The sequence below is a fragment of the Brachybacterium sp. AOP29-B2-41 genome, assembly GCF_052378395.1.
Taxonomy (GTDB): domain Bacteria; phylum Actinomycetota; class Actinomycetes; order Actinomycetales; family Dermabacteraceae; genus Brachybacterium.
Genome location: NZ_JBQSXR010000002.1, coordinates 1 through 114,323, shown reverse-complemented (window position 1 = coordinate 114,323; position 114,323 = coordinate 1). Strand labels below are relative to the sequence as shown.

The following is a 114,323-nucleotide window of genomic DNA, read 5'->3' as shown; positions in this document are numbered from 1 at the left end:
CCAGTCCTCTGCGGTGGTCGAGGGGCGGGCGCTGAGGAAGTCGATCGTGATCAGTTCGTTCGCGATCGGCATGCCCTCGGGGGTGATGTTCTCGTCGGGGTTCTCGATCTGGTCGAGGGTGTCGATCTCTTCGCTGTCGTCGCCGCAGGAGGCGAGGACCGCAGCGGAGGCGAGGGCAGCGCCTGACGCCAGCGCGGCACGGCGGGTGAAGGGGTGGTGGGACATGGTGCAGGGATCCTTTCGGGACGTGACTGAACCAGGCGAGTGACCAGTTCAGGGCTTGTGGGGTTGAGGGGTGGCAGGTTCAGGGGAAGGTGCGCCGCAGGCACCAGGCGGCGGCCACGAGAGGGATGCTGATCCCGCAGACGGGCAGCAGTCCCGGCCAGCCGCTGGCGATCAGCGCCATCGGCCAGGCGATCAGAGGAGCCAGCAGGCAGAGGGTCAGCACGGGGCGCCCGAGGCCGACCGCGAGCGCCGCGGTGAACACGACGGCCAGGCGCGGCGGGGCACCGTCGACCTCCCGCCCTGCGATCCAGAGCAGATGCGGCATCAGCGCGACCATCAGGAGCAGGCCCAGCAGCGCAGGCCCCTGCGTGAGTGCGGCCGGGACGGGCGGCAGGCCGCGCGAGAGCCACCAGGTGACGATCAGGGCTCCGCACAGCGTGAGGGCGAGCAGGGTGACGGCGTTGGTGAGCCGCCAGCCCTGGCGCCACTGCTGCCACATGGCGCGGCCGATGGGCAGGTCCCTCTCGCCGCGCATCCAGCGCTGCGCCACTTCGAGCGCGGCGAAGGTGGCGGGGCCGACGCCGAGCACGATCCCGCCGGCCGCTGTGAGCCCGAGCCAGCAGGTGTTCAGCCACACCAGCCGCACCAGCCAGTGCAGGGCGCCGTCGAGGCGGGTGAGCATCGCGCCCTCACCCCTTGACCGAGCCGATGAGCACGCCCTGGGTGAAGAAGCGCTGCAGGAAGGGGTAGATCACCAGCAGCGGGAGCGAAGCGACGATCATCACCGCGTACTTGATCAGGGCGGCCAGTCGCTGCTGCTCGATCAGCGAGCCGGCCGCACCCGCCCCGCCCTGGGAGGTCTCCTGCGAGACCACCAGCAGCTCGCGCAGGACCAGCTGGAGGGTGTACTTGTCCCGATCGGAGAGGTAGATGAGCGCCTTGAAGTACTCATTCCACAGCCCGACCCCATGGAACAGGGCGAGCGTGGCGATGATCGGTGCGGAGAGCGGAATCGCGATGCGCAGGAAGATCTGGATGTCACCCGCGCCGTCGACGGTCGCCGCCTCGGCCAGCTCCTCAGGGACACTCTGGGTGAAGAATGCTCGGCCGACGAGGATCGACCAGGCCCCGGCCGCCCCCGGCACCACCACGGCCCAGATGGTGTCCAGCATGCCCAGGTCCTTGACGACCAGGTAGGTGGGGATGATGCCGCCCGAGAAGAGCATCGTGATCAGGATGTACCAGGTCACCCCGGTGCGGCCCGCCATATTCCGCCGCGAGAGCGCGTAGGAGCAGGGCAGCACGATCAGCAGGTGCAGGGCAACTCCGACGATCGTGTAGATGACGGTGTTGCGGTATCCGGTCCAGATGGACCCCTGGGAGAACACCCGCGCATAGCCGTCCAGGTTCAGGTCGACGGGCCAGAGCCACACCTGGCCCGTCTGCACGGCATGCGGATCGCTCACCGAGGCGATGAGCACGAACCACAGCGGATACCCGATCACGGCGACCACTGCGAGCAGGAAGACGGTGTTGAGGCGGTCGAACCAGCGATCCTCGCGAGAGGTGAGCGGGCGCCGCTTCGGGCGCCGCGAGGCGGGGCCGGGCCCTGACGACTGAGGGCTCCGCACGGCCTGCGGGCTCTGCACGGTTTGAGGGCTCTGCAGGGCCTGCGGGCTCTGGGAAGGGGAGGAGGTCACGGGATCACCACAGGCTGTTCTCTGAGAAACGGCGGGCGAGCTGATTGACGCCGACCAGCAGGAGGATGTTGATGACGGAGTCGAAGAGCCCGACGGCCGCGGCGTAGCTGTACTGCCCCTCCAGGAGCCCGGTCTCGTAGACGAAGGTCTGGATGATGTCCGAGGCCTCGGCGTTGAGCGAGTTGTTCATCAGCAGGGCCTTCTCGAAGCCCACTGCCATGAAGCTGCCGAAGTCGAGGATGAACAGGATCACGACGGTCGGCATGATCGCCGGGATGTTGACGTGTCGGATCCGCTGGAGACGATTCGCGCCGTCGACCTGGGCGGCCTGATGGAGCTCAGGGTTCACACCGGAGAGCGCCGCCAGGTAGATGATCGTGCTCCAGCCCAGGGACTGCCAGACCCCCGACCACACGTAGAGATGCCGGAACCAGCCCGGATCCTGCATGAACTGGATCGGTGCGAGGCCGACCAGCTCGATGAGGTGGTTGACGAGCCCGAGGCGCGGATCGAGGAACGCGAACAGCATGCCGACGACGACCACCAGCGAGACGAAATGCGGCGCGTAGGTGAGCGTCTGCGCGAATCGCTTGAAGAGGTGGTTCTTCACCTCGTTGAGGGAGAGCGCCAGGATGATCGGGAGCGGGAACAGGGCCAGCTGGTAGAGGCTCAGGATCAGCGTGTTCCGCAGCAGGCGCCAGAAGTAGTAGGAGTCGAAGAAGCGCTCGAAGTGCTCGAGACCCACCCAGCGACTCCCCCAGATCCCGTCGGAGGCGATGAAATCGCGGAAGGCGATCTGCGCCCCGTACATCGGGACGTAGTTGAAGATCAGGAAGAAAACGACGGCGGGAGCGACCAGCAGATAGAGCTGCCAGCTGTTGCGCACAGCGCGCAGGGCACGGCGCCTCCGCGGGGCCGCAACCGCCGGTCCCCCCGGAGCCGGTGGCCGCTCCACCTCCGGCGCTCCGGTGGCTGCGGCCACCGGTGGCGCGGTCATCGTTCGGGTCCTCTCACTGGACTGCCTCCTGCTCGGCGTTCGTCTCCCGAACGCGTCTCTCCACGGGGAATCAGCAGGCGTGGGAGCGCTCCCGTGAGGCCGCGGACCGAGGCGAGGATCTTCACCCGCATGGCGACCTTGGGGAGCACGTCGCGAGGGCCCGCCTTCCCGCAGCCGGGCACGGCGGCACCCCACTGACCTGCTACGACAGTTATTCCATGAAGCAGTCGGCTCAACAAGAGGGTTTTATGAAATGGCCTTTCATATACACCCGCTGTTCATCGTCGACCCGGCAGAAGGGCGCGCAAGAGCGCCCCGCGGGGCGACGCGGGGAGGTGCGCAGAGGCGCGGGAGGGCCGGGGCGACACCGGGAAGTGCGGGGAGACGCCGGGCGGGCTGAGGCGGGAAGAAGAGGAGCGCAGCGGGGAGGACCATGGCCCGCGCGGCGCGGCGACAGGGCGTGAACGGTCGCCCTCGAGCCGCTCGGCAGTGGCACCGAGCGACTCGAGGTCCGGCACTGCGCGGCACCCCGCCGCGACACGCCCGACCGACCGACTGGCCGACCGGCTGACCGGCTGACCGGCTGACTGGCCGACTGGCTGACTGGCCGAGTGACTGGCCGAGTGACCGACCGACCGGCCGACCGGCCGACCGAAGGGTCAGGCCTTCGTCTCGGCAGCCTCGTCCTCGGGGTCGTCCTCGGTGTCATCGCTGGGGTCCTCGAGACCGCTCACCCCTGCCTCGCGGTACAGGGCGATGAACTCCCGCGCGGTATCGGCGCCGATCATCAGGCGCAGCACGGGAGAGACCTCGTAGTCATCCCCCTGCTCGTCCAGCAGACCGGTGCGCTGAACCTTCGCGATCGAGGCCCGGACCTCCTTCGCGAATCCAGCCTCGTCGGTGGAGGTGGTGCGGCGGTAGGCGGCCAGCGCCTGCTGCAGCTCCGCCTCGGAGACGACGGTGCGCTGCCCGCGCGAGGACTGGGTCAGCAGCATCTGGCGCAGCACCAGCAGCAGCACCGAGTCCAGGCGATTCATGCCGGTCAGGCGGCGCAGGAGCTTCGGCGCATCAGGATCGTCCTCGCTCTGGCGCACGAAGGCGACCTGAGCGTCATCGTCGACGATCAGCTCGAGGAAGAGGTCCGCCAGCCGGGATTCGATCGCGGCGCGGTCACGCAACAGCTGGGCGTAGCGGTTGGCGTCCCGCCGACCGTCCAGGAAGGGTCCTTGGAGCAGGTGCACGAGCACCCGTCGGGACTCGTCGACCAAGGCGGTGCCGGAGGCGGAAGGGCTGCCGGCTTCGGCCTGGGGGAGGACATCGGCATCGGTGCGGGTTACGGAGCTGCTCACGACCACGTACCTTACCGGGGCGGGATTCGTCGATTCCGCGCCGCCCGTCATGACAGTCGGCGGGAAATGCCCCCATGGCGGGCTCAGATCTGGTGCAATCGACCTACACGCTGGAAGACCTTCGTGCATCCGTGCGGAGGAGTCGACCGCAAGGAGCCGACCATGGAACTGTCCACGCCCGTCATCATCGGGATCGTCGTGCTGGCGATCATCCTCGTGATCGTGCTGATCGCGGTGGGAGTGATGGCCTCGAAGCGTCGCAAGGCGCAGCAGCAGGAGGAGGACCGGCGGCGTGCCGCGCAGCTGCGGGACGAGGCCTCGAAGCAGGAGCAGCTGGTCCAGGAGCGCGATCTGAAGGTGCGCGAGACCGAGCTCGAGGCTGACCGCGCGCGGCTGGAGGCCGAGCGGAAGGCCAAGGAGGCCGAGCAGGAGCAGCTGGCAGCCGAACGCCGCCGTTCGGAAGTGGAGCGAGAGCGCGCCGAGGTCGATCAGGAGCGCAGCACCGTGCAGGAGCGCCTCGCCGAGGCTGACCGCCTTGATCCCGACACCCCCGACGACGCCCCCCGGCGCGACCGTGACGGCTCCGCCGTGGCGACCGACGCTCACCGTGAGCATCGCGACGATCACGACGGCCGCAACGTTCGCGAAGACCATGACCGGCATGACGGTCATGACGGTCATGACGGTCATGACAGCCGTGACAGCCGTGACGGCCGTGATCACCACGAGCATCGCGAACACCGCGAGCACAGCGAGCACGGCGCGGGCCGTGACCACGATGCGCACCGTGAGAGCGTGAACGGACAGCCCGACCATGGGCGCGAGGGTGTCCGCGAGGACCGGACTGCGGACCATGGTCGTACGACGCGAGATCCCGATCATGCAGCGCACGACCGCCGTGATAGCGATGATCGCCATGGCTCCGGTGCTGCAACAGCGGGCGCCGTCGGAGCTGGTGCTGTCGGCGCCGGTGCGGCTGGCGCGGGTATTGCGGGAGCCGCCGATCACGAGGACGGCACTGCGACTGACGACGCCGGCGCCCGCGGCGCGAACCATGGTCGTCGCGCAGCGCGCCCGGCTCATGAGGAGCCGCTGACCGGCGATGCACCGGACCGCACTCCGGCCGCCGCATCGACCCCTGAGACTCACGCGGTGGATGGGAACCGGGCAGGCACCGATCCCCGGACCTCGTCCGATACGAGCACCGGTGCTGGAGCCGGCCCCGCTGCAGGAGCTGGTGCAGGAGCAGGTGCAGGTGCTGGCGCAGGAGCCGCCGCAGGCATGGGCGCTGGCGCGGCCGGAGAACATGACCACGACCAGCCGCGTTCTGATGGAGGCTTCGGCCGCCCCGTCAACGAGGACCGTTTCGAGCAGCACTCCGACGTGTCCCGCACGGGACGCCAGGAGCACTCCGCAGGTGCCGAGCACTCGTACGAGCAGCAGACCCCGCCCGCGGAGCAGCAGTTCGGGCACTCGCGAACGTACGGCGAACAGCAGACCCCGCCGGCCGATCAGCAGTTCGGCCAGCACGACCGGCAGCACGATCAGCGCGATCAGCACGGTCAGCACGGCCAGCGCGATCAGCACGGTCAGCACGGCCAGCGCCATCAGGATGACCAGCAGTTCGGTCAGCATGACCAGCTGGGCGCTCAGCAGGACGTCCGCCAGGATCACCTGGCCGGACGGGACTCGCGCGTGCAGGACGGGTCGATGCCGCAGGACACCGCTGGCCGGTCGGACCACAGTGCGGCCCAGCCCGAGCACGGGGATGAGCAGGATCCGTTCTTCCAGCAGCAGCAGCGGCTGGAGGAGCATAACGGGGAGCTGCCACCGAGGGCGCCGGAGTACGGCGATCCGCTCGACCGCCCGCTGCGGGATGGCCCTGCCGACGGTCGCTCTGCGGAGAATGGCTCTGCGGAGGACGGCACGCACCGCGGCTGAGCACCGCGAGCACTGAGCCTGCCCTCGCGCAGCCTCAACCCACCGACGGCGGCCCGGAACCTCTTCTCGAGGTCCCGGGCCGCCGTCGGTCGTGAGGGCCGTGCCAGACTGACATCCATGCCCACCGGACCCCCGCGCGCGCGTTCCCGCATGGACGACATCACCGTCGAGCGGGTGCTGCGCGTGGTCGAGTCGATCCCTTCCGGGCAGGTCGCGGCCTACGGCGAGGTAGGCGCGATCGTCGGCGTCGGCCCCCGCCTGGTGGGTCGCATCATGCGCACCTGGGGCTCTGGCGTGCCCTGGTGGCGGGTGACCAGCGCCTCCGGCGACCATCCTCTGCTGGCTCGGGCCCTCCCCCATTGGGAGGCCGAGGGCATCGCGGTGGCGCCGCACGGTCGCGGCTGCCGGATGGCGGATTTCGGCGCAGACCTGGAGGAGCTGCGGGAGCGGTCCCGCGCCCTCCTCGCGGAGCTCGACGAGGCGTGATCACCGCTCCTCGCAGCCTCCCGCGCGGCGTGGAGGCCGACTCGAGGGGCCCATCCCCTCTGAGCTGTCGCCACGACCTCCGCGCAGCGACAGCTCAGAGGGGATGGGCTAGCGGAGGGAGACTCCTTGGGAAGCGCTCCCGGGTCACTCCACCGGGACGTCGCCCAGGAAGTAGAACGCCGGCACCTTCGCGGCGTAGTCGTTCCCATCGAGCTCCCGCCAGTTGACGACCTCGGTGGAGCCCTCCCGCTCCTGGGCATGCTGGGTGGCCAGGAACATCAGCCCGATCACGCTGGCGAGTCCCTGATCGGCGGGCTTCGCGCGCAGGATGTCGCCGATCGACGCCTGGCCGGAGAGGCCGCGCACCTCGTTGATGTCGCCGGTGAGGCCCACGATGTCGATGTCGTTGGTGCGCACCAGGTCCGCGAGCACCTCGACGCTGAGCGAGGTGGCGTCGTGCACCTCGGCCTCTGCGGGGGCGCCGGGGTCGGTGGGGTCCTTGAGGCGATGCTGGGACACCGAGTTCATCAGCACCCGCGAGAGGTCCAGCTCGAGCGGGAACGGAGTGCGGGTGGGGACCTGGTCCTTCTGCGCGAGCGCAATGCCCTGCGCCTCCTGGAGCGCCTCGAGCATCACCCGGTGCTGGCGGAAGTCCTGGGAGCGCACGAAGCGGGCGAGGGAGCGGTACAGCTCCGTCTTGACGTCCAGCACCTCCTGCGCGGGGTCGTAGAGGTCGCTGAACACGTTGGCGAGCTTCTCGCGCTCGTCGCGTCCCAGCGAGCGGGCGAAGTCGCGCTCGAGCAGCCGGTCCACCAGATCCTGCGCGGTGCGGGTCTGGACCGGGTCGTTGAGCATCCGGAAGAAGGCGGTGAAGGTGCGGCCCACCGAGGACTGACCGAGCAGGTCGTCACCGGCCAGCAGCTGCTCGAGGATCTCGCCGCGCGAGCCTTCCGGAGAGAGGATCTGCTCGCGCAGCCGCAGATCGACGGCTCGCAGATCTTCCCGGTACTGGAGGAAGTCACCGGAGAGCTCCGCGGCGATCTGCAGGATGTCCCGCAGGCGGTCGCCCGAGACCTCGGGGCTGGGCAGCATCAGCTCGCCCTCGGCGAGGTCTCTGATCTCTGCCTCGATCCGCTCCCGGCGGCGCTGGAGGTCGGCCAGGCGCACATCCCGGTCGGTCTCGGTCTCCTGGGCGAGGCGCTCGAACTGCTGGACCACGAGCTGCAGGCGGGACTCGGTGGTGGTGGGCCGGTGCTCCTCGAGGGAGGCGATGAACTGGATCGCGTCGATCGTCGCCGGAGACGGCTCGAAGGTGGTCTCCGTGCGCTGCGGATCATCACGGCGGGTCAGGTATCCCTCGCGCACCCAGCCGTCCACATACTCCGCGGCGGTGCGGCCGCCGCGGGTCTCGCCTGCGACGTCCTCGAGCTCCGACCCCTCCGGCCCCTCGTCTTCCTGCTCATCGTGGAGGAGCGAGAGATGAGCGCCGACGCGGGCGATCAGCTCGCTGCGCGGGAGCCGACGATCCCCGGAGGGAAAGGTGGACTGCAGGATCGCCAGGACCGCAGGCGCCTTGGTGGCGGCGAGCAGCCGCCAGGTGCTGGCCCGGCGCAGCTGCTCGTACGTTTCCTTGCGCGCGGACACGGCGTCGCTGTGGCGGTCGGTCCACCGGTTCGGCTCAGTCGTGGTCACGAGGGGAGAGTCTAGCGTCGCCAGCAGTCGCGTCCTGAGGGCCTCGCCGCATGAGGGCGGCTCAGCCCTTCACGGAGCCGGACATCAGCCCGGCGAGGAAGTAGCGCGACAGCAGGATGTAGACCAGCAGGGTGGGCAGGGAGGCCAGCAGCGCGCCGGCCATCGAGACGCCGTAGTTGGTCAGCAGCGCCCCGTTGGCGAGGTTGTTCAGCGCGAGGGTGACCGGACCGTTGGCCGCGCTCGAGAAGAAGACCGCGAACAGGAAGTCGTTCCAAGCGTTGGTGAACTGCCAGATCAGCACCACGGCGAAGCCGGGCACGGCGATCGGCAGCGCCACGGACCAGAAGGTGCGCAGCATGCCGGCGCCGTCGACCCGCGAGGCCTCCATGAGCTCCTCGGGCACGGTCTCGAAGTAGTTGCGGAAGATCAGGGTGCAGATGGGGATGCCGAACACCACGTGGAGCACGATCAGCGAGGGGATCCCGTTGGGGACCTGCACGGCGAGCATCAGCTCGAGCAGCGGGATCATCACCGCCTGGTAGGGCAGGAACATGCCGAACAGGATCAGGGTGAAGACGATGTCCGCCCCGGGGAACCGCCAGCGGGAGAGCACGAAGCCGTTCAGGCAGCCCAGGACCGCGGAGATGATCGTGGAGGGGACCACCATCGCCACCGACCGCCCGATCGCCGGGGCGAGCTGGTCCCAGGCCGCTTTCCAGTTGTCCAGGGTCCAGCCGGCGGGCAGCAGCCAAGCGCGGGACGGGGTCGCATCGCCCACGCCCTTGAAGCTGGTGATGAACAGGACGTACACCGGGATCATCACGAACAGGAGCCCGATCAGCAGCAGCAGATAGCGCAGGGTGCGGGCGAGGGTGTACTTCTGACGCCGACGGCGTCCCCCCGCGGTGGGGGTGGCGTCAGTCGTCGCACCGGGCCCGGGAGCACCGGAGGGGGTGGAGAGGTGCGCGGCGGCGGTCATCGACGGGACTCCCGGTACTGGTTGATCAGGTAGGGCACGATCAGCACGGCCACCACCGCGAGCAGGATCGTTCCCACAGCGGCGGAGTTGGCGTAGTCGTAGCTGGACTTGAACAGGAACATGTCCACGGCCGGCACCTTGGTCTGGTAGTTCGCCGGCTTGGAGATGGACATGATCAGGTCGAAGGACTTCAGGGACATGTGCGCGATGATCACCAGGGCGCTCATCACGACCGGGGTCAGCTGCGGGAAGATCACGAGCCGGTACATCTGCAGCTCGGTCGCCCCGTCCATCCGCGCGGCTTCCCGGAGCTCATCGGGGACGCCGCGGAAGCCCGCCAGGAACAGCGCCATCACATACCCGGAGAGCTGCCAGATGGCCGGCAGGGCGATCGCGAGGATGCCGAAGGTGATGTTGTTCCACCAGGGGTTCTGCAGAAAGTCCAGGCCCACCATCTGGAAGAGACGGTTCAGGCCGGAGGCTTTGTCCCCCTGGTTCGAGTTCAGCAGCCAGCGCCACACCACACCCGAGGCGACGAAGGAGATCGCCATCGGGAAGAGGTAGACGGTCTGGAAGAAGCGTCCGCCGGGCAGCGGTCGCTCCAGCAGCCAGGCCCAGAGGAAGCCCATCACCATCGCGCCGATCAGGAAGGCGGCGGTGAACAGCAGCAGGTTCGCCATGGAGTGGCGGAACGCCTCGGTGGCGAACAGCTCGATGTAGTTCTCCAGGCCCACGAAGCTGATCGGCTTGCGGCCGTTGGCCTGTGCGGCGGAGTGGTTGTCCGTCATGGACATCCACAGGTTCTGGCCCATCAGGCCGTAGATGAACACGCCGATGAGGAGCAGCGACGGGGAGATGAGAAGGAGGGGCGGGCCGAATCGGCGCAGCTTTCCAGACACGAAGACCTCTGCAGAGGAAGAGACGGGGAGCACCGCCGGGACCGCGGGTGAGCGCGGGACCGGCGGTGCGGGGAGAGATCAGGCCTGGTTCTCGGTGGCGATATCCGCCAGGGCCTGCTGGTAGGCAGCCAGATCCGTGGCGCCGGCCGTGAACTGGCTGGTCGCATCCGAGATGGCGTTCAGCCAGCCGACGGAGGTGGCCGCGCCGTGGGCGATGGACGAGCAGATCTCGTCCTCCGCGAAGGAGGTCAGAGCAGTCTGCTGGTACTCCGGGAACTCGGCGGTGTCCACGTCGGTGCGGGCCGGGATCGAGCCCTTGGCGAGGTTGAAGGCCAGCTGCCCGTCGGGCGAGGAGATGGTGTCCAGCCAGGCCCGGGTGCCCTCCGGGTTCGGTGCGCCCTCGGGAAGCGTGAACGAGTCGGCGAGGAAGCCGAAGACCTTGTCGGCTCCCGGCAGCTCGAAGTAGACATAGCCGTCCTGCGGGGCGAGGCCTGCCTCGTCGAAGGCGGCGACCGCCCAGTCACCCATCACGTTGTAGGCGGCGGTTCCGTCGATCAGCTGCTGGGTGGCGTCGGGCCAGTCCAGACCATCACGGTCGGTGTTGGTGTGGCTCATCATCGTCTCGAAGTGCTCGAGCGCGGTGGTGACCTCTGCGGAGTCCCAGCCGGTGGAGCCGTCGAACAGGCCGTTGTAGGCGGCGGCACCCAGATCGGCCATGAGGATCGCTTCGAGCAGGTTCACCTGGGTCCAGGCCGCGCCGACAGACAGCGGGGTCACGCCAGCGGCGGCGAGGGTGTCCAGCTGCGCGAGGAACTCGTCCATCGAGGCCGGCGGCGTGGCGGGATCGATCCCGGCCTCGGTGAGCGCGGCGGTGGATCCCCACACCACGTTCGAGCGGTGGATGTTCGAGGGCACCGAGTAGATCGCACCATCGGCGGTGAGGCGTTCGAGGAGGGATTCCGGGAAGGCTTCGCGCAGTCCCAGCTCGTCGTAGACATCAGAGATGTCGACGATCTGGCCGGCGTCGATGTAGTCGTTGAGCTCGGCGCCGGCATGGGCCTGGAAGGTGTCCGGCGGATCGCCGGCCTGCAGGCGGGACTGCAGCATGTCCTTGGCCGCGGAGCCCGCGCCGCCGGCGACCGCACCGTTGATGAACTCGATGTCGGGATACTGCTCGGCGAACACCTCCACGAGGGCGTCGAGTCCGGCCTTCTCCGAGCCGGCCGCCCACCAGGTGAACACCTCGACGGACTTTCCGTCGCCGTCACCGCCGCCCGAACTGTCGGATCCGTCGGATCCACCGCAGGCGGCGAGGCCGACGGCGGCGAGCGTGCCGCCCGTGAGGTAGAGGAAGTTTCTGCGTCGCATGGGTTCTCCTTTGAACATTCCCTGACTGCGCGCTCTGAGCAGGAGTTTCAGCCTCCGGAGCGAGCGTCGCTGCATCGGACAGTACTCCAGTCAGCCAGCGGATCCGGAGCGCATGGCTAACATATTGACAACGATGTCGGACTGGCACCTGCCTGCCAGCCGATACCGCAGGACAAAGAGGCAGCATGCCGCACGCACAGCCGAGCCGGGACCTCCCCACTCTGCGCCAGGTGGCCGAGGCTGCCGGAGTGAGCATCAAGACCGCCTCGCGAGCGCTGAACGACGAGATCCACGTCGCCCCGCGCACCTCGCAGCGGGTGAAGGATGCCGCCGCCGCACTGGGCTATCGCCGGAATCTGCTGGCGCGGGATCTGCGCTCCCGCAGCTCCTCGAACGTGGTGGGCATGGTGATCGCCGATGCCGCCAACCCGTTCTACTCAGGGATCGCCCTGGCCGCCGCCAAGCTCCTCTCCGAACGGGGACTGCTGCTGTTCCTGGGCTTCAGCGACGAGGACGCCGAGATGGAGTCCCGCATCATCGACGGCTTCCTCGAGCGGCGCGTCGCCGGGCTGCTCGTCATCTCCTCCCGCCGCTCTCACCCCCAGCTGTCCGGCGTGTCATCGCAGGAGCTCCCGATGGTCTTCCTCGACCGCCCTGCCCGGGATCTCGAGGTCGACGAGGTGCTCTTCGACAACATCGGCGGAGCGCGTGCCGGGATCGATCACCTCCTCGCCCAGGGGCACCGTCGCATCGGAGTGATCGGCGATTCGGGGGCGCTGCCCACGCACCGAGAGCGGATCTCCGGGGTGCGTCGCGCCTTCTCCGAAGCCGATGTGGCCATCGATGAGGACCTGTTCATCACCGATGCCACGGATGCCGACGGGGCGGAGGCGGCCCTGCGCACGCTGCTCGCCCTGCCCTCCCCTCCCACTGCGGTGTTCACCACGAACAACCGGATGGCCGTCGGCGCGCTCCGTGCCAGTGCGGACGTGGCGGCGACTTTCTCCCTGCTCACCTTCGACGATCTGGAGTTCGCCGACGCCCTCGGAGTCAGCGTCGTCTCGAACTCCCCGCAGGACATGGGTGAGCGCGGCGCGCGGATGCTGCTGGAGCGGATCGACGGCCACACCGGACCGAGACGCCGAGTACGACTGTCCACCGAGCTGAAGGTGCATCGCTCCACTGCGGTCCCTCTGCGGTGACGTCCTGCCTGGGTACTCGACGCGCACCGACTCATCTGTCCCGTTCAGCCCGCCCGTCCCGTTCAGCCCACCCGTCCCGTTCAGCCCGCCCGTCCCGTTCAGCCCACCCGTCCCGTTCAGCCCACTCAGCCCACCAGAACCTTGTCTGTGGTGAGGTTTGAACGGCCATAGGCCGTTCAAAGCTCGCAGGAGACAGAGTTCTGGTGGGGGCGTCCTCCGGGAGCGGGGAGATCCGGTGCGGAGCTCCCCGGGGGCGGTGAGATCCGGTGCGGAGCCCCCCGGGGGCGGTGAGACCTGGGGCGGGGCTCCCCGGGGGCGGGAGGATCCGGATACACTGCCTCGTGAACGTTCACGAACCCGGTCCGCCACCCCTCTGGCCGGCCTCGAGACCAGGAGACGCCTCACCGATGAGCACCCCGCAGCCTTCCGCAGCCGGTCCCACCAGCCCCGACAGCGCCGTCCGCTCCGCCAGCCCCGTCCGCGCCGACAACTCCGCCTGCACTGACATCTGGTGGGAGGAGCTGCCGGCCGGCCGGAATCGGCTGCGCGGCCGCGCCCATCTGCACTCCGACGCTCCGGCGCTGAACCTCGATGGGACCTGGGATTTCCGCTACGGCACCCGCGCGGACGGCTCGGATCTCGGTGAGCCCACCGAGATCGAGGTGCCGGGCCTGTGGCAGCTGCAGGGCCACGGCGCCCCGCAGTACACCAACGTCATCTACCCGATCCCGCGGGAGATCCCGCATGTGCCGGACGAGAACCCCACGGGTCACTACTCCCGCACCCTCTCCGTCCCGGCGGACTGGGCCGAGCAGCTGGCCGCCGGCGCGCGGATCCTGCTGCGCTTCCAGGGCGTGGACTCCGCGGCGAAGGTCTGGATCGACGGCACGGAGATCGGCGTGACCGCCGGATCCCGCCTCACCCAGGAGTTCGATGTCACCGACGCCCTCTCCTCCCCCGCTGAGCAGGGCGATCACCGCGAGCATCGCCTGGAGGTCCGCGTGGTGCAGTGGTCGGTGAACACCTACGTCGAGGACCAGGACATGTGGTGGGCCTCCGGCATCTTCCGCAGCGTGGACCTGCTGCTCCGCCCCGTCGGCGGGATCCATGACCTGGTCACGGTCGCGGACTTCGATCCGGAGACCGGCCGGGGCACCCTGAGCGCGACCGCCTACGACGCGGACGGCCAGGAGGTCGTGGCGAGGATCGAGGTCCCCGCACTCAAGCACTCCGCCTCCACCGGCGTGGATCCCCTCAGCCTCGGGAAGGTGCGGCCCTGGTCTGCCGAGGATCCTCACCTCTACGACGCCACCGTGCGCACCGACACGGAGACCATCTCCCTGCGCGTCGGCTTCCGCCGGGTCGAGGTGGACGGGGAGATCTTCCGCGTCAACGGTGAGCGGATCGTCTTCCGCGGCGTGAACCGTCACGAGGCGGATCCGCTCGTCGGCCGCGCCCAGCAGCTGGAGAACCAGGATCTCGACGTGGCGCTCATGAAGCAGCACAACCTCAACGCCGTCCGCACCTCCCACTACCCGCCCCACCAGCGATTCCTCGAGGTGTGCGACGAGGCGGGGCTGTACGTGATCTGCGAGGGCGACTTCGAGACCCACGGCTTCCACGCCGATTCCACCTGGGGCGAGGACGGCACCGGCGCAGCCGAGGGCCCGGCCCAGAACCCGCTGTTCGAGGAGTCCCTCGTGGAGCGCTCGGAGCGGTTCGTGCGCCGCGACCGCAATCACGCCTCGATCATCATGTGGTCGATCGGCAATGAAGCGGCCAGCGGCCCGGTCACCGAGGCGATGGTCGCGGCGGTGCGGGAGACCGACGCGACCCGTCCGGTGATCTACGAGCAGGACTATGCCGCGGAGTACGTGGACGTGTTCTCGCTGATGTATTCCTCCATCGAGGAGTCCGAGCAGATCGGGCAGCGGGAGCTGTCCAGCAAGTACCAGGACAAGCTCACCTCGATGCTGCGGAGCTTCGCACTGGACGTCCCGGACGGCTATTTCGCGAATCCGCCAGCACTCACGAAGCCCTTCCTGTGGATCGAGTACGCCCACGCGATGGGCAACGGCGCGGGCTCGCTCAAGGAGTACATGGAGCTCACCGAGCGCTACCCGGCGCTGCATGGCGGCTTCATCTGGGAGTGGATCGATCACGGCCTGACGACCACCGACGCCGAAGGCAATGAGATCTACGGCTACGGCGGCGACTTCGGCGAGCGCCTGCACGATTCGAACTTCGTGGCCGACGGGCTGGTGCTGCCTGATCGCACTCCCTCCCCGGCCCTGCTCGATGCCAAGCACCACTACTCCCCCGTCGGCCTCGAGGTCTCCCCCGGGAACGTGCGGATCACCAACCGGTATGCCTTCTCGGATCTCTCCCCCCTGCGCGCCGAGGTGTCGCTGGATGCCCAGGCGAGCTGGCAGGAGCTCGAGCTGCCGCAGATCGCGCCCGGTGAGAGCACCGAGGTGCCGCTTCCGGAGCACGACGGGGCGAGCACCACGGTGCGGCTCAGCACGCGCGAGGCGCAGGGTCCGGTCCCGGCCGGGCACCTGATCGTCTCCGCGGATCACGTCGACACCGAACGGCTGCGCGGGGACGTCGAGCGCCTGCGCACTGCGACCAGCCCGTCGGCCGCCGCGAGTGTCTCCCCGCAGCGGCATGCGGACGGCTCCTGGTCTCTCGGGCCGGCCCGCTTCGATGATCTGGGGCGGCTGGTGGCGCTCGGCGCGCTGGAGATCGAGCACGCGGGGGTGGATCTGTACCGCGCGCCGGTGGACAACGAGCGTGCCCGCACCCGCGCCCCGCTCGAGGCCCGCTGGAAGCGGATCGGCCTCGATGTCGCACGGCGCCGCCTGGTCGACATCTCCGCGGACCCGGACGACGGCGAGACGCTGCGGGTGCGCAGCCGGATCGGGCTGGACGGCTCGGCGCTCGGGGCCGACGTCACCGAGCGCTGGCGCGGCGATGCGGACGGCCTCGACGTGGACGTGACGGTCTCGCCCTCGTCGTTCTGGCCGGGCGATCTGCCGCTGCCGCGCATCGGCTGGACCTTCGCCCTGCCCTCGGCCCCCGACCAGGTGGAATACGAGGGCTACGGCCCGCAGGAGTCCTATCCGGATACCGGCGGCGGCACCACCTTCGGCCGCTGGGCCTCCTCGGTCGAGGATCTGCAGGTGCCGTACGTGTTCCCGCAGGAGAACGGGAACCGGGCCGGGGTGGTCCGCGCAACGCTGAGCGGGGGCCCGCAGGGGCTCGAGCTGCACGCCCCGGACGGCCTCGGGCTGGCGGTGCGTCCCTGGTCCAGTGCCGAGCTCGATGCTCGGGCGCACGACGGGGCGCTGCGTCCCGACGGCCGCACCTGGGTGACGCTCTCCGCGTCGCTGCATGGCGTGGGATCGGCGGCCTGCGGTCCGGAGCCGCTGCCGCAGTACGTGCTCTCCGCCCGAGAGGAGAGCTTCCGGTTCCGCCTGGCCCCTGTGCCTGCCTGAGATCGCCACCACTCCGCAACCCCGCTGTCACCTGGCCACCGCCTCCCCACGGGGGCGGGCGATAGCCTGGGAGGGGCGTCGCCGTGACGTCGCGACGATGCAGCATCGAGGGAGACGCATGACTCAGGGGTATGGACCGGGCCACGGACAGCAGGGGCAGTGGGGGCAGGCCGGGCAGAATCCGCCGCCCGCACCGCAGCCTCAGCAGCAGCCGCAGTGGGGGGCTTCCGAGCAGGCCCCGCCCGCGCCGCCGCAGTGGGGACAGGCCTCGCCCACCGGAGCGCCCACCGGTGCGCCGGGCGCCTACCCGGGTGCGGGCTATCCCGGCGCAGCAGGAGCGCCGGGTGCCGCAGGTCCGGCAGGTTCGGCAGGTCCGGCGTCGACGGTCGCCAAGCTGATCCAGTGGATGTTCTACGCGACTCTCGCGGTGATCGCGGTGCGCCTGATCGGCAACGTGATCGTCTTCGCCGTCCAGTTCGCCGGCGGCGCCTCGGGCTCGGCTGGCCTCGAAGGTGCCGGTGGCCTCCTGGGCCTCCTGCTCCTGCTGGTGAACGGCCTGGTCACACTGGCTCTGCTGGTCCTCGCCGTGATGGTGATCGTCAAGGCCTCCGGCCGTGGCCGGACGGGCGCGATCATCATCATCGCCACCGTGATCCTCTCCGTGATCGCGTACTGGATCCTCAGAGTGATCCTCATCGCGGTCCTCGCCACGTCGACCGACATCTCCACAGTGGGCCTGATGTCCCTCGTGTATCTGGTCGCCGAGATCATCCGAGTGCTGATCGTCTTCGCCGTCCTGATCGTCGGCGCCCTGATGTCTCGTCGCTGGGCGAAGCAGAACGCCTGACCGCTCCAGCTCCACGCATGGCAGACGCCCCGGATCTCTGAGAGGTCCGGGGCGTCTCACGTGCGGCCACTCCGCGGTGCTCTGGCCGTCGCACCTGCCGATACGCTGGTGCGCACCACGAGAGGTCGCCGGCTGGCGATGCTCCGGCGCAGCGCAGGGAGAGACGCATGACTCAGGGATACGGACCGGAGTTCGGCCAGCAGGGCCAGCAGGGCCAGCAGGGCCAGTGGGGGCAGCAAGGACAGCAGCCGCAGTGGGAGCAGCAGCCGCAGTGGGGTCAGGCCTCACCCGCCCCGGTGCCGGGTGGCTACCCGGGCAGCGCAGGCCAGGGCGGCATGGGCACCGGTCCGCAGTTCGGGCCCGGTGACGGGGTCAACTGGCGCCGGGTGAAGCTGCTCGGCCTGATCCTGCTGATCGGGACGGCCCTGCTGCTGCTGATCCGCCTCGGCATCAACCTGGCCTCCTTCATCGGAGCGGATGAGGTCGCCGCCACCGATGCCGGTGGCGAGATGGGCGCGCTCGGAATCGGTGCGGGGCTCACCTCCCTCGTGCTGACCATTGCCAGTCACGCCGTGGGCCTCATCCTGTTCGTCCTGGCGATCATCGCTGCGGTGATGGGTCGCGGCAAGGCCCGGACCGGCGGGATCATGGTTGCCGTCGCGGTCCCGGCGTCCGTCGTCCTCTACTGGATCGTCACCGTGATCGTGGCAGTGGTCCTCCTCGCGTCCGGCATGGCCGACGCTGATACCGGCGAGCTCACGGGCAACGGCTACCGCATCGCGGCGGCGGTCGATGTGCTGCGCAACCTCCTCATCATCGCGATCATCGGGCTCGGTTCCTTCTTCGTCCACAGCACCGCGGCGAAGAAGCTCTCCGCCTGAGGGTCGATAGCTCGGCGGCGGTCACGTCGCTGCGGCGGGCGGGCTCCGGACTGGGCTCGGGTTCAGGGCCCGGGCTCGGGTTCACGAACCGTGTCCACGGACCGGGTCAACGGTCCGGGTTCACAGTCCGGGTCCGGGTTCAGGACCCGAACCGCAGGCTCTCCCCGTCCACGGTGACCAGCGCTCTGCCGCCGCCGACGGGGCGCACGGGGCCGACGTCCCCGTCGATGATCGCCTCGGCGGTGACCTCGCCGGTCTCCGTGTCGATCACTCGCAGCCGCTGCGCTCCGCGCGGGTCCAGCGGTGACGTGCGCGCCACCGGGTCCAGCACCACCGCGGTGCCCGCCGAGAGACGTCCGCTCACCGTCGCGTCCGGGGAGCTGAGCGGCAGGGTCCAGATGTTCGCCCCGGTGGCGGTCTCATAGGCGACCAGCTGCCCGCTCGCGTTGGCGACGACCATCGCTCGCCCATCGATGCCGATCCGGGAGGTGAACGCCTCTGCCTGGGCCACACCCTCGGCCCCGGGAGCGGTCCACTCCGCTCGCTGCTCGGAGGCGACGATCTCTCCGGCGGTCTCGGTGCCCGCCTCGGTGCCGGTGGCCAGCACCCTCCCCTGGTCGATCCGCACCGACCAGTCACCAGCCGGGGACGGCGCCGACTCCCACAGCACCGTGCCGTCCTGGTGGGCGGTTGCGGTCAGCGCACCGTCCTCTCCGGAGCAGACGGCGAGCACCAGCGGCACCTCGCGCAGCGGGTCCTGCGGATGCGGCGACGGCCCGGTCGCGGAGATGCGGCAGTCCTCCTCGGGAGCCACCAGGATGCGGCCGACGGGGAACCCCGTGGCGGGGTCGAGCTGGACCCAGCCCTGGGCGGGATCGAAGCGCAGCGGCACCGCCGGGAGCACTCCCGTGGCGCGTGCAGCGTCCAGCAGACCAGGCTGTGCGTCGGGCCGGGCGGCCACCTCCACACCGAGCGGATCGACACCGCGGGTCTGTTCGGCGTCCAGGAGGGTCCACAGCGGAGCCGCGGGGTCGGTGAGGTCATAGCCGCTGAGCCGGCAAGTGCCCTCCGTGCAGTGGCGCAGCACGAGCAGGTCGCCGGCCAGAGCGAGCGGGGTGCCCTCGAAGGTCTGTGCGGGGAAGCCTCCGTCCGGAGCGGAGGCCGTGGGGTCCAGCAGGATCACCTCGGTGCCGGTCCCGGTGGCGCGGACCAGTCGGGTGCCGTCGGCGGAGAGGGCGAGCACGTCCTCGGGGAGCGCCTCAAGGCTGCGAGATCCGGTCCCGTCCAGCAGTTGGGCACCACCGTCCGCTCGGCGCACCAGCACGGGTGTGCCGGGCTCCGGCAGGGAATGCACGGTGTCGCCGTCAGCGACGGCCTCGGCGGTGACCAGGGCCTGTTCCGAGAGCGGATCCAGCCGGGTGGCAAGCACGGCCGGGACGGTCAGGGCGAGCATCAGGGCCGCTGCCACGCCACCGGCGAGCAGGACCCGCGAGCGGCGTCGGAGGCGGTTCCCGACCAGGGCGAGCAGCGCCGCGCCGACCCCCAGCCCGGCGAGGACGCCCGCCGCCAGGCGCAGCACGCCCAGCAGGAAGTGCTCCCCGAGCAGTGCACAGATCCCCGCGACGGCGAGCAGCAACACTGCAGCCCCGAGGGCTGTCGCTGTGTCGATCTCCGGGCGCTCGCCTGGCGCCGCGCCAGCTGTCCCCGTGGCGTCGTCTGCGCCCGGGCGCTCGCCTGGCGCCGCGTCAGCTGTCCCGGTGGCGCCGTCTGCCCCCGGGTCCTCGTCTGTCGCTGCGCCGTCTGTGGCCGTGGCACCGGCCGCCAGCGCGCCGGGCTCTTCGGGGTCGGGTACTTCGGGGTCAGGCTGCGGCGCCCAGGGCGACTGCTCGCTCATCGGCCGCTCACCGGGGTGAGCCGTAGTAGGCGCCGGTGGTCTCCTCCCGCAGGGCGTCGAAGTCACCGGTGCGCAGGGAGTCGCGGATCCGGTCCACCAGGCGCACCACGAAGCGTTCGTTGTGGATCGTGCACAGGGTCGAGGAGAGCATCTCCTTGGCCCGGAACAGGTGATGGACGTAGGCGGCGGTGTAGTGGGTGCAGGTGTAGCAGTCGCAGCCCTCGTCGATCGGGGCGAACTGGCGGCGATACTTCGCACCGGTGAGGTTCACCCGACCGGTGCGCGTGTAGACGGCGCTGTTGCGAGCCACCCGGGACGGGGAGACGCAGTCGAAGGTGTCGGCCCCCGCGGCGATCGCGACGAAGAGGTCATCGACCTCGCTGATGCCCAGCAGGTGGCGCGGCTTCGCCTCGGGAAGCTCATCGGTCACCCATCCCACGATCGTGCCCAGGTTCTCCTTCTCGAGCGCCCCGCCGATGCCGAAGCCGTCGAAGGACCAACCCTCCACGTCCATCGCTCCCAGATCGCGGGAGGCCTGGCGGCGCAGATCCTCGTACTGGGCGCCCTGGATCACGCCCCACAGCTGCTGGTAGGGGCGGTGGGTGCGCTCCGCGGTGAGGCGGGCGTGCTCGGCGAGGCAGCGGATCGCCCACAGCCGGGTGCGCTCGAGCGCCTGCTCCTGGTAGCCGCGGGAGTTCATCAGCGTTGTCAGCTCATCGAAGGCGAACATGATGTCGGCCCCCAGCCCGTGCTGGATCTGCATCGAGATCTCGGGGGTGAAGCGATGCTCATCGCCATTGATGAAGGAGCGGAAGGTGACCCCGTCGTCGTCGACGTGGGCGAGCCGCTCCTTGCCCTCGGCGACCGCGTCGTCCTCCCCTGAGGAGGTCCGGGCCTTCTCGCCGCCGGAGAACTCGCTCGAGAGGACCTTCTTGAAGCCGGCCCCGAGGCTCATCACCTGGAAGCCGCCGGAGTCGGTGTAGGTGGGGCCGGGCCAGTTCATGAAGGCGCCCAGGCCGCCGGCCTCGTCGACCAGGTCGTGGCCGGGCTGGAGGTAGAGGTGATAGGCGTTCGCGAGCAGTGCCTGCGCTCCCAGGTCGCTCATCGACTCCGGCAGCACTGCTTTGACCGTGGCCTTGGTGCCCACCGGGATGAAGGCCGGGGTCTGGATCTGTCCGTGCGGGGTGGTGAGCACCCCGGCGCGCGCCTTCTCCCCGTGGCGGGCGATGATCTCGAATCCGCTGTCAGCGGGAAATGGCGCTGCGGGGATCGACGCTGCGGATATCGACGCGGCGGGGGTCGACGCGGTCGGATTCAGCGCGGCAGGGATGGGCGCGGCAGTCGGATCGGCACTGGGAGAGGTCACCGCTCCATGATCCCACGACCCTTTACAGCTCCCGGCTCCCGACTCCGCGTCCCCGATCGGCCGCCCCCGCGCCACCATCGCTCTAGGATCGACCGCACCCCGCCTTCTCACTCCAGGCCTTCTCACTCCAGGACATCTGTGATGACCCAGCCCGCTTCCGTGCCGTCCACTCCCACCCCAGGTGCCCCGCCCGTCGGGGTCCGCACTGGCGGGCGTGCCGAGGCGCCGCTGCGCCAACCCGCCCTCGCTGTCACAGTGCTGGCCGGGGCAGTGATCCTCACCGGTGTGATCGAGCTGCTGCTCCTGCCTCTGCAGGGCCCGTTCGAGGCCATGCAGTACGTGGTCCAGGGCTTCTACCTGGTCATGGTCCCGGTCAGCCTGGCTTTCAGCGCCTCGGTGCTGTGGCTCCTCGCCGCCTCCGGCAACGCCCGCGTTGACGAAAGGCGCCTCTCGCGTCAGCCACTGCTCATGCTGGGTCTGCTGGTGCTCTCGGCGCTGGTGTTTCCGGCGGGTCAGCTGCTGGCCCTGTTCCTGCGGATGCTCGGGGTGGGCGATGACACCGCCGTCGGATACGGCCTGCGCACTGCGATCGGCAACCTGTTCACCAGCGGCGGCACGATGCTGCTCACCGCCATCATCGGCATGCTCGCGCTGTTGCTGTTGAGGCGCCCGCACCGGGCGGAACAGACCCACCGAATCCCAGTGGGCCCTGTGCCGGTCGCCGTGGTGCTGCTGATCACGGCGCTGCTCCTCGCGGGGATCGTGCCTCTGCAGAACCTGGGCCCCCAGTGGGCAGCCCTCGACTGGGAGGTCCTGCAGGCTCTCCACTCGCTGCTCACCGTCGCGAAGGGGCTGCTGGCCGCGCTGCTCGTCCTCACGATGGGTCTGCTGCTCGCGCTCACCGCCGGACGGACGCGCAAGGTCCTCTGGGCAGGGTTCATCGCCTACTGGGTCACGCAGCTGCTCACCGTCGTGCTGATACGCGCCTTCGTATTCCAGATGCTGAGCGGGGCCGCGGCCGGCGGCGACTGGTTCACCCCCGTCGCCGGGATGGTCGATGTCCTCGGGACCCTGCTGCTGGCGGCGACGTCGGTGGTGGTGATCGTGCTGCTGGCACGGCGCTCGCAGATCCCCAGGAGCTGAGGCGCAAGAAAGCTGAGGCGTGATCACTTCCGGCCGTATCCACTAGGATCCACCGCAGCGCCGGGATCGGGAAACCGCCTGTCCGCGGCAGTGGTGGCCACCGGCCGTGCGGAAGGGGATCGCGATCAGCTCGCCCAACGATCCGCCGCACCCTCGGCATGGTGGGCGCGGCACACCTGCGCACGACGCCGATGAGCAGGCACGGCAGCGTGATGCAGCCAGCGCCTGGGAGCAGCCCGCCCATCTCGAGGACGAGCCGGCCGCGGCGCCCCTCGAGGCCTGGACGCAGGATCCGAGCATCGAGCCGGACAGCGCACCAGCGCCACCTCCTGCACCGGAACACGCCGCATCCCTCCCCCGTTCGGACCTTTCGGCCTGGATCGCGGGTCCGCTGCCTTCGGCGACCTCGTCCCTCGGGGACTGGCTGCAGGGCCCGGCCGAGCTGCACGCCGAACGGGAGGCGGAGGACGCCTGGTCCACGAGCGACTCCGTCTCCGGGACCTGGCGGCCGCGCGGCGAGGCGAGCCGCTCCCGCATCCCGCAGCCCTCCCCCGTCGGCCCTGCCGCAGAAGCCGGCACGGAGCCCTCGCCCACCGCTCCCTCTGCTCCCTCCGACTCCCGGCCCGCCTTCCGGCGCGAGCTGCACGGCCTGCGTGCGGTGGCGCTCGGGCTGGTCGCGGTCTACCACATCTGGCTCGGCCGGGTCTCGGGCGGAGTGGACGTCTTCCTGTTCCTCTCGGCCTTCTTCCTCACCGGCACCTTCTTGCGCCGGCTGGAGAACGGCCGCCCGCTCGGCGTGCCCCGCTACTGGCTGCACACCTTCAAACGGCTGCTGCCGCCCTCGGCAGTGACGATACTGCTGGTCCTCGCGGGGACGGCCGCCTTCCTGCCCGCCTCGATGTGGCAGACGATCATGCAGGAGGCGGTGGCCTCGGCGGCGTACGTGCAGAACCTCCTGCTGGTGCTGCTGCAGGTCGATTACCACGCCCGCGACGCCGGCGCCGCCTCTCCGCTGCAGCACTTCTGGTCCCTCAGCGTGCAGGGGCAGGCCTTCGTAGTCTGGCCGCTGCTGTTTTTGCTGGTGGCGCGGCGTGCTCGAGCCGGAAAGCCGGTGCGCCGCCCCCTGATCGCGATCATCGCGCTGATCGGGGCCGCCTCCCTGACCTGGTCCATCATCTCCACCCAGAGTCAGCAGCAGATCGCCTACTTCGACACCGCGGCCCGGCTGTGGGAGTTCGCCGCAGGATCCCTGCTGGCCCTCGCCCTGCCGGTGCTGGACCGGCTCACCGGGGCGCGGCGGCCGGAGGACGGCCTGGCACCTCGCCATCGGACCCTGCGCGCACTGACCGGCTGGCTGGGCGTCGCGGGACTGCTGGCCTGCGGTGTGCTGCTGGACGTCTCGACGATCTTCCCGGGCTGGATCGCGATCTGGCCGCTGGCCGCCGCGGGCGCGGTGGTCGTCGCCGGACATTCAGGCCGCCGCTGGGGAGTGGATGCGGTGCTGTCCACTCGTCCTGCCGCCTTCATCGGCGACATCTCCTACGCGCTGTACCTCGTGCACTGGCCCATCCTGGTGATCTGGCTGCACCACAGCGGGCAGGAGCGCGCCGGGCTCCTGGACGGCCTGGTGGTGCTGACCGGCTCCATGCTGCTGGCCTGGCTGGTGACCCGGGCGGTGGACGCACCGGTGCGTCGTTCCCGCTGGCTCGAGGCGAAGCCCTGGCGGGCGCTGACCGCGATCGCCCTGAGCTTCGCGCTGGTCGCCGGCGCGGCCGGCGGTTGGTGGATGTTCCTGCACCGCGACCAGCCCCAGACGCCGGTGGCCGAGGGGCCGAGCCTCGCGACCGACGAGGTCGCCACCGTGGCCCCGCCGGATGTGCAGCCCTACGGCTGGCAGCTCGGGAATCAGTGGCCCGACCTGCCGGAGCGCTGCGGCGGTCCCTGGGCGCCCGAGCGCGGTTTCCGCCATGTGAACTGCCAGCAGCTGCTGCCGGGGGATGCGGAGGCGACGGAGACCATCGTGGTGGTGGGCAGCTCGCACTCCCGCCAGTTCATCCCCGCCGTGCTGCCCCTCGCCCAGGCCCGCGGTGCCCAGGTCGTGAACCTGACGATGGACGGCTGCTCCTATCTCGCCGGGACCGAGCGGTGGACCTACTGCGAGGGCTACGACGAGTACGTGCTGGAGTACCTCGATGCGGTGAACCCCGAGACGGTCATGACCACGGTTACCGAGGCCGCCCCCGATGCCCCGTCCGAATCCCTCCCCGAGGGCACCGACGGGGCGCTCCAGATGATCCTGGACCGCGGCATCGAGGTGATCGCCGTCCGCGACACCCCGCGCTGGGAGCAGGATCAGTACCAGTGCGCGGAGGCGGTGATCGATCGCGGCGACACCCCGGCCGATGCCGATGCCGCCTGCGGCGCCGATGTCGAGGACAAGCTCGCTCCGGAGAGCCCTGCCGCTCCGCTCGCAGCGCTCAGCGGCCCGGACGCGTCCGTGACCCTGCTCGATCTCTCACCGCTGATCTGCCCTGACGGCCGCTGCGCGCCGGTGCTCGGAGACACCTTCGTGTACATGGATGACAACCATCTGACCAGGCTCTTCGTCGAACAGACGCTTGCTCCCGCCGTGACACGTGAACTCGAGGCCGCAGCGGTCTGAGCCGGGCGCGAGCCAGATCGGGACCGGCAACGGACCGTCGTGGGCCGTCGTGGGCCGTCCCGGACGTCGACGGCAGGTGCGCGGACTAGCATGTGCCCGACCCCGGGGCGCTCGTACCCGCTCGAGAAGGAAGCAGGTGCACCCCGGTGGACGTCCTGAAGATCCTCGCGACTCTGGGAGCGGCGCTGCTGGTGCTCGGCGCTCCCGGTCTGCCGACGGTGCTGGCGCTGCGCCTGCGGCCGCTGACCGCGGTCGCCGCAGCGATCCCGGTCTCGCTGCTGATGGTCACCGTCGCCGCGGAGGCCGGGCATGTGCTCGGGATCCCCTGGATGGTCCTCTCCCCGCTCGTGCTCGGGCTGCTGGTGGGCGGTGCGCTGTGGCCGCTGGGACGCCGTCAGGCCCGCGCTGCGGCCTCGGAGCAGACGACCATCCCCGCAGAGGACGGGTCGCCCCCGCTCCCCGCGGGCGGCTTCCTGGCGACTCGGCGCGGGAGCACGGCCGCGGTCCTCGCCGGTCTGGTGATCGGAGGCGGCATCCTGCTGGCGCGTGTGCTCCCGATGATGGGTGGGATACATTCCCTCAGCCAGACCTACGACAACGTCTTCCACCTCAACGCCGTACGCCACATCCTGCGCGCCGGGGATGGCTCCGCCTGGGTCGTCGGCGGGATGACCACGCTGCCCGGGAACGAGAAGTACTACCCGGCGATCTGGCACCAGGTGGTCAGCCTCGTCACGCAGGTCTCCGGTCAGGACATCATCCTCGCCTCCAATGTGGTGATGCTGCTGCTCGCCGTGGTGCTGTGGCCGGTGGGGCTCGTGACCCTGATGCGCACCTGCACCACCGCGGGACCCGTCGGCTGGATGGCCGCGGGCATCCTCGCCGGCGTCACTGGTGCCTTCCCGCTGACTCTCATGTATTGGGGCATCGTGCTGCCCTACTTCCTCTCCATGTCGATGATGCCGCTGGTGGTGATCCTGGTCAGCCACCTCGCGGGCCTCGTCCCGCGCAGCGGACAGCGTCTGACCGGCCTCCAACTCACGGTGCTGCTGCCCGTGGTCTGCGGCGCCGTCGCGCTCGCCCACCCGCAGGGGGTCTTCGTCGGCATGGTCCTGGGCCTGCCGATCCTGGTCTGGGGGACCCTCGCGCGAGCGCGCGAACGCTTCTCCCCGCGCCTGCCTGCAGGCCATCGACTCTGGCCGCTCGCGACACTCACGGTCGTGGCGCTCGCCAGCTCCGCCGCGGTGTGGATCCAGTTCCGGCCCTCGAGGGACTCGGCGGTCTGGAAGCCGAACGCCTCGCTGCAGGAAGCGCTCGGACAGGCGATCTCGCTGGCTCCCAACGCCACCCCCACCTTCCTCCCGCTGGGCCTGGTGATGCTGGGCTGCGCGGTCGCAGTGCTGCTGCTGTCCCGCTCCCGCTGGTTGCTGGCGCCCTGGCTGGTCGCCACGGCGATGTCCGTGCTCACCCGCAGCACCCCGGTGGGCGACCTCCGCTACCTCCTCTTCGGGAACTGGTACACGGACAACAACCGCGTCACAGCGATCATCGCGGTCGCCGCGATCCCGGTGCTCGCTCTGGGCATCGAGTCCCTCCAGCGCTGGGCCGGGCAGCACCTGCCGCGATTCGCCGGGCCGACCGGTCACGTCGCCGTCGCCGTCGCCGCGCTGCTCGTGCTGGCGCTCGGCATCCTCTCCCCCGGCTCCCGGGTCAACGAGGACTACTTCGAGATGGACTGGAGGAGCGGCGTGCTGCTCACCGACGACGAGCGAGAGCTGCTCGAGCTCCTGCCCGAGGTGGTCCCCGAGGACGCCGTGATCGCGACCAACGCCTGGAACGGCAGCTCGCTCGCCTACGCGATCTCGGACCGGCAGGTGCTCAACATCTATATGGGCTTCCAGGCGGAGCCCGAGGTGCACCTGCTCAACGCAGAGCTCGACGATGCACAGACCATCCCGGAGGTGTGCGACGCGGCGGAGGACCTGAACGTCGAGTACGCGCTGGACTTCGGCCCCCAGGAGATCCACAACCGCACCGCCACCTACACCGGCCTCAACGAGATCTCCGAGACCGGCGCCGCCGAGGTGGTGCTCCAGGTGGGCGATGCGAAACTGCTGCGCCTGCTCCCCTGCCGCGGCACCGATGGTTCAATGAACGGGTGACTCCCTTCTCCGCCGCCGCTCCCTCGCCCCGTGCCCGCGCCACCGCCCTCGATCTCGGGGCCTTCGTGACCGCTGCCCCGTCGAGCTTCCACGCCGCACGGGAGGCCGCCCGCCGCCTCGAGGCCACCGGCTTCACCGAGCTGGTGGAGACCCGCGCCTGGGATGCGGCGGACGTCGCCGGGGACCGCTATGTGCTGCGCGACGGCTCGCTCATCGCCTGGTCCGCCCCTGAGGGTGCGGAGGTCGCCAGCCCCTTCCGGATCGTCGGCTCCCACACGGACTCCCCCGCGCTGAAGCTCAAGCCGAACCCGCAGCTCGGTGCCGAGACCCTCGCTCAGGTGGGCGTCGAGATCTACGGCGGCCCGCTGCTGAACTCGTGGCTGGACCGTGAGCTGCGGATGGCCGGTCGGCTCGCGCTGGCCGACGGCAGCACCGTGCTGGTGGACACCCCGCGCCTGCTGCGCGTCCCGCAGCTCGCGGTGCACCTGGACCGGGCGGTGAACAAGGACGGCCTGCAGCTGGACCCGCAGCGTCATATGCAGCCGATCATCGGCTTCGCGCCGACCGACGTGATGGAGATCCTCGCCCACCATGCGGGCGTGGCCCGCCGGGACATCGTGGGCATGGACGTGGTCACGGTCGACGCGCAGGCGCCGGCGCTGTTCGGCGCCGAGGAGGAGTTCCTCGCCTCGGGCCGGCTGGACAACCTCAGCTCGGTGCACGCCGAGGTGGAGGCCCTGATCGCCGTCGCCAGGGGTGACCGTGCGGAGACCGCGACCGGTCCGGCACCGATCGCGCTGCTGGTGGCCAACGACCACGAGGAGGTGGGCTCCGCCACGCGCTCCGGCGCCGCCGGTCCCTTCCTCGAGGACGTGCTGGTGCGCGTGCACGCCGCGCTCGGCGGGGACGAGTCGAGCCGCCGCCAGGTGCTGGCGTCCTCGATGGTCCTCTCGGCCGATGCCGGACACGCCGCCCACCCGAACTACCCCGAGCGTCATGACCCGGTGACCCGGCCGCGACTGGGCGAGGGGCCGATGCTCAAGATCAACGCCCAGCAGCGGTATGCGACCGATGCGGTCGGAATCGCAGCTTTCGTTGCGGCCTGCGAGCGTGCTGGGGTGCCCCATCAGCATTTCGTCTCGAACAACGCGATGCCGTGCGGCTCGACCATCGGACCGATCACCGCGACCAGGCTCGGGATGACCACCATCGATGTGGGCATCACACTGCTGTCCATGCACTCCGCACGGGAGATGTGCGCGACCGCCGATCCGCTGCTGCTGCAGCAGGCCTGCGCCGCCTTCCTGCGCGGCTGACGGTCCCGCCCCCCGATGTCCTCGACCGCACCTGTGCACACCCCTGCGCCCGGCACCGCTCCGTGCCTGATGCCGGCTCAGTGCCCGGCACCGGCTCCGTGCCCGCCGCCGGGACCCATGCCGGTCGGTTCCGGCCCGAGCTGCACGGGCTGCGCGGGCTGGCGATCGGCTTGGTGGTGCTCTATCACGTCTTCTTCGACCGGGTATCCGGTGGGGTGGACGTCTTCCTGTTCATCTCGTCCTTCCTCCTGGTGGGCACCTTCGTGCGGAAGGTGGATCGCGGGGAGCCGATGAGACCGGCCGCCTACTGGGGTCGCACCTTCAAGCGACTCCTGCCGCCGACGGCGGTGGTGGCGCTCGCGACCCTCGGCGGCGTGTACCTGCTGCTGCCCCCGGATCGCTGGATGCCGGGCATCACCGATGCGATCGGCTCCCTGATGCATGTGGAGAACTGGGTGCTGATCCAGCGCGGGGTCGACTACTACGCCGCCGAGGACTCCGGTGCCTCCGCCTTCCAGCACTTCTGGTCGCTGTCCATCCAGGGTCAGGTCTTCCTGGTCTGGCCGGTGCTGATCGCGTTCGCGGTGCTGATCGCACGCTGGCGGGGGCTGTCCGCCCGCGGGGTGCTGACGGTGGTCTTCTCGCTGGTCCTGCTGGTGTCCTTCGCCTGGTCGGTGTACTCCACCCAGACCCAGCAGCAGGTCGCCTACTTCGACACCTTCACCCGGCTGTGGGAGTTCGCAGCCGGTTCCCTGCTGGGGCTGGGGCTGCCGTGGTGGGAGCAACGGGCGCGAGAGCGGCGCACGGCGCACGCCTCCCGGCATCGACTGCCCACACCCGCCCCGGTGCTGCCGCGGGTGGTGATGGGCTGGGTGGGCATCGTCGCGCTGGTCTCCTGCGGTCTGCTGATCGACGTGCAGGGCGCGTTCCCCGGGTGGATCGCCGCCTGGCCGCTGGCCGCCGCGGCGCTCGTGCTCTGCTCCGGGACCACCGGGCACCGGCTGAGCGTGGATGCGGTGCTGTCTACCCGGCCGGCGGTGGTGCTCGGCGACATCTCCTACGGCCTGTACCTGGTGCACTGGCCGCTGCTGGCCCTGTTCCTGGCCCGCACGGGGAAGGAGCGGGCGGGGCTGCTCGAGGGCGTGCTGCTGATCCTCGTCTCCCTGGTGCTGGCCTGGCTGCTCACCCGCGTGGTCGACACTCCGATCCGGCGCTGGCCCTGGGCTGCGGCGAAGGCCTGGCGCTCGGGGCTGGTCGCACTCACCTGCCTGGCGGTGGGCCTCGCCCCGATGCTCGCAGCCCAGCAGCACCTGCTGGGACAGCAGCGCGAGGCCGAGGCTCGCGCGGTGGCGGACAACCCAGGCGCCCGGGTGCTGGATCCCGAGTTCACCGTCCACCCCGATGCGGATCCCGACGCCGAGGCGCTGCCCACCGCGGCGCTGCTCGGCAAGGACTGGGTTGCTGGGGAGGAGCGCTGCACCGAGGAGCTCGCCCCGCAGGGCATCGAGACCACCCGCCTGACGAAGCTGTGCCGGATCGTCCCCGGGAAGGAGGGCGCCCCGGTCTTCGTCAGCGTGGGCAATTCCCGTCTCGAGCAGTTCAGCGCCTCGCTCATCGCCCTCGCGAAGAAGGAGGGATGGACGCTGGTCGCCCTGTGGAAGGGCGGTTGTGCGTACACTCCGGACGCGGAGCTCGGGATCGAGGCCTGCGACGGCTTCAGCGCTGAGGTGAAGTCCTATCTGGACCGGGTGACGCCGGACGCGGTCGCCCTGAACACCACCTTCATGGACCGTGACGGCACCGAGACGGTGATGCCGGGCATGGAGCGCACGCTCCCCGACCTCGCCGCCACCGGGACTCGCGTGATCGCGGTGCGGGACCTGCCGCGGATGCCCTTCGACCCGCCTCTCTGCACCCAGGAGAAGGGGTTCGAGGATCCGGACTGCGCCCCGCCGCTCGCCGAGCCGCTCCTGCAGGAGCGCCCCGATGCGCAGCTGCTCTCCGACCTGCCTGGCTCCGTGACCCCGCTCGAGGTCAACGACCTGGTCTGCCCCGAGGGGATCTGCACCCCGGTGATCGGCAACGTGGTGGTCTCGATCGACGACGACCACCTCACCGGCACCTATGCGGAGTCCATGCAGGGCGAGGTCGACGCCCGCCTGCGCGAGAACGGCTTCGACTGGTGAAGCAGGGCGCCTCGCGCTGAGCCGCCCTCGCTGAGCCGCACTCGCTCAGCCGCCCTCGCAGGCCCTGCCTCGCTGGGCCGCACACGCAGGCCCTGCCTCGCTGGGCGGCCCCCGCTGCGGCTCGCGCCAGGCGTGCCGCAGCCCGCGGGCTCAGTCCGTCGGAGCCTGCGCCTTCATCCCGATCGCACGGACCGCCTCGACCGCGGCCCGTGATCGGGTGACGGCCTCATGGTCGGGACCGTGGTGGCGCTGGGCGTCCTTGAGCAGCTCCTCGACCTGGTAGTACGCATCATCGAGATGGCCGGCCTCGGCCGTGGCCTCGGCGAGTTCGGCGCGCAGTTCGATCGCCTCCGGGGTGAGGGACTCCCCGTGCTCGAGCAGATCGAGCAGGCTGCGGGTGGCGTCGTGGACGCGCTGCTGCGGGGTGCTCATCGGGGTCTCCTGGGAACGTCGCGGTGGGAGTGGCGCCTGACCCTCGATTCTACGCCGGGACGGCCCGGTCCCGCGGCACCGCCGTCGTGCGGCGCAGTACGCTGAGCAGGCCATGGAGATCAATCCGTTCGAGTCGCGCCTGCGCATGCTGCAGCAGATGGACGGCGTCCAGATGCAGCGCGAGGCGGCCCCCGATGAGGAGACCGCCGGCTGCCCGGGGTGCCCGTACTTCTGGACCTGTCCGGTGCCTCATCGCGGCGAGGAGGTCCGAGCCCCTGCGGAGATCGATCTCGAGGACGTGCGAGAGGTGCTGGGTCCGCGCCGCGAGTACAGCCCTCGCGATGAGTCCGACATCGGCTGGACCGATGTCTGGGTCGACGAGGACGGCCTGCGACTCGAGCCGGAGGAGAGGCTCGACGCGCCTGAGCAGGCGCCCGCAGCGGCCCCCGTGGACGTACCCACAGAGGAACCCGCAGAGGAGTCCGCAGAGGAGTCCGGTGCCGTGTCCTCGCCCCGTGGCTGGCGTCGGATGTTCCGGCGCCGACGGTGACCAGTCGTTCGAGGGCGCTCACACACCCACTGCGATCACTGACCCGCAGCCTTCACGGCACCGCAGCGATCAGCCCTCGCCGCTGACCTCCTCCGAGCTCTCCGGGCCGTATCCCGCGGGGCACTGCCCGCCGCGCAGCGCCACCCGGGCGATGTCGGAGGCGGAGAGGCTGCTCACGGCGATGGCCGGGATCGGCTCTGCGGCGTTCTCGAGTGCTGCGGTGCGCGGCGGCACCGTCCGATCTGCGCGCATCCAGCCGGCGGGGGCGGGCTCGCCCAGGACCGTGCTCGCGCCGGTGGTCGCACCGGTGGCTGCGGCAGCGGACCCGCCGACGGCCCCGTCAGCGGTCCCACCGACAGTCGCTGCGTGGTCCTGACCGGCGGAGATGTCGATCCCGAAGATGGTGTGGAAGGCCTCGACGTAGGCATCTGCGTAGCCGGTCTCCGCGAGGTGGCGGGCACGTTCGGCGGGCTGGTGCATGACCTTGGAGAGGATCCGGCGCACGGACCGCTCGAGCTGGTCCGCAGTCTCGCCGGAGACGTCCCGGCGCAGCCGGTCGATCTCCCCGTCGGCCGCATCGAACACCTCGCGTCGCAGCGCGGCCATCGCGGGATCGATCCGGCGCACCTCCTGCTGGGTGCGGAAGGCCTCGACGTTCTCGGCGACGATGGTGCGGGCGGTGAGCAGCGCCGGGTCGGTCTGCGCATCGGTGTCGAGCCGGAGATCTGCGAGCCCGAGCACCGTGACCCCCTTGAGGTGGCCCACCAGCGGGTGCAGGTCGGAGTGGAGGGCGAGGTCGAGCACGACGGTGCGCCCGGCATTCAGGAACAGCTCGGGGAACAGGGAGGTGCCGCGGCCGGAGCAGGCCAGCACCAGATCGGCCTCGCGGATCGCGCGCTCGAGCTGCGTCTCGTCCACGGTCTCGACGCCGTGCCGTTCGGCGAAGCCGGCAGCACGTCCCGAGGGGGAGAACACGCGCACGTCCTGCACCCCGCGGCGCGCCAGCTCGGCGAGCCCCAGCCGGGCGTAGGCGCCGGTGCCGACGATCAGCACGCTGCGGCCGGTGAAGCCGCCCAGCTCGACGTCGGCCCGATCCACCGCGACCGCTGCGCCGCTGCGGCCCGCGGCACCCACCGGCGCCTCGGTGGCCACGGCCTTCGCACAGCGGAAGCCGTGCTGGAAGAGGTCATGGAGCATCGAGGTGGTACGGCCTTCGCGGCGGGCAGCTTCGTAGGACTGCCGCACCTGTCCGCCGATCTCCGCTTCGCCGAGCACCAGGGAGCGCAGCCCGGAGGTGACCTCGTAGAGGTGCTGGGGGACGGGGGTGTCCATCGCCGCGTCGAAGCAGAGGGAGACCACCTCGCGGTCCATCCCGCTGGTGCGGGCCACCGCGTCGAGGACCAGGTCCACGCCCTCGTGGAAGCGGTCGGTGTCGAGGTAGACCTCGAGCCGGTTGCAGGTGCTGACCACCACTTCGCCCGCGACCACCGGGGGCTCGCCGGTGACGGCGGCGCGCTCGCGCTGGAGCTCCTGGATCACGGCCGGGAGGGCGTCCGCGCCACGGGTCAGGGCATCGAGCACCCCGAGGTCGAGGTGCTCGTGGGAAGCGCGGAGGGCAGCGAGCATGATCGCCAGTCTAGGCATCTTCGGGGCGATGTTCCGATCCCTGGGAACTCCGTCATCGAACCTGTGCACAATGGTGTCGCCATGAACAAGAACCCTACGTCAGAGCACCTTTTTGGCGACAGCGCGTCAGATCGATCGCGACACCTGTCAGATACCGGGAACGCCCCAGGCCCCGGCCTCGCCACCGCCCCCGCGATCGCCTCCACGACCCCTCCCGGGACCCCCTCGGCCCTGCCCGCGGAGCACCCCCTGCAGCGCTCCGCTGCGGAGGGCGGGGTGGCCGACGCCTCACTGCTCGGCGAGCTGCGGGGCGTGAGGAGCGCCACCCCCAGCGTGTGGTTCATGCGACAGGCCGGCCGTTCGCTGCCGGAGTACCGCTCGCTGCGCGAGGGCACCACGATGCTCGACTCGTGCGTGCGCCCGGAGATGGCTGCGGAGATCACCGTGCAGCCCGTGCGCCGCCATCAGGTGGATGCTGGGATCTTCTTCTCCGACATCGTGGTGCCCGCCCGCCAGGCGGGGCTCGGCGTCGAGATCAAGCCCGGCGTGGGCCCCGTCTTCGAGCACCCGATCCGCACCGAGGCCGACGTCGACGCCCTGCCCGTGCTCGGCGACGACTACGACGCGGCGCTCGAACCGATCCGCGAGGCTGTGCGTCTGACCGTCGCGGAGCTCGGCACCACTCCCCTGATCGGCTTCGCCGGCGCTCCCTTCACCGTGGCCAGCTACATGGTCGAGGGCGGCCCCAGCCGCGACCACCTGCGCACCCGGGCGCTGATGCGCTCCCAGCCCGAGGTCTGGGCGCGCCTGGCGGCCTGGGTCGCGGAGCTCTCGGGCCGCTTCCTGCGCGCCCAGGTGCTGGCCGGCGCCTCCGCGGTGCAGCTGTTCGACTCGTGGGTCGGCGCGCTGAGCTCCGAGCAGTACCTCACCCATGTGCAGTCGCATTCTGCGGCAGCTCTCGCCCACGTCACCGACCTGCCGGTGCCGCGCATCCACTTCGGTGTCGGCGCCTCGCACCTCATGCCCCAGATGCATGCGGCCGGCGCGACCGTGATGGGCGTGGACCACCGGCTGCGGCTGGACCAGGCTCTCGAGATGCTGCCGGCGGGCACCCCGCTCCAGGGCAACATCGACCCGGCCGTGCTGTTCACCTCCGAGCAGGCCCGTTTCGCGGAGGCTCGCGGAGTGCTCGCGGCCGGCGCCGGTGCGAGCGGTCACGTGGTGAACCTCGGTCACGGCGTCCCTCCGGACACCGACCCGCAGGTCCTCACCGATCTGGTGAGCTTCCTCCACGAGCAGGACGCCCTCGCGCAGGACGTCCACTCGCAGGATCCCGCCACGGCATGACCACCCGCACCCTCGTCGTCGGCGGCGGCCTGGCCGGCCTGCTCGCCGCTCAACGCCACCTGCGCGCAGGGCACCGGGTGGTGCTGCTCGAGGCGACCGGGAGCATCGGCGGCGCGATCGCGCAGGCCGCGCTGCCGGGCGCCGGGGGGCTGGCGGTGAACATCGGCGCCGAGGCCTACTCGACCGGTGCCGGAGCTGTCGATGCGCTGGTCACCGAGCTGGGGCTGGCGGAACAGGTCGTCGCCCCGCGTGAGGGTCTGGGCAGCCGGGTGGTCTCCTCCGCAGGCGTGCACCGCGCCCCCGGCGGCAGCCTGCTGGGGATCCCCGGCCGGCCCCTCGCGGCCGATGCCCGGGCGGTGCTCGGCACCGCCGGGGCGCTGCGCGCGAGCCTCGAGCGGTTCCTCCCTGCCCGCGTCGGCGCCCGTCCCGGGGCGACCGTCGCCGAGGTGGTGGGCAGGCGGCTCGGCCGGAAGGTGCTCGAGCGACTGGTCGCCCCGGTGGTCGGCGGAGTGCATTCCGCGGATCCCACGACCCTCGAGTTCGCCGCCGCCTCCCCCGCGCTGAGCCGCGGCCTGGCCGAGCACGGCTCCCTCACCGCTGCGGTGCGACGGACCCGAGGACGCAGCGCCGGCGCCCGGACCGCCGCGAGCGCCGGCACCCGCGTGCACGCCCTGTCCCCCACCATGGCGCTCCTGCCCCAGACGCTGCAGGCGCAGTTCCTCGCCGAGGGCGGCATCCTGCGCACCGGGGTCGAGGTCGTCGATCTCGGCCGGGACGAGACCGGCTGGACGGTCCGCACCTCTCGCCAGGAGGAGCTCACCGCGGACCGCCTGGTCCTCGCCTGCCCACCGGACACAGCCCGGGAACTGCTGCGGGAGGCGACACCGGGGATCGCAGAGGCGATCCCGCAGGCCCCGTCGGCCCCTGTGCGCCTGGTGGCCCTGGTGGTGGACTCCCCGGCGCTGAACGCCTTCCCCTCGGGCACCGGCGCGCTGGTCGCCCCGGGCACCGACGGGATCCGCGCGAAAGCGCTGACCCATGCGAGCGCCAAATGGGAGCACGTGCAGCAGGCGCTGCACGACGCCCTGCCCGCCGCCGGGAGCCCGCATCTGCTGCGCCTGTCCTACGGCCGCCCCGGCGAGCAGCTGCCTGCTCGGGGCGAGATCGTCGGCCTCGCCCTGGCCGATGCATCCCGCATCCTGGGGGCCCCGCTGTCCGGCACGCAGCTCCTGGCCTCCGAGGTGATCGACTGGGAGCGTGCCATGCGGCAGCCCCAGGCCGGCCACCGCGCCGCCCTCGACGCCCTCTCCGGGCTGCTCAGCGAGCAGCCCTCCCTCGAACTGGTCGGCTCCTGGAGAGCCGGCACCGGCATCGACGCGATCGTCCGCGCCGAACAGTCGCTCGCAGAAGACACCACCCCCTCGGAAGGAAACCCCTCATGACCGACACCCCCGCTCAGGAAGCGCAGTCCGTCGAGGACATCGCGCAGACCACCCGATACACCAGCTACACCGTGTTCCGTCGGCTCTCGGGCCTGACCGAGGACGGCGAGCTGACCACCGCGCAGATCCGGTCGTCCCTGGAGGAGGTCACCCAGCTCATCGAGTCCGCCTCCGAGGGCGGCGTGGAGATCCTCGGCTTCTACGACGTCTCGGGCTTCCGCGCCGAGGCGGACCTGATGCTGTGGCTGGCCGCGGATGACCCGGCCGATCTGCAGACCGCGCTGCGCGAGTTCGAGCGTTCCCTCGCCGGGACCTGGCTGCACCGCGAGTGGGCAGGCGTGGGCGTGCACCGCATGGCCGAGTTCGCCAAGGGGCATGCACCCTCGTTCATGGTCCCGGGCTTCGAGCGCAAGCAGTGGATCACCGTCTACCCCTTCGTGCGCAGCTACGACTGGTACCTGCTGGCAGACGACGAGCGCAACCGCATGCTGCGCGAGCACGGGCTGCTGGGTCGCGACTACCCGCAGGTCAACGCCAATACCGTCGCCGCCTTCGCGCTCGGCGACTACGAGTGGCTGCTCTCCTTCGAGGCGGATGACCTCCACGACCTGGTCGACATGATGCGCCACCTGCGCTACTCCGACGCCCGTCTGCACGTGCGCGACGAGCTGCCCTTCCACACCGGCCGACGCCTCGACTCCCTCGAGGACGTCGCCGCGCTGCTCGCCTGACCCACCCCACCATCGAGGACTCACCATGACCGACTCCACCCCGCCGATGCCCAGCCCCTCGACGTCCAGCCCGTCGATGGCCCGCCCGCGCCCTGCGGCGCCCGACTCCGCCACCCATGCCCGGCGCGGCGAGCAGAAGCCCTTCGACGCGATCCTGTTCTCCTCGTTCGGCGGCCCCGACGGTCAGGACGACGTGATCCCGTTTCTGCGCAACGTCACCCGGGGACGTGGGATCCCCGATGAACGCCTCGAGGAGGTCGCCGGCCATTACCGTGCCCTCGGTGGCCGCAGCCCGATCACCGCGCAGAACGAGACGATCATCCTCGCCCTCGAACAGGAGCTCGCCGGCCGCGGGATCGACCTGCCGATCTACTTCGGCAATCGCAACTGGGCGCCCTACAACGCCGAGGCGGTCCGTGCCCTGCATGAGGACGGCCACCGCCACGCCCTGGGCCTGGTGACCAGTGCCTACTCGTCCTACTCCTCGTGTCGGCAGTACCGCGAGGACTTCGGCATGGTGCTCGAGGAGACCGGTCTGGCCGGAGAGGTGAGCATCGACAAGGTGCGCGTCTACTTCAACCATCCGGGGTTCCTCGAACCTGTGGTCGACGGGGTGGCCAGCGCCCTGGCGAGCCTCACCGCGGCCGGTCACGACGCCGATCGGATCGCGGTGCTGTTCTCCACCCACTCCGTGCCGAACTCGATGGCCGAGGCCTCCGGCCCTGAGGAGACCCGGGTCGAGGGCTCCGGCGGCTGGTACGTCGAACAGCATCTCGCCGCCTGCCGCTGGGTGATGGAGCAGCTGCACGACGACGTCCCCGAGCTCCCGCAGTGGCAGCTGGTGTACCAGTCCCGCTCCGGGGCGCCCCACATCCCCTGGCTCGAGCCCGACGTCAACGACGTGATCGAGCAGCTTGCGGCCGATGATGCGGCCGACGCAGTGATCGTGGTCCCGATCGGCTTCGTCACCGACCATGTCGAGGTGGTCTGGGACCTGGACACCGAGGCGAAGGAGACCGCCGAGGAGAAGGGGCTCGACTTCCGCCGCGTCGCGACCTCCGGCGAGGATCCCCGATTCATCGCCGCGCTGGCCGATCTGGTCCAGGAGCGACTGGACGCGCAGTTCCCGCGCCGCATCGTCACCGACTTCGGGGGCACGCCGGACGTCTGCGGGGTGAACTGCTGCGTCGGCCGTCTGTGCCGCCCGACGACCAGTGCCGTGGACTCGGAGCGGGATGTGGAGCGCGCGCGAGCAGAGGCGGCCACAGCAGGAGCGGGCTCGTGACGCCCGGCCCCCGATCAGCCGGAGCCGCGGGGAATGACGGGGCTGCCGGGCCCGCATCCTTCGTCGGCTCCGGCCTCCGGATCGGGACCCGTGCCTCGGACCTCGCGCTGACCCAGTCGGGGCAGGTGGGCGAGGCGCTGGTGGCGGGCACCGACCACGCCGTCGAGCTGGTGCACGTGAGCACCCGCGGAGACCGTGACCGCATCAGCCCGCTCGCGCAGATCGGCGGTACCGGCGTGTTCGTCACCGCCGTCCGTCAGGCGCTGCTGGATGAGAAGGTCGACGTGGTGGTCCACTCCTGCAAGGACCTTCCCACCGCACCGCTGGAGGAGATCACCCTGGCCTGCTACCCGGCCCGGGAGGATCCGCGCGATGCGCTCTGCGCCCGCGACGGGCTCACCCTCGCCGAGCTGCCGGCGGGCTCGAAGGTCGGCACGGGCTCCCCGCGCCGCGCCGCCCAGCTGCTGCGGGCCCGGCCGGATCTGGAGGTGCTCGGGATCCGCGGCAACGTCGAGACCCGACTGGCCCGGGCGCTCGGGGAGGACGCAGACCTCGACGCAGTGGTGCTCGCCGCCTCCGGGCTGCGCCGAGTGGGCCGCGACGCCGCGATCAGCGAGCTGCTGCCGGTCGACGTGATGCTGCCAGCCCCCGCCCAGGGCGCGCTCGCCGTCGAGGCGACCACCGCCGCGCTCGCGACCGCTCCCTGGTTCGCCGACCGGCTGGCCGCGGTCGACGACCCCGCCACCCGCGCAGCGGTCACCGCCGAGCGGGCGCTGCTGCGCACGCTCGAGGCGGGCTGCTCCGCTCCCGTCGCGGCCTACGCCGAGCTCGAGCTCGCCGACCGCGACGAGAGCGACGGCGGCGGCGTGCACGGCAGCGGAGCGCCCAGCGACGGCGAGCACAGCGGAGGTCAGCCCCGCAGCCACGTGCTGCGGCTGCGCGGGCTCGCGATCCGTCCCGACGGCAGCCATGTCGTCGAGGGCGAGGCCCGGGTGGCGCTGGACCTCGCGGTGGATCAGCTCTCCGGTGCCGGCTCGGTGCCGGCAGAGCTCGGGGCCGAGCTCGCGAGCGATCTCCTCGATCGCGGTGCCGGGGAGATCCTCGCGGAGGCCAAGGCCTGATGTCCCCGCTCGACGCTCCCCGTCCCGTGCTGGTCGCCCGACCGGCCGGGCGCGGAGCGACGCTGCTGGCCCGGCTGCGGGAGCGCGGGATCCAGGCCGAGCATCAGCCGCTGATCCGGCTCGAGCACGCCACGGACGAGGAGCTCGCCGTGGCCCGGGAGCGGCTCACCGGCGGCGCCTACTCCCATCTGGTGATCACCTCCCGCACCGCCGCCGAGGCGCTCGGCGCGGTGGTGGTGCCGCCGGGCACCGAGGTGATCGCCGTCGGCGCCGGCACCGCGGCGACGCTGGACGCCTTCAGGATCACGGCCACGATGGTCGCCGGTGGCTCCGGTGCGGCCCTGGTCGCGGAGATGCCGTCTGCGCCGGCGGGGGCCACGGTGCTCTTTCCCGCCTCTGCCGCCGCCTCCCCGACCGTCCCCGAAGGACTGCGGGCGAAGGGCTACCGGGTCCACCAGGTGACCGCCTACCGTCCGCAGCGGCTCGAGCCCCCCGCCCCGGTCGCCGTTGCTCTGGCGACCGGGCGCTACGGTGCGATCGTGCTGACCAGCCCGATGATCGCCCGCCACGCCGCCGCGCTGGGCGTGCATCCCTCGACCCCGATCATCTCGATCGGCGACCCCACCTCCGCCGCGGTGCGCGCCGCGGGGCTGCCGCTCGCCCGGCAGGCGGAGCAGCCGACGGATGATTCCCTCGCCGACGCGGTGCAGCAGGTGCTCGCCGCAGGCTCGTCAGTTCCTGGCCCGTCGGCCATAGACCCGTCGACCGCTGATTCCTCTCCCGCTCTTCCTAAGGAGCCCCGATGACCTCTTCATCCTTCCCCGGCCCGATCGATCGGCCCCGTCGTCTGCGCAGCAGCGCCGCGATGCGCTCCCTGGTGCGTGAGCAGACCCTCCGGCCCGCCGATCTGGTGCTGCCGATGTTCGTGCGCGAGGGTGCGAGCGAGAACCGCCCCGTGAGCTCGATGCCCGGCGTCGTCCAGCACACGATGGACTCCCTGGTCCGCGCTGCGAACGAGGCGGTGGAGCGCGGGGTGGGCGGCGTGATGCTGTTCGGGGTGCCCGAGCTCAAGGACGCCATCGGCTCCGGCGCGACCGACCCGGACGGCATCCTCAACCGGGCGCTCTCGCGCCTGCGCTCCGAGCTCGGTGATGCGACCGTGATCATGGCCGACCTGTGCCTGGACGAGTTCACCGACCACGGCCACTGCGGGGTGCTGGACGCCGCGGGACGCGTCGACAACGACGCCACCCTGGCGCGCTACCGTGAGATGGCCCTCGCCCAGGCCGAGGCCGGCGCGCACCTGCTGGGGCCCTCCGGGATGATGGACGGCCAGATCGCCGCGGTGCGCGATGCGCTGGATGGCGCCGGCCATCTGGACACCGCGGTCTACGCGTACACCGCGAAGTACGCCTCGGCGTTCTACGGCCCGTTCCGCGAGGCGGTCGACTCCTCCCTGCAGGGCGACCGCCGCACCTACCAGCAGGATCCGGCGAACGGCCGGGAGGCTCTGCGGGAGCTCGCGCTCGACGTCGCCGAGGGAGCGGACATGGTGATGGTCAAGCCCGGCCTGCCCTATCTCGACGTGCTCCGGGATGTCGCCGAGGCCTCGCCGGTGCCCGTCGGCGCCTATCAGGTCTCCGGCGAGTACGCGATGATCGAGGCGGCCTCGGCGAACGGCTGGGTGGACCGCGACCGCATGATCCTGGAGTCGCTGCTGGCCTTCCGCCGCGCGGGCGCCTCGACCGTGCTGACCTACTACGCGAGCGAGGTCGCCGGCTGGTTCCGCGAGGGCCTGCCCGCCCACCTGCGCGAATTCCTCTGACCTGCGCGAATTTCTCTGAGCCTCCGCCCCTCCCTCGTCACCCACCACTCCGCCCTCTGATCAGGAGATGCCCCGATGACCCGCACCACCGCCTCTGCCGACCTCTTCACCCGCGCCCAGCAGGTGATCCCCTCCGGCGTGAACTCGCCCGTGCGCGCCTTCGGCTCGGTGGGCGGCACCCCGCCGTTCCTCACCGACGCCAAGGGCGCTCTGCTCCATGACGCCGACGGCAATGAGTACGTGGATCTCGTCGGCTCGTGGGGCCCGATGATCCTCGGCCACGCGGACGACCGTGTCGTCGAGGCGGTGCGCGAGGCCGCGGGCCGCGGGCTGTCCTTCGGCGCCCCGCAGCCGGGCGAGGTGACCCTCGCCGAGGAGGTCGTGCGCCGCATCCGCCCGATCGAGCAGCTGCGCCTGGTCAACTCGGGGACCGAGGCGACGATGAGCGCGCTGCGGGTGGCCCGCGCCGCGACCGGCCGCGACGTGGTCGTGAAGTTCGCCGGCTGCTATCACGGGCATGTCGACGCGCTGCTGGCCGAGGCCGGCAGCGGCGTGGCCACCTTCGCGATGCCGGGCTCGGCGGGCGTCACCGCCGCGACCGCGCGCGACACCGTGGTGCTCCCCTACGGCGACCGTGCGGCCGTGACCTCACTGTTCGCCGAGCGCGGCCAGGAGATCGCCGCGATCATCACCGAGGCCGCTCCCGCCAACATGGGAGTGGTGACGCCGCCGACGGAGGACGGGGTGGGCTTCAACCGCTTCCTCTCCGAGACCGCGCACGCGAGCGGCGCGCTGCTGATCAGCGACGAGGTGCTCACCGGATTCCGTGCGAGCGCCGAGGGTCACTACGGCGTGGACGGCCCCGGGGTCGGCAGCGGGACCGGCGGCAGTGACGTCGGTTGGGCACCGGACCTGATGACCTTCGGCAAGGTGATCGGCGGCGGCCTGCCGGTGGGTGCCTTCGGCGGCCGCAAGGACCTGATGGGGCTGCTCGCCCCGGCGGGGCCCGTCTACCAGGCGGGCACCCTGTCCGGGAATCCGCTCGCGACCGCCGCGGGCCTGGCGACGCTCGCAGGTCTGGACGAGGCGGCCTACGAGACGCTCGGCAGCGCCTCACGCACCCTGCAGCAGCTGGTGGCCGATGCCCTCACCACCGCCGGGGTCCCCCATGTCGTCCAGAGTGCGGGCACCCTGTTCTCGGTGTTCTTCCGGAGCGAGCCCGTGCGCACCTACGAAGATGCGAAGGCGCAGGACACCGCCGCGTTCACCCGCTTCTTCCACGCAATGCTGGAGGGCGGGATCTACCTGCCGCCCTCGGCGTTCGAGGCATGGTTCGTCTCCACCGCCCACACCCCGGAGATCCTCGACCGGATCGCGGCGGTGCTGCCCGCGGCAGCCACGGCCGCAGCACGGGGCTGATCCTCCGCCGCCCATCCGCTGAGGGGGTTCTCCCCATGCCGCACCCTGCGCATCAGGCCGCTCGGGTCGTCGGCGCCTTCGCTGCCCGGGATGCTCGGGAGATCACGACGAGAGCGAGTGCCACCACCGCGAGCAGGCTGACGGCGTGCAGGATGCTGGCCCAGGGGGCATGGTCCGCGCCGCCGACCCCGAAGGTGTCGGCGAGGGTCATCCCGGCCGGGAATGACGCCACGAAGTAGACGGGCGAGCCGAGCGCGAGCAGGGCGAGCATGATCATCAGGATGGTTGCGGCACTGAGCCGACCTCGCACGCCGAGGATCGCCACGGTCACGGCGATCAGCGGCCCGATCAGCAGGGCCACGATCATCAGCCCCCACCCCATCGTGTCGGCGGTCTGCCCGACGGCCGCATGGATCTCTCGCAGCGTGCTGCCGGGCACTGTGGCGAGCGGGTTCAGCACCTGGATCTGAAGGGCCGCGAAGACCGCATAGGCCAGCACTGCTGCAGCACCGATCAGGCCGATGAGACGAGGGGCGAGGGGTGAGGAAGAGGTCATGCCGAAAGTCTGGCAGGCCTGTTCTTGCAGTTCATGGCGATTCTGTGTCGATCACGGGGAGTTACCGGGTGAGTGCGGTGCGGGCGGCCGTCGCTTCCTCCATCGGCTCCTCATGACGGGTCGCCTCCGGTCCCCTGACAGCGCCGCGCGCGCGATCGGCCGGGTGGGTCGTGCTGTACCGGCGGGCTGAGCAGACCGGGCGAGCCGTGCGGGTCGGGCGGGTCGGGCGGGCCGGGTGAGCCGGACGGCCTGGGCGGGCTGGGCGGGCCGCGCGGGCTGGGTGCGTTGTGTCACGACGGCCTGAGATCGTTTCCGTCCGGGGTGCGGCTCGGGCGTGGTGAGCGCCGGGGGCCTGCTCACGCGGCGGGTGCCGGTGCGGCTGACCCATTCCACGGCGTGGCCGTCGGCCGCCGGGTCGCCCACTCGATGGACGCTGCGAGTGTGCTGTTCCTTGTCATTGCAGAGGGCGCAGAGTCCCTGCCCGTTCTCGAGGCTGGTCGCGCCTCCTGAGGCATGAGGACGGACGTGATCGCTCTGCCGGATCGCAGCATTGCAGTAGGGCCCGCGGCAGATCCGATCCCGCCAAAGGATGAACTTCGCCAGCGCCGCCGGGAATGCGCGGGCACGGGATTCGACGGCGACCAGCTCTCCGGTGCGGGGGTGGGTGTACAGGCGTCTCATCACAGCGCGCAGCGCGGGCCCGTCAGGGCCCATCTCCTCTTCCGTCTCCCTGGTGAGCGCGACCCCCAGTGGGCCGCGCAGCTCCTTGCGCAGAACCTCGGCCGGGGCGGTGCCGTATCCCTCGATCTGTGCGAGGTCTCCGGCAGTGGGGTGGATGAGCGCCCGCTCGGCGATCATGATGCCGATGTCGAGGGTGACCGGCTCCATGCCGTCTTCCTGGCCGAGCAGGGTGTCGACGAAGGAGTCGGCCTGGATCGCCTGATGGCCACGTCGGTCGCCGGTGGCTCGTAGCCGCTCGGCCTCGAGGGAGAGGCGTTTGCGGATCTTCGCGCCGGCGAGGCCCGAGACGCGGGCCGAGACCGTGGCCATCCCGTGCTCGGCGCGACGGACGGTGACACGTCGTTCCTGCATTGCCCGCTGGTGACGACGCTTCTGGCCGAAAGGGTCGGCCTGGGCGATCACGGCGGCGGTAGCGTCGTCCCAGTTCTCTGAGCCGGCACCGTCGAGGTCGGGCAGCCGCTGGCCGAGCAGGCGGTCGGCCTCGGCGCGCTGGGACGGGGAGAGGGGCGCGAAGGAGCGGGCGGTCCCGTGGGCGACTGTGCTGGTCACCTGGGCGGTAGCGAGCGCCGCGAGCATCTCGGGCATATCCGCGACCAGGCGACGCTGGGACGCCAGGGAGTGAGCGGCGGAGGCCGGGGACTTGCTGATCTTCATCGACACTTCTCGTGCTGCCTCCCTGGAGGCTTCGCGAAGGAGCTTCTTCGTGGGAGGGAGCTGGTCAGCCTCCTGCGCGGCATGTGCGCGCGCCTCGGCTTTCTTCTGCAGGGTGAGTGAGTCGGCCAGGGCGACGATGGCCCTCGCCTCGATCGCATCCAGGGCGCTGCGCAGCTCGTGGATCCTGCCGACGACCTCCGAGAAGGCGGCAACCTTCATGTCGCCGGGAGTGAACAGCGCCTGCGGCCTCAACGCCAGCTCCCTCAGAACGAAACCCTGGTCTCCGAGGACGGAGGCGAGCTTCGGCGAGCCTTCGACGTGCACGGCGGCGACGAGCGCCTGGTGGGGGTCACCAGGCGATGCGTCGAAGCCCTGCACAACAGAAGACATACCCACATCATTCCCGATAGCACCCCCTAAGGAAAGAGTCTGGGGCAAATGTGGAAAACTCGCAATGTTGAGGAACGGTCACCATCTCAGCGGCCCCGCCGCAGGTGGAGCGGCCATTCATCGCGACCGAACGCCAGCCAGGATTTCCATCTATTAATGCCCTGACGCCGCGCATTGGCGCATTCACAAGCCCTCCGCAATAAATGTGGATAAACCCCTGATGTGGAGGAATCGTCGATACCGCGACGCCGCGCGACCGTGACCCCGGGCGACGCCGCACGACGGTCTGCGTCGGCCTATGACAGCAGGCTCGACATCCCCTCCGGCCTCCCCCAGGCTGGTTCTCGTCGGACTCGCCGGCACCCCGCTTCGTAGCTCAGCCCGGTAGAGCAGCTCCCCCATAAGGAGTCGGTCGCAGGTTCGAATCCTGCCGAAGCGTCCCCGCCCGCCCGTGCGCCAAGGCTGTCTGTCGGACCCCGTAGGCTCGTCCAGCCCCACCAGAGCCTTCCCGAGGAGCCCCGTGCGCCGGTCGACCACCACTAAGAAGCCCGTGCTGAGCCAGCTGATCCTCCCGGGCCTCGAACAGGCCACAGCCGGAGACCTCGCGGCCCATGAGCACCACGAGGGCCTCTCGCTCGAGGGCATCGACCTCACCGGCTGCGATCTCTCCGGGGCGACGTTCACCGAGTGCGAGCTGGTCGGCGTCACCGCCCACACCACGGTCCTGCAGCACGCCCGGCTCGTCGAGACCCGGATCGAGCGGCTGAACGCCCCGGTGCTGGACGCCACCCGTTCCACCTGGCGGGACGTCGAACTGAGCGGTTCCCGGATCGGTGCGCTGGACATCTATGACGCAGGGGTCCGCTCGACCCGGATCTCCGGGAGCAAGTTCGACTGGATCAATCTGCGCTCGAGCATCCTCGAGGATGTGCTCTTCGAGGACTGCACGATCGAGGAGCTGGATCTCTCCGGGGCCACCGCCACCCGGGTGGCCTTCGTCAACTGCCGCGTCGGCAGCCTCGCCCTCGCCCACGCCACGCTGAAAGATGTGGACCTGCGCGGCCTCGAGATCGGGGCGATCGGCAACCTCGAGGGGATGGCCGGCGCAACCCTTGACGCCCAGCAGGTCACGACCCTCGCGCCGGTCTTCGCGAGCCATCTGGGGATCCGCGTCGAGGGGTGAGAGCTCCGTCCTGGGCAGGTCGAGAACTGCTCAGGAGCAGGTCGCGAACCGCTCCGGAGTCGTTCCAGAGCCGTCCCTGCACAGCAGAACGCGGGCCGGAGGAACTCCGACCCGCGCCTGGGACGTGATCGTACGCTCAGCCGCGTCCGCTGAGTCGCTGCTTGCGAGAACTGACCTCGCCCGTGTTGAAGCCCGCGAGGTGCAGGCCGCCATGGAAGCGGGCATGCTCGATCTTCACGCAGCGATCCATCACCACGTCGAGCCCGCCGGCCTCGGCGATCGCGGCGGCCTCCTCGTTCCAGGAGGCGAGCTGCAGCCACAGCGCCTTCGCGCCGACGTCGACCGCCTCCTGCGCGACGCCCGGCAGGTCGGCGTCCTTGCGGAACACGTCCACGAGGTCCGGCACCACGGGCAGGTCCGCGAGCGAGTCGTAGGCCGGATGGCCGAGGATCGTGGTGGCCCTGGGGTTCACGAAGTACACCTCGTACGGGGAGCTCGAGAGCAGGTAGGTCGCCACGAAGTAGCTGGCCCGCGCCGCATTCGCCGAGGCGCCGACGATCGCGATGCTCTTCGCGCGGCGCAGGATCGCGAGCCGGTCCGGGGCCGACGGGCCCTGCCAGGTGCGCCCGGGCGCACCGTCGGCCGTGGGAGCCGCCGGGACGGCGCAGGCCGCGCCCGCCCCCTCCGCAACCACGCTCTGCACACTCACGCCCGGCACGCTCACGCCCGGCACGCTGATGTCGGTCATCGCTGCACTCCCGTCGCCGTCGTGATCGCCTGGTCCAGGTCCCACAGGATGTCCTCGATGTCCTCGAGACCCACCGAGATCCGGATGAGGTCCGCCCGCACGCCGCCCGCCGCGAGCTGCTCCGGGGAGAGCTGGCGGTGGGTGGTCGAGGCGGGGTGGATGACGAGCGTGCGCGCATCACCGATGTTCGCCAGGTGGGAGGCGAGCTGCAGGTTCGCGATGACCTGCTCGCCGGTCGCACGGCCCGCCGCGGCCTCCTCCTCGTCGGTGGCGAAGTCCCCCGTCGGCCGCACGCCGAAGGCGAAGACGGATCCTGGGCCCAGCGGAAGGTACTTCTTCGCCCGGGCGTGATGCGGATGGGATTCGAGCCCTGCCCACGTCACGTACGCGACCCGGGGATCCTCCGCGAGCCACCGCGCGACGGCCTCCGCCCCGGCGAGATGGGCATCGATACGCTGCGGGAGCGTCTCCACACCCTGCAGCAGCTGGAAGGCGGACTGTGCGGGCAGGGACGGCCCGATGTCTCGCAGCTGCTCGGAGCGGAGCTTGGTGAGGAAGCCGTACTCGCCGAAGTTGTCCCACCAGCGGATCCCGCCGTAGGAGTCGACCGGCTCGGTCATGGTCGGGAACTTGCCGTTGCCCCAGTCGAAGCGACCGGACTCGACGACCACACCGCCGAGGGTGGTGCCGTGCCCGCCGAGGAACTTCGTGGCCGAGTGGATGACGATGTCCGCGCCGTGCTCGAGCGGTCGCACCAGGTACGGGGTGGCGAGGGTCGCGTCGACCACGAGCGGCACCCCGTGCTCGTGCGCCAGGTCTGCCAGCCCCTCGAGGTCGGCGATCTCGCCGGAGGGGTTGCCGATGATCTCGACGTAGAGCACCTTCGTCTCCGGCCGGAACGCGGCGCGGTAGTCCTCAGGGTCGGAGGAGGGCACGAAGGTGGTCTCCACGCCGAAGCGGCGCAGGGTGACGTCGAGCTGGGTGACGGTGCCGCCGTAGAGCTGCGCCGAGGCGACGACGTGGTCGCCGACGCCCACCAGCGCCGCGAAGGTGATGAACTCCGCGCTCATCCCGGAAGCGGTGGCGACCGCGCCGATCCCGCCCTCGAGGGAGGCGATGCGCTCCTCGAAGGCGGCGACGGTGGGGTTGCCGATGCGGGAGTAGATGTTGCCGTACTTCTGCAGCGCGAAGAGGTTCGCGGCGTCGGCCGCATCGTCGAAGACGAACGAGGTGGTCTGGTAGATCGGGACTGCGCGGGCGCCGTGCTGGGCGTCGGGGGTGCCGCCCGCATGGAGGGCGCGGGTGCGGAACCCGAAGCTGCGCTCGGGGCTCGGCGCGGCGGCGGCCGACGGGGGCTGCGCGGTCCGCCCGGCCTGGGTGGTCTCAGCCTGGGTGGTCTGGGCCTGGGTGGTCATGCAGCGGCTCCTGCCTTGGCCGGGTGATCGGCCGGGAGGGTGTCGAAGGCGGCATTCGCGGCGTCCTCGGCGGAGACGCCGGGGACGACGGGCAGCAGGTCGGTGTTCAGCTCGGTGCCGCGGGCGCGCGCGAGGTCCGCTTCCTTCTCGCGCAGGATCGGCAGCACGTCCCGGCCGAACATCGCCACCTCCTCGGTGAAGTGGAGATAGCAGGTGAGCAGCAGGTTCACGCCGATCTTCTTGTACTCGATGATGCGGTCGGCGATCTCCTCGGGGGTGCCGATGAGCTGGGTCTTGAAGCCGTCGTTGTACTGGACGAGGTCCTCGAAGGAGGAATCGGCCCACATGCCCTTGCCGTCCTTGGTGGAGGCGCCGGCCTCCTGGACGGACTGGCGGAAGCCCTCGACGGCGGGGCGGTGGGCCTTGGCCACGATCTCGCGCAGGGTCTCCTCCGCCTCCTTCCGGGACTCGCGGGCGATGACGAAGCCGTTCAGGCCGAACTTCGGGGTGCGGCCTGCGGCGGCGGCCGAGGCGAGGACGCCGGCGACGTTGTCCTCGTAGCCCTCGAGGGTGCGGCCGTTGGAGAAGTACCAGTCCGCGACGCGGCCCGCGGTGGCCTGCGCGGCGGTCGAGTTGCCGCCGAAGAAGATCTCCGGATGAGGGCGACCGGCTACGTCGACGGGCTTCGGGGAGAGGGTGAAGTCATCGATCGAGTAGTACTTCCCGTCCTGGGAGTACCCGTTCTCGGTGAGCAGCCCGCGCAGCGCGGAGATGAACTCCTCGGTGCGCACGTAGCGCTCGTCGTGCTCGAGCCAGGGCAGGCCGAACTTCACGAACTCGTCCTTGAGCCAGCCGGAGACGATGTTCACCGCGGCGCGGCCGCCGGAGAGGTGATCCGCCGTGATCAGCCACTTGGCGAGCACGCCGGGGTGCCACATGCCGGGGTGGAAGGCAGCGATGACCTTGAGCTTCTCGGTCGCGCCGAGCAGCGCCATGGAGAAGGCGGAGGCCTCGTGCTGCTTGTCCGCGCCGTAGCTGGCGGCGTAGCGGGTCTGCGTGAGCGCGTACTCGAAGCCGGACTGCTCGGCGACCTGGGCGAGCTTCGTGTTGTACGGCAGCTGCCAGTCGGTGCGCTGCTCGATGGTGGAGACGACGAGGCCGCCGGACACGTTCGGCACCCAGTAGGCGAACTTCAGCGGCGTCTCGAAGGTCGAGGTGGGGACGGTGGTGGTCATGATTCCTCCAGGGTCGGAGTAGGTGGAGTCTGTCGAGGTCGGGTCAGGGAGGTCAGGTCACATCGGGTCAGGTCAGGTCAGGAGAGTGGGGCGACGGTGGGATCCTCCGCCGGCAGCGCGGCGAGCACCTCGGCCACGGCGTCGACGGCCTCCGGGTTCTGCAGCGAGGTGATGTCCCCCAGCGGCACCGGCGGGCGGCCCGCGCGGCGGTCCCGCTCGGCGTGCACGAGCTGGGCGAGCAGGCGGCGCATGATCTTGCCGGAGCGGGTGCGGGGCAGGTCCGGCACCTGGATCACGAAGCGGGGTTTGGCGATCGGGCCGATCTCGGTGGCGACGCGGGCCCGCAGGGCGGGCACGTCCAGGGCCGACGAATCCGCAGCCCCCGCTGAACCCACTGCACCCGCTGAACCCGCCGGGATCACGAACACCGCGACCGCCTGCCCGGTGAGCGGATCCTGGACCCCGGTGGCGCCGACCTCCTGCACGGTGCGGTCCGCGACCAGCGCAGATTCGATCTCGATGGTGGACAGCCGGTGCCCGGAGACGTTCACGACGTCGTCCAGGCGGCCGAGGATCCAGAAGCACCCGTCGGCATCGACCGTGGCGGAGTCCCCGGCGACGTAATAGCCGCCGTGCTCGCCCCGGCCCGCGTAGTCCTTCCAGTAGGAGTCGCGGTACCGCTCGGGGTCGCCCCAGACGGTGCGGGCCATCCCGGGCCAGGGCCGACGGGCCACCAGGGTGCCGGCCACGCCCGCGGGCTGCTCACGGCCTTCTGCATCGACCACGGCCATGTCGATGCCGGGCAGCGGCACGGTCGCGGAGCCGGGCTTCAGCGTGGTCACGCCGGGCAGCGGGACCAGCATCGCGGCGCCGGTCTCGGACTGCCACCAGGTGTCGATGATCGGCAGCTCGCCGCGGCCGAAGGTGCGGTGGAACCACACCCAGGCCTCGGGGTTGATCGCCTCGCCGACGGTGCCCAGCAGGCGCAGCGAGGAGAGGTCGTGCCCGGTGGGCAGCGTGTCCCCGAACCAGCTCATGAAGGTGCGGATCAGGGTGGGGGCGGTGTAGTAGACGGTGACGCCGTAGCGCTCGATGATCTCCAGATGCCGCTCCCGGGTGGGCTCGCCCGGGGTCCCCTCGTAGATCACCTGGGTGAGGCCGTTGGAGAGCGGGCCGTAGATCTCGTAGGTATGGGCGGTGACCCAGGCCAGATCCGCGGTGCACCAGTGGACGTCGCCGGGCTTGGCATCGAAATGCGCCCAGTGCGCCCAGGAGGTGTGGGCGAGATAGCCGCCGCTGGTGTGGACCAGACCCTTGGGCTTGCCGGTGGTGCCGGAGGTGTAGATGATGAACAGCGGATGCTCGGCGTCGAAGCTGCGGGCCTCATGCGTCTCGCTCGCCGTGCCGACGCTCTCGTGCCACCAGACGTCGCGGCCTTCGGTCCAGGCGATGTCCTGGCCGGTGCGGCGCACGACCAGCACGTGCTCGAGCTCGGGCAGGTCGCGGGCGGCGGCGTCGGCCTGGGACTTCACCTCGACGGCCTGACCGCGGCGGAACTGTCCGTCGGAGGTGACCAGCAGCTTCGCCCTCGTGTCCTGCAGGCGGAAGCGCACCGCCTCGGCGCTGAACCCGCCGAAGACGAGCGAGTGCACGGCGCCGATCCGGGCGCAGGCCAGCGCGATGACCACGGTCTCCACGAGCACCGGGAGGTAGACGACCACCCGGTCCCCGGGCTCGATGCCCAGGTCCGTCAGGGCGTTCGCGGCCTGGGAGACGCGGCGCTGGAGATCCTCGTAGGTGACGGACTCCCGGTCCCCCGGCTCGCCCTCGAAGTGCAGGGCGACCTTGGTGCCGTTGCCGGCGCGCACGTGGCGGTCCACGCAGTTCTCGGCGACGTTCAGCCGGCCGCCCACGAACCAGCGGGCGGCGGGGACGCTGAGCTCCTCGGCGGCGGAGTCGGCGGTCGTGCGGGCAGCAGAGCCGGCGGCGGAGTCGGCGGCGGGGTCGGCAGCCGGTGCGACCGTCGGCGCCTCCCATTCCAGGGCGGTGTGCCAGGGCTCTGCCCAGTCGAGCCGGTGCGCGGCGGCCTCCCAGAAGGCGGTCGGATCGGCCGACGCCGTCGCGTAGATGCTCGCATCGACGTTCCACGTCCCCTCGAGCGCGGGGTTCGGCGGGAAGCTGCGGGTCTCGACCAGCCGGGTCTCGGCGGCAGCGCCGGCGGCGGTCCCTGCGAGGGGATCCGCGGCGGTCTCGGTGATGCTCATGTCCACCTCTTCAGCAGCTTCTTCTCGGCGAGGCCCAGCAGGGCGTTGGTCAGGCTGCCCAGCAGCGCCAGCAGCACGATCGCGAGCAGGATCCGATCCACGCGGCCCGTCTGCTGGGAGTCGTTGAGGATGAATCCCAGCCCCATCGAGGAGGCGATCAGCTCGGCGGCGACCAGGAACAGCCAGGCCTGGGCCAGCGCGAGGCGCAGCCCGGAGACGACCGAGGGCACCACGGCCGGCAGCTGGATGGTGCGGAACAGGGACCAGCCGCGCAGGCCGAAGCACCGCCCGGCCTCCACCAGGTGGGGGTCGATGTGGCGCAGGGCCGCGGCGACGGTCGTGAACACCGGGAAGAAGGCACCGATCGCGATCAGCGTGACCTTGGATTCCTCCCCGATCTGCAGCCACAGGATCAGCAGCGGCACCCAGGCGAGTGAGGGCACGGCGCGCAGCGCGGCGAGGGTCGGGTTCAGCAGTGCATCGCCTGCGCGGGACAGGCCCACGATCGCGGCGACGGCGAGGCCCACGAGGGAGCCGATCGCGAAGCCCAGCAGCACGCGCTGCACCGAGATGGCGATGTGCAGACCCAGCTCGCCGCGCTCGATCAGCTCGACCCCGGCCTGCAGCACGGTCAGCGGGCCGGGCAGGCGGTAGGCGGGCACCAGCCCGGCGGCGGTGGTGAGCTGCCAGGCGGCGAGGATCAGCAGCGGCAGCACGGCGCCGGCGGCGAGGCGCACTCCGGTGCGCTCCCAGAAGGCGGTGCGGCCTTCAGCGGATGCGTGTTCCGCTCCGACCGGGGACGCAGCGGTCGGCGGGGCTGTCGCGGTGGTCGCGCTCACTGCTTCTCCGCCGTCTGCTTCTCCACTGCGGCCGTCGCGAAGTCAGCGTGGAGGATCGAGCCGCGGGCCTTCTCGACCGCGTCGGCCCCGCCCCGGACGTCCCCGGAGTCGGAGAGCATCGGGGAGATCGCCTCGAGGACGGCGAGCTGGTCCTCACCGGGCACGCCGGAGACGTCGAGGTTCGAGCGCTCGGTGATCACGGTGGTGGCGACCGCGAGGTCGATGCCGGCCGCATCGGCCAGCAGCTGCGCGGTGGCCTCGAGGTTCGCGAGCGCCCAGGTGCGGGCCTGCTCATAGGCGTCGACGACCACCTGGGCGACGTCGGCGTGGTTCTCGATGAAGTCCTCGGTGGCGTTGAGGAACCCGTAGGTGTTGAAGTCGACGTTGCGGTAGACCAGCTGGGCACCGGACTCCACCTCGGCGGCGGCCATGATCGGGTCCAGGCCCGACCAGGCCTCGACGCTGCCGCCCTCGAGGGCGGAGCGGCCGTCGGCGTGCTGGAGCGGCTGCAGCTCCACGTCCTGGATGCTCAGTCCCGCCTCGGTAAGGGTCTGGACCAGGAAGAAGTACGGGTCGGTGCCGGGGGTGGCGGCGACGGCCCGGCCGGCGAGATCGGCAGGGACGGTGATGTCGCTGTCCTCGCCGACCACGAGCGCGGCCCACTCGGGCTGGGAGTAGATGTCGATGACCTTGATCGGGGAGCCATTGGCGCGGGCCAGCAGCGCGGCCGAGCCGGCGGTGGACGCGATATCCGCGGAGCCCGAGCGCAGGAACTCGTTGGCCTTGTTGGAGCCGGCCGACTGCACCCACTCCACGCTCACCGACTCGCCGAGCACGGTCTCGATCAGCTGCTGGTCGCGGATCACGAGGCTGAGGGGGTTGTAGGTGGCCCAGTCGATGGTGAGCGAGTCGGTGCTCCACTCCCCCGCGCCGCCCTCGCCGCCGGAGCCGCCGGAACCCGCTGTGTCCTCGGAGCCCTCCCCGGGCACGCAGGCGGCCAGGCCGATCCCGGCCACGGCGGAGAGTCCGAGGGCGGTGGCGGTGCGGCGGCTGATGCGGTGGGTCATGAGAGGTTCTCCGTCGTGAGTGCGGGGGCGGACGCTGTGGCAGGCCCGGGGGTGGGTGTTCTGGGATGGGCGTGCACGCCGAGACCCTCGAGCAGCTCCACGCGGAGCTCGGCGAGCGCGTGGTCGGCGCGGTCGCGGGGCCGAGCCCCGGGCACCTCGACGACGCGGGCGATCGAGCCGGAGGTGGGGTCCTCACGCAGGGAGCGCAGCAGCAGCACCCGGTCGGCGAGGTACAGCGCCTCTTCGACGTCGTGGGTGACCACGAAGATCGTGGTGGGCTCGGCGGCGTGGATCTCCAGCAGCAGGTCCTGCATGCGCAGGCGGGTCAGGGCGTCGAGCGCGCCGAAGGGCTCATCGAGCAGGAGCACCTCGGGGCTGCGGGCCAGGGCCCGGGCGAGCGAGGCGCGCTGGGCCATGCCGCCGGAGACCTCGCGGGGTCGCTGGTCGGCGGCGTGCTCGAGGCCCACCAGCGCCAGCAGCTCGCGCACCCGCTCGCGGCCCTCGCGCTTCCCGGTGCCGCGGGGCAGGCCCAGGGCCACGTTCTTCTCGAGGGTGCGCCAGGGCAGCAACCGGGGTTCCTGGAAGGCGACCGCGGTGCGCGGATCGGTGCCGGTCAGGGCGGTGCCCCCGATCCGGATCACGCCGGCGGTGGGTCGGTCCAGGCCCGCGATCAGGCGCAGCAGGGTGGACTTCCCGCAGCCCGAGGGGCCGACGACCGCGACGATCTCTCCCGAGCCGAGCTCCACGTCGACCTCGCGCAGCACCTCATGACGCTCCTGCGGGGAGTCGAAGGTGCGGGCGATGGCGTCCAGGCGCACGCCGTTCGGCCGTCCCCGCGCAGGGGGCGCGTCGGCGTCAGGCGCAAGGCCCGGGCGCAGATCAGGGGTGGTGGCGGTACTGGTCATGCCGCCGATCATGAACGCCGACGCGGCACCGACGCCAGATTCTCGTCATAAGCCGTCATAGTCGCGGCCCGAAGAGGAAGCGGGAAGAGATCCGTGCGGAATAGGTCACACCGAGCAGTCCCGCTCAGCCGAGCTCGCCCTCCAGGATGCTCAGCACGTCCGCCTCCCGGAAGCCGAGCGCCCGGTTCAGGGAGAGCATCGGGGCGTTGTCGAGCGCCGTGTAGGTCTGGATCCAGCGTGAGGACTTCGCCTCGGGAACGGCAACGAGATTCTCGAGGTTGGCGAGCTTCAGGGCGCGACCGATGCCCCGGCCGCGGTGCGCGCGGTCCACCAGGGTGTCGTCCTGGGTGAGGATCTCGGGGTCATGACGGTTCACGAAGAGCTCGGTGTATCCGACTGCGACTCCGCCGTCGTGGGCGAGACCGCGCACGAGCGCCCAGCCCTGAGCGTGCATGCGCTGCTCGTTGCGGCGGATCTCGTTGACATCGGCGCGGGAGGCCGGGCGGGTGAGGTCGCCCATCGGCACGTCGGCCTCCATCTGGGTGGTGAGGCGCGCCCAGTCCTCGAGGAACTCCTCGGGGCAGGCGCCCTGCCAGGTGCGCACCTCGATCCCGGGCGCGGGGCGCGCCTCGGCCTGCAGCAGCGCGGGGTCCAGCGGCAGAGCGAGCAGCAGGCGGTGCTCCTGATTCGCGACGCGCAGCCCCTGCGCGCGGGCGAAGGCGACGCCCTCCGCGCTGTAGGTCTCGGCCTGGACCACCGCGGCGTGACCGGTCAGCGCGCCGCGCACGGCAGCGGCGAGCGCCGTGCCGATGCCCTGGCGACGATGTGCCGGGAGCACGGAGATCTCGACCTCGGCAGGGTCCCCGGGGTCGACGTCGGCCCCGGCTGCCCCGACCAGCTCCCCCTCGTTCTGCGCCACCAGCAGCACGGACAGGCGCCCGGGCTTCGGGTCCGCGAAGCGGGCAAGGATCGTCTCCTCGCTCGCCCACCAGGCCGCTTCGCGCCCAGCGTTGAACCCCTCCCCCAGCACGGCGTTCCAGGCGAGCAGCGCCTCACGGTCGGTGCGGTCGACAGGGCTGATCTGCACGGGGCTGTCCTGGGCTGTGCTCATCGAGCCATCCCACCACATCGGGGCCCGCTCTCCCAGCGTTCTTCGCTCCCTTCGCACCTGCGCCGCACGTGTGCCGCAGGTCATCCGCAGAGGTCAAGTCACACCATGTCGAGGCCATCTGGGCCGCCCCGCAGGCCAAGGGCCGACAAATGCTTCTCTTCGGCCGGTTCACGTCTCTTCACGTGCGCGGGAGCCGCTCCTAGTGTTGATCTCGCATTCCCCGGGCTCTCCGGCTGTGGGCCCGCTCCCACAGGATCTCACCGCTCCCCGAGAGCCGCGTCGCGGAATGCACCAGACCACCAGCAGTACGCGAGAAGGACCAGACCCCATGGCACATCTGAACACGCACCGCGCAGTCGGCCGCGCTGTCACCCCGCTCACCGGCACCCACCGCGCGGCGCGCGCTCTCGGCGGCAGCGCCGTGCTCGGCACCGTCCTGGTCGGCGCCGCCTTCGCCGGCGGCACCTCCGCGATGGCGAACGACACCGCACTCGCCGGCGGCGATGAAGACCCCAGCGCCGCCCATTCGGCTCCCGCCGCTTCTGGCTCCGACTCCGGCAGCTCGTCCCAGAAGCTGCGCCAGGGCGATTCCGGCGAGGCCGTCGAGGCGCTGCAGTCCGCGCTGAACGCTCAAGGCGCAGAGCTGCCCGAGACCGGCTACTTCGGCTCCATGACCGTCGCCGCGGTCCAGGACTTCCAGGCCGCGAACGGCCTCCAGGTCGACGGCGTGGTGGGCCCCGAGACGCACGGCGCGCTCGGCGGCGCCCCCTCCTTCGGGGGCTCCTCCGCGGGCGCGCCGACCGCCGGTGCGACCACGGTCCCGACCTCCATCACCTCCGGGACCGGCAGCGCGATCGTCGACGCTGCCCGCTCCGCCGTCGGCACCCCCTACTCCTGGGGTGGCAGCTCGCTCGGCGGCATGGACTGCTCGGGCCTGGTGAACCACGCGTACGAGGCCGCCGGCATCGAGGTGCCGCGCACCAGCAGCCAGATCGCCGCCCAGGGCCGCAGCATCTCCCCGTCGGAGGCGCAGCCCGGCGACCTCGTCGTGTGGCCCGGCCACGTCGCAATCTACGCCGGCGACGGCCAGATCATCGACGCTTCCGGCTCGAAGCAGCAGGTCGTCGAGCGCGGTCTATGGGGCAACCCCACCGGGTTCGTCACCTACCGCTGATCCCGCCGTCGGTCCGCACGCCGACTCACCGAGGCCCGGTTCCGCCGCACGCGGGGCCGGGCCTCGCCCATGCCCCGCAGGAGGGGCCAGAGCGCTCAGCGGCGCAGACGGTGCTCCAGGGACGCCTTCACACCGCTCCACTCGTCGGCCAGGATCGAGTAGACGACGGTATGGCGCAGGGTGCCGTCAGGCATGATCCGGTGCGCGCGCAGGATCCCATCCTGCTGCGCGCCGAGTCGTTCGACGGCGCGGCGTGAGGCGATGTTCAAGTGGTGGACCCGGAACTCGACGCCGAGGCAGCCGAGCTCCTCGAAAGCATGGGTGAGCAGGGTCAGCTTTACTGCGGCGTTGATCCCGGTGCGGTGGATCGAGGCTGCCAGATAGGTGGTGCCGATCTCGAGGCGTCGGTCCCGCAGGGAGATGTTCAGGAAAGACGTGTGGCCGACCACCCGCTCGCTCGCCCGGTCGATCACGGCCCAGGAGGCCGTCGTCCCGGCGGTATCGGAGGCGCACTGCGCGGCAACGGCCTCCGCGACCCGCTCCGGAGCCGGGACATGGGGCGCGTAGGGGATCTTCCAGATCTCCCCGTCGGCCACCACGTCGCGCAGCCCGTCCACGTGCTGCTCGCCGAGCGGCTCGAGCCGCACCCGTGGGTTCTCGAGCGGAACGGGGCGGGGCTGAGGCATGGGGGCAGTGCTCGTCATCCCTCGATCATGCGGGTGAAGAGGCAATGGCGTCGATCCTTCCCGTATGCCGACACCGGTCTCGCGGCGCCGTGTTCGCAGTCCTGCTCGCGCGGCGCCCTGCTTGCGATCTCGTTCTCGCGACGTCATCTTCGCGATCTCCGTCGCGCCGCGTCACAAACCTTGGGAGTGGGCCAAGCGCTACTTATGCTCGGCTGCGTCCTCCTCGGAGGGCCCCCGCATTCCGCCCCCGACCTCTCCCCGCGTTCCCTGCGTTCACCCGCGGCGCGCGAACGACCTGGACGTCGACCCCACTTGAAAAGGTGCCCCACCGATGACTGAGACCCTTCACGAGGCAGCCTCCGCTGCGAGACCGGTCGACGGTTCCTTCGATGCCTCGGGGAACGACGCCGCTGCCCGGGGCTCCGCCTCTCGAGACGTGACGGACTGGGACGCCACGGACTGGGATGCGACGGCCTGGAATGCAGCGGCCTGGGATGCCCTGCTCACCGAAGCGGCCCGGCAGGTGCGGCAGCGCGAGACCGATCATGTCCTGCCCCGTGCACTGCTGGCACGGCTGCTCCAGCTCGGTTTCGGGCGAGTCCGGGTTCCGGCGGCGCACGGTGGGTTCGGGTGGTCGCTGCGCGAGACCTTCGAGCACCTCACCGACCTCGCCGCCGCCGACTCCCACCTGGCGCACCTCTTCCGCGGGCACTTCGTGCTGCTGGAGGAAGTAGCGCTGTTCGCGGAGCCCGCGGAGCGGGATCTCTGGTTCGCCCGCGCTGTGGCCGGGGACTTCATCGGCAACGCCCAGTCAGAGAAGTCCGAGACGCTCGACATCGCCACCACCCTCACTCGCGAGGGTGACCGGCTGGTGCTCAGCGGCACCAAGTACTACACGACCGGCAGCATCTACGCGGACTGGATCGACCTGCTCGCCACCACCGAGGACGGTGACGTGGTGCTGGTGACGGTCTCCACCGACCAGCCGGGCGTGGTCTGCGAGGACGACTGGGACGGGTTCGGCCAGCAGCTCACCGGCACCGGCACCACCCGTTTCATCGGCGCCCTGGTCGACCCCGCGCACGTGCGCGGCACCGACCGCTCCACTGTCGAGGGCCAGCTGCGGCAGGGACTGTTCCAGCTGGTCCTGCTCGCGGTGATCGCCGGGATCGGTCAGGCCGCGGTGAGCGAGTCCGTGACCTATGTCCAGGGGCGCCGCCGCCTGTTCGGTCGCCTGGGTGCCACCGAGGTCCGCGAGGACCCCCTTGTCCAGGACACCATCGGCTCCGCCTCCTCAGGGGCCTTCGCCGCCCGCACCCTGGTCCTGGCCGTCGCCGACCGCTGGGATCAGATCATCGAAGGTCATCGGCGGGGTGCCGCCTCGGAGGCGGACTTCCGGCAGGCCAAGCGCGATGTCTACCGGATCCAGGGCGAGATCGTCGACCGGGTGCTCACCCTGACCACAGATCTCTTCGAGGTCGGCGGCGCCTCGCAGGTGTCTACGCGCCACGGCTTCGACCGCTTCTGGCGACATGCTCGCACCGTCGCCTCCCACAACCCGATGAAGCAGCGGCGCCGGCTGATCGGCGCCTACGAGCTCGGAGTCGAAGAGAGCGCCGAGCAGTTCGGGGACGTCGCACCAGCGACTCCCGCTCCCCCTGCCACGCCCCGTGACCTGACCGCACCAGGAGCCCACCGATGAACGACGAGACCCGTCCCGCCGAGCACGACCCCGCCTCCCAGCGACTCGAGGAGGCCCTCGCCCGAGCCAGCTCCGAGGACGGCAGGATCCGTCGGCGACGCATGATCGGCGGCGGAATCGCCGCGGTCGCCGTGGTCGGTGCGGCCTCCGCCTGGGGCTTGGCCAGCCGTGGTGGGGCCGACGCCACCGCCTCGGGCAGCGCCACCGCCGGCAACGCCACCGGCAGCCCGGTGAGCGGGGGGACCCTCGTCTACCTCGACGCCGAGGCGAGCCGTTCCACCCAGCCGCAGGGCGCCGGGACCTGGCAGGACTCTGCCTACCTCGAGAACATCGCCGATCGCCTGATCTGGAAGGATCCCGCCACCGGCGAGCTGCAGCCCTACATCGCTGAGAGCTGGGAGATCTCCGCGGACGGCCTCACCTACACCTTCGCCGTCCGTGAGGGCGTGACCTATTCCGACGGCACGTCGCTGGACGCCGCGAGCGTGGCCCGGAACCTGCAATGGCAGGCCGCGGGCGATGACGCCAAGGGCATCCAGCCCTCGGCCCAGTGGCCGCAGCTCGAGGGGATCAGCGTCGCGGGCAGCACCGTCACGGTGACCCTGCTCGAGCCCTACGCCGAGTTCCTCGACGTGCTCTCGGGATGGGCCGCCGTGCTCGTCGCGGACGCCACGATCGATGCGCCTCTGGAGAGCCAGCAGCAGATCACCGGGATCATCGGCAGCGGCCCGTTCACCGTCGAGAGCGAGAAGTACGGCGAGAAGATCGTATTCGTGCGGCGGCAGGGCTACGACTGGGCCCCGCCGAGCCTCGCACATCAGGGCGAGGCGCGCCTCGAGCGCCTCGAGGTCCACGCCGTCACCGACGACACGGCCCGGCTGGGAACGCTCCGCTCCGGACAGGCCGATCTGATCCGCTACCTCCAGCCCGCCGACGAGCTCCAGCTCGCCGAGGATCCGTCCTTCCAGATCCTCTCCGCGCAGGGCATCGGCGCGACCAATCACTGGCAGCTGCGGGTCTCGATCCCCGCGCTGCAGGACGCGCGCGTGCGCCAGGCGCTCCAGGTCGGCATCGATCGCGCCTCCCTGGTCAGTGACCTGTACACCGAGAACTGGGCGGTCGCCCGGAGCGTGGTCACCGAAGACGCCTTCGGCTTCGTCGACCTCAGCACCCAGCTCACCTACGACCCGGTGAAGGCCGCTGCACTGCTCGATGAGGCAGGATTCTCGGATCTCGACAGCGAGGGCTATCGCCGCCGGGACGGCGAGCGCCTGTCGCTGGTCACCGTCATCGATGTCTACGACTCGACTGCCAAGCCGCTGTACCAGCTGGTCCAGGCCCAGCTCAAGGAGCTCGGTGTCGAGCTGTCGCTGCGCGACGCGGACTATTCCCAGGTCTCCGAGGCCTACGCCGCCCCCGACGTCGCCACGGTCCGCTCCGGCTGGCCCTATCCGGCGACCTGGGCGACGCTGCGCACTCAGTGGGCGGCCGACGGCACCGACGCCTTCTCCCTCGACGGCGCCGATCCGACCCTCGATGAGCTGCTCACTGAGCAGGCCACTGCGACGGACCCCGCCGAGCGGTCCGCCCTGCTGGCGGAGCTGCAGCACCACGTCATCGAGAACGCCTATGTCCTCCCCCTGCTCAAGGACTCCCAGATCTTCGCCGCGCAGAGCGATGTGCAGGACTTCTCCTGGAGCGCCGAGGCGCGACCGCTGTTCTACGCCACGTGGCTCGATCGACCGTGACCCCGTGAGGAGAACCCCCACCATGCGCTCCCGCTATCTCATCACCCGGATCCTCCAGGCCATGCTGGTCGTGGCCATCACCTACCTGCTCACCTACTGGGTGCTGTTCGCCCTGCCGGGCGATCCGGTCGCCAACCGCCTCGACAACCCCCAGAACCCGATCCCGCCCGGGCAGGCGAAGGCGATCATCGAGTACTACAACCTCGATCAGCCTGCCCTGCTGCAGTTCCTCATCACGGTTGGGCGCCTGTTCCAGGGCGATCTCGGCTATTCGCTGGGGACCGGCCGCGCCGTGAGCGACATGGTGATGCAGGGGCTCGGCTCGACGCTGCTGCTCGCCCTCGCGGCGCTGGTCGTCGCCGCAGTGATCGCGGCCTCGGTGGGGCTGCTCGCGGTCTTCGCCCCCTGGGAGCCGGTGCGCGGCCTCGCCCGCCTGGTGCCGGCGCTGTCCCTGGCCACGCCCAGCTTCCTGATCGGTCTGCTGCTGCTGCAGATCTTCTCCTACCAGCTCGGCTGGGTCTCGTCTCTGGACACGGAGAGTCTGTCCAGCCTGATCCTCCCCGCGCTGACCCTCGGCATCGCCGCCAGCCCCTCGATCACCCAGGTGCTCATCCAGGGGCTGACCGAGGCGAATGGGAGGCCCTTCGTCCGGGTGCTCCGCTCACGGGGCCTGTCCCAGGGGTCGATCGCCGCCCGGCATGTCATCCGCAACGGGTCGATCCCGGCGCTGACCCTGCTGGCCCTGACGATCGCGGATCTCATCGCCGGCTCCGTGATCGTGGAATCGGTCTTCCACCGCGCAGGGCTCGGATATGTCACCGAGCAGGCGGTGCGCTCGCAGGACGGACCCATCGTGCTCGCCGTGGTGCTACTGGTCTCCTCGCTGTACTCGCTGATCAACCTCGCCACGGACCTGCTGTACCCGGTGATCGACCCCCGGATCAGCATCACAGAGTCCCGCCTGGGAGCCGACGCCCGGGCCACTCGCTCTGCCCAGCCCGCCCAGCCCGACCGGCCTGCTCGCTCTGCCGAGCCCGCCCAGCCCGTCCTGACCGAAGGAGCGTGACCCCGTGACGAGCATCCACTCCCCGACGGTACCCTCGACACGTCCTGCGCCACCCCGCGCCTCCCGTGGCCTGGCTTCCCGGGCTCGGATCTCCCCCGGTCTGGCCTCTCTCGGCGTCGTCGACATCGCGGCGATGCTGCTGCTGGCGCTGCTGGTCATCGCGGTCCTCGCACCCGCTCTGCTCGCCCCTGGCGACCCGCTCAGCGCTGCGACCGCGCAGGCTCTGGATGGCCCCTCGCTCACCCACTGGCTGGGCACGGACTACCTCGGCCGCGACCTCTACACCCGGATCGTCCACGGGGCGCGGACCTCGCTCAGCGCCTCTGCCGTCGCCGTCGCGGTGGGTCTTGCGGGCGGTCTCGCCCTCGGCATCATCTCGGGCTACCTGGGCGGCTGGGTCGATGCGGTGGTCAGCCGACTGATCGATGTGCTGCTGTCCGTGCCGGGCCTGCTGCTGTCGATGGTGATCATCGTGGCCCTGGGCTTCGGAGCAATCAATGCCGCGATCGCCGTGGGCATCTCCTCGATCGCGAGCTTCGCCCGGGTGACCCGCGCGGAGGTCCTCACCGTGCGCACCTCCTCCTATGTCGAGGCGGCGCAGCATCAGGGCTCCTCGCGCTCGCGCACCCTGGTCCATCACATCCTGCCCAACGCGGTGGGCCCGGTCGCCTCGCTGATCCCGCTGCAGTTCGGCGGCTCGATCGTCTGGATCTCCTCGTTGAGCTTCCTGGGCTTCGGCGCCGTGCCCCCGCACCCGGAGTGGGGGCTGCTGGTGGCCGAGGGCCGTCAGTACCTGCTCTCCGCCCCTTGGCTGCTCCTCGCTCCGGGAGCGGTCATCGTCATCACCGTGCTCGCGGCATCCCATCTGCAGGGTGTCCTGGGAAGGATCCGGAGGACCACCGCATGACCACCCATCACCTCGATCTCGATCTCACGCTCCCCGCCGCCGTGGCGACCACGGCCACTGCGCGTCCCACGAACGCTGCGCCGCCCGCGGTCACTGCACCGCCCGCGATCTCGGTGGATTCCCTGAGCATCGGCTACTCGAGCGGTGGCCGCATCGTCCCCACGGTCATCGAGGCGTCCTTCGACGTCCCCACCGGCAGCACCACCGCGCTGGTCGGTGAATCAGGGTCGGGCAAGACCACGATCGCCTCCGCGATCAGCGGTCTGCTCGCGGACAATGCACGCTGGCTGACCGGCGGCGTCCACCTGCTCGGCCAGGACGTCTCCCGCCTCGGCGAGCGCGGCTGGCAGGCGGTGCGGGGCAGCATTCTGGGGTATGTGCCGCAGGATCCGCTGGGCTCGTTGGACCCGCTGCAGACCGTCGGAGGGCATGTCGCCGAGTCGGTGCGCCAGGCCCGCGATGTTCCCCCGCGGGAGGCGCGACGAATCGCCCGGGAGCTGCTGGAGACCGTGCACATCGCCGATGCGGAGCGGAAGCTCGCGGCATATCCGCATGAGCTCTCCGGCGGCCAGCTCCAGCGCGTCCTGATCGCCGGTGCCCTCGCCGGGAACCCCAGCGTGCTGATCGCCGACGAGCCCACCTCAGCCCTCGACGTCACGGTGCAGAAGCGGGTGCTGGACCTCCTCGAAGAGCTGCGCGACGAGCTGTCCCTGTCGGTGCTGCTGATCACCCATGACCTGTCCCTCGCCGCGGAGCGCAGCGATCGGGTGGTCGTGCTGCAGCACGGCCGCGTCGTCGAACAGGGCTCCTCCGCGCAGGTGGTCGCGAGCCCGTCAGCCCCCTACACGCTGCAGCTGTTCCGCGACGTCCCCGCGATGACGCCGCAGAAGTACGCGGCGGCGCGAGCCACGCTGCAGACCCGGCGGGAGAGCCTCGAGAGCGAGCCCGCGGTGCAGGTCACCGCGCTGGCGAAGTCCTTCGACGGCGTCCACCGGGTGCTCGAGGAGGTCGACGTCACGGTGCGGCGCGGCGAGATCCATGCGCTGGTCGGAGAGTCGGGATCCGGGAAGACCACCCTCGCCCGGATCATCGCCGGGCTGACTGCTTTCGACACCGGCACGGTGGAGGTCTCGGGAACGCCGCGGCCGCGCATTCCCGCCGCCGTCAACCCCGATCCGTCCGCGCTCCAGCTGGTGTACCAGAACCCGCTGGCCGCGCTCGATCCGCGCCGTCGCGTAGTCGACCTGGTCGCAGAACCCCTGCGCATCGGCGGGACCGCGAAGGCGGAGGCGCGTTCCCGCGCCCAGGCGCTGCTGCGACAGGTCGGGATCGCCGAGGAGACCGCGGCGCGGCATATCGGCCGGCTCTCCGGCGGCCAGCGTCAGCGCGTCGCGATCGCTCGGGCGCTGATCCTCTCCCCGTCCACGCTGGTGCTGGACGAGCCCACCTCCGCGCTCGACGTCACCGTGCAGGCGCAGATCATCGATCTGCTCTTCGCGCTGCGCGCCGAGGATCCGGCGCTGACGATGCTGTTCATCTCCCACGACCTGAGCCTGGTGCGACAGATCTCCGATTCGATGACGGTCCTGCAACGGGGCCGGGTCGTGGACCAGGGCCCGGCCGCGGAGGTCTTCGCCGCGCCCTGCTCCGCGTACACGCGTGAGCTGATCGACGCGATCCCCCGGGCGCCGAGGGCCAGGGAGTGACCGAATATCAGCCGGTGATCCCGGTGCGGTGCTTCTCGATCGCCATCTCGTAGTAGCGCAGCAGGTCATCGGAGGCGTTCTCCCAGGAGAACTTCTCCGCCTCGGCGCGGGCAGCCTCGCGGATGCGCCCGCGCAGCACCCCGTCGCCGAGCCGGACCAGCGCCGCGTCCAGGCTCGCCTCGTCCCCGGAGTCGAACAGCAGCCCGTCCACCCCGTCGGTGACCTGTTCCATCGTCGGCCCCGAGCGGGCGGCGACCACGGGGAGCCCGGAGGCCATCCCCTCGAGGATCACCAGGCCCAGCGTCTCGGTGACCGAGGGGAAGATGAATCCGTCGGCGCTCGCGAAGGCGCCCGCGAGCTCCTCGCCCTCCATGAATCCGGGGAACAGCGTCGAGGTGCCGGCGAAGAGCTGCTCGAGCTCGCGCCGGTACGGGCCGTCCCCGACGATCGCGAGCGCCACGTCCTCGCGTCGTTCCATCATCGGTCGCAGCGTGTGGATCTCCTTCTCCGCAGCGAGGCGGCCCACGAACACCAGGAGCTTCTTCTCCGGGTGCCCCTGGGTGAGGCGCTCCCGCATCTCCGCGGAGGCGAAGCGGGGATGGAACGCTTGCGTGTCCACGCCGCGGCGCACCACGTGAAGATTCTGGATGCCCTGGGTCGCGAGCTCGGCGCGCATCGTCTCCGAGGTGGCGATGTTGATGTCCGCGAGCGCGTGGTTGCGCCGGATCTGCCACCACACGGGGCGCTTGCCCCAGCGGTAGGCCCGGTAGAGGTCCAGGTAGCGCGGGATATGCGTGTGATAGCTCGCGACCAGCGGGATCCGCTGCCGATGCGCGGCGAAGGCCCCCGAGGAGGCCAGCAGCAACGGCTGGGCGGCGTGGACCACATCCGGGTGGAAGCCGCGGATGATGCCGTCCACGGTGGGGTTCGGCAGAGTGAACCGGCGGTGCTTGTAGAACGGCAGGGTCACGGGCTTGACCCCCACCACCCGCGCCCCATGATGCTCGGTGACACCGAGGTCGGGCGCGATGACCATGACCTCGTGGCCGAGCTCGGTCATCCGCTCGACGGCGTGGCGGAGCCTGGTCACCACGCCGTCGACCGACGGCAGGAAGGTCTCCGTGACGATCGCGATCTTCACGGGCTGCGGGTCACTTCCAGGTGACGGTGGGCATGACCAGCTCGCGCTTGACCCGGTCGGTGTTGTTCATCGCGACCTTGAGGACCTCGGTGAGGTGCTCGTCGGTCAGCAGGTGCGGCTCCAGACCCAGCGAGAGCAGGCTGGTGTTGACGGCGTTGTAGTAGTGGTCGTACTTCTCCACGCGCGGGTTCTCCATGCTGGAGACGGTCACCTCGTTGCCGAGGTCCGCCGCGACCTTCTGCACCTTCTCGGCCAGCTCCTTGACGGAGAACTGCTCGGTGAACTGGTTGTAGACGCGGAACTCGCCGACGTCCGCCGGGTTCTCGCAGGCCAGCTCGATGCAGCGCACGGTGTCCTGGATGTCCAGGTAACCGCGGGTCTGGGAGCCGTTGCCGTAGACGGTGAGATCATGGCCGATGGCCGCCTGGACGATGAAGCGGTTCAGCGCGGTGCCGAACACGGCGTCGTAGTCGAAGCGGTTGACCAGGCGCGGGTCCAGGCGCGTCTCGGCGGTCTCCAGGCCGTAGACCACGCCCTGGTTCAGATCGGTGGCGCGGATGCCCCAGATCTTGCAGGCGAACATGATGTTGTCGCTGTCATGCACCTTGGTGAGGTGGTAGAACGAGCCGGGCTGCTTGGGATAGGGCAGGCGGTCCTTGCGGCCCTTGTGCTCGACCTCGAGCCAGCCCTCTTCGATGTCGATGTTCGGCTGGCCGTACTCGCCCATGGTGCCGAGCTTGACGAGGTGGCAGTCGGGGGCGAAGTCCTTGATCGCCCAGAGCACGTTCAGGGTGCCCTCGATGTTGTTGCGGTGGTTCTCGATCGCATGGGCGCGATCGATCATCGAGTAGGGCGCGGAGCGGTGCTCGGCGAAGTGCACGAACGCCTCGGGCTGGACGTCCCGGATGACGGCGGCGGTGGCGTCATAGTCGGTGAGGTCCACGATCCGGGCGGCGATGTCCTTCCCGGACACCTCCTTCCAGACCTCGACCCGCTCCTGGAGCGGGAGGATCGGAGTCACGGAGTTCGAGCCCAGCTCCACATCGATCTCGCGGCGCACCAGGTTGTCCACAATGGTGACGTCGTGGCCCTTCTGCGAGAGGTACAGGGCAGTGGGCCAGCCGCAGAATCCATCTCCACCGGCGACGACGATCTTCATCTCGTGAGTCCTCCATCAGGTCAAAGTCCCGGCGTGCGAAGGACGACGCAGCCGGATTGTGCACTTCCGTGTCCACCCATAACGTAGTGCAGGTCGGGCACCGCTCAAAGACGCGGGGACCCGGCCTGAACCGCGGAGGAACGGACCATGAACAACGCACTGGACGAGAGCGCGACACGCCGCGCTCCCGTGGCCGGATCCACTGTATCGCCCGCACCCGAGCGGACGCCGAGTGCTCCACGGCCTCTCGCCGCACCGCGCTCCACCACCTCCCTTCCCACCGCACCCACCGCACCTCGGCCGCTGCCGGACACCGCCCGCCGGGTGCTGGTGATGGGCATCGTGAACCGCACCCGTGATTCCTTCTTCGACGAGGGCCGCACCTGGGCTCTGGAGGCCGCGGTGGCCGCCGGGCTCGAGGCCGCCGGCGCCGGCGCGGACCTGATCGACGTGGGCGGGGTGAAGTTCGCCCCCGGGGACCCGGTGCCGGCGCCGGAGGAGATCGAGCGGGTGGTCCCGGTGATCGCCGCGCTGCGCGATGAGCTGCCCGAGCACGTGCTGCTGTCGGTGGACACCTTCGACGCCGAGGTGGCTCGGGCCGCGATCGAGGCCGGGGCAGACCTCATCAACGACACCACCGGGCTCTCGGATCCACGGATGGCCGCCACGGTCGCCGAGACCGGAGCCTCCCTGGTGATCACCCATTCCGTGGCACAGCCCCGTCAGCCCCTCCCCCGGCCGCATTACGACGACGTGGTCACCGAGGTGCGAGACTTCCTCGCCGCACGTCTCCAGCGCGCGCTCGAGGCCGGGATCCCCCGCTCGCGAGTGGTGCTCGATCCCGGGCCGGACCTGAACAAGAACACCCTGCAGACCCTCGAGCTGTTGCGCGGCTTCGAGCAGTACTCCTCGCTCGGCCTGCCGATGCTGGCGGCGCTGTCACGCAAGGACTTCGTGGGCGAGTCGCTGGGCCTGACCAAGGAGCACCGCCTGGAGGGCTCGCTCGCAGCCGCGGCGTGGACCATCCACCACGGCGCCCGGATCCTGCGGGTGCACGACGTGGAGGCCACGGTGCGCCTGGTGCGCATGCTCGAAGTGCTCGCCGGCTGGCGCGACCCGGCCGGGCCGCTGGTCCACAACACCTGACCCGGCGGTCCGGTTCAGCCCGGGTCCTGCTCCCGCCCGGTCCTACTCCCGCCCCGGCCCAGATCCCGCCCTGCCCAGCTCCCGCCACGTCCCAGCTCCCGCCACGCCCCAAAAAGTACCGCTGATATGGGACCTTTCGTCACGCGGCATCCGGCGCCCCTCCGCGACGCCGAGAAAAGTGCCAAATTATGGAACTTTTCGCAACGTAGCCAACGGGAGCGGACGGGGCAGCCGATCGGGGAGCGGCTCGACGGGGTGGAGCGCGCCGACGGGGTACGCGGCACCACCGAGCCCCCTGAGCCCCGTCAGCCCCCGTGCGCTGTGAGCACGGCGTCGGCCAGGCGGGGCATCACCTCTCGGTGGGCGTCGCAGAAGTCGTGGGAGGTGCCGACCACCAGCGCGAGCCCGGCGACGGGGTCCACCCAGAAGGCGGTGCCGCGCATGCCGAAGTGGCCCACGGTGGCCTCGCTGTTGCCGGTGCCGGTCCAGTGGGGGGACTTGGCGCCGCGCACCTCGAGGCCGAGCCCGAACGGGTTGGGGGTCTGCTTGCCGAAGCCGGGCATGATCCCCACCAGCTCGGGGAACTGCACGCCGGTGAGCTCGGCGAACCAGCGGGGCTCCAGCAGTGTGGGCTGCAGCAGCTCGGCGGCGAAGAGGGCGAGGTCGGTGAGGGAGCCATGGGCGCCGACGGAGGCCGAGCCGCTCCATTGCAGGGAGCCCATCCCGAGCGGTTCGGCGATGCGCTCCTGGATCCAGTCGCCGTAGTCGCGGCCGAGCGCCCGCTCGATGTGTCGTGCGGCCTCGTCGATGCCGTAGTTGGAGTAGTGACGGCGCAGGCCGGGGGCCTGCAGCGTGCTCTCGGACTCGTAGAAGTAGCCCGAGGCGTGGGCGAGCAGGTGGCGCAGCGTCGCGCCGGGAGGGCCCGCCGGGTCCTCGAGATCCACCGACCCCTGCTGCAGCGCCAGGGCGGCGCCGCAGCCGGTGAGCGCCTTGGTGACTGAGCGCCATGGGCGCAGCCTCTGGACGTCGCCGCGCCGTTCCCGCTCCCCCTCCCGGCCGAGCACGATGGCTGCGGCCTCGAAGCCGAAATCGTCGAGCAGGTCCAGGGCGCTCATCGCGCGGTCCCGCTCCCGTCGCCCCAGTGCGCGAGGATCTGATCGGTGAGGCCGGGCCAGATCCGCACGTGATCGGGACCGAACGGCTGCGCGCCGAGGAAGGCTGCGGTGAGTCCGGCTGCCGGGTCCACCCAGAGGAAGGAGCCGGACTGGCCGAAGTGCCCGAAGGTCTCCGGCGAGGAGTGCGCGCCGGTCCAGTGCGGATTCTTCCGGCCGCGGATCTCGAAGCCCAAGCCCCAGTCGTTGGGCTTCTGCCGCCCGTAGCCGGGGAGGATTCCCGCCAGCCCCGGGAACTGGACCGCAGTCGCCTCGCGCCAGAGGTCCTCGGGGATCAACGTGGGCGCGAGCAGCTCCCGTCCCACGGCCAGCAGGTCGCGGATCGAGCCGCGGTAGCCGGCGGCCGGCGAGCCGGTGACCTCGAGGTCGGTGAGGTCGAGCCCTGCGACGACGGTCTGCTCCATCCAGTCGGCGTAGTCGTAGCCGGTGGCCTCCTCGAGGTGCGCGGCGAGCACCTCGAAGCCGGTGTTGGAGTAGATGCGGCGGGCGCCGACAGCGCCGACGGTCTCGTCGCCGTCGAAGGCGTAGCCGGCGGTGTGGGCGAGCAGGTGGCGCACGCTCGCTCCCTCCGGGCCAGCGGGCTCGTCGAGGTCGACGAGGCCGCGGTCCACTGCGATCAGGGCCCCGATCGCGGCCAGCGGCTTGGAGACGCTCGCCAGGTCCCAGACCTGCGCGTCATCGCCTTGGAGATGCAGGGTGCGCTCGGCGTCGGACACCCCCACCGCATGCGCGAAGTCGATGTCGACGGGGATCTCGGGCTGGGTCTCGGTCTCCACGCGCTCAAATATGGCACATCCGAACATGGCACATCCGCCTCGAGCTGTCCGCCTCGAGACGTCCGGGCGGTGCCGCCGAGGGGCCACGCCCCGTCAGCAGTCCAGAAGCCCCCGCCTCCTTCGATGCCATTTCGTGACGTGACCGTTTTGTCGCCCCGACCAGGAGTGCTATCGATTGCTCCCGGGAAACCTCAGGAGCTGCAGCTTTTTCCTCTTGTTTACCTGTTCTTGGCGTGCACATGATGTAGCCGATCGCTCACCGACGAGCATCCCGGACCCACGGTTCGCCGAACCGCCGGCACCTGCATGAGGGGGAAGAATGAATCACCTGGACATCACCCGGAGACCGGAGCGCGCCACCGGCGCGCTGCTGCCCATCGCTGCACCGTCCCGGCGCGCCCTGCTGCTCGGGGTGGGCACACTGGGTGCCGGGCTGGCACTGGGCACCGGCGCCGCGGACGCCGCTCCGCCCACGCTCCGCAGAGGCAGTCGGGGATCTGCCGTCAGCTCGCTGCAGCGGAGGCTGAACGACCTGAAATACTGGGCCGGCACAGCCGATGGCAGCTTCGGCCACCTGACAGAGCAGGCGGTGTTCGCGCTGCAGAAGGCGGCAGGTCTGGGGAAGGACGGAGTCGTGGGTCCGAAGACATATCGGGCGCTCGATGCCGGCACCCGGCCCTCACGCAGGATCACCACCGGCGTGGGCTTCGAGGTCGATCTGAAGAAGCAGATCATCATCGCCACCACCGGCGGCTCACTGGCCTACATCCTCAACACCTCCACCGGCAGCGGCGAGCGCTACTACTCCGGGGGTCGGTGGAAGACGGCGACCACTCCGCGAGGAGACTTCTCGATGTACAGCCTGTACAGCAGGGGCTGGCAGAACGGTCCGCTGGGCAACCTCTACCGCCCCGGCTACTACGACCGCGGCTGGGCGATCCACGGCTCGACCTCGATCCCCACCTACCCGGCCTCGCACGGCTGCTGCCGGATCTCCGTCGACGCGTCGGACATGCTGTGGCAGCGCTCCTGGTTCATCAAGGGGCGCCGCGTGCTCGTCTACTGAAGCGCAGCCGAGCCGGACTGCTGAACCGGCCGGGGAGGGGTGGCGCCGCCGTCCCTCCCCTCCAGGGTCGCGCCTCTTCACGAGCCCTGCACGATTTCCTCGCCGCTCCCGCGCCCGGCGGTCCCGGCAGGGACCTGCTCTCGCGATACGATCGGGTGGCGAGCAGCCTCATCGACCCACTTCGTCGATCGGCGCTCGCCCATCTGTCAGCCACTGCGAGAGCGAAGGACCACCGTGGGGATCTTGGATCGGATCGAGCGCGGCCTCGATCGCGGCGTGACGAGCGTCTTCTCGCCCGGCCGCGGCCAGCTGAAGCCGCTCGACCTGGCACAGGGGCTCAAGCGAGAGTGCGATGACCAGATCCAGGTGCTCGACCGCGCCCGGACCCTCGCCCCCAACGTCTACACGATCTACCTGCACTCCCAGGACTACGACCGCTTCGACTCCTGGCAGGACACCCTCCTCGACGAGCTGCAGCGGGTCCTCACCGAGCATGCCGACAAGCAGCGCTATATGTTCGTCGGCGGGGTCTCGATCGAACTGGCACGCGACGACGAGGTGCGCACCGGCCGGTTCGAGACCGAATCCCGCACCGAGCGCGGCAGCGTGGCCCCGGCCACCGGTGCCGCGCAGGCGGGGGCCGGCGGCAGCCCGATCATCGAGATCGACGGGCAGCAGTACCTGCTGACCGGCCCGGTCACCGTGATCGGTCGCGGCGGCGATGCGGACATCATCCTCGAGGACACCGGGGTCTCCCGCCATCACCTCGAGCTGCGCGCCGAGGCGGATTCCACCCTGATCGCCACCGACCTGGGCTCCACCAACGGCACCTTCGTCGACGGCGAGCGGATCCGCACGCCCGTCGCCCTCCATGACCGCTCGCTGCTGAAGATCGGCCGCACCCGCCTGACCGTGCTGCTCCCCGCTGCCGGCCCGGTCAGCTGGTGAACGCCCTATGAGTGAACTGACACTGGTCGCCCTGCGCCTGGGCTTCGTGCTCGCGCTGTGGATCTTCGTGATCGTGGTGGTGCTGGTGCTGCGCAACGACCTGTTCGGCACCACCGTGGTCACCCGCTCGAGCCGCGATCCGCGTCGCGAGCAGCGCCCCGCCTCCGGGCCGATCGGTGGCGCCGCCGCCGAGGCCGGCAGCCCACCTCAGCTGCGCACGGACCCCGAGGTCACCCAGGCCGCCATGGTCGTCACCGCCGGCCCTCTGCGCGGCACCTCGTTGACGCTGGGATCCACCCCGATCCTCATCGGTCGTGCCCCCGAATGCACCCTGGTCGTGGATGACGACTACGCCTCCAACCGCCATGCCCGCGTGTTCCAGCGCGAGGGCGAGTGGATGGTGGAGGATCTGGGCTCCACCAACGGCACCCTGGTATCCGGTCGCCGGATCGAGGGCGCCGTGCCCTTCCGGCCCGGGGCCCAGGTGCGGATCGGCCGCACCGAGATCGAACTGAGACGAGGTCCGCGATGAGTATCGCCCTGCGATATGCCGCCCGCTCCGATGTAGGCCTCGTGCGGTCCAACAACCAGGACTCCGGCTACGCCGGCAGCCATCTGCTGGTGGTGGCCGACGGGATGGGCGGCCATGCCGGCGGTGACGTCGCCTCGTCGGTCGCGATCGGCCGCCTCGCCCAGCTGGACTCCGAGACCCCTGCCTCGGACATCGTGGCCACCCTCGAGGAGAGCGTGCTCGCGGCCAATCAGGAGATCCTGCGCCGTGCCCGGGACGAGCCTCAGCTGCGAGGCCTGGGCACCACCATCACCGCCCTGCTGCGCGCGGAGGGCAAGTTCGCCCTCGCCCACATCGGCGACTCCCGCGCCTACCTGCTGCGCGGGGACGAGACCACCCAGATCACCAAGGACCACACCTTCGTGCAGCGGCTGCTCGATGAGGGCCGGCTGACCGAGGACGAGGCCGAGCGGCATCCGCAGCGATCGGTGCTCATGCGGGTCCTCGGCGACGTGGATGCCGATCCCGAGCTGGACCTCTCCCTGCGCCCCGCGCATGCGGGCGATCGCTGGATGCTCTGCTCCGACGGTCTGTCCGGACTGGTGTCGCTGGGCACGATCGACGCGACCCTCAAGGAGATCGAGGATCCCGGGGAGTGCGCCGAGGAGCTGATCCAGCTCGCCCTCAAGGGCGGCGGCCCCGACAACATCACCTGCATCATCGCCGACGTGGTGGATCTCGACGCGCTTCCCCGCGGCGTCGAGGCCCCCTCGACCAGCCCGCAGATCGTCGGCTCCGCGGCCCGCAACCGCCACGCCCCGACGACGGCCTCCGGGCCCGCCGCGAAGGCCGCCGCCCTGACCCGGGAGGAGCCCGAGGTTCCCTATGAGGACGAGGACTTCTCCGCGGAGGAGCCGCCGCGCCGCAGCCCCTGGCCCGCGCTGGTGGCCCTGATGCTGCTGATCGCCCTGCTCGGCGGGCTGCTCTGGGCGGGCTACGCCTGGTCCCAGCGACAGTTCTATGTCGGCACCGACGGCACCCACGTGGTGCTCTATCAGGGGATCTCGCAGGATCTGGGACCGATCTCGCTGTCCGATCCGATCGAGGTCACCGACATCGAGCTCGAGGCTCTGCCTCAGGTCACCCGGCAGCAGGTGGAGAACACGATCAACGCCTCCGATCGTCCCTCCGCCGATCAGATCATCGATCGGCTCGAGCAGGCCGCCATCGCGAACCAGCCGCCGCCCGCCGTCTCCCCCGCCCCCTCGGACGGCGGTGGCGCCTCCGACGCCGGCGGTGCCTCGGATGCGGGCGGCCTCGAGGAGGACGCCGCCGAGGACATGGAGCCCCTGCCCTCCCGTTCCGACCGCACCATCCCGCCGCCCGATGAGGGCGAGGAGACGTAGTGGCCACGATCGTCTCGTACACCGCTCGTCCGCGGCGCCTCACCCAGGGGCTGCTGCTGCTCTCCGCAGTGGTCATCGGGGTGGGCGCCTATGCACTGGTGGGCCTCGGCCGTTATGACGCACTGCCCGAGAACCTCACCCAGGTGGGGATCGGCGCCGCTGTGCTCGCGCTCGCCCTGCAGATCGCGGTGATGTGGCGCGCACCGTACGCCGACCCCGTGATCCTGCCGATCGTGGTACTGCTGAATCTGCTGGGCATCGCGATGATCGAGAGCATCCACGCGGCGAACCAGATCTACGGGATCCGCAGCTCGGGCAGCGCGGATCGGCAGATGCTGTGGGCGGTGCTCGGTGCGGCGCTCTGCATCGCGCTGCTGGTGCTGCTGAGGGATCACCGTCGCCTGCGCCGCTACACCTGGATCAGCGCCGTGGTCGGCGCGGTGCTGCTGCTGCTGCCGCTGGCCCCGGTGATCGGCTCTGCCCGCAACGGCTCGAAGATCTGGATCTCCATCGCGGGCTACAGCTTCCAGCCCGCAGAGCTCGCCAAGATCGCCTTCGCCATCTTCTTCGCCGGCTACCTGGTCTCCCGGCGCGACACCCTTGCGCTCGCGGGGCCGAAGGTGCTGGGCATCCAGCTCCCCCGCTGGTCGGACTTCGGCCCGATCCTGGTGGCTTGGGGCTTCGCGATGGCGGTGCTGGTGTTCCAGACCGACCTGGGCACCTCGCTGATGTTCTTCGGCCTGTTCGTGGTGATGCTCTACGTGGCCACGGACAGGCTCAGCTGGCTGGTGATCGGGGCGGTGATGTTCCTGCCCCCCGCGGTCTTCGCCGCCACCCAGATGGGGCATGTGCGCACCCGCATCACCTGCTGGCTGGATCCGCTCTCGAGCGCGAACTACGCCTCCTGCGAGCAGATCAGCCAGGGCCTGTTCGGCCTCGCCAACGGCGGGATCACCGGCGCCGGCCTCGGCGAGGGGCGGCCCGACGTGGTGCCCCATGCGGAGTCCGACTTCATCTTCGCCTCCTTCGCGGAGGAGCTCGGCATGGTCGGGGCCTTCGCCCTGCTGCTGCTCTACCTGCTGCTGGTGCAGCGCGCGATCCGCGCCGCCGTCGGCATCTCCGACGGCTTCGGCACCCTGCTGGCCGGCGGTCTCGGCTTCGTGATGGCCCTGCAGGTGTTCGTGGTCGTCGGCGGTGTCACCCGGGTGATCCCGCTGACCGGCCTGACCCTGCCCTTCCTCGCCGCCGGTGGCAGCTCGCTGGTGTGCAACTGGATCATCGCCGGGATCCTGGTGCGGCTGTCCGATGCCGCTCGTCGGCCCGCCGCCCGGCAGATCTCGGGCTCCACCGCGCCCGCACCGCCGCGTGCGGGTCAGGAGGTGGGCGCATGAACAAGCCGCTGCGCCACGTCTGGCTGGTGACCGGGGTGCTGTTCATCCTCCTGTTCACCTCCACCACCTACTTCCAGGTGGTCGCCCAGGGACGGCTGAATGCTCACGGTCAGAACGACCGCACCCTGTACAACGAGTACGGGCGGCATCGCGGCCCGATCGTGGTGGACGGGAACGCGATCGCGAGCTCCCGCGAGTCCGGGGACACCTACGGCTACCTCCGCAGCTACGACCCCGCCGAGATCTATGCCCCGGTGACCGGCTACTACTCCGTGGTCTACGGCTTCACGGGCATCGAGCGCTCCCTGAACGACACCCTCTCCGGAGAGGCCGACGCGCTGTTCTACCATCGCATCTCCGCGATCCTCTCGGGCGAGCAGGGGCAGGGCGCGAGCGTCGAGCTCACCCTCGACAGCGCAGCCCAGGTAGCCGCCTGGAACGCCCTGGACGGGCGCCGCGGCGCGGTGGTGGCGCTGGATCCGGAGACCGGCGCGGTGCTCGCGATGGTCTCCGCGCCCAGCTTCGACCCCAACCTGCTCGCCTCGCATGACACCGCTGCGGTGAGCCGCGCCTGGACCGAGCTGAACGACGACCCTGAGCGGCCGCTGACCAACCGCGCCATCGGCGGCGACCTCTACCCGCCGGGCTCCGCGTTCAAGCTGGTCGTGGCCTCTGCTGCGCTCGAGTCCGGTCAGTACACGGCCGAGACCGAGATCCCCGGCCCCGGCACCTACCAGCTGCCGAACTCCTCGGCGGTGATGAACAACCGCGCGTCCGGGGGCACCGAGCCGTGCGGCCCGGACGACGTCTCCACCCTGGCCGACGCGCTGCGCCAGTCCTGCAACACCTCCTTCGCCCTGCTCGGGCAGGAGGTCGGCGAGGACCAGCTGCGCGAGACCGCCGCGGACTTCGGCTTCGGGCAGCGGCTCGAGATCCCGCTGTCGGTCACCCCGTCGACGATCGGGGAAGAGCTCGACGCGGCGCAGCTGGCCACCACCTCGATCGGGCAGTACGAGACCCGGGTGACGCCGCTGCAGATGGCGATGGTCGCCGGGGCCTTCGCGAACGACGGCGTGGTGATGGAGCCGCAGCTGGTGCAGGCGGTGCGCACGGGCGACCTCTCCACCGTCGCCGAGCTCAGCCCGAAGGAGCTGGGCCAGCCGCTGACCGCCGCCAATGCCGCGCAGATGCGGCAGATGATGGTGGGGGTGGTCGAGGACGGCACCGGCTCGGCCGCCGCGATCGACGGCGTCGAGGTGGGCGGGAAGACCGGCACCGCGGAATGGGGCGAGGATCGTGCCCCCCATTCCTGGTACGTGGGATATGGCCAGCAGGGCGACCAGAAGATCGCAGTGGTGGTCCTGGTCGAGGAGGGCGGATACGGCTCGCGCACAGCGGCGCCGATCGCCAAGAACGTGATGGAAGCGGTGATCCAGCCATGAGGACCAACCCAGGGCTCGTGCTCGAAGGGCGCTACGAACTGACATCGCTGATCGCCACCGGCGGGATGGGACAGGTCTGGAAGGGACGCGACCAGGAGCTCGACCGCGAGGTCGCGATCAAGGTCCTGCGCGAGGAGTACGCGGGGGACGAGGGCTTCCTCAAGCGGTTCCGTGCCGAGGCCCGCCACACCGCCGCGCTCTCGCATGACGGCATCGCCGCGCTCTACGACTACGGCGAGCTCGACGGCCGCGCCTACATCGTGATGGAGCTGTGCCCCGGCAGACCGCTGTCGGACCTCATCGAGGAGAATCCCGGCGGGCTGCCGGAGAAGCGGGTCCTCACCCTGCTCATCGAGCTCGCCCGGGCACTGGACGCCGCCCACTCCAAGGGCGTCGTGCACCGCGATGTGAAGCCCGAGAACGTGCTGGTCGACGAGAAGAACGACTGGTCCATGAAGATCACCGACTTCGGCATCGCCCGCAGCAAGGACCAGGCGCGGCTGACGAAGACCGGGCTGGTGATGGGCACCGCCCAGTACCTCTCCCCCGAGCAGGCGATGGGCAAGCAGGCCACCTCGCTCTCGGACATCTATGCGCTGGGCATCGTGGGCTACGAGATGCTCGTGGGACATCGTCCCTTCACCGGATCCAGCCAGGTCGAGATCGCGATGGCACAGGTCAAGCAGCAGCCGCCGGAGCTGCCCGCGGCGATCTCCGCAGATCTGCGCCGCCTGGTGATGATGATGCTGGCCAAGGCCCCCGCGAACCGTCCCCGCTCGGCGGCGGCGGTGGCGCGGATCCTCGAGGCGATCCAGCGCGGCGTCGAGCCGCGCTTCTCCACCGGCGCGATCCCGGTGACCCGGGTCGAGGACCATGACTGGACCGGGGAGAACCGCGTCCGTCCCCGCAGCAGCACCGGCCGCGACAGCTCTGCGAGCTCGCCCGCTGCGGGCTCGCCCTCCGCGAACTCGCCGTCCACGGGCTCGCCGTCTGCCGACGGTCCCCGCCACGGGACCTCGCCCACCGGCACCCGTACCGCCGCGATGCCGCTGCCGCTCTCCGGTCGCCGGGGCATCCGTCACCGCTCCGCCGCGTCGGGCCCCTCCGCGCTGTCCGCGGCCTCGGCCGGCCCCGCCCCGCGGCGGTCCGCGGCATCAGCCCGCTCCGCGGCGTCACCCGCGCCCGCTCCCCGCTCGGCGCAGGCGCAGGCAGCGACCGAGCGCTCCTCCCCGCCAGCGGACGCCGCAGGCCCGGGGACCCACGGCACGGACCGGGCCTTCGGGGTCGGCGCCTTCGACGATGTGGACACCGCAGCCTCCTCCCGGACGGTCCACGGCACCTCCACCACCGGCCGGAAGTTCGCCGGCATGTCCTTGCCCGGACTCGTGCTGCTGCTCCTGGTGATCGTCGCGATCATCGCTGCCGTGCTGGGCGGGCTGGGCATGCTCCCCTTCACCGCCGCAGACACCGGGGCCGGAGCAGGGACGGGGACCTGGGCGGCGATGGCCGGCGTGGAGATGGCTCACCTCGGGGAAGGTGACACCGCGTCAACAACTACGATGGTCGAATCGGTCGGTGTCGACCACGGCACGAGGACGGGTGTGGAGTGAGCGAAGAAAACGTGGTCCTGGGCGGCAGGTACCGCCTGGGCAAGATCCTCGGAACCGGGGGCATGGCCGAGGTGTTCATCGCAGAGGACACCCGCCTGCACCGCACGGTGGCCGTCAAGGTGCTGCGCTCGGACCTGGCCCGTGACGCGAACTTCCAGGAGAGGTTCCGGCGGGAGGCCCACAGCGCCGCGTCCCTGAACCATCCCTCGATCGTCGCTGTCTATGACACCGGCGAAGAGCAGCAGACCACCATCACCGGGGCGGACGTCACCATCCCGTACATCGTGATGGAGTACGTGCACGGCGATACCCTGCGCGAGCACATCAAGCCCGAGCATCCGATGGATGCCCACCAGGCCGGCGAAATCATGGCCGCGCTGCTGAGCGCGCTGGAGTACTCGCACCGGGCCGGGATCGTGCATCGCGACATCAAGCCCGGCAACATCATGATCAACGAGGCCGGCGCGGTGAAGGTCATGGACTTCGGGATCGCGCGCGCGATCGCGGATGCGACCAGCGCGATGACCGCGACCCAGGCGGTGATGGGCACCGCCCAGTACCTCTCCCCCGAGCAGGCGCGCGGCCAGCTGGTCGATGCCCGCTCCGACATCTACTCCGCCGCCTGCGTGATGTTCGAGATGCTCACCGGGCGCCCGCCGTTCACCGGCGACACCCCGGTCTCGATCGCCTACCAGCACGTGCGCGAGGAGCCGCTGGCCCCGTCGGCCTACAACCCGGCGATCACGCCCGCACTGGACGCGGTGATCCTCACGGGCCTGGCCAAGGACCGCGAGGAGCGCTACCCCAGCGCGGTCGCCTTCTCCCGTGACATCGCCACCGTGGTCGCGGGCCGGGCCCCGACCCTGGTCGGCGGCGCGGTGCCGCGCAGCAGCGATGCCGAGGCCACCACCGTGCTCAGCCCGCTCGACGACGCCACCGAGGCGCTGCCCGCGATCACCGGTGCCGGCGCAGGGATCGGCGCCGCCGGACTGGGGGCCGCCGGCGCAGGTGCCGCCGGGATCGGCGACACCGCCGGCCTGCGCGCCCAGAACTGGAGCGGCGGCTCCGCGCCGAGCCCCGCCACCGGCCCGCTCGCACTGCGCACGGCCGACGAGGTCGAGGAGCAGGAGAAGCACAAGAAGCCCTGGTGGCTGATCATCCTGGTGATCGTGGCCGTGCTCGCGCTGGCCGGTGCCGCGATCGCGATCTTCCAGCCCTTCGGCGAGCGCGGCCCGGACCTGGTCCCGGTGCCGGGGGTCGTCGGCGAGACCGACGAATCTGCCGGCGCCATCCTGCGCGACGTCGGGCTCGAGCCCGAGTTCACCACCGTGGAGTCGCAGGACGTGGAGGCCGGTCTCGTCATCGAGACCACTCCGGCCGAGGGCGAGGAGGTCGAGGCCGGTGCGACGGTCGCGGTGACGGTCTCTGCCGGGCCCGAGTCGGTGCAGGTGCCGGACGGGCTCCAGAACATGACCCGCGATCAGGCTCAAGAGGCGCTCGAGGCGGCGGGGCTCACGATGACCGAGGGGGAGGAGGAGAACGTCCCGCAGGAGCAGGGCACCGTCTCCAGCACGACCCCGCAGAGCGGCGCCACCGTGGAGAGGGGCTCCTCCGTGGAGGTGCGCTTCGCCTCCGGCAATGTCCAGATACCTGATGTCGAGGGCACGCAGATCGCGAAGGCGACGGAAACCCTCGAGGCGCGCGGCTTCACCGTGCCCGAGCCCTCGGAGCGCGAGGACGCGGAGGCCGAGCCGGGCACCGTGCTCTCCCAGACCCCCGCCGCGGACAGCGGCCTGGTGCCCTACGGCTCGAGCGTGGACCTCGTGATCGCGGCGGCGCCCGGACCGGTGACCGTTCCCAACGTCACCGGGCAGCCCCTCGCCTCCGCGCAGCAGACCCTGGGCGAGGCCGGCTTCGGCATCGAGCCCTCCACCGAGTTCTCCGCCTCCGTGCCGGAGGGACAGGTGATCCGCACCGAGCCCGGCGCGAACGAGCAGGCCGACCGCGGGTCGACGATCAAGGTCGTGGTCTCCTCCGGCCCGGAGCCGACCCCGGACCCGACCACCGCCCCCACGGAGGAGCCCACCGAGACTCCCTCGGAGACCCCGAGCACGACGCCCACGGAGGAGCCCACCGAGGATCCCGATGACGGGGACGACGGCGCACAGGGCAACAACGGTCGCGGGAACGGCAACGGGAAGGGCAACGGCAATGGGAACGGCTGAGAAGCGCACCACTCGGATCCTGGTGGTCGACAACTACGACAGCTTCGTCTACACCATCGTCGGGTACCTCGAGCAGATGGGCGCCGAGACGGTCGTGGTGCGCAATGACGAGGTGCCGCTGACCGCCGACGGCGCAGTGGACCTGGACGGCGTCGACGGAGTGCTCATCTCCCCCGGCCCCGGCACCCCGAGCACCGCCGGACGCTCGCTCGACGTGATCGGAGCCTGTGCCGCACGGATGGTGCCGATGCTCGGGGTGTGCCTGGGACACCAGGCGCTCGGGCAGTTCTTCGGCGCCACCGTGGACCACGCCCCGCAGCTCATGCACGGGCGCACCAGCGAGCTCACCCACCAGGGCACGAGCGTCTTCGCCGGGGTCCCCTCCCCGATGATCGCGACCCGCTACCACTCCCTCACCGTGGTGCCGGAGACGATCCCCGCCGAGCTCGAGGTCACGGCCCGCACGGCCGACGGCATGGTGATGGGCCTGGCGCATCGGGAGCTGCCCCTGCACGGGGTGCAGTTCCACCCGGAGTCGGTGCTCACCGAGAACGGGCATCTGATGCTCGCCCGCTTCCTCGAGCTCTGCGACGGCATCGACGCCGTCGAGCGCTCCGCGGGCCTCGAGCCCCTCATGACCGCGGGCTGAGCCGGTCTCGTCCCGGCCAGCGAACCCCCTGCGCCAGCACCAGCACGAACCCCAGCCTCAGGCACCTGCGCGACCTTCGGGGACCAGGGGGACCAGCGTGAGCACGCGGCGCCCGTGCGAACACCCGAGGCATGGCTCAGGACGCGTGCGGGGCCGTGCCGTTCCCGCGCTGCAGCGCGCCGACCAGGCCGTCGTTGAAGGGCATGTACGGCGCGATCGCCGGGAACACCCAGCCGAACAGCGCCACGATGAGCGCCGCCAGCAGCACCACGGTGAGCAGGATCCTCGCCCACAGCGGTCCGGGCAGGTGACGGAACAGCCAGCCGTACATCAGCTCTCCTCCTCGGTGCCCGCAGGGATTCTCCCCGCCAGCACGTTCCCCGCAGGAATGCCGCCGGGAGCCCCGCCGCTCGAGGCGGCGCCGTCGGATGCTCCGCCGTCGGATCCCCCAGCCCCCGTCGCGAGGGCCTCGGGGATCCCGTCGGCCCGGTCGGTCCAGTACGCGAACTCGGCGTGGACGATGTACCGCTCCCGTGCGGAGTACATCGGGTGGCAGGCGGTCAGCGTGAGCATCTGCTGTGTGGGCTCGACCCCGGGCTGTCCGGGGGCTGGCGCGATCACCTCGGTGTCCTGTGGCTGCACGATCAGCGACTCGGTCACCTCGTACACGTAGAAGGCGTCGGCCGTCTCGACGACGATGGCGTTCCCGGGCTCGAGCCGGGCGATGTCCTCGAAGACTCGGCCGTAGGTGTTGCGGTGGCCGGCCACCGAGAAGTTGCCCACCTCGCCCGGTAGGGCGGTCTCCGGATAGTGCCCGGCGCCCTTGACGTTCAGCACCTGCTCGAGGCTCACGCCCTCGGCGAGCGGGAAGGCCGGACGGTCGAAGGCGGGCACGTGCATCTTGCCCCAGACCATGGTGTCGGCGGGCGTCTCGGGCACCGGTGGGGGGCCGTCCTGCCGGGGCGCGATCTGCTCGGAGTCGACCTCGCCCCACTCCTGCTCGAGACCGTCGATGATGCCGGCCTGCTCGCGATCGGCGACCACGTCCGTCCACCACAGCTGCCAGACCAGGAACAGCAGCAGCAGCACACCGACCGTGAGCAGCAACTCACCGACAACGCCGACGATGCCCCCGAGACCTCCGCCGCGGCGTCGTCGGTGGGAGGGGGTCATCGGATCACCTGCGCGTCGACGGTGAGGGAGCCCTGGAAGGCGGGCAGGGTGGTGGTCTCGAGGTCCTCGACCTTCTCTCCCAGGCCCACATGCTCCACCCACTCGCGGTACACCTGGACGCCGGGGGCCTGCTCGAGCGCGGTGGTCATCTCGTCCACCGGGCCGATCACGGTGATCACGAAGGGCGGCGAATACACCCGGCCCTCGAGCAGGAGCGTGTTGCCGGCGCAGCGGAAGGCGCTGCCGTTGATCACCCGCTGGTCCTGCAGCATCATCGCCTCGGCCCCGCCTGCCCAGAGGGCGTTGATGTAGGACTCGAGATCCTGCTGATGGACCACGAGGTCGTTGGGTTCGGTGCCGGGGATCGCGCCCAGCGCGCCGCTCGGGGCGTCCGTGAGGGTGATCTGGAGCCCCGGGCCGCTGACTTCGCTGAGGCCGACGGCATCAGCCATCTGCGCTGTGCGCTCGACGGTCTCCGCGCCGGCGCTGCGGCCGCGCAGCTGTTCGACCTCGGCCCGCTTCTCGGATGTCTCCTGCGTGAGCTGCTCGATATCGCGGCCACGCTCCTGGAGCACCCCGACCACGTCGCTGCTCTCGTCACGGATGGACCCGCCGCCGGAGAGTCGGGCGGTGGTGGCGAACAGCACCCCGCACAGCACCATCACCACTGCCACGCCGACGCGGCCACGAGAGCCGCCCACGGGGCGCGCGGAGGGTCGCTCGGACGGCTGCTCAGGGGGCTGCCCGGAGGGTCGCTCAGAGGGTTGCTCGGAGGGTTGCTCAGAAGCCGGGTTCACACCCTCTGCATCCATCGCCCCTCCTCACTTCGCACCCTCGCTCGACGAGCATTACCCTAGGCCAAGGTCCGCACCTGTGGACCGGCGCGGCACGCCCGCGATCATCGCCGCCTCGAGGGAGCACCGTCACATGGCCAGGAGCAGGAAGAAGTCGTCCGCTCGGACGACATCGAACGCGAAGGCCGAGGCCGCGTCGACGTCACCCGCGATCACCGCGGAGGATCTCGCGGCAACCAGCGCCGACGACGCGACCGAGACGAGCGCGATGGGCTCTGCGACCAAGGACACCACGGCGAAGGGCGCTTCGTCGAGCGGCTCGCCCGCTCTGGGCTCGACGACGTCGAAGGACTCCAAGACGTCCACGGAAAAAAATTCGAACGATGCGAAGGACGCGAAGGACGCGGCACCCTCACGTCGCTCTGCGAAGGATCCGGTCTCGAAGGGAGCGAAGCGCTCCGGGGGCAAGGATCCGGTCAAGGCCAAGGGCGGCGAGGTCACCGAGAAGGCCAAGGACTCCACCCGTGCCACCTCGGTGAAGAAGGCCGCTGCTGCGGAGAGCTCCCGCACCACCGGCCGCCGGGTCGCCGTGGCGACGCAGAACCCCGCCTGGCTCGCTCCCACCGCTGTGGTGTTCTTGATCCTGGGCCTGCTCTACCTGGTCACCTATTACATCTCCTCAGGTCAGCTCCCCCTGCCGATCGGCGACTGGAACCTCGCGGTGGGCTTCGGCGTGCTGATGGTGGGCGGCGGCATGCTGATGTTCTGGAAGTAGTCACCGGATGACCAGCGCGATGGGGAGTTCTCCCCACCGCGCAGACGCCCCTGCCCGGGTACCCTGAGCGCAACGTGCACAGCCACCGACGCCGTGCGCGGTTCCAGCGAACCACCCGATGGGGGCCCCATGTCCAGCAGCATCTCGATACGGCGCAAGATCGTCGCCGTCCTCCTCCTGCCATTCCTCATGGTGCTCGCCGGGTGCGGGAAGTTCCACGCAGACTTCGACATCCAGGACGTCGACACGATCAACGTCAACTACGACTTCGCGATGGATGAGGAGTTCGCCGAGGGCCTCTACAGCTCCGCCGACGAGTTCTGCACGACTTTCGAGGACAGATACACCGTGGCCGGGGAGACGGCGCCCAGCGCCGAGCCCTACGAGGAGAACGGTCAGCTCGGGTGCCGCATCACGGGCACCATGACCAGTGAGAACTTCGGGGGCGGCTTCTCCCTCACTGAGGCCGACGGCGAGTACCACCTGGTGATCGATGGCAGCGAGAGCGTGGGGCAGGACCTGAACTCCCCCGAGATGGAGGGCTTCGAGATCGACTTCCGGATGACCTTCACCTTCCCCGGCAAGATCCTTGAGTCTCAGGGTGGCCAGGTCGACGGCAACTCCGTGACCTTCACCGATCTGAACGAGCTGGCGGCGGGGATCGACATCCGCGCCGACGCCAGCGGGTTCCCCTGGGTGATCGTCGTGATCGTGGTGCTCGTGCTCGGGTTCTTCCTCCTGCTGCTGCTGGCGGCGATCGCCTTCTTCGTGATCCGTGCGCGCAGGAACAAGGGCGGCGGCTCCGGCGGCTCCGGCATGCCCGTCGGCTACGGAGCAGCCCCCTCGGGCGCAGCGGCCGGCACCATGCCCCCTGCGGCGCCGCAAGGCGGTCAGCAGTGGGGGCAGCAGCCGGGTGGCCAGCAGGGCGGTCAGCCTGACGGCCAGCAGTGGGGCCAAGCATCCCCGCCGCCCGCACCGCCGCAGCCCGGCGGTCAGCAGGGCGGTCAGCAGGGCGGCCAGCAGTGGGGCCAAGCATCCCCTCCGCCCGCACCGCCGCAGCCCGGCGGTCAGCAGGGCGGTCAGCAGTGGGGCCAAGCATCCCCTCCGCCGGCTCCGCGGCAGGGTGGTCAGCAGGGCGGTCAGCAGTGGGGCCAGCAGCCCGGTAAGGGGCAGCAGCCTCCGCAGAATCCGAGCTGGTGAGCTCTCGCCGGTGAGCGGTCCGGAGGCCGTGTGAGCAGGGTCATGGCCTCCGGATTGGCGCCGATCTGCAGGGCGCGCTAGAGTTTGTCAGGTCGGTTTGGTCCGACAAGCGCCCGTAGCTTAACGGATAGAGCATCTGACTACGGATCAGAAGGTTGGGGGTTCGAATCCCTCCGGGCGCACCGCAGAACGAAGCCCCTCATGGCACCGAAAGGTGTGGTGAGGGGCTTCTTCGTGAGGCTCGTGCACTCGGCGCTGTCAGGAGTCGCTGTCAGGAGTCGGTCGCCGCTGGCGCGTGGGTCTGCAGCGACTCCCTGTCGATCCGGCCCAGCCCCCACTCCCCCAGCGCGCCGAGCGCGGCGTTGAGGTCACGACCGTCATCGGTCAGCGAGTACTCGACGCGGGGTGGGACCTCCGCGTACACCTCGCGGTGGAGCAGCCCGTCCTCCTCCATCTCCCGCAGATGCTGGGTCAGCATCTTCTCGCTCACCCCGGCCAGTCCGCGACGCAGTTGAGCGAACCTTCGCACCTCGTGGGCGTCCAGCTCCCACAGGATCAGGCCCTTCCGTTTGCCGCTGACCACGTCCATCGCCGCATCGATGCCGCAGATGTACGGTCCACGACGTGGCCTCCTCGATGACGCTGCAGGCATGAGCACCCTCTCCACGACACGTACCGATGAGTGAGTACCCCAGTAAATAGTGGGTACTTCCCGAAGTCCAGGGCGCTCCGGAGCATGGGAGTCATGTCGACTCCTTCTCTCACCCTGCTCGACCTCGGCGCGATGGGCCACGCGCTGGCCACTACCGCACTCGATACCGGACACCCGCTCACCGTCTGGAACCGCACCCCGAGTCGCGCCGGGGCACTCACCCGACGAGGCGCCGTGGAGGCCGCCACCGTCGAAGAGGCACTGACCACCACGGACCTGACCGTTGTGTGCCTGTACGACCATGCCTCCGTCCACCACGTCCTCGACACCGCAGCAGCCGCCCTGACCGGCCGCACGCTGATCAACCTGACCACCACGACGCCGGAGGAGGCCCGCGAACCGCCACCTGGGCGGCCGCACACGGTGCGAGGTATCTGGACGGCGCCATCATGGCTGCTCCCTCCATGATCGGCTCCCCGGACTCCGTCATCCTCTACAGCGGCTCCTCTGACGCCTTCGAGGCACATCGGAGCATTCTGGAGTCCTGGGCCACCAGCACCTTTGAGGGCGCTGACGCAGGGCTCGCCTCCCTGTGGGACCTGGCCATGCTCTCGGGGATGTACTCCATGTTCGCCGGCTTCCTGCACGGCGTCGCCATGCTGCAATCGGCCTCGATCCCGGCGGGCACCTACGCCCGGCGCGCCGCGCCGTTCCTGGCGGCCATGACCGAGCTCCTGGGGCATTCCACCGAACATCTCGACGAGCGCGACTACAGCCGGCCTCTTCAGAGCCTGGAATGGACCACGACGCTGCTGGGCACGATCGAGCGAGCCAGCCTCGAACAGGGCATCGCCCCTGCCCCGACAGCGCTGGTGCAGCGACTCGTGCGCGACCAGATCGACGCCGGCCACGGCGAGGAGGACTTCGACAGGATCATCGAATCCCTGCGGTGAACGGCCTCGGGGGCCGATGGGCAGCGGGCGTCAACGATGCGCTGAACCCAGACACCTCCGGGCGCACTGTGAAAAGAGCCCCTCGCGGCACCGAAAGGTGCGGTGAGGGGCTTCTTCGTGTCCGCCGCGCACTCATGCTCGCCGCGCGCGGATCACCGGGCGGCGGTGGCCCGCCACTCCGCCGGAGGTCACTGCTCAGCAGCCCCTCAGTATCCGTGAGGGTCATCCCCTGCCGCCGCTCCGGTGACGTGCTCGGCGTGCGAGAGCGTCTCCGTGAGCAGCCGGCGCACATGAGAGTCCGAGGCGCGATAGAAGGCGAAGGTGCCCTCCTTGCGGCTCTGCACCAGGCCGGCCAGTCGCAGCTTGGACAGATGCTGACTCACCGCGGCGGGCGCCGCACCGATCGCCTCCGCGAGCGCGTTCACACTGCGCTCCTGCTGGAAGAGCGCCCAGAGGATCTTCACCCGGGTGGGGTCGGCGAGCATCCGGAAGGTGTCGGCGGCGACCTGGGCATGCTCGTCGTCAGGGACCAGATGGACGGGCGCGGGATGCATTCCGCCATCGTACGCAGATCTTGCTATCCGCATGTCTACGCAGATAGATTGATGTCGTGTCCCCACTCCCCGCACCTGATCACTCGCACGGCCCTCATCCCGCGCCGCAGCATGACCACCCGCACCCGCACCCGCACCCGCACCCGCACCCGCACCCGCACCCGCACCCGCACGATGATGGCCACGAGCACGGGCACGAGCACAGGCACGACCACGACCACGACCACGACCACGACCACGACCACGACCACGACCACGACCACGACCACGATGATGGCCACGGCCACGGGCACGGCGATGAACACGGCCACCACGACGGTGCCGGGATCTGGTCGCGCCTGCGCCACGCCCTGACCCCGCACAGCCACGATCACGGCGAGGCGATCCGCACCGCCGAGGAATCCAGCGCGATCGGCATCCGAGCGGCCTGGGTGAGCCTCGCCGGCATGGGGGCGACCGCACTGCTGCAGATCGCCATCGTCGCCCTCAGCGGCTCGGTTGCCCTGCTCGCCGACACCCTCCACAACCTCGGCCATCTCGCCACCACGATCCCGCTGATCATCGCGTTCCGCCTGGGACTGCGCGCCCCCACCCGTCGCTACAGCTACGGCTTCCGGCGCGCTGAGGACCTGGTGGGGCTCCTGATCGGAGCGGTGATCGCGCTGTCAGCGGGCCTGATCGTGTGGGAGTCAGTACGGGCGCTCACCTCCTCTCGGGATATGACCCATCTGGGGTGGGTGCTCGCCGCCGCCCTGATCGGTGCGGCCGGGAACGAGCTGGTCGCGAGATACCGGATCCGTGCCGGCCGGAAGATCGGGTCGGCCGCGCTCATCGCCGAGGGACAGCACGCACGCACTGATGCGCTCACCTCACTGGCAGTCGTGATCGGCGTGATCGGAGCCTGGCTGGGGCTCGCCTGGATCGACCCCATCATCGGCCTGGTCATCTCTGTGATGGTGGTGCTGGTGCTGATCAGCTCGATGCGCACCGTGATCCACCGCCTGATGGACGGCGTCGAGCCCGGCACCTTGGACCGGATCGAGGCAGCCGCCGCGGTCCCCGGCGTGCTCAATGTGCGCGACGCCCGGGCCCGCTGGATCGGGCATCGCCTCGAGGCGGAGGTCACCGTGGAGGTCGACCCGACCCTCAGCGTCGGCCGCTCACGGCTGCTCGCGGACGCGATCGAGCGGCAGCTGCACCAGGCGCTGCCCCACCTGGACCGTGCCGGGGTGCGGGTCACGGCGGGCGTCGGTCAGTCGGGTGCCGATCAGTCGCGCACCGATCATCCGGATGCCGATCAGTCGGGCACGGGGCAGTCGGGCACGGGGCAGTCGGGCACGGGGCAGTCGGGCACAGGGCGGCCGACGAGGCACTGACCGGGCAGCCGCCCGTCACGGCCGTTCAGAGGACCAGGTCGTCCCAGACGAACGTGGTCGTCTCCCCGGTCTCCCAGTCGCGTCGCAGGATGCTGTAGGCGACCGAGGCGAGCGGCGTCCCGCCATCCACCGGCCAGCCCTCCCGGTAGTGCGCCTCCTTGACCCAGCCGCCGCGGTGGAAGGTCTTGCGCATCGCGATGTTGTCCTCGCGGGTCTGCCCCTCGAAGCGATTCACGCTCGGCATGGTGCGGAAGACGTGGTCGGCCACGGCGCGCAGGATCTGGAGGCCGAGGCCGCGTCCGCGGAACGGGGTGTCCAGGCGGAGGTCGAACAGCGGGTCTTCGTCGCTCAGATCCTCCAGGCGCAGGAAGCCGATGCGTCCCAGCTCTCCGTGATCGATCCAGAACGAGTCGTTGTCCTCATCCCGGTAGGCGCCTTTGCTGATCAGGCCCTCGATATCGGCGGCCCGCGGGCGGGTGCGCACATGGAACGGGAACTCGTTCCGCGTCATGAAATCGACGAGGGCGTCATGATCTGCGCCGACGGGGTCCAGACGCGCGAAGGTGATGTTCATGCGCTGAGCACCTCGCGCACGGAGGTCCAGGACTGCATCAGCTCCCGGGCCGCGGGATCCGTCTCCGCCGTGATCGCCTCGACGCGCGCCTGTTCGAGCAGCACGTCGATCTCGACTCGCTGTCCGCTCTCCACGGAGGCCACCGCGGCCTCGACCATCGCGAAGCTCAGCAGGTTCTCGCGCACCTCGCACATCGGGGTGCGACCCTCGCGCAGGGCGCTGACGAACTCCACGAGCGACGCTGCGATCTGGTCCGGCTCCGGGGCGTCCTCCGCTGCGACCTCCGCCTGCAGGCGGGCGGTGGTCTCCTCGTCCTCGGTGCCCAGCACCGGAGCTCCGGTGCCGTCCCAGGTGGCGGAGCCGTGCTGGGCGGCGATCCGCCACTCGCTGTTCCACCAGGTCGGCAGGCCCCGGGCGTTCCAGGTGCCGTGATAGGCGAAGAGGGATCCATCGGTCATCTCGAAGGTCGCGCTCACCGTCGCGTCGTGCGAGTAGACGCTCCAGTCGGGCCGGGCACCGCGCGCCGTGACCGCCACCGGATCGGCACCGGTGATGTAGCGGGCCGTGTCGAAGGCGTGGATGCCCATGTCCCGCAGCAGCGGATGGTGCTGGGTGCGTCGGAACCCGTCGTGCTCGACGAACAGCGAGAAGAACGCGCTGGTCATCACCGTCGGCCCATGAGCAGCGACGAAGCTGCGCAGCTGCCGCACCTGGCGGAAGAACCGCCGGGACTGGGAGACCATGAACGGCACCCCGGTCAGCTCGGTGTGCGCGACCAGGCTCAGCGCCTCGGAGAGGGTCTCGGTGACGGGCTTCTCGCCGAGGACCGGGATCCCGGCGTGCAGCGCCTTCACGGTCACCGGGTGGTGCGCGAGCGGCACGGTCGGGTTCACCAGCAGGTCGGCACCGACCTCGAGGGCGAGGTCGACGCCGTCGGCCCCGGTGGCGACGCTCGCGGGGTCGGCGACCCCGGACTGCTCGATCACCCGCTGCGGCGCGCCCTCGACCAGATCGGCGACGCCCACCAGCTCGGCGACCCCGCTGGCGACGATCTCCCGCGCCCACCAGCTGCCCATCCCGCCGGCGCCGACGACCACCACGCGGGCGGGACGGTCCGCAGGCAGGAGTGGGAAGCCGGTGCGCTCGACGGCGGGCGCCGGGGCGCCGGAGGTGTCGGTCAGCGTGCGGGCGGAGTGCTCAGATGACACGCGGGACCTCACCGCCGCGGAACCAGTCGCGCGGGGCGTTCGCGATCTTCACCGGTGCCGCCTCGCGCTCCTCGGGGCGGGCCCAGACCACGGCGTTGGCGAGCACGCGCTGGATCTCTGCCTGGTGGTAGACCGGATACTCCTGGTCGCCGGGGCTGAAGTAGAAGACCTTCCCCTTGCCGCGGCGGAAGGCGGCACCGGAGCGGAACACCTCTCCCCCGGCGAAGGAGGAGACGAAGACCAGCTCGTCGGGGGCGGGGATGTCGAACATCTCGCCGTACATCTCCTGCGCGGGGATGACGATCGGATGGGGGACGCCGCGGGCGATCGGGTGGGAGCCGTTGACGGTCCACACCCGTTCCTCCTCCCCCTCGTTGCGCCACAGCAGGTTGCAGGTGGTGCCCATCAGCGCCTTGAACGGCTTGGAGTAGTGAGCGGAGTGCAACGGGATCAGGCCCATGCCCTCGTGGACGCGGCGCACCACCCGCTCGGAGATCTCGTCAGGCACATCCTCGTGCGCCATGTGGCCCCACCAGGTGAGCACGTCGGTCTCGGCGAGCGCCTCCTCGGAGAGGGACTCCTCGATGTCATCGAGCAGGGCGATCCGCACCTCGGCCTCGATCCCGTCGGCCGCGAGCAGGGAGCGCAGAGCCTCCGCGATCACGGTGTGCATCCCGTCGGGATAGATCTCCTGCACCGTGGGGTCGACCTTCTCGTGCCGGTTCTCACCGAAGACGGCGATGCGCAGTGCCATGGGGTTCTTCATCCTGTCGCTGAGGGTTCGCGGGCCGTCTCGGAAGACGCTGGAACCATCGTAGAGGCGCGCCCGCACCGCCCGGGACCCGCTGCGGAGGAACCGTGTCTCTGCGCCTGCGGAGGCCTGGTCGGCCCGCTGGCCTCGGGAACCGTGACCGGGATGTGATCTGTTTCTCATCCGGGACGGCTATGGTCGAACACAGGCTCCTTCAATGGCGAAGGGGCCTGCACTTCTCGGGGCAGCCAGACCTGCCCCGAGGCCGTCACAGGGGCACTGTGCCCCGGACATGCCGGGCCGATGCCTCCTTCGGGACTCAGCACCATCGGCCCGGCGCGCCACCGGCGCGGCGCACTGTCAGTCCGACGCACCCTCGCCCCGGCCCACCCTCAGCCCGGCGCCGACCGACGGGCCGGTCAGAACTTGCGCACCTGCACGAGCCGTCCGTCGGCCCCGAGCTGCTGCTCGAGAGCGGTCAGCGTCTCCAGGTGCACGCGGGAGGCGCGGGCCCGCCCGGAGGCTCCGCCGAGCGCACGGCCGGCGGACTCGCCCCACACGTATCGGATCTCGGTGACGCCGGGGCCCTCTCGCAGCTCGATCGGTGCGGTGAGGTGGAACTTCCGACCGGCGAAAGCGCCGAGGAGCACGCTGCGGCGTCGGCTGCCCCGCTCGTAGTCGATGCGACCGGGACTGCGCTCCTGAGCGCTCCAGCCGCGCCCGAGGAAGAACTGGTCGAGGGCAGTGCGTGCCGAGCGCACGTCGCCGCGCACCGTGAGCGCCGCTCCGCCGGGGAACTGCACGGTCATGATCGGCTCTTCTCCCTGGCGGGCACGTCACTGGCAGGCATGCCTCTCGCGGGCCCGAGCAGTCGCAGCTCGGCATTGCCGAGATGCGACTGCTCGCGGTGGTCATGGGGATCTGCCCCGGCTGCGAGCGTGAGCGCGATCTGCAGCACGTCGCCGTGGGCGACCAGCACCACCGGCGCGTCGGGGGTGAGCTCGTCAGCCTCGCGCAGCACCGCGAGCACGCGCGCAGCGACCGCCGCGACCTGCTCGACCCCGTCCTGATGGGTGCCGCGATCGCGATCGATGCCCCACACCTGCTCATAGGCGTCGGCTGGACCCTCGTCGTGATCGCCGAAGCTGCGCTCACGCAGGCGCTGATCGATCCGCGGCGCGGCGGCGCCGAGACCGGCGGCGAACTCCTCAGCCGTCTGGAGAGCGCGTGCGAAGTCGCTCGAGATCACCAGCGTCTCCGGTCCCAGGCCCCGCGCGGCGCCGTCCCGGGCGGCCTCGCGGGCCTGGGCACGACCGCGCGCGGTCAGCCCCACCTCGGTGAGCGCGCGCGGCCCGGGGACCGACACGATCAAGCCCTCCACGTTCGCGGTGGACTCGCCGTGGCGGAGCACCCAGAGCTGGTTCATCAGCGCTCCCGTCAGGGGGTGGTGACCTTGCCGGGGTTCAGGTTCCGGCCGGGGTCGTTGTCGGCGAACAGCCCCTTGACCATGCGCACCCCCACCTCACCGATGTCCTCGGTGATCCACGGCTGATGCTCGGTTCCCACCGCGTGGTGGTGCGAGACCGTCGAACCCAGATCCATGAAGGTCTGCTGCACGGCGCTCTTGGCGGCGTAGTACTGCTCGAGGGCCTGCTCGTCGGAGGAGTAGGGGAAGGCGAAGGTGAAGTAGAGGCAGGCCCCTGCGTGGTAGCTGTGCGACATGTGGCAGAACATGAAGCCCGGCAGGCCCTGCTCCTCCTGCACCGAGTAGAACGCCTCGTAGGCCTTCGCGTGGACCGCGTTGAGGTTCGACCAGGTCGCCCCCGTGTCGCAGACGTCGCCGAAGACCTGGTAGTCCATCAGGAAGTCGCGCAGGTATGGGGTGTCGAACTTCTTCTGGTCGTAGATCGCGCCGGGTCCCGCGCCGAGGGTGATGCCCCCATTGGCCTTCACGATCTTCTTGACGATCGACTTCTGCTGCTCGACCGCGGCCTTGGAGCCCTCGAAGCAGACGTAGGAGATCGACATCTCGCCCGTGGTGTCCCAGCCCTGGGAGCGGAGGTAGGCGAAGAGGCCGTCCTGCACCTTCGCGGCGACCTTGCCCTTGGTGGAGCTGGGCTCCTTGACCATGGAGAGGCTGAACTCGGTCTCGGGTCCGTCGGAGAGGCGGGTGAAGGTGGGCTTCACGTCGGTCGAGCGGGCGATCGCGTGCATGCCGCGGATGCCGTGCTCCCAGTCGGGGTACATATAGGCGATGACCTGGCGCACCGGGGCCAGGCGGTGGACCTGGACGGTGGCTTCGGTGATGACGCCGAGGCGGCCCTCGCTGCCCAGGATCATCTCGTGCACGCTGGGGCCCGAATCGCGTCCCGGGATCGGCTTGGTGATGGCGATGCCGTCGGGGTGGACCATGCGCAGGCCGCGCACGATGTCCTCGATGTCGCCGTACTTGTCGGACTGCATGCCCGAGGAGCGGGTCGCGGCCCAGCCGCCGAGCGTCGAATAGGCGAAGGAGTCGGGGAAGTGGCCGACGGTCCACCCCTCGGCGTTCAGCTGCTCCTCCAGGTCCGGGCCGTAGGCACCGGCCTCCACCCGGGCCAGGCCCGCGGTGTCGTCGATCTCGAGCACCTCGCGCATCCGGCCGAGGTTCAGGGAGATCACGGGGCGCTGCTCGGAGATGTCCGGCGTGACGGAGCCGGAGATGCTGGACCCGCCGCCGTAGGGGATCAGCACCAGGTCCTGCTCCAGCACGACCTTCAGCAGCGCGGCCACCTCCTCCTCGGAGGCGGGGTAGACGACCGCGTCGACCAGACGGGCGAAGTCGCCGGCCCGCACGCGGAACAGGTCCGGCAGGGAGCGGCCGAAGGAATGCACGACCCGGACCTCGTCGTCCTCGAGCACGCTCTCCTCGCCGACCACGCTGGTCAGCAGTGAGCGCACGGGCGCGGGCAGCCGGCTCGCGGGCACCTCGAAGTCCGACAGGACAGGCGTGACGGGGGTGCTCTTGGCAGCCAGGTCCACCCCGATCTTGTTCTTCGCCAGCGGGGCGAAGGCGGGCTTGTTGTCGTAGCGGAAGGTGACATCGCTCAGACCCCAGCCCCACCACTTATGCCGCTTGACCTCGCGTGCGCTCAGCCGGTCGCTCATGCGGATTCCTCCTCGTCCCGGACAGCGCTGCCCAGAACCTCGTCGTGATGCTCGTCGTACAGGTCCTTGACCCGGGCCCGGATCCGGGCGGAGAAATCCACCGCGGATTCGTCCTCGTGGGAGATCATCGGCTCACCGAAGACCACGGCGACCGGGGGGCGGCCCGGCTTCGGCCAGCTGCGCCCCTTGGGCATCGCCTCGTGGGCTCCGATGATTGCGGCGGGGACGACGGGCACGCCGACCCCGATCGCGAGTGCGGCGGCGCCGGGCTTGAAGTCGGCCATCTTCCCGTCCAGCTGGCGGGTCCCCTCGGGGAACACCAGGATCGGCACGCCCGCGCGGAGCAGCTTGCGGGAGGTGCCGGAGTGCTTGCGGGAGCCGCCGCGATCGATCGGGAAGGCGTTGAAGATGATCCGCACGAAGAGCCGGCGGTACCAGACGTTGAAGAAGTAGTCCGCCGCGACTCCGGTGGACAGGAAGCGTGCCTGCGCCCAGGGCAGGCCGCGCGCCAGCATCGGGGCGTCGATGTGGCTGGAATGGTTCGCGACCAGCACGAACGGACCGCGCACGGTCTTCACCCGGCGGTGGACCACCTTCGAGGTGGTGAGGTTCGAGCCGACCACCGCGCCGAAGAACCCGCGCTGCGCCACGAAGCGCAGTGCGGCCCGTGCCTGCGAGCGGTACTTGGCCAGATCGCCCTGGGGCCTCTCCCAGCCCTCCCCCCGGGAGCGCGCGGACAGCGACTTCAGCGTCCGCCTCCCGCGCACCTTCGAGGAGACGGGTTCCGCAGCGGCTGCAGCGCGGCGGGTCTCGTCGGCGGACAGCGAGCCTTCACCGGGGCCCGTGACCTCGGCGGCAGCCGCGCCGTCGCCTGGGGGTGTCCCGTCGGCCGGAGGTGTGCCGTCGGCCGGGTCGGTGGGTTGCGGGGTGTCCTCAGAGGTCACGCGATCACTTCTCCCGCTTCCGGCGATGGCTGAGCAGGGCGCTCAGCCGGGCCACCAGACCGCGCGGAGTCATGCGCAGCACCGCCGCGATCCCCTTCCAGCGCTTCGAGGGGATCGAGACGGGCTTCCCGCGGGAGACGTCCCGCAGGCAGTCCTCGACCAGGCGGTCGGCCTCGAGCCAGAGCACACCGGGGATCGAGGAGCCCTTGATCCCGGCGCGGGTATGGAACTCCGTGCGCACCCAGCCCGGCATCAGCGCCGTGACCTGTACGCCGGTGCCGATGAGCTGGACGCCGAGGGATTCCGAGTAGTTGCCCACCCACGCCTTGATGGCGGAGTAGTTGTTCTGGGTGACCAGTGCGGAGACGGAACCGACGTTGATGATCCAGCCCCGACCCCGGGCGCTCATCCCCCGCCCGGCGGCGCCGCCCAGCTTGAGCACCGCTCGGATCATCACCTCGAAGCCGAGGTCGTGCTGCGAGAGGTCCTCATCGAGCAGCGAAGCCCTCACCGAGAACCCGGCGTTGTTGACGAAGACGTCCACGGGATCGGCGGACGCTTCGAGGCGGTCGGCGACGCGCTGCTGGGCGTCGCGGTCGGAGAGGTCGGCGACCATCGTCTCGACCTCGACGCCGTACTCGCGACGGAACTGCGCGGCGGCCTCTTCCAGGCGCTCAGGGTTCCGCGCGACCAGCACAAGAGCTGTCCCCCGGCCCGCGAACGCTCTGGCGAACGCGGCCCCGATGCCTGCAGTGCCGCCGGTGATCAGGGCCCTATGCATGGCGGCTACGATACACTAGCGAGGCCCTGACCAGCGCGGAGAAGCTCCCTGGTGGGAGCACCGCAGGGCTCCCGCGCGCGACCCGTGTGGCCCCGGAACCCGCGCCCCGCCGTACCCGTCCACAGAGGATCCCATGACCCACACCACCGCCCCCGCCGTTCAGACCGCTTCCGGCGGCACCACCAGCGGAGGGCGTCGGATCCTGTTGACCGGAGTCACCGGCTTCCTGGGCCAGGCAGTGCTCCGCTCGCTGCTGGAGACCACGCCGGACACCCATGTCACCGCCGTCGTGCGCCCCAAGGGCTCCGTCACCGGGCGCAAGCGGCTCGAGCAGCTGCTGCGCAAGCCTGTCTTCTCCTCCTGGGCCGAGCTGCTGAGCGCTGAGGGCACCGACGAAGCACCGGTCGACGGCAAGGCACAGCTGAAGGAGATCTTCGACGCTCGCGTGAGCGTGCTCGAGGGTGACCTCACCGATATGCCCGCGATCACGGAGCCCTTCGACACCGTGATCCACTCGGCCTCCTCGGTCTCCTTCGACCCGCCGATCGACGACGCCTTCCGCACCAACGTCGGCGGTGCCCGGAACCTGTACGAGGCGCTGCTGGCCTCGGGCCAGGACCCGCACGTCATCCATGTCTCCACCGCCTACGTCGGCGGCATCGCGAAGGGTCTGCGCCAGGAGGGCTCCCTCCAGGCCGACGTCGACTGGCGCGCCGAGTACGAGGCCGCGATGCAGGCCCGCGCCCGGGTCGATGCGGAGTCCCGCCGCCCCGAGACGCTGCGCTCCCAGATCAATGCCGCCAAGGGCCGTCACGGCCGGATGGGCCCCTCGGCAGTCGCCGCAGCCTCCGAGGAATCGCGCCGCGAATGGGTCGACGAGCGCCTGATCGACTTCGGCCGCACCCGCGCCCAGTCCGTGGGCTGGACCGACATCTACACCTTCACCAAGGCGATGGCCGAGCAGGTCGCCGAGGAGCTGTGGGCCGGCAACGGGCACCGCGTTTCCTTCGTGCGCCCCTCCATCATCGAATCCGCGATGAAGAAGCCCTATCCGGGCTGGATCGACGGCTACAAGGTCGCCGACCCGCTGATCATGGCCTACGGCCGCGGCGTGCTGCAGGAGTTCCCGGGCCTGGCCGATTCGATCCTCGACGTCATCCCCGTGGACCACGTCGTCAACGTGATCGTCGCGCTCGCCACCCAGGACGTCTCCCGCCGCGGCGACGACGCCTACTTCCAGGTGGTCTCCGGCGCGTCAAACCCGCTGCCCTTCCACGAGATGGTCACCGCGGTGCGCGAGTACTTCGTGAAGTACCCGCTCGAGGATGACAAGGGCCGTCCGATCCCGGTGCCCGAATGGTCCTTCCCCGCCGTCGAGATGGTCGAGCAGCGGTTCCGTGCCAAGGAGCTCTCCGCGAAGCTCGGCTCCGCCGCGGTCGCCTACCTCCCGGCCACCAAGCGCACCCGGGAATGGACCGCCAGCCTGCACAAGGCCACCTCGGGCCTGACCATGCTGCGCAAGTACATCGAGCTGTACCGGCACTACACGAAGACCGAGATGGTCTTCGACGACGCCAACACTCGGGCGCTGCGCGAGGAGCTGCCGGCCGCCTTCCTCGAGACCCATGACTTCGACATCAAGGGCCTGGTCTGGAAGGACTACTTCCAGCAGCAGCACCTGCCCGCGGTCACGGACCTCACCAAGGCCTACTCCCGGGCGAAGTCCGCCCAGAAGAAGCGGGCCTCCCGCCCCGTCCCCGAGCTGAAGCGCTCCGAGAACACGCTGGCCGTGTTCGACCTCGACGGCACTGTGCTCTCCACCAACATCGTCCAGCAGTACTTCGCCGTGGTCCGCGCCACCAAGCCGCGCCGCACCTGGCCGGCGGAGATCGGCGGCCTGCTGGCCGCTGTCCCCGGCTACCTGCGTGCCGACAAGCGCGACCGCTCAGAGCTGATCCGCCTGGTCAACCGCCGTTACAAGGGGTACCGCAGTGCAGATCTGCGCACCCTGATGCAGGGCGAGGCCGGGCGCCGGATCCGGGCCTCGATCCTCCCCGAGGCACTCGAGACCATCGAGCGCCACCGCGCCGCCGGGCACCGCACGGTGCTGGTCTCCGGCGCGCTGGACGTGCTGGTCGAGCCGCTCGCCGATCTGTTCGACGAGGTCATCGCCACTCACATGGACGAAGACACCTCCGGGGTGATGACCGGCTACCTGGCCACTCCCCCGCTGGTCGATGAGGCCCGCGCGAACTGGCTGCGCAAGTACGCCGACCTGCACGGCGCGGACCTGTCCACCTCCTACGGCTACGGAGACTCCCACGCCGACGCCGCCTGGCTCGAGCTGGTGGGCACCCCCGCCGCAGTCGCCCCGGACCTCGGCCTCTACGCGGTTGCGAAGAAGAAGCGCTGGCAGATCCTGGAGTGGTGACCCGCTGAGGGCAGCCGGCCGCCGGGCTGGCTGCCGTTCGGGCTGGCTGCCGGGGTGGCTGCCGTTCGGGCCAGCTCCCGCGCAGGCCAGCTCCCGCACCGGCCAGCTCCCGCACGGGCCGCCTCCTATACCGGCCCCGCGTGGGTCACCGGTACGGGCCACCAGTACTTTGTCTGTGGTGAGGGTTGAACGGCTCTACACCGTTCAAACCTCACCACAGACCGTTTTCTGGTGGAACCTGTCGTGCTCTGCCCGGCGCAAGCGGCCTTTCCGTCCGCGACGGTTCCTCCCCACCTCCACGTTGTCCACAGCGATGACGGTCTCGCCCCGTTGCGCCCCGTCGTTGCCGAGACTCGGGACATGTACGGACCGAGTCGACTGATCCTGCCGGCGAGCGCAGGGCCTCCCTTCCGCCCGAACCGTCGGCGTCGAGGAACCTTGCACCTCACCGCGAGGCAGCTCGGCATTGCTCGGCGCAGCGAACTTGTCGTCTTCGGCCTCACTCCGTGGACGATGCGAGCCGCTCTCGAGCGAGGCGAGCTGCAGCGCGTGGCCCGAGGCTGGATCGCGCGGCCCTCCGCCTCCCCTGACGTGATCCGCGCGCTCATCGCCGGGTTTCGTCTCACCTGCGTGGATGCTGCCCGGCTGCATGGGCTGTGGACACCGGATGACACTCCAGCCGAGGAACACCTGCTTCACGTCTACCGCTATGGCGATGAGCGTGCCGTCCCCGACGGCATGATCACTCATCTCCCCCGCGTCAGATCTTGGCCAGAGCAGGATGCGGTCGCCTCCGTGTCTCTCACCCTCGAGCATGCGCTCCGCTGCTGCAGCGGGGAGACCGCCGCGGTACTTCTCGAGTCCGCGATGGAGCGCCGGCTCTTGTCCCCTGCGGCCGTGCAGCAACTGCTCGACGATGCCCCTGACGCAGTCCGCTCACGGATCGGAACTCTGTCCGCCGCCAGCGACTCGGGATCGGAGACGAGGGTGGCGCGCTGGCTGCGTCGGCGGCACTTCCAGGTCGAACAGCAGGTGTTCGTGGACGGGGTCGGGCTGCTGGATGCCTACGTCGGCGGTCTCTTCCTGGAGATCGACGGCCGGGAGTTCCACGACGGCGAGGATGCCTTCAGCCGGGACCGGCGCCGAGATCTGCGGGCGATTCGACACGGGCTGCAGGTGCTCCGGCTGAGCTACGCGCAGGTGTGGCACGACTGGGAGAGAACCCAGCAGGACATCCTCCGAGCCATCGATGAGGTCGGTGCCTTCGGCCGACGCAAGGTCGAGCAGCTGGCGCTGCGCTGAGCGCGGCACCAGCACGTCAGGCACCACCAGCACGTCAGTTGCCACCAGTAAGCCAGGCAGCCCCAGCACATCACCCGCCACCAGAACTCTGTCCCTGGCGAGGCGCGAACGGCTGTAGGGCGTTGAAGAACTCGTGAGAGACAGATTGGTGGTGGCACCGGGCTGTGGGTGCCGCTGGTGTCAGGCGGAAGGACGGAATGGCGGGTGGCGAGTGGCGATGGGGACCTCTGACTGGGCAGCTCTGCACGGGTACTCCTCCCCATGGCGCGAATCGTGCAACCTTCCTAGGCTCGACGCATCGTCACAGGCCAGGGACCGCAACACCGGTCCCGCGCCGAGGACCGGGGCCGCGCGACCGTGCAGCTCCTCAACGCAGGGGAACGGCCTTCGCCGTACCCCGGCCCGCAGAAGGAGGACTCCATGTCCCGCACGATCATTGCCCGCGGCGCCGCTCTGGCCGCCGCCACCATGCTGGCCCTGACCGCCTGCGGCGGTACGGACGAAGCTCCCGCCGAGGAGCAGCCCGCCGCGGTCACCGAGCAGGAGGCGGAGCCGGAAGACGCCGACGCCGAGGAGTCCGCAGACACCGAGGACACCGCCGACACTCAGGACGCCGAGGACACCGAGGAGGCCGCGGACGATGATGACGCAGCCGGTGATGACGCCGCGGGCGCCGAGGCTGGCACCGTGGTGGAGATCGGCACCGAGTTCACCGACGAGGAGACCGGCGATGTGATCACCATCGTCTCCGCGGTGCGCGGCAACGACACCGAGTACTACATGGCCAGCGATAACCCTGACGGCGAGATGATCTACCTCGAGGTGAAGGTGACCGCCGGCGACCAGTTCGGCGGAGTCATCAGCCAGCAGGACTTCTTCCTCGACGACGGCGGTGAAGAGGTCAACTACGCCAGCACCGCGGACGACGAGCTGACCGCGGCCGGGTTCACGTACTTCGAGGGCACCCCGCGCAGCGACGGTGAGGGCACCGGCTATATCCCGATCTATGTCGAGACCACCGGGGACACCCTCAAGGGCGCCTACGTTCGGCCGGAGATGAAGATCCTCGGCGAGGACGAGACCGTCCCCGAGTTCCGCGGCGAGTTCGAGATCCCCGCTGCCTGATCCCGGTGGGCTGACCATCGCCGGCTGACTCCGGTAGCCGGTAGCCGACCATTGCAGTGCAGGGTGCCCCATGCGTGGGGCACCCTGCACTGCGTTCAGGGCCGACCCATGCGCTCAGGCCGCCATCAGAAGAGCGCCACCAGAACTTGGTCTCTCGTGAGGGTTGAACGACTGTGGCGCGTTCAAGACCTCGTCAGAGACAGAAAAGTGGTGGCCCATAAGGTAAGACGGGCCAAGGACCGGCTCAGAGCACCGAGGCGAGGAAGCCCTGCAGCCGTTCGGACTCGGGGTGGTCGATGACCTGCTCAGGGGTGCCTCGCTCGAGGATGCGGCCCTCGTCCATGAACACCACCTGGTCGGCGACCTCGCGGGCGAAGCCCATCTCGTGGGTCACCACGACCATGGTCATCCCGTCGGCCGCGAGATCCTTGAGGACGGTGAGCACCTCGGAGACCAGCTCCGGGTCCAGGGCGCTGGTGGGCTCGTCGAAGAGCATCAGCTCGGGGTCCATTGCCAGCGCGCGGGCGATCGCGACGCGCTGCTGCTGACCGCCGGAGAGCTCGGAGGGGTAGTGGTCCGCGCGGTCGGCGAGGCCCACGCGCTCCAGCAGTGCCCGCGCCTTCTGCTCGGCGACGGCCTTGGGGAGGCCGCGCACCTGCCTCGGCGCCTCCATCACGTTGCCGAGCGCCGTAAGGTGCGGGAACAGGTGGAAGCGCTGGAAGACCATGCCGATGCGGGAGCGCTGGGCGGCGATCTGGGCGGAGGTGAGCTTCTGCCAGCGGCCGTCGGGCAGCGGGTCGGGGGCGTAGCCCTGCACCACGTCGTCGATCAGGACCCGCCCGGCGGTGGGCTCCTCGAGCTGGTTGATGCAGCGCAGCAGGGTGGACTTGCCGGAGCCGGAGGGCCCCACCAGCACGGCCACCTCGCCGGAGCGCACCGTGAGGTCGCAGTCCTTCAGCACGTGCAGGTCACCGAAGGATTTGTGGACGCCCTCGACCTGGATCACGGTGCGGGGCGCGGAAGTACCGTCGGGCGCGGAAGTACCGCCGGGCGCAGAGGCGCCGTCGGACGCGAGAGTGCCGCCGGGCGCAGAGGCGCCGTCGGGCGCGGGGATTTCAGGGTTCTGGCTCATCACAGCTCCACCTCCGGGAGCGGGTTCTGCGGGGTGGTGCCGGCGCTGTTGACCGCCGCCTGACGGGAGCGCCTGCTGCGGCCGGTGGTCGGGGTGCGGTCATCGAAGCCTCGACCGAAGTGCTTCTCGAGGTAGTGCTGACCCACCATCAGCACGCTGGTGATCGCGAGGTACCACAGCGCGGCGACGATCAGCAGCGGGATCGGGGTGAACAGCTTGTTGGCGATGCCGTTGGTGGCGAAGGTGAGGTCGAGCGTGAAGGGCACTGCGAGCACCAGCGAGGTGGTCTTGAGCATGCCGATCGTCTCGTTGCCGAGCGGCGGGACGATCACGCGCATCGCCTGCGGCACGATGATGCGGCGCAGGATCTTGCCGTTGCTCATGCCGAGGGCCTTGGAGGCCTCGGTCTGGCCCTTGTCCACGGAGTTCAGGCCGGAGCGGATGATCTCGGCGAGATAGGCGCCCTCGTTCAGGCCCAGGCCGATCACGGCCGCCCAGAAGGCGGTGAGCAGGTCACGGGTGGAGAAGCTCAGCAGTTCGGGTCCGAACGGCACGCCGATCACGATCTTGGGCACGATCACCGTGAACAGGCCCCAGAACACGAGCTGGGTGTAGACCGGGATGCCACGGAAGACGAAGATGTATGCCCAGCTCACACCGCGCAGCACCGGGTTGTCGCTGCGGCGCATCACTGCTGCGGTCAGCGCCACGACGGTGCCCAGCACCATCGACAGCACCGTCAGCAGCAGCGTCCAGCCGACGCCCTGGATCACCTTGACGTCCAGCAGATACGTGGCCACGGTGCCCCATTCGAGCACCGGGTTGGTCACCAGGAACCAGATCAGGCCCAGGACCAGCAGGGCTGCGATGACGGCGGAGATCCAGGTGCCGGGGCGGGGGGCGGCCTTGGCGCGGATCGGGGTGAAGCGCTCCGTCGCGGGCGGCGGGGCCGACGGGGACGGGGCGGGGGTCTGGGTGGTGGTCACGGCTGGGGGTTCACTTCCGCGGTCGGGATCAGGCCTGCTTCATTGCCCCATGCAGCGAGGATGTGCTCCATGTGGCCGGCGTCGATGAGGTGCTGCACGGCGGCGCGGAGCGCGTCGGCCAGCTCGGGCTGGTCCTTGGCGACGACGATGCCGTTGAGGGCGGATTCTTCGATCTCGCCGATCGCCTCGAGGGTCCCGCGGGAGCGGGCGATGGCGTAGGCGGTCACCGGGGAGTCGGCCATCAGGATGTCGCCCTTGCCGCCGGCGACGTTGGTCGCCGCATCGGAATTGGACGCATAGGCGAGCAGGTCATACGCCTCTGCGCCTCCGTCCCGGCACTCCTGGGAGCGCTCGATGGAGAGCTCCTCCTGGTAGGTGCCCACCTGGAGGGCGACCCGCTTGCCGCAGAGGTCGTCGGGATGGATGCCATAGGGGTTCCCGGCCTTCACGGCATAGGAGATGCCGGCCTGGAAGTAGGAGACCATGCTGACGGCCTCGAGCCGCTCCTCGTTGACGGTGAAGCTCGACATGCCGACGTCATAGGTGGAGCCGACGGCGGGGATGATCTGCGCGAACACCGCAGCCTCGGTGCGGGTGGTCAGCCCCAGCACCGCACCGATCCCGGCAAGGATGTCCATGTCGTAGCCGATCGCCTCGCCCGAGGAGCCCACGAACTCGCCCGGGGCGTAGTTCAGGGCCGCGCCGTTGACGAGCTCACCGCGCTCGCGGATCTCTGCCGGGACCAGCGCGGCGATCTCGGGCACCTCGGCGATGCCGGAAAGGTCGACCTCCGGCACGGCGTTGGACTCCGCATCCAGGCGCTCGGAGGCGCGGGTGCAGGAGGCCAGTGCCGAGGTCAGCACAGCCGTGGCCAGGGCCAGGGGCGCGGCGCGCAGCAGGGTGCGCCGTCGGGGGCGAGAAACAGTCACCGATGAATAGTATTCATAGGTTTGCATGGAAACAAGTTGCTGTCGCGCGATTCACCAGGGGCGTGACCGGCGGGGCCCAGCCGCCCCACCAGCTCAGCCTCCCAGCAGCTCAGCCGCCCCACCAGCTCAGCCGCCCAGTGCCATCCCGCCGGTGGTGGTCGCTACCTCGTCCTCGGCGTCCTCCGCCCCGCTCCCGGCGAGCTCCGACTCGGCGTCGATATCCACCGCCGCGCCCTCGAACTGCGAGCGGTACAGGCGGGCATAGGCGCCGCCGACGGCGAGCAGCTGCTCGTGGTCGCCCTGCTCGACGATGTCGCCGTCCTCCATCACCAGGATGAGGTCCGCGTCGCGGATGGTGGAGAGGCGGTGGGCGATCACGAAGGAGGTGCGGCCCGCGCGCAGGGCGTTCATCGCCTTCTGCACGAGCACCTCGGTGCGGGTGTCCACGCTCGAGGTGGCCTCGTCCAGGATCAGCAGGCTGGGCCGGGCGAGGAAGGCGCGGGCGATGGTCACCAGCTGCTTCTCACCGGCGGACAGGGTGGTCTCGTCGTCGTCCACGACCGTGTCGTAGCCGTCCGGCAGCTGCCGGGCGAAGTCGTCGACGTGGGTGGCGCGCGCCGCCTCGATCACCTCGTCGTCGGTCGCGTCCAGGCGGCCGTAGCGGATGTTCTCCCTCAGGGAGCCCTTGAACAGCCAGGTGTCCTGGAGGACCATGCCGGTGCGCTCGCGCAGCTGGGCGCGGGTGAGATCACGGATGTCGATCCCGTCGATCGTGATCCGGCCGCCGCCCACCTCGTAGAACCGCATCACGAGGTTCACCAGGGTGGTCTTGCCAGCCCCCGTCGGCCCCACGATCGCGACCGTGTGGCCGGGATCTGCGACCAGCGACAGATCGCGGATCAGCTCCCGGTCGGGGCTGTAGGAGAACGCGACATGCTCGAACTCCACGCGCCCCTCGCCGATGCCCGCAGCGGCGGTGTCCACGGTGGTCTCCGGCTCCTGCTCCTCGGCGTCCAGCAGCTCGAAGACCCGCTCGGCGCTGGCCACGCCCGACTGCAGCATCGTCGCCATCGAGGCGACCTGGCTGAGCGGCTGGGTGAACTGGCGGGAGTACTGGATGAAGGCCTGCACGTCGCCGAGGGTGAGCTGGCCGGAGATGATCCGCAGGCCGCCCACGATCGCGATCGCGACATAGCTGAGGTTCCCCACGAACATCATCAGCGGCATGATCAGCGAGGAGACGAACTGGGCGCCGAAGGTGGCGCGGAACAGGGTCTCGTTGCGCTCCTCGAACCGGGCGGCGACCTCGTCCCGTCGGCCGAAGACGGTCACCAGGCCGTGCCCGGTATATGCCTCCTCGACCTCGGAGTTCACCACGCCCGTGGCGTCCCACTGCTGGGCGAACAGCTTCTGCGCGCGCTTGCCGACGACGCTGGTCAGCACCAGCGCCACCGGGATCACCGCGAGCGCGATCAGGGAGAGCTGCCAGGAGATCGTGAACATCATGATCAGCACGCCGAACACGGTCAGGATCGAGTTCACGAGCCCGGTGACGGTGTTCATCAGGGTGTTCTGGATGTTGTCGATGTCGTTGGTGACGCGCGAGAGGATCTCCCCGCGCTTCATCTTGTCGAAGTAGGCCAGCGGCAGCCGGTGCAGCTTCTCCTCGATGTCGCGGCGCAGACGCGAGACCATGCGGTAGATGATCCGGTTCAGGGCGATGCCCTGCAGCCACATCAGCAGTGCGGAGACGGCGAAGAGGCCGACGGCGAGGCCGAGCGTCTGGTACAGCGCATCGAAGTCGATGCCCACCCCGGGGGTGAGGGTCATGCCTGAGAGCAGGTCAGCGAACTGCTCCTCGCCCTCGGCGCGCAGCTGCGCGATCACGTCCGCCGGGTCGGCCCCCGCGGGCAGATTCTTCGAGAGCAGGCCGGTGAAGATGATGTCGGTGGCGCGGCCCAGGATCTTGGGGCCGACGACGCTGAACGCGACCGAGACGACGCCGACCGCGATCGCGAGGAACAGGTAGACGCGCTCGGGCCCCATCTCCCGCAGCAGACGCTTGGTCGAGGGCCAGAAGTTCTTCGCGCTCTGGCCGGGCCGCAGTCCGCGCGCGGCGTCCTTCTCGGAGGCGATCTCCGCCGCGGTGGACGCCTCGTCCCCGGCGGGAGTCGCAGGAGCCTGGGAGCCGACGGGGGTCGCGGGGTCCTCAGGACGCTGAGGAGTGTTCTTCGGAGCAGTCATCAGGCCACCTCCTCCTCGACGCCCTGCGAGCGGACGATCTCCTGGTAGGTCTCCGAGCCCTCGAGCAGCTCGGCATGGGTGCCCTGATCGATGATCCGGCCGTTGTCCAGCACCAGGATCAGATCCGCGGCGGTGATGGTCGAGACCCGCTGGGCGACGATCAGCATCAGGGCATCCTTCGTCTCCGGGACCAGCGCGGCGCGCAGCCTCGCATCGGTGGTGAGGTCCAGCGCGCTGAACGAATCGTCGAACAGGTACAGGGACGGTTTCGCGACCAGCGCCCGGGCGATGCACAGCCGCTGCCGCTGCCCGCCGGAGACGTTGGTGCCGCCCTGCGCGATCGGGGACTCGAGCTCCGTGGGCATCGACGCCACGAAGTCACGACCCTGCGCGACGGTCAGCGCATGCCAGAGGTCCTGTTCGTCGGCCGATGGATCCCCGAACCGCAGGTTCGAGGCGACCGTGCCGGAGAAGAGGTAGGGCCGCTGCGGGACCAGGCCAACTCGGTCCCAGAGCACCCGTGCGTCGAGGTCGCGCACGTCATGCCCGTTCAGCAGCACCCTGCCCTCGGTGGCGTCCATCAGGCGCGGCACCAGGTTGATCAGGGTGGTCTTGCCGGCGCCGGTGCCGCCGATGATCGCGACGGTCTGCCCGGCGCGGGCGGTGAAGGAGATGTCCTCGAGCACTGGACGCTCGGCGCCCGGATAGGTGAAGGAGACCTGGTCGAAGGTCAGCTCGACCGGGCCCTCGAGGTCGCGGATCCCGTCGGTGCGCTGGTGGACGCTGGTCTCGGTCTCGAGCACCTCGGTGATGCGGTCGGCGGAGACCATCGCACGCGGGATCATCATCGTCATGAAGGTCGCCATCATCACCGCGATCAGGATCTGCATCAGGTAGGCGATGAAGGCGGTGATCGAGCCGATCTCCATCTGCCCCGAGTCGATGCGCGGCGCGGCGACCAGCAGCACCATCACGCTGGAGACGTTCAGGATGAACATGATGATCGGATTGATCAGGATCATCAGCAGCCCGATCCGACGGTTCAGGTCGGTGAGCTGATCGTTGACCACCGCGTAGCGCTCCCGCTCGCGGTCCTCGCGCACGAAGGCGCGCAGCACCCGGATGCCGGTGATCTGCTCGCGCAGCACCCCGTTGATGTCGTCGATCTTGCCCTGCATCTGCTTGAACAGCGGCGCGGCCTTGAAGATCAGGATGCCGACGGCGACCAGCATCACCGGCACCATCACCGCGATCAGCCAGGCCATCCCCGGCTCCACGCGCAGCGCCAGGATCACGCCGCCGACCCCGGTCACCGGGGCCTGGACCAGCATGTTCAGCGAGAAGAAGACCAGCATCTGCACCTGCTGGACGTCATTGGTGGAGCGGGTGATCAGCGAGGGGGTGCCGAACTCGGCGAGCTCGCGCGGGGAGAAGGAGCTGACGCGCCCGAACACCGTCGAACGCAGATCCTTGCCGACCCGCATCGCGGAGCGCGCGGCGAAGTAGTTCGCCACCACCAGCGCGATGATGTTGCCGAAGGAGATGACCAGCATCAGCCGGCCGAGCTGCCAGATCACCGGAACATCGGCCTTGGCGACACCATCATCGATGATGTCCGCGTTCAAGGTGGGCAGGTAGAGCGCGGCCAGCACACCGACGATCTGGAAGAGCACCACGAGGAGCACCCAGATCCAGTACGGCTTCAGGCCCCTCAGCACCAGGCGCAGCAGGGTCACAGGATTCCTTCCGAAGGGCCGACGGCGCCGGGCACGGACCTGTCGACCCGGGAAGCATAGGCTTTCCCGGCGTCTCACCGCATCCGACTTAGGGCGGATCCGCGCAGGGCGGAACAGTCGGACGGAACGGTGGGGTGGAACCGGGATCCGGGGCCGACGGGCGGGGTCGGACGCGCGTGCGCGACGGTCGGACGCCCGTGGACGGGGACTGGCCGCACGTGGCGGCGACCACCTCTCCCCCTGCCCGCCCGGAGGTGTCGTCTACCGTGGGGCGGGTGAATCGACCAGTCCAACGCCTCATCATCATCGCGCTCGCGGTCCTGCTGGTCGTCCCCCTCGGAGTGATGGGGATCGGTCAGCTGATGGGGCCGGGCGCTGAACAGCAGACGGCCGAGAACTCGCAGAGCGCTGAGAGCCCGGAGGACCGGCCGACCGCGGACCCCGCCGCGCAGCCGCCGCGCCCCGAGCTGCCCCGCCCCGCCGAGCCCGCCGGACTCACGGAGCAGAGCGCCGAGGGCGCACAGGCCACGCTCACCTACCTGCTCGAGTCCTACGACTACATGATGAGCAGCGGCGATGTCTCCGTCTGGGAGGACTCCATCGATCCCAACTGCCAGGTGTGCGTGAGCTTCCTCAGCAATGCAGAGACGCTCGCCGCGCAGGGCGGCTATCTCGTGGACGGGGCCTTCGTGATCCACTCGACGTCCTTCGAGGGCACGGGCGAGCCCCCGGCCACCGGGACCGTGGTCGCCGACTTCACCCAGGAGGAGTCCATCCTGGTGGACGACCCGAACCTGCAGGCCAATCAGCTCACCGAGGTCACCGGCCAGCTGATCGCCACCATCGCCTGGGACGGTGAGCGCTGGCGCATCACCGACATGAGCATCGCTCCCCCGGCCGATGAGACCGGCGGGGCAGGCGCAGCAGGCGCAGGGGACGGACCCTCCGACGCAGGCGGGGCGAGCGACGCCGGCGGCGCGGGCGGCTGAGCCACAGGCTCCACGCTCCCCCACCCCGCCTATTACCTCCGCCAGCCACCCTCTCCGCGCCTCTCCCACCCCTCTCTCCGCACCTCTCTCATGCTGCTGCTAGATATCCCCTCTGAGCTGTCGCTTCGAGGACCTCTCACCGACAGCTGAGAGGGGATGCTCCGGGCATTTGCCATCGATCCCCTCTCTACTGTCGCCCGAGCACTCGCCAAGCGACAGCTGAGAGGGGACCGGAGGGGTGATGCGTGCTTCCGAGGGTGATGCCTACTTGATGCCGCTCATCATGACGCCACGCACGAAGTACCGCTGGAGGAAGATGAATACGAGCAGCGCGGGGATGAACATGACTACGGCGGAGGCCATCAGGGTCGCGAGGGAGACGTTCTGCTCCTGGAGGCTGTTGAGTCCGACGGTGAGGACGTAGTTGTCCGGGGACTGCTGGGCGACCAGGGGCCAGAGGAAGTCGTTCCAATGCCACAGGAACACAAAGGTCCCCAGGGTCGCGAGGATCGGTTTGGTCTGGGGCAGGATGATCGACCAGTAGACCCGCAGCTCTCCAGCACCGTCGATCTTCGCCGCGTCGATCAGCTCATCGGGGATGTCCTGGATGAACTGACGCATCAGGAACATCGCCTGCGCGTTGGCGACGGTGGGCAGGATCAGGCCCCACATCGAGTCCAGGCCACCGATCTGGCCCACCAGCAGGTACTGCGGGATGATCGTGAGCTGGTACGGGATCATCAGCATCGCGATGAACACCCAGAAGATCACCTCGCGGCCCAGGAACTTCTTCTTCGCGAAGGCGTACCCGGCCATCGAGGCGAACAACAGCACCAGCACCACCGAGACCACCGCGTAGATGGTGGTGTTCACCGCCCAGCGCGGGATGTGAGAGCTGCGCAGCGCCTGCCGATACGCCTCCAGCGACAGGTCGGCGTTGAAGAAGATGTCGGGGACCTGCACCGGGATCCCCGGGTGCAGGGAGATGATCACCATCGCCAGGAACGGGAACAGCGTCACCAACCCGATCACCGCGAGCGGGATATGGATCAGATGCTTCCGGACCCGCACTCCCAGCGGTGCCCGCCGGCGCAGCCCCGGCCCGCGACGCCCGCCAGCACCTGCAGCGCTCGAAGCAGTGGAAGTGTTCGAAGTGGTGGAAGTAGAGGTCATGAGTTGTTCCCTCCCACGAGGCGGCGCTGGATCAGGGACAGCACCAGCGTGATCACCAGCAGCACCACACCCACGGCGCTGGCATACCCGAACTCGAAGTATCCGAAGCCCTGGTCGAAGATCATGAAGGTCAGGGTGTAGGAGCCGCGGGCAGGGCCGCCACCGGTCATCACGTAGATGATGTCGAAGGCCTGGAAGCTCTTGACGGTCTCCAGCACCAGCACGAAGAACAGCGCCGGCTTCAGCAGCGGCAGCGTGATGTATCGGAACCGCTGCCAGGCCGAGGTGCCGTCGAGCTCCGCGGCTTCGTAGTAGTCCGGCGGGATCGCGAGCATCCCCGCGAGCAGGATCAGCATGTTGTAGCCGAAGCTGCCCCACGCCGCGACCAGCGCCAGAGCGGGCAGGACCAGCACCTGATGCTGGAGCCAGGAGCCCAGCTCCACCCCGAGCAGGCCGAGGGTCTCATCGATCGGGCCGCCACCGGAGAACAGCCACACGAAGATGATCCCCGAGATCACCGGCGAGGTCACCACCGGCAGGAAGAACAGCGCCCGGTAGAACGACATCCCCCGCATCGTGCGGTTGCACAACTGCGCCATGAACAGCGACAGCACCACCGACAACGGGATCGCCAGCACCGCATAGATCGCGGTGACCTGCAGCGAATGCCAGAACACATCGTCCTGGAACAGGCGCGTGAAATTCTCCAGCCCCACGAACTTGAACCGCCCCGACAGCGAGAAGTCACCCAGGCTCAGCACGATCCCGTAGAGCGCCGGGATGATGCGGAACGCCAGGAAGAACGCCACATACGGGAAGATGAACGCATACGCGATCAGCGCCCCACGGGACGTTGCCAGCTCCCGCCATGACGCCACCCGAGGCGTGACGACAGAAGGCTCGACGTCGTCGGCCGGGGTATCGGTGGTGCCGGGTGCCACGGACGTGGACATGCGGCTCCTCTCAGGACTGCGGCGCGCCGGGCACGTGCTGCTCGTGCACGTGGTGCTGGTGTGCCCGGCGCGCGGATCGGGTCTGGTCAGCCTCGCGCGAGCAGCTCGTTGACGGTGGTCTCCATGGTGTCGAGCGCCTCCTGCGGGTCCTTGCCCTGCAGCAGCACCGCCTGGATCTCGGGCTTCATCACGTCGATGATCTCCCGGGCCTTGGGGTGGATGATGCCGGCGTTGACCACGTCGAGGTACTGCTCGAACTCCGCGACCTGCTCATCGTCGTCATGGATCCCGGTGACGTCGGTGCGCGGGGAGTAGTAGACGAACTCCGAGCACACGAACTCGATGAAGTCGGGCTCGGTGAGGTGGTGGACCCAGGCGGCCGCGGCCTCGGGAGCCTCGGTGGTGTTGAAGATCGACAGTGCGCCGACGGAGCCGATCGCGACCTGCTCCTTGTACGTCAGCGGCGGCAGGATGGTCAGCGGATCCTTGAGCACCGCGCGGACCGAGCCGATGTTGCTGCCCATGCTGTACGCGACCTTTCCCTGGGCGAGGTCGGTCTGCTCGAAGGGGAGCACCACGCTGATCGGCTCTTTGGGTGCCCAGCCGTTGTCGACGATCTCCTTGACGAACTCGAGCGCCTCGAGGCCCTCGGGGCTGTTGAAGGCCGCGGTGCTCATGTCCTCGCTGAGCACCTCTCCACCGGCCTGCCAGAGGTACATGTAGTAGTTGTGGTTCAAAGTGGCGTCGCCGCTGTACTCCAGCAGGTAGTAGTCCTTCTCCTTCGCGGCGGCGCCCACGGCGCGCAGCTCGTCCCAGGTGGTGGGCCCCTCCATGCCGATCTCGTCGAGGACCTTCTGATTGGCGAAGGTCTGCGAGGCCTGCATCAGGATCGGGGCAGAGTAGAGGGAGCCCTCGTAGGTCATCGCTTCGAGCGAGGCGGGGACGAAGGCGCTGTCCCAGTCGTCGCGCAGATCATCGAGGTTCACGAGCAGGTCCTCGACGGCGAAGCGGGGCACGAAGTCGGGGTTGAAGTAGACGACGTCCGGGGCGTTGCCGCCGCTGATCGCGGTGGTCAGCTGCTCCTCGCGGTTGGCCCAGGGCTGCTGGACCACCTCGACGGTGACGTTGGGGTACTTCTCCTTGAAGGAGTCGACGTAGGGCTGGTAGGACTCGGCACTCGCGGAGTCGCTCAGCGGATAGATCCACATGACGATCGAGCCGGAGATGTCTTCCGAGCTCTCCGGCGGGGCCTCCGCGGTGTCACTGCCGCCACCACCACAGGCGGCCAGTCCGAGCGCGGCGGCGCCGGCTGCGCCGACACCCAGGGCGCTGCGGCGAGAGATTGTGTCGACCATGTCTCCTCCTTGAAACAGGCGGGTCACCGCCGGGCGGCAGGTGATGTGTCCCGGGACGTGCGTTCGGCCATCGACTCGTCGGGAGTGGCAGGGATCGACAGCGACCCGGCAACGATGACGGCAGCCGACGACGGCGGCAAACGATTTCTATACGCTAGCCGGGGATGTGACCCAGGTCAACAACGAAGAGATCACGAGAGGGTCAAGCCGCGGCGGCGGCGGACTCAGCCAGCGGGGCCGTACTCAGCCAGCGGTGTCTGACTCAGACAGCGGTGCCCGGCTCTCCCGTCGGCCGATAGAGGAAGACGTCGGTGCGGTACGGGACCCCGACCACGTCCCCGGGGGCATGGCCCAGGTGCTCGTGCAGATACCAGTCGAGGTTCGCGAGCACCTTCGACCGGCGCTCCTCGGGGGCGGTGATGACGTAGCTGCGGGTGCGGGCCAGATCGATGACGTCCTGCGTGGGCATCGGGTCCTCCCAGCGGTGCAGGCTGCGCCCGGTGAGCTCGAGGCCTGGTCCGACGGTGGGCAGGAAGTCCTCGCGGTGGATGTCGCCGGCGTGCATGATCCGGGAGAGGCGATGGACCCAGGGGATCGTCACATCGAGCATGTTCCACACCAGCGCGAGCACGCCCCCGGGCGCCATCAGCCGCACTACTTCGGCCGACGCCGCTTCGGCATCGAACCAGTGCCAGGCCTGGGCGACGGTGATCAGCGCGGCGGAACTCGCGGGCAGGCCCGTGTCCTCCGCAGGGGCCACGCGGGTGGTGACGGCACGGCCAGCGAACGGGGGCGGGCCCGTCGGCCTGCGGCGCAGTGCGGTCTCGAGCATGGCGGGGCTGGTGTCCACAGCGGTGACGTCCAGCCCTCGTCCGGCAAGCGCCCAGGACAGCTTCCCCGTCCCGGCACCGAGGTCGATCGCACGCACCGCGGTACTGCCGGGAGGCGCCGCGACCTGGGCGAGGAACACGTCGAGCACGGCGTCCGGATAGCCGGGGCGCAAGCGGTCATAGTCCTCACCCTGCTCCTGAAAAGCGGCGGCGAGCGCCCTCTTCCGCTCGGCGCTGCCGAAGCGGGGCGCGTCGCGCGAGGAGATCGGGGGGACCGGCGGGTTCCGCGGATCGGACGAGTTCAGCGCATCAGGCACGACCGAATCCTAGGACCTCGCCGTCGGTGGGGAATCGCGCCCGCGCAGCACGAGCCTGCTCAGTACGTGTCCTGGGACATCCCGGCGGCGAGGGCCAGCACGGCAGTGGCGAGCGCCAGGGCGAGGCAGGGCAGCACGAGCACCCAGCCTCGCACCCCGCGTCGGCGCACGAGCCCCCATCCCCCGAGCGCGAGGGCGATGGCCGCGAGGAGGAGGGCGAGGGCACCGAGCGGCGTGAGCAGCAGAGAGGGCAGATGCCAGTCATGATGTTCGGTGGCCACTGTCGAATCTGGCGCCGGCAAGTAGTACGTCACGCGGGCGGATTCGAAGACGAGCGCCGTGACCACGCCCGACCACGCGGCGCCGAGCGCGCCCAGCACGATCGACAGTGCAGCGAAGACGGTGCGGCGCCGCGACGTCACCCCAGGCACAGACGCCACCCCAGGCTCATGAGGACTCTCGAGGTGCTCCGCGCTCACTGCTCTGCTCCCCCGGGTCGATGGCGATTGCTGCTGCGTCGTGGGACCCGGTGGGCCGGACGCCTCGGGACGCTGCCATGGGGAGTTCTCCCCCTGGTGGCGGCCCTCTCCCCGCCATACTCTAGCGACCGAGGAGAAGGGGGACGTCGAT

97 protein-coding genes and 2 tRNA genes are annotated in these 114,323 nt (G+C 70.3%); 48 read left to right on the top strand and 51 right to left on the bottom strand.

All coding sequences use genetic code 11. The features are described from left to right. Positions 1-304 precede the first annotated feature (304 nt). The 4 genes from ACT3T9_RS02705 to ACT3T9_RS02690 form a co-directional block, all read right to left on the bottom strand. Positions 305-907: a YesL family protein gene (locus ACT3T9_RS02705; RefSeq protein ID WP_444502204.1), complete on the bottom strand. Its 603-nt coding sequence runs from the start codon at positions 905-907 to the stop codon at positions 305-307. A gap of 7 nt (positions 908-914) precedes the next feature. Next, positions 915-1,925, bottom strand: a complete 1,011-nt coding sequence (locus ACT3T9_RS02700) for a carbohydrate ABC transporter permease (RefSeq protein WP_441443674.1) — start codon at positions 1,923-1,925, stop codon at positions 915-917. Positions 1,926-1,929: 4 nt separating this feature from the next. Continuing rightward, the gene (locus ACT3T9_RS02695; protein WP_441443673.1) at positions 1,930-2,811 is read right to left on the bottom strand and encodes an ABC transporter permease; all 882 of its coding nucleotides are present in this window, start codon (positions 2,809-2,811) and stop codon (positions 1,930-1,932) included. Between the two features lie 770 nt (positions 2,812-3,581). Continuing rightward, positions 3,582-4,271 carry a DUF4194 domain-containing protein gene (locus ACT3T9_RS02690; protein ID WP_444605915.1) on the bottom strand — a complete coding sequence of 230 codons (690 nt, stop codon included), beginning with the start codon at positions 4,269-4,271 and terminating at the stop codon, positions 3,582-3,584. A gap of 162 nt (positions 4,272-4,433) precedes the next feature. Here ACT3T9_RS02690 and ACT3T9_RS02685 point away from each other — a divergent pair, with 162 nt between their 5' ends. Next, complete coding sequence (locus ACT3T9_RS02685; protein WP_444605914.1) at positions 4,434-6,212, top strand: hypothetical protein; 1,779 nt, start codon at positions 4,434-4,436, stop codon at positions 6,210-6,212. A 117-nt stretch (positions 6,213-6,329) separates the two neighbouring features. Continuing rightward, complete coding sequence (locus tag ACT3T9_RS02680) at positions 6,330-6,698, top strand: MGMT family protein (RefSeq protein WP_441443670.1); 369 nt, start codon at positions 6,330-6,332, stop codon at positions 6,696-6,698. Positions 6,699-6,842: 144 nt separating this feature from the next. Here the strand turns inward: ACT3T9_RS02680 and ACT3T9_RS02675 are convergent, their stop codons facing one another. From ACT3T9_RS02675 to ACT3T9_RS02660, 4 genes are all read right to left on the bottom strand, one after another. After that, positions 6,843-8,390, bottom strand: a complete 1,548-nt coding sequence (locus ACT3T9_RS02675) for a DUF3375 domain-containing protein (RefSeq protein WP_444605913.1) — start codon at positions 8,388-8,390, stop codon at positions 6,843-6,845. A gap of 61 nt (positions 8,391-8,451) precedes the next feature. After that, the gene (locus tag ACT3T9_RS02670; protein ID WP_444605912.1) at positions 8,452-9,369 is read right to left on the bottom strand and encodes a carbohydrate ABC transporter permease; all 918 of its coding nucleotides are present in this window, start codon (positions 9,367-9,369) and stop codon (positions 8,452-8,454) included. Beyond that, on the bottom strand, positions 9,366-10,268 hold the full coding sequence (locus tag ACT3T9_RS02665) for a carbohydrate ABC transporter permease (protein WP_444605911.1): 903 nt from the start codon (positions 10,266-10,268) through the stop codon (positions 9,366-9,368). The genes ACT3T9_RS02670 and ACT3T9_RS02665 overlap by 4 nt, the downstream gene beginning before the upstream one ends. 78 nt (positions 10,269-10,346) lie before the next feature. Continuing rightward, positions 10,347-11,636: an ABC transporter substrate-binding protein gene (locus tag ACT3T9_RS02660; RefSeq protein WP_444605910.1), complete on the bottom strand. Its 1,290-nt coding sequence runs from the start codon at positions 11,634-11,636 to the stop codon at positions 10,347-10,349. Between the two features lie 185 nt (positions 11,637-11,821). Here ACT3T9_RS02660 and ACT3T9_RS02655 point away from each other — a divergent pair, with 185 nt between their 5' ends. From ACT3T9_RS02655 to ACT3T9_RS02640, 4 genes are all read left to right on the top strand, one after another. Further along, entirely contained in the window at positions 11,822-12,838 is a 1,017-nt protein-coding gene (locus ACT3T9_RS02655) for a LacI family DNA-binding transcriptional regulator (RefSeq protein ID WP_444605909.1), read from the top strand. Positions 12,839-13,245: 407 nt separating this feature from the next. After that, complete coding sequence (locus ACT3T9_RS02650; RefSeq protein WP_444605908.1) at positions 13,246-16,335, top strand: glycoside hydrolase family 2 TIM barrel-domain containing protein; 3,090 nt, start codon at positions 13,246-13,248, stop codon at positions 16,333-16,335. A gap of 118 nt (positions 16,336-16,453) precedes the next feature. Continuing rightward, positions 16,454-17,182, top strand: a complete 729-nt coding sequence (locus ACT3T9_RS02645) for a hypothetical protein (protein WP_444605907.1) — start codon at positions 16,454-16,456, stop codon at positions 17,180-17,182. A 167-nt stretch (positions 17,183-17,349) separates the two neighbouring features. Continuing rightward, positions 17,350-18,063: a hypothetical protein gene (locus ACT3T9_RS02640; protein ID WP_444605906.1), complete on the top strand. Its 714-nt coding sequence runs from the start codon at positions 17,350-17,352 to the stop codon at positions 18,061-18,063. A 139-nt stretch (positions 18,064-18,202) separates the two neighbouring features. Here the strand turns inward: ACT3T9_RS02640 and ACT3T9_RS02635 are convergent, their stop codons facing one another. Further along, on the bottom strand, positions 18,203-19,957 hold the full coding sequence (locus ACT3T9_RS02635; protein ID WP_444599373.1) for a PQQ-binding-like beta-propeller repeat protein: 1,755 nt from the start codon (positions 19,955-19,957) through the stop codon (positions 18,203-18,205). 7 nt (positions 19,958-19,964) lie between these two features. Next, the gene (gene tgt, locus ACT3T9_RS02630) at positions 19,965-21,275 is read right to left on the bottom strand and encodes a tRNA guanosine(34) transglycosylase Tgt (protein ID WP_442331786.1); all 1,311 of its coding nucleotides are present in this window, start codon (positions 21,273-21,275) and stop codon (positions 19,965-19,967) included. A 189-nt stretch (positions 21,276-21,464) separates the two neighbouring features. Here tgt and ACT3T9_RS02625 point away from each other — a divergent pair, with 189 nt between their 5' ends. From ACT3T9_RS02625 to ACT3T9_RS02605, 5 genes are all read left to right on the top strand, one after another. After that, a complete protein-coding gene (locus ACT3T9_RS02625; RefSeq protein ID WP_442331771.1) occupies positions 21,465-22,466 on the top strand; it encodes a hypothetical protein in 1,002 nt (333 codons plus the stop codon). 106 nt (positions 22,467-22,572) lie between these two features. Continuing rightward, positions 22,573-25,128: an acyltransferase family protein gene (locus ACT3T9_RS02620; RefSeq protein ID WP_444605905.1), complete on the top strand. Its 2,556-nt coding sequence runs from the start codon at positions 22,573-22,575 to the stop codon at positions 25,126-25,128. Positions 25,129-25,274: 146 nt separating this feature from the next. Further along, positions 25,275-27,290 (top strand): DUF6541 family protein, encoded by a 2,016-nt coding sequence (locus ACT3T9_RS02615; protein WP_442332801.1) that lies wholly within the window; start codon positions 25,275-25,277, stop codon positions 27,288-27,290. Beyond that, entirely contained in the window at positions 27,287-28,606 is a 1,320-nt protein-coding gene (locus ACT3T9_RS02610; protein WP_442332802.1) for a M18 family aminopeptidase, read from the top strand. Before ACT3T9_RS02615 ends, ACT3T9_RS02610 begins: the two co-directional genes overlap by 4 nt. Positions 28,607-28,668: 62 nt before the next feature. Further along, the gene (locus ACT3T9_RS02605; protein ID WP_444605904.1) at positions 28,669-30,792 is read left to right on the top strand and encodes an acyltransferase family protein; all 2,124 of its coding nucleotides are present in this window, start codon (positions 28,669-28,671) and stop codon (positions 30,790-30,792) included. 150 nt (positions 30,793-30,942) lie between these two features. Here the strand turns inward: ACT3T9_RS02605 and ACT3T9_RS02600 are convergent, their stop codons facing one another. Further along, a complete protein-coding gene (locus tag ACT3T9_RS02600; RefSeq protein WP_442332804.1) occupies positions 30,943-31,224 on the bottom strand; it encodes a hypothetical protein in 282 nt (93 codons plus the stop codon). Positions 31,225-31,336: 112 nt separating this feature from the next. On the opposite strand from ACT3T9_RS02600, the gene ACT3T9_RS02595 reads away from it, so the two are divergent. Next, positions 31,337-31,774, top strand: a complete 438-nt coding sequence (locus tag ACT3T9_RS02595) for a hypothetical protein (protein ID WP_444605903.1) — start codon at positions 31,337-31,339, stop codon at positions 31,772-31,774. 69 nt (positions 31,775-31,843) lie between these two features. Here ACT3T9_RS02595 and ACT3T9_RS02590 read toward each other — a convergent pair whose 3' ends face one another. After that, on the bottom strand, positions 31,844-33,400 hold the full coding sequence (locus ACT3T9_RS02590) for a glutamyl-tRNA reductase (RefSeq protein WP_444605902.1): 1,557 nt from the start codon (positions 33,398-33,400) through the stop codon (positions 31,844-31,846). Positions 33,401-33,676: 276 nt separating this feature from the next. On the opposite strand from ACT3T9_RS02590, the gene hemE reads away from it, so the two are divergent. From hemE to hemL, 8 genes are all read left to right on the top strand, one after another. Next, complete coding sequence (gene hemE, locus ACT3T9_RS02585; protein WP_442332036.1) at positions 33,677-34,747, top strand: uroporphyrinogen decarboxylase; 1,071 nt, start codon at positions 33,677-33,679, stop codon at positions 34,745-34,747. Then, complete coding sequence (hemG, locus tag ACT3T9_RS02580) at positions 34,744-36,189, top strand: protoporphyrinogen oxidase (RefSeq protein WP_442332035.1); 1,446 nt, start codon at positions 34,744-34,746, stop codon at positions 36,187-36,189. Before hemE ends, hemG begins: the two co-directional genes overlap by 4 nt. Next, entirely contained in the window at positions 36,186-36,920 is a 735-nt protein-coding gene (gene hemQ, locus ACT3T9_RS02575; RefSeq protein WP_444605901.1) for a hydrogen peroxide-dependent heme synthase, read from the top strand. Before hemG ends, hemQ begins: the two co-directional genes overlap by 4 nt. 25 nt (positions 36,921-36,945) lie before the next feature. Continuing rightward, positions 36,946-38,205: a ferrochelatase gene (locus ACT3T9_RS02570; protein WP_441443650.1), complete on the top strand. Its 1,260-nt coding sequence runs from the start codon at positions 36,946-36,948 to the stop codon at positions 38,203-38,205. Beyond that, complete coding sequence (gene hemC, locus ACT3T9_RS02565; protein ID WP_442332034.1) at positions 38,202-39,326, top strand: hydroxymethylbilane synthase; 1,125 nt, start codon at positions 38,202-38,204, stop codon at positions 39,324-39,326. The genes ACT3T9_RS02570 and hemC overlap by 4 nt, the downstream gene beginning before the upstream one ends. Then, on the top strand, positions 39,326-40,132 hold the full coding sequence (locus tag ACT3T9_RS02560) for a uroporphyrinogen-III synthase (protein WP_441443648.1): 807 nt from the start codon (positions 39,326-39,328) through the stop codon (positions 40,130-40,132). The genes hemC and ACT3T9_RS02560 overlap by 1 nt, the downstream gene beginning before the upstream one ends. After that, on the top strand, positions 40,129-41,151 hold the full coding sequence (hemB, locus tag ACT3T9_RS02555) for a porphobilinogen synthase (RefSeq protein ID WP_441443647.1): 1,023 nt from the start codon (positions 40,129-40,131) through the stop codon (positions 41,149-41,151). Before ACT3T9_RS02560 ends, hemB begins: the two co-directional genes overlap by 4 nt. A 75-nt stretch (positions 41,152-41,226) precedes the next feature. Continuing rightward, on the top strand, positions 41,227-42,570 hold the full coding sequence (hemL, locus tag ACT3T9_RS02550) for a glutamate-1-semialdehyde 2,1-aminomutase (protein WP_444605900.1): 1,344 nt from the start codon (positions 41,227-41,229) through the stop codon (positions 42,568-42,570). A 52-nt stretch (positions 42,571-42,622) separates the two neighbouring features. Here the strand turns inward: hemL and ACT3T9_RS02545 are convergent, their stop codons facing one another. Both ACT3T9_RS02545 and ACT3T9_RS02540 read right to left on the bottom strand, forming a co-directional pair. After that, positions 42,623-43,126 (bottom strand): hypothetical protein, encoded by a 504-nt coding sequence (locus ACT3T9_RS02545; protein ID WP_444605899.1) that lies wholly within the window; start codon positions 43,124-43,126, stop codon positions 42,623-42,625. A 51-nt stretch (positions 43,127-43,177) separates the two neighbouring features. After that, a complete protein-coding gene (locus ACT3T9_RS02540) occupies positions 43,178-44,911 on the bottom strand; it encodes an HNH endonuclease (RefSeq protein ID WP_444605898.1) in 1,734 nt (577 codons plus the stop codon). Positions 44,912-45,276: 365 nt separating this feature from the next. Here ACT3T9_RS02540 and ACT3T9_RS02535 point away from each other — a divergent pair. Continuing rightward, positions 45,277-45,350: transfer RNA gene (locus ACT3T9_RS02535), tRNA-Met, on the top strand. Positions 45,351-45,431: 81 nt separating this feature from the next. After that, on the top strand, positions 45,432-46,094 hold the full coding sequence (locus tag ACT3T9_RS02530) for a pentapeptide repeat-containing protein (protein WP_444605897.1): 663 nt from the start codon (positions 45,432-45,434) through the stop codon (positions 46,092-46,094). A 136-nt stretch (positions 46,095-46,230) separates the two neighbouring features. Here ACT3T9_RS02530 and ACT3T9_RS02525 read toward each other — a convergent pair whose 3' ends face one another. From ACT3T9_RS02525 to ACT3T9_RS02490, 8 genes are all read right to left on the bottom strand, one after another. Then, complete coding sequence (locus ACT3T9_RS02525; protein ID WP_444605896.1) at positions 46,231-46,842, bottom strand: CoA-binding protein; 612 nt, start codon at positions 46,840-46,842, stop codon at positions 46,231-46,233. Continuing rightward, entirely contained in the window at positions 46,839-48,257 is a 1,419-nt protein-coding gene (locus ACT3T9_RS02520; RefSeq protein ID WP_444605895.1) for an O-acetylhomoserine aminocarboxypropyltransferase/cysteine synthase family protein, read from the bottom strand. The genes ACT3T9_RS02525 and ACT3T9_RS02520 overlap by 4 nt, the downstream gene beginning before the upstream one ends. Then, positions 48,254-49,492: a dimethylsulfone monooxygenase SfnG gene (gene sfnG, locus ACT3T9_RS02515; protein ID WP_441443639.1), complete on the bottom strand. Its 1,239-nt coding sequence runs from the start codon at positions 49,490-49,492 to the stop codon at positions 48,254-48,256. The genes ACT3T9_RS02520 and sfnG overlap by 4 nt, the downstream gene beginning before the upstream one ends. A gap of 77 nt (positions 49,493-49,569) precedes the next feature. Beyond that, a complete protein-coding gene (gene acs, locus ACT3T9_RS02510) occupies positions 49,570-51,756 on the bottom strand; it encodes an acetate--CoA ligase (RefSeq protein WP_444605894.1) in 2,187 nt (728 codons plus the stop codon). Next, a complete protein-coding gene (locus ACT3T9_RS02505; protein WP_441443637.1) occupies positions 51,753-52,595 on the bottom strand; it encodes an ABC transporter permease in 843 nt (280 codons plus the stop codon). The genes acs and ACT3T9_RS02505 overlap by 4 nt, the downstream gene beginning before the upstream one ends. Further along, entirely contained in the window at positions 52,592-53,662 is a 1,071-nt protein-coding gene (locus ACT3T9_RS02500; RefSeq protein ID WP_444605893.1) for an aliphatic sulfonate ABC transporter substrate-binding protein, read from the bottom strand. The genes ACT3T9_RS02505 and ACT3T9_RS02500 overlap by 4 nt, the downstream gene beginning before the upstream one ends. After that, a complete protein-coding gene (locus ACT3T9_RS02495; RefSeq protein WP_444605892.1) occupies positions 53,659-54,567 on the bottom strand; it encodes an ABC transporter ATP-binding protein in 909 nt (302 codons plus the stop codon). The genes ACT3T9_RS02500 and ACT3T9_RS02495 overlap by 4 nt, the downstream gene beginning before the upstream one ends. A 124-nt stretch (positions 54,568-54,691) precedes the next feature. Further along, positions 54,692-55,678 carry a GNAT family N-acetyltransferase gene (locus ACT3T9_RS02490; RefSeq protein WP_444599395.1) on the bottom strand — a complete coding sequence of 329 codons (987 nt, stop codon included), beginning with the start codon at positions 55,676-55,678 and terminating at the stop codon, positions 54,692-54,694. Between the two features lie 328 nt (positions 55,679-56,006). Here ACT3T9_RS02490 and ACT3T9_RS02485 point away from each other — a divergent pair, with 328 nt between their 5' ends. Further along, on the top strand, positions 56,007-56,852 hold the full coding sequence (locus tag ACT3T9_RS02485; protein WP_444605891.1) for a C40 family peptidase: 846 nt from the start codon (positions 56,007-56,009) through the stop codon (positions 56,850-56,852). Between the two features lie 95 nt (positions 56,853-56,947). On the opposite strand, the gene ACT3T9_RS02480 is transcribed toward ACT3T9_RS02485, so the two are convergent. Continuing rightward, positions 56,948-57,556, bottom strand: coding sequence for a GNAT family N-acetyltransferase (locus ACT3T9_RS02480; RefSeq protein ID WP_444502212.1), 609 nt, complete (start codon positions 57,554-57,556; stop codon positions 56,948-56,950). Between the two features lie 313 nt (positions 57,557-57,869). Here ACT3T9_RS02480 and ACT3T9_RS02475 point away from each other — a divergent pair, with 313 nt between their 5' ends. Genes ACT3T9_RS02475 through ACT3T9_RS02455 form a run of 5 tightly spaced genes read left to right on the top strand, consistent with a single transcriptional unit; the run spans position 57,870 to position 64,667 of the window. Next, complete coding sequence (locus tag ACT3T9_RS02475; protein ID WP_442332030.1) at positions 57,870-59,240, top strand: acyl-CoA dehydrogenase family protein; 1,371 nt, start codon at positions 57,870-57,872, stop codon at positions 59,238-59,240. Beyond that, a complete protein-coding gene (locus ACT3T9_RS02470) occupies positions 59,237-60,988 on the top strand; it encodes an ABC transporter substrate-binding protein (protein WP_442332029.1) in 1,752 nt (583 codons plus the stop codon). Before ACT3T9_RS02475 ends, ACT3T9_RS02470 begins: the two co-directional genes overlap by 4 nt. A gap of 4 nt (positions 60,989-60,992) precedes the next feature. Continuing rightward, a complete protein-coding gene (locus ACT3T9_RS02465; RefSeq protein WP_442332028.1) occupies positions 60,993-62,054 on the top strand; it encodes an ABC transporter permease in 1,062 nt (353 codons plus the stop codon). Between the two features lie 4 nt (positions 62,055-62,058). After that, positions 62,059-62,961, top strand: a complete 903-nt coding sequence (locus tag ACT3T9_RS02460; protein WP_444502213.1) for an ABC transporter permease — start codon at positions 62,059-62,061, stop codon at positions 62,959-62,961. Beyond that, positions 62,958-64,667 carry an ATP-binding cassette domain-containing protein gene (locus ACT3T9_RS02455; RefSeq protein WP_442332026.1) on the top strand — a complete coding sequence of 570 codons (1,710 nt, stop codon included), beginning with the start codon at positions 62,958-62,960 and terminating at the stop codon, positions 64,665-64,667. Before ACT3T9_RS02460 ends, ACT3T9_RS02455 begins: the two co-directional genes overlap by 4 nt. A 7-nt stretch (positions 64,668-64,674) precedes the next feature. Here the strand turns inward: ACT3T9_RS02455 and ACT3T9_RS02450 are convergent, their stop codons facing one another. Further along, positions 64,675-65,808 carry a glycosyltransferase gene (locus ACT3T9_RS02450; RefSeq protein ID WP_444502214.1) on the bottom strand — a complete coding sequence of 378 codons (1,134 nt, stop codon included), beginning with the start codon at positions 65,806-65,808 and terminating at the stop codon, positions 64,675-64,677. A gap of 10 nt (positions 65,809-65,818) precedes the next feature. Further along, positions 65,819-66,967, bottom strand: a complete 1,149-nt coding sequence (locus ACT3T9_RS02445; protein ID WP_441443625.1) for an NAD-dependent epimerase/dehydratase family protein — start codon at positions 66,965-66,967, stop codon at positions 65,819-65,821. Between the two features lie 147 nt (positions 66,968-67,114). Here ACT3T9_RS02445 and folP point away from each other — a divergent pair, with 147 nt between their 5' ends. Continuing rightward, complete coding sequence (gene folP / locus ACT3T9_RS02440) at positions 67,115-68,113, top strand: dihydropteroate synthase (protein WP_442332025.1); 999 nt, start codon at positions 67,115-67,117, stop codon at positions 68,111-68,113. Positions 68,114-68,418: 305 nt separating this feature from the next. Here the strand turns inward: folP and ACT3T9_RS02435 are convergent, their stop codons facing one another. After that, positions 68,419-69,228 carry a serine hydrolase domain-containing protein gene (locus tag ACT3T9_RS02435; protein WP_441443623.1) on the bottom strand — a complete coding sequence of 270 codons (810 nt, stop codon included), beginning with the start codon at positions 69,226-69,228 and terminating at the stop codon, positions 68,419-68,421. Continuing rightward, entirely contained in the window at positions 69,225-70,088 is an 864-nt protein-coding gene (locus tag ACT3T9_RS02430; protein ID WP_441443622.1) for a serine hydrolase domain-containing protein, read from the bottom strand. The genes ACT3T9_RS02435 and ACT3T9_RS02430 overlap by 4 nt, the downstream gene beginning before the upstream one ends. A 292-nt stretch (positions 70,089-70,380) precedes the next feature. Between ACT3T9_RS02430 and ACT3T9_RS02425 the strand changes: the two genes are divergently transcribed. From ACT3T9_RS02425 to ACT3T9_RS02385, 9 genes are all read left to right on the top strand, one after another. After that, positions 70,381-71,127, top strand: a complete 747-nt coding sequence (locus ACT3T9_RS02425; RefSeq protein WP_444502334.1) for a L,D-transpeptidase family protein — start codon at positions 70,381-70,383, stop codon at positions 71,125-71,127. 234 nt (positions 71,128-71,361) lie between these two features. Next, on the top strand, positions 71,362-72,075 hold the full coding sequence (locus ACT3T9_RS02420) for an FhaA domain-containing protein (protein ID WP_444502335.1): 714 nt from the start codon (positions 71,362-71,364) through the stop codon (positions 72,073-72,075). A 7-nt stretch (positions 72,076-72,082) separates the two neighbouring features. Then, the gene (locus ACT3T9_RS02415; protein ID WP_299299461.1) at positions 72,083-72,607 is read left to right on the top strand and encodes an FHA domain-containing protein FhaB/FipA; all 525 of its coding nucleotides are present in this window, start codon (positions 72,083-72,085) and stop codon (positions 72,605-72,607) included. Further along, entirely contained in the window at positions 72,604-73,992 is a 1,389-nt protein-coding gene (locus ACT3T9_RS02410; RefSeq protein WP_444502336.1) for a PP2C family protein-serine/threonine phosphatase, read from the top strand. The genes ACT3T9_RS02415 and ACT3T9_RS02410 overlap by 4 nt, the downstream gene beginning before the upstream one ends. Then, positions 73,992-75,383 (top strand): FtsW/RodA/SpoVE family cell cycle protein, encoded by a 1,392-nt coding sequence (locus tag ACT3T9_RS02405; RefSeq protein ID WP_444502337.1) that lies wholly within the window; start codon positions 73,992-73,994, stop codon positions 75,381-75,383. Before ACT3T9_RS02410 ends, ACT3T9_RS02405 begins: the two co-directional genes overlap by 1 nt. Further along, entirely contained in the window at positions 75,380-76,825 is a 1,446-nt protein-coding gene (locus ACT3T9_RS02400) for a peptidoglycan D,D-transpeptidase FtsI family protein (protein ID WP_444605890.1), read from the top strand. Before ACT3T9_RS02405 ends, ACT3T9_RS02400 begins: the two co-directional genes overlap by 4 nt. Beyond that, a complete protein-coding gene (locus ACT3T9_RS02395; RefSeq protein ID WP_444502339.1) occupies positions 76,822-78,435 on the top strand; it encodes a serine/threonine-protein kinase in 1,614 nt (537 codons plus the stop codon). The genes ACT3T9_RS02400 and ACT3T9_RS02395 overlap by 4 nt, the downstream gene beginning before the upstream one ends. Further along, positions 78,432-80,660: a Stk1 family PASTA domain-containing Ser/Thr kinase gene (gene pknB, locus ACT3T9_RS02390; protein WP_444502340.1), complete on the top strand. Its 2,229-nt coding sequence runs from the start codon at positions 78,432-78,434 to the stop codon at positions 80,658-80,660. The genes ACT3T9_RS02395 and pknB overlap by 4 nt, the downstream gene beginning before the upstream one ends. After that, complete coding sequence (locus ACT3T9_RS02385; protein WP_444502341.1) at positions 80,647-81,309, top strand: aminodeoxychorismate/anthranilate synthase component II; 663 nt, start codon at positions 80,647-80,649, stop codon at positions 81,307-81,309. The genes pknB and ACT3T9_RS02385 overlap by 14 nt, the downstream gene beginning before the upstream one ends. A gap of 136 nt (positions 81,310-81,445) precedes the next feature. Here ACT3T9_RS02385 and ACT3T9_RS02380 read toward each other — a convergent pair whose 3' ends face one another. The 3 genes from ACT3T9_RS02380 to ACT3T9_RS02370 are packed head-to-tail and all read right to left on the bottom strand — an operon-like array spanning position 81,446 to position 83,294. After that, positions 81,446-81,640, bottom strand: coding sequence for a hypothetical protein (locus tag ACT3T9_RS02380; protein ID WP_444502342.1), 195 nt, complete (start codon positions 81,638-81,640; stop codon positions 81,446-81,448). Next, the gene (locus ACT3T9_RS02375; RefSeq protein WP_444605889.1) at positions 81,640-82,482 is read right to left on the bottom strand and encodes a class E sortase; all 843 of its coding nucleotides are present in this window, start codon (positions 82,480-82,482) and stop codon (positions 81,640-81,642) included. The genes ACT3T9_RS02380 and ACT3T9_RS02375 overlap by 1 nt, the downstream gene beginning before the upstream one ends. Then, a complete protein-coding gene (locus tag ACT3T9_RS02370; RefSeq protein WP_444605888.1) occupies positions 82,479-83,294 on the bottom strand; it encodes a DUF881 domain-containing protein in 816 nt (271 codons plus the stop codon). Before ACT3T9_RS02370 ends, ACT3T9_RS02375 begins: the two co-directional genes overlap by 4 nt. 115 nt (positions 83,295-83,409) lie before the next feature. On the opposite strand from ACT3T9_RS02370, the gene ACT3T9_RS02365 reads away from it, so the two are divergent. The 3 genes from ACT3T9_RS02365 (at position 83,410) to ACT3T9_RS02355 (ending at position 85,433) form a co-directional block, all read left to right on the top strand. Beyond that, positions 83,410-84,051 (top strand): cell division protein CrgA, encoded by a 642-nt coding sequence (locus tag ACT3T9_RS02365; protein ID WP_444605887.1) that lies wholly within the window; start codon positions 83,410-83,412, stop codon positions 84,049-84,051. A 129-nt stretch (positions 84,052-84,180) separates the two neighbouring features. Then, the gene (locus ACT3T9_RS02360; protein ID WP_441444983.1) at positions 84,181-85,251 is read left to right on the top strand and encodes an LppM family (lipo)protein; all 1,071 of its coding nucleotides are present in this window, start codon (positions 84,181-84,183) and stop codon (positions 85,249-85,251) included. Between the two features lie 109 nt (positions 85,252-85,360). After that, positions 85,361-85,433 (top strand) — tRNA-Arg (locus tag ACT3T9_RS02355). A gap of 89 nt (positions 85,434-85,522) precedes the next feature. On the opposite strand, the gene ACT3T9_RS02350 is transcribed toward ACT3T9_RS02355, so the two are convergent. After that, on the bottom strand, positions 85,523-85,903 hold the full coding sequence (locus ACT3T9_RS02350; protein WP_441444984.1) for a winged helix-turn-helix transcriptional regulator: 381 nt from the start codon (positions 85,901-85,903) through the stop codon (positions 85,523-85,525). Positions 85,904-85,996: 93 nt separating this feature from the next. Between ACT3T9_RS02350 and ACT3T9_RS02345 the strand changes: the two genes are divergently transcribed. Together ACT3T9_RS02345 and ACT3T9_RS02340 are read left to right on the top strand one after the other, a co-directional pair. Continuing rightward, positions 85,997-86,371 (top strand): NAD(P)-binding domain-containing protein, encoded by a 375-nt coding sequence (locus ACT3T9_RS02345; protein ID WP_441444985.1) that lies wholly within the window; start codon positions 85,997-85,999, stop codon positions 86,369-86,371. Then, on the top strand, positions 86,353-86,856 hold the full coding sequence (locus tag ACT3T9_RS02340) for an imine reductase family protein (protein WP_441444986.1): 504 nt from the start codon (positions 86,353-86,355) through the stop codon (positions 86,854-86,856). Before ACT3T9_RS02345 ends, ACT3T9_RS02340 begins: the two co-directional genes overlap by 19 nt. 206 nt (positions 86,857-87,062) lie before the next feature. Here ACT3T9_RS02340 and ACT3T9_RS02335 read toward each other — a convergent pair whose 3' ends face one another. Both ACT3T9_RS02335 and ACT3T9_RS02330 read right to left on the bottom strand, forming a co-directional pair. After that, positions 87,063-87,410, bottom strand: coding sequence for an ArsR/SmtB family transcription factor (locus tag ACT3T9_RS02335; RefSeq protein WP_441444987.1), 348 nt, complete (start codon positions 87,408-87,410; stop codon positions 87,063-87,065). A gap of 35 nt (positions 87,411-87,445) precedes the next feature. Next, positions 87,446-87,784, bottom strand: a complete 339-nt coding sequence (locus ACT3T9_RS02330) for a hypothetical protein (RefSeq protein WP_444605886.1) — start codon at positions 87,782-87,784, stop codon at positions 87,446-87,448. A 57-nt stretch (positions 87,785-87,841) separates the two neighbouring features. Here ACT3T9_RS02330 and ACT3T9_RS02325 point away from each other — a divergent pair, with 57 nt between their 5' ends. Next, positions 87,842-88,786 (top strand): cation diffusion facilitator family transporter, encoded by a 945-nt coding sequence (locus ACT3T9_RS02325; protein WP_441445021.1) that lies wholly within the window; start codon positions 87,842-87,844, stop codon positions 88,784-88,786. Positions 88,787-88,811: 25 nt separating this feature from the next. Here the strand turns inward: ACT3T9_RS02325 and ACT3T9_RS02320 are convergent, their stop codons facing one another. From ACT3T9_RS02320 to ACT3T9_RS02285, 8 genes are all read right to left on the bottom strand, one after another. Next, complete coding sequence (locus ACT3T9_RS02320; RefSeq protein WP_444605885.1) at positions 88,812-89,360, bottom strand: GNAT family N-acetyltransferase; 549 nt, start codon at positions 89,358-89,360, stop codon at positions 88,812-88,814. After that, a complete protein-coding gene (locus ACT3T9_RS02315; RefSeq protein ID WP_444605884.1) occupies positions 89,357-90,568 on the bottom strand; it encodes a Gfo/Idh/MocA family protein in 1,212 nt (403 codons plus the stop codon). Before ACT3T9_RS02315 ends, ACT3T9_RS02320 begins: the two co-directional genes overlap by 4 nt. Further along, on the bottom strand, positions 90,558-91,322 hold the full coding sequence (locus ACT3T9_RS02310; RefSeq protein WP_441445022.1) for a ThuA domain-containing protein: 765 nt from the start codon (positions 91,320-91,322) through the stop codon (positions 90,558-90,560). Before ACT3T9_RS02310 ends, ACT3T9_RS02315 begins: the two co-directional genes overlap by 11 nt. A 416-nt stretch (positions 91,323-91,738) precedes the next feature. After that, positions 91,739-92,128, bottom strand: a complete 390-nt coding sequence (locus ACT3T9_RS02305; protein ID WP_441444990.1) for a hypothetical protein — start codon at positions 92,126-92,128, stop codon at positions 91,739-91,741. After that, the gene (locus ACT3T9_RS02300) at positions 92,125-92,745 is read right to left on the bottom strand and encodes a histidine phosphatase family protein (RefSeq protein WP_441444991.1); all 621 of its coding nucleotides are present in this window, start codon (positions 92,743-92,745) and stop codon (positions 92,125-92,127) included. The genes ACT3T9_RS02305 and ACT3T9_RS02300 overlap by 4 nt, the downstream gene beginning before the upstream one ends. An 11-nt stretch (positions 92,746-92,756) precedes the next feature. Then, entirely contained in the window at positions 92,757-94,466 is a 1,710-nt protein-coding gene (locus tag ACT3T9_RS02295) for an FAD-binding oxidoreductase (RefSeq protein ID WP_444605883.1), read from the bottom strand. Then, on the bottom strand, positions 94,463-95,410 hold the full coding sequence (locus tag ACT3T9_RS02290; protein WP_444605882.1) for a lysophospholipid acyltransferase family protein: 948 nt from the start codon (positions 95,408-95,410) through the stop codon (positions 94,463-94,465). Before ACT3T9_RS02290 ends, ACT3T9_RS02295 begins: the two co-directional genes overlap by 4 nt. A gap of 4 nt (positions 95,411-95,414) precedes the next feature. Further along, a complete protein-coding gene (locus ACT3T9_RS02285; protein WP_345076374.1) occupies positions 95,415-96,191 on the bottom strand; it encodes an SDR family NAD(P)-dependent oxidoreductase in 777 nt (258 codons plus the stop codon). A 133-nt stretch (positions 96,192-96,324) separates the two neighbouring features. Between ACT3T9_RS02285 and ACT3T9_RS02280 the strand changes: the two genes are divergently transcribed. The 3 genes from ACT3T9_RS02280 (at position 96,325) to ACT3T9_RS02270 (ending at position 101,049) form a co-directional block, all read left to right on the top strand. Next, on the top strand, positions 96,325-98,622 hold the full coding sequence (locus tag ACT3T9_RS02280) for an HAD-IB family hydrolase (protein ID WP_441444994.1): 2,298 nt from the start codon (positions 96,325-96,327) through the stop codon (positions 98,620-98,622). A 360-nt stretch (positions 98,623-98,982) separates the two neighbouring features. Continuing rightward, positions 98,983-99,924 carry an endonuclease domain-containing protein gene (locus tag ACT3T9_RS02275; protein WP_444605881.1) on the top strand — a complete coding sequence of 314 codons (942 nt, stop codon included), beginning with the start codon at positions 98,983-98,985 and terminating at the stop codon, positions 99,922-99,924. 420 nt (positions 99,925-100,344) lie between these two features. Continuing rightward, entirely contained in the window at positions 100,345-101,049 is a 705-nt protein-coding gene (locus tag ACT3T9_RS02270) for a hypothetical protein (protein WP_441444996.1), read from the top strand. Positions 101,050-101,293: 244 nt separating this feature from the next. On the opposite strand, the gene ACT3T9_RS02265 is transcribed toward ACT3T9_RS02270, so the two are convergent. The 5 genes from ACT3T9_RS02265 to ACT3T9_RS02245 all read right to left on the bottom strand — a co-directional run bounded on the left by ACT3T9_RS02265 (position 101,294) and on the right by ACT3T9_RS02245 (position 108,076). Next, positions 101,294-102,181, bottom strand: coding sequence for an amino acid ABC transporter ATP-binding protein (locus ACT3T9_RS02265; protein WP_441444997.1), 888 nt, complete (start codon positions 102,179-102,181; stop codon positions 101,294-101,296). Beyond that, positions 102,181-103,167: an amino acid ABC transporter permease gene (locus ACT3T9_RS02260; RefSeq protein WP_441444998.1), complete on the bottom strand. Its 987-nt coding sequence runs from the start codon at positions 103,165-103,167 to the stop codon at positions 102,181-102,183. Before ACT3T9_RS02260 ends, ACT3T9_RS02265 begins: the two co-directional genes overlap by 1 nt. Next, a complete protein-coding gene (locus tag ACT3T9_RS02255) occupies positions 103,164-104,096 on the bottom strand; it encodes an ABC transporter substrate-binding protein (protein WP_441444999.1) in 933 nt (310 codons plus the stop codon). Before ACT3T9_RS02255 ends, ACT3T9_RS02260 begins: the two co-directional genes overlap by 4 nt. Before the next feature lie 126 nt (positions 104,097-104,222). Continuing rightward, on the bottom strand, positions 104,223-106,340 hold the full coding sequence (locus tag ACT3T9_RS02250) for an ABC transporter ATP-binding protein (RefSeq protein WP_444605880.1): 2,118 nt from the start codon (positions 106,338-106,340) through the stop codon (positions 104,223-104,225). Next, positions 106,340-108,076 (bottom strand): ABC transporter ATP-binding protein, encoded by a 1,737-nt coding sequence (locus ACT3T9_RS02245; RefSeq protein ID WP_444605879.1) that lies wholly within the window; start codon positions 108,074-108,076, stop codon positions 106,340-106,342. The genes ACT3T9_RS02250 and ACT3T9_RS02245 overlap by 1 nt, the downstream gene beginning before the upstream one ends. Before the next feature lie 275 nt (positions 108,077-108,351). Here ACT3T9_RS02245 and ACT3T9_RS02240 point away from each other — a divergent pair, with 275 nt between their 5' ends. Then, positions 108,352-109,065, top strand: a complete 714-nt coding sequence (locus ACT3T9_RS02240; RefSeq protein ID WP_444605878.1) for a DUF6318 family protein — start codon at positions 108,352-108,354, stop codon at positions 109,063-109,065. Positions 109,066-109,329: 264 nt separating this feature from the next. Here the strand turns inward: ACT3T9_RS02240 and ACT3T9_RS02235 are convergent, their stop codons facing one another. The 5 genes from ACT3T9_RS02235 to ACT3T9_RS02215 all read right to left on the bottom strand — a co-directional run bounded on the left by ACT3T9_RS02235 (position 109,330) and on the right by ACT3T9_RS02215 (position 114,133). Then, positions 109,330-110,238 (bottom strand): carbohydrate ABC transporter permease, encoded by a 909-nt coding sequence (locus tag ACT3T9_RS02235; RefSeq protein WP_444605877.1) that lies wholly within the window; start codon positions 110,236-110,238, stop codon positions 109,330-109,332. Continuing rightward, on the bottom strand, positions 110,235-111,191 hold the full coding sequence (locus tag ACT3T9_RS02230) for a carbohydrate ABC transporter permease (protein WP_444605876.1): 957 nt from the start codon (positions 111,189-111,191) through the stop codon (positions 110,235-110,237). Before ACT3T9_RS02230 ends, ACT3T9_RS02235 begins: the two co-directional genes overlap by 4 nt. 86 nt (positions 111,192-111,277) lie before the next feature. Continuing rightward, positions 111,278-112,546, bottom strand: a complete 1,269-nt coding sequence (locus tag ACT3T9_RS02225) for an ABC transporter substrate-binding protein (protein ID WP_441445006.1) — start codon at positions 112,544-112,546, stop codon at positions 111,278-111,280. 262 nt (positions 112,547-112,808) lie between these two features. Next, on the bottom strand, positions 112,809-113,693 hold the full coding sequence (locus tag ACT3T9_RS02220) for a class I SAM-dependent methyltransferase (protein WP_441445007.1): 885 nt from the start codon (positions 113,691-113,693) through the stop codon (positions 112,809-112,811). Between the two features lie 59 nt (positions 113,694-113,752). Then, complete coding sequence (locus tag ACT3T9_RS02215; RefSeq protein ID WP_441445008.1) at positions 113,753-114,133, bottom strand: hypothetical protein; 381 nt, start codon at positions 114,131-114,133, stop codon at positions 113,753-113,755. Between the last annotated feature and the right edge of the window lie 190 nt (positions 114,134-114,323).

Excerpts from the sequence above, each read along its gene's own strand:
- ACT3T9_RS02705 (WP_444502204.1), bottom strand. The coding sequence starts at position 907 with ATGCTCACCCGCCTCGACGGCGCCCTGCACTGGCTGGTGCGGCTGGTG.
- ACT3T9_RS02685 (WP_444605914.1), top strand. The coding sequence starts at position 4,434 with ATGGAACTGTCCACGCCCGTCATCATCGGGATCGTCGTGCTGGCGATC.
- ACT3T9_RS02680 (WP_441443670.1), top strand. The coding sequence starts at position 6,330 with ATGCCCACCGGACCCCCGCGCGCGCGTTCCCGCATGGACGACATCACC.
- ACT3T9_RS02670 (WP_444605912.1), bottom strand. The coding sequence starts at position 9,369 with ATGACCGCCGCCGCGCACCTCTCCACCCCCTCCGGTGCTCCCGGGCCC.
- ACT3T9_RS02660 (WP_444605910.1), bottom strand. The coding sequence starts at position 11,636 with ATGCGACGCAGAAACTTCCTCTACCTCACGGGCGGCACGCTCGCCGCC.
- ACT3T9_RS02655 (WP_444605909.1), top strand. The coding sequence starts at position 11,822 with ATGCCGCACGCACAGCCGAGCCGGGACCTCCCCACTCTGCGCCAGGTG.
- ACT3T9_RS02650 (WP_444605908.1), top strand. The coding sequence starts at position 13,246 with ATGAGCACCCCGCAGCCTTCCGCAGCCGGTCCCACCAGCCCCGACAGC.
- ACT3T9_RS02645 (WP_444605907.1), top strand. The coding sequence starts at position 16,454 with ATGACTCAGGGGTATGGACCGGGCCACGGACAGCAGGGGCAGTGGGGG.
- ACT3T9_RS02640 (WP_444605906.1), top strand. The coding sequence starts at position 17,350 with ATGACTCAGGGATACGGACCGGAGTTCGGCCAGCAGGGCCAGCAGGGC.
- ACT3T9_RS02635 (WP_444599373.1), bottom strand. The coding sequence starts at position 19,957 with ATGAGCGAGCAGTCGCCCTGGGCGCCGCAGCCTGACCCCGAAGTACCC.
- ACT3T9_RS02625 (WP_442331771.1), top strand. The coding sequence starts at position 21,465 with ATGACCCAGCCCGCTTCCGTGCCGTCCACTCCCACCCCAGGTGCCCCG.
- ACT3T9_RS02600 (WP_442332804.1), bottom strand. The coding sequence starts at position 31,224 with ATGAGCACCCCGCAGCAGCGCGTCCACGACGCCACCCGCAGCCTGCTC.
- ACT3T9_RS02595 (WP_444605903.1), top strand. The coding sequence starts at position 31,337 with ATGGAGATCAATCCGTTCGAGTCGCGCCTGCGCATGCTGCAGCAGATG.
- ACT3T9_RS02590 (WP_444605902.1), bottom strand. The coding sequence starts at position 33,400 with ATGCTCGCTGCCCTCCGCGCTTCCCACGAGCACCTCGACCTCGGGGTG.
- hemG (WP_442332035.1), top strand. The coding sequence starts at position 34,744 with ATGACCACCCGCACCCTCGTCGTCGGCGGCGGCCTGGCCGGCCTGCTC.
- hemQ (WP_444605901.1), top strand. The coding sequence starts at position 36,186 with ATGACCGACACCCCCGCTCAGGAAGCGCAGTCCGTCGAGGACATCGCG.
- ACT3T9_RS02570 (WP_441443650.1), top strand. The coding sequence starts at position 36,946 with ATGACCGACTCCACCCCGCCGATGCCCAGCCCCTCGACGTCCAGCCCG.
- ACT3T9_RS02560 (WP_441443648.1), top strand. The coding sequence starts at position 39,326 with ATGTCCCCGCTCGACGCTCCCCGTCCCGTGCTGGTCGCCCGACCGGCC.
- hemB (WP_441443647.1), top strand. The coding sequence starts at position 40,129 with ATGACCTCTTCATCCTTCCCCGGCCCGATCGATCGGCCCCGTCGTCTG.
- hemL (WP_444605900.1), top strand. The coding sequence starts at position 41,227 with ATGACCCGCACCACCGCCTCTGCCGACCTCTTCACCCGCGCCCAGCAG.
- ACT3T9_RS02545 (WP_444605899.1), bottom strand. The coding sequence starts at position 43,126 with ATGACCTCTTCCTCACCCCTCGCCCCTCGTCTCATCGGCCTGATCGGT.
- ACT3T9_RS02540 (WP_444605898.1), bottom strand. The coding sequence starts at position 44,911 with ATGTCTTCTGTTGTGCAGGGCTTCGACGCATCGCCTGGTGACCCCCAC.
- ACT3T9_RS02525 (WP_444605896.1), bottom strand. The coding sequence starts at position 46,842 with ATGACCGACATCAGCGTGCCGGGCGTGAGCGTGCCGGGCGTGAGTGTG.
- ACT3T9_RS02520 (WP_444605895.1), bottom strand. The coding sequence starts at position 48,257 with ATGACCACCCAGGCCCAGACCACCCAGGCTGAGACCACCCAGGCCGGG.
- sfnG (WP_441443639.1), bottom strand. The coding sequence starts at position 49,492 with ATGACCACCACCGTCCCCACCTCGACCTTCGAGACGCCGCTGAAGTTC.
- acs (WP_444605894.1), bottom strand. The coding sequence starts at position 51,756 with ATGAGCATCACCGAGACCGCCGCGGATCCCCTCGCAGGGACCGCCGCC.
- ACT3T9_RS02500 (WP_444605893.1), bottom strand. The coding sequence starts at position 53,662 with ATGACCCACCGCATCAGCCGCCGCACCGCCACCGCCCTCGGACTCTCC.
- ACT3T9_RS02495 (WP_444605892.1), bottom strand. The coding sequence starts at position 54,567 with ATGACCAGTACCGCCACCACCCCTGATCTGCGCCCGGGCCTTGCGCCT.
- ACT3T9_RS02490 (WP_444599395.1), bottom strand. The coding sequence starts at position 55,678 with ATGAGCACAGCCCAGGACAGCCCCGTGCAGATCAGCCCTGTCGACCGC.
- ACT3T9_RS02485 (WP_444605891.1), top strand. The coding sequence starts at position 56,007 with ATGGCACATCTGAACACGCACCGCGCAGTCGGCCGCGCTGTCACCCCG.
- ACT3T9_RS02480 (WP_444502212.1), bottom strand. The coding sequence starts at position 57,556 with ATGACGAGCACTGCCCCCATGCCTCAGCCCCGCCCCGTTCCGCTCGAG.
- ACT3T9_RS02475 (WP_442332030.1), top strand. The coding sequence starts at position 57,870 with ATGACTGAGACCCTTCACGAGGCAGCCTCCGCTGCGAGACCGGTCGAC.
- ACT3T9_RS02470 (WP_442332029.1), top strand. The coding sequence starts at position 59,237 with ATGAACGACGAGACCCGTCCCGCCGAGCACGACCCCGCCTCCCAGCGA.
- ACT3T9_RS02455 (WP_442332026.1), top strand. The coding sequence starts at position 62,958 with ATGACCACCCATCACCTCGATCTCGATCTCACGCTCCCCGCCGCCGTG.
- ACT3T9_RS02445 (WP_441443625.1), bottom strand. The coding sequence starts at position 66,967 with ATGAAGATCGTCGTCGCCGGTGGAGATGGATTCTGCGGCTGGCCCACT.
- folP (WP_442332025.1), top strand. The coding sequence starts at position 67,115 with ATGAACAACGCACTGGACGAGAGCGCGACACGCCGCGCTCCCGTGGCC.
- ACT3T9_RS02435 (WP_441443623.1), bottom strand. The coding sequence starts at position 69,228 with ATGAGCGCCCTGGACCTGCTCGACGATTTCGGCTTCGAGGCCGCAGCC.
- ACT3T9_RS02430 (WP_441443622.1), bottom strand. The coding sequence starts at position 70,088 with ATGTTCGGATGTGCCATATTTGAGCGCGTGGAGACCGAGACCCAGCCC.
- ACT3T9_RS02425 (WP_444502334.1), top strand. The coding sequence starts at position 70,381 with ATGAATCACCTGGACATCACCCGGAGACCGGAGCGCGCCACCGGCGCG.
- ACT3T9_RS02415 (WP_299299461.1), top strand. The coding sequence starts at position 72,083 with ATGAGTGAACTGACACTGGTCGCCCTGCGCCTGGGCTTCGTGCTCGCG.
- ACT3T9_RS02410 (WP_444502336.1), top strand. The coding sequence starts at position 72,604 with ATGAGTATCGCCCTGCGATATGCCGCCCGCTCCGATGTAGGCCTCGTG.
- ACT3T9_RS02400 (WP_444605890.1), top strand. The coding sequence starts at position 75,380 with ATGAACAAGCCGCTGCGCCACGTCTGGCTGGTGACCGGGGTGCTGTTC.
- ACT3T9_RS02395 (WP_444502339.1), top strand. The coding sequence starts at position 76,822 with ATGAGGACCAACCCAGGGCTCGTGCTCGAAGGGCGCTACGAACTGACA.
- ACT3T9_RS02385 (WP_444502341.1), top strand. The coding sequence starts at position 80,647 with ATGGGAACGGCTGAGAAGCGCACCACTCGGATCCTGGTGGTCGACAAC.
- ACT3T9_RS02380 (WP_444502342.1), bottom strand. The coding sequence starts at position 81,640 with ATGTACGGCTGGCTGTTCCGTCACCTGCCCGGACCGCTGTGGGCGAGG.
- ACT3T9_RS02375 (WP_444605889.1), bottom strand. The coding sequence starts at position 82,482 with ATGACCCCCTCCCACCGACGACGCCGCGGCGGAGGTCTCGGGGGCATC.
- ACT3T9_RS02370 (WP_444605888.1), bottom strand. The coding sequence starts at position 83,294 with ATGGATGCAGAGGGTGTGAACCCGGCTTCTGAGCAACCCTCCGAGCAA.
- ACT3T9_RS02365 (WP_444605887.1), top strand. The coding sequence starts at position 83,410 with ATGGCCAGGAGCAGGAAGAAGTCGTCCGCTCGGACGACATCGAACGCG.
- ACT3T9_RS02360 (WP_441444983.1), top strand. The coding sequence starts at position 84,181 with ATGTCCAGCAGCATCTCGATACGGCGCAAGATCGTCGCCGTCCTCCTC.
- ACT3T9_RS02350 (WP_441444984.1), bottom strand. The coding sequence starts at position 85,903 with ATGCCTGCAGCGTCATCGAGGAGGCCACGTCGTGGACCGTACATCTGC.
- ACT3T9_RS02345 (WP_441444985.1), top strand. The coding sequence starts at position 85,997 with ATGTCGACTCCTTCTCTCACCCTGCTCGACCTCGGCGCGATGGGCCAC.
- ACT3T9_RS02340 (WP_441444986.1), top strand. The coding sequence starts at position 86,353 with ATGGCTGCTCCCTCCATGATCGGCTCCCCGGACTCCGTCATCCTCTAC.
- ACT3T9_RS02335 (WP_441444987.1), bottom strand. The coding sequence starts at position 87,410 with ATGCATCCCGCGCCCGTCCATCTGGTCCCTGACGACGAGCATGCCCAG.
- ACT3T9_RS02320 (WP_444605885.1), bottom strand. The coding sequence starts at position 89,360 with ATGAACATCACCTTCGCGCGTCTGGACCCCGTCGGCGCAGATCATGAC.
- ACT3T9_RS02310 (WP_441445022.1), bottom strand. The coding sequence starts at position 91,322 with ATGGCACTGCGCATCGCCGTCTTCGGTGAGAACCGGCACGAGAAGGTC.
- ACT3T9_RS02305 (WP_441444990.1), bottom strand. The coding sequence starts at position 92,128 with ATGACCGTGCAGTTCCCCGGCGGAGCGGCGCTCACGGTGCGCGGCGAC.
- ACT3T9_RS02300 (WP_441444991.1), bottom strand. The coding sequence starts at position 92,745 with ATGAACCAGCTCTGGGTGCTCCGCCACGGCGAGTCCACCGCGAACGTG.
- ACT3T9_RS02295 (WP_444605883.1), bottom strand. The coding sequence starts at position 94,466 with ATGAGCGACCGGCTGAGCGCACGCGAGGTCAAGCGGCATAAGTGGTGG.
- ACT3T9_RS02285 (WP_345076374.1), bottom strand. The coding sequence starts at position 96,191 with ATGCATAGGGCCCTGATCACCGGCGGCACTGCAGGCATCGGGGCCGCG.
- ACT3T9_RS02280 (WP_441444994.1), top strand. The coding sequence starts at position 96,325 with ATGACCCACACCACCGCCCCCGCCGTTCAGACCGCTTCCGGCGGCACC.
- ACT3T9_RS02275 (WP_444605881.1), top strand. The coding sequence starts at position 98,983 with ATGTACGGACCGAGTCGACTGATCCTGCCGGCGAGCGCAGGGCCTCCC.
- ACT3T9_RS02270 (WP_441444996.1), top strand. The coding sequence starts at position 100,345 with ATGTCCCGCACGATCATTGCCCGCGGCGCCGCTCTGGCCGCCGCCACC.
- ACT3T9_RS02265 (WP_441444997.1), bottom strand. The coding sequence starts at position 102,181 with ATGAGCCAGAACCCTGAAATCCCCGCGCCCGACGGCGCCTCTGCGCCC.
- ACT3T9_RS02250 (WP_444605880.1), bottom strand. The coding sequence starts at position 106,340 with ATGACTGCTCCGAAGAACACTCCTCAGCGTCCTGAGGACCCCGCGACC.
- ACT3T9_RS02235 (WP_444605877.1), bottom strand. The coding sequence starts at position 110,238 with ATGACCTCTACTTCCACCACTTCGAACACTTCCACTGCTTCGAGCGCT.
- ACT3T9_RS02230 (WP_444605876.1), bottom strand. The coding sequence starts at position 111,191 with ATGTCCACGTCCGTGGCACCCGGCACCACCGATACCCCGGCCGACGAC.
- ACT3T9_RS02225 (WP_441445006.1), bottom strand. The coding sequence starts at position 112,546 with ATGGTCGACACAATCTCTCGCCGCAGCGCCCTGGGTGTCGGCGCAGCC.